This is a genomic window from Enterobacter cloacae complex sp. 370H10 (assembly GCF_050031535.1).
Taxonomy (GTDB): Bacteria; Pseudomonadota; Gammaproteobacteria; order Enterobacterales; family Enterobacteriaceae; genus Enterobacter; species Enterobacter intestinihominis.
Window position 1 is genome coordinate 3,924,266 of the sequence record NZ_JBLGWG010000001.1, and the last position, 113,921, is coordinate 4,038,186.

Consider the following 113,921-nt stretch of genomic DNA (forward strand, 5'->3'; position numbering starts at 1 on the left):
ATATCGCGCACCAGCAGGCCGTCTTTCGGCAGGGCTTTTTCTATGGCGTCGTTAAGCTTCGCATAGGCGCCGCACTGCTCGCGCAGCCCCTGCTCAGCTTGCCCGACCGCCTGCTGCACCTGCATATCCCACTGGGCGTTGCCCCACTCGCGGCCCTGCACTTTTTTAGCCAGCGCGCCAAGCAGCGCTGAACAATCGGCTATCAACGTGCTATCCATCAAGTAGTTACGGCTGGCTGCCGCCGGGTCGATATCAATCTGCACGCGCGGGGACGGCAGCTCAAGCGTCCAGGAGCGGGTTTCGTTGCTGCGCAGACGTGAACCGGCCACCAGCGTAAAATCACACTGCGCAATCAGCGCCTCCACCGACGGCGAGTTGTGGAACGCCCGCAGGCTGGCGCGGTGGTCGTCCGGCAGCACGCCGCGCGCGTGGGTGCTGGAAATCACGGTGATGCCCGCATCCGCCAGTTTTTTCACCGCCTCAGCGCTTCCCAGCGCCCCGCCGCCCAGCCACAGCAGCGGCTGTTTCGCCTGTTTGAGTTGCGCCCACAGCGCGTCAACCATCCCGGTATCCACGGCTGGAACCGATGCCGGTTTGACCGGGGCGGTTACCAGCGACAGCGGAATTTTGGCGCCCTGAATATCAATCGGGATTTCCACCGAAACCGGTCCGCACGGCGGGGTCTGCGCGTCCTGGATGGCTTTATGCAGAATGGCTATCGCCTGATTCGCATTGCTGATACGGTACGCCCGTTTTGAGCTGGCCTTCAGGAAGGTCAGCTGATCGCGGGTTTCATGGATAAACCCGGTGTCGGCGTCCAGCCAGGCTTTCTCTACCTGCCCGGTTAAATGCAGCAGCGGCGTGCAGGCATTCATCGCTTCCACCAGCGCGCCTACCGCGTTCCCGGCCCCCGCGCCGGTGCTGGTCAGCGCCACGCCGAGGCCGGAAAAGCGCCCGTGGGCATCGGCCATGGTGACGGAACCGGCTTCACCGCGCGCGGGCACAAAGCGGATATTGCCCCGCTGCCCAACCGCATCCGCTATCGGCAGGTTGTGAATGGAGATGACGCCGTAGATGGCCTCAACCTGATACTGCTCCAGCGTTCTGGCGATGGCGTCGCCGACGGTTATCATTTCGCTCATTGCTCACCCTTTCTCAGTCGCACCAATGGTTGACGCTGTTACCCATCGCCAGATAAATGCTCTTTTGTTGCATCCAGGCTTTCAGCCCCTGGATACCCTTCTCGCGGCCCAGACCGCTCTCTTTAAAGCCCCCGAACGGGGTCGAAATCGCAAAAACTTTGTAGGTGTTGATCCACACCGTGCCTACCTCCAGCTGCTCGCTGAGACGCAGGGCGCGCCCGGTATCGCGCGTCCAGATCCCCGCCGCCAGGCCGTAAACCGAGTCGTTCGCCTCGCTGATCAACGCCGCTTCATCGCCAAACGGCATCGCCACCAGCACCGGGCCGAAGATCTCCTCCTGACAGGCGCGAGCGCTGTTGTTTAGCCCTTCGATAATGGTTGGCTGGAAAAAGCTGCCGTTTGCCAGAGCGGGATCGGCAGGGATCTCGCCGCCGCACAGCACGCGGCCCCCTTCCCGCTTCGCCAGTTCGACGTACTCGATCACGCTCTGGCGATGTTTCTCGCCGATCAGCGGTCCTACATGCACGCCGTCGGTAAACGGATGCCCGACGCGCAGCCCGCGAGTTAATTCCAGCAGCCTCGCCATCAGCGGGGCGTAAATACTCTCGTGGATAAACAGCCGCGATCCGGCGATGCACGCCTGCCCCGCCGAGCTGAAAATGCCGTAGCAGATCCCGCGCGCCGCCTGTTCGATATCGGCATCCTCCAGCACGATGGTCGGCGATTTGCCGCCCAGTTCCAGCGAGGCCGGGATCAGTTTTTCCGCCGCCACGTGCGCCAGATGACGGCCCGTAGTGGTTCCGCCGGTAAAGGAAATTTTGCGCACGCAAGGATGACGCGCCAGCGCATCGCCAATCACCGAGCCTTTGCCCGGCAGCACGCTCAGCAGCCCGGCGGGCAGCCCGGCCTGTTCAAAAATCCGCGCCAGCTCCAGCGCCATCAGCGGCGTGGCTTCGGCGGGCTTGAGGATCACCGCGTTCCCGGCGGCAATCGCCGGTGCGACCTTCTGCATTTCGCTGGCAATCGGCGAGTTCCACGGCGTGATGGCCGCTACCACGCCAAGGGGCTCGTAGCGGCTCAGCGTCAGCAGATCCGGCTGGCGCGGTGTCGGAAGTTCACCCTCCAGCAGCTCGCAGGCGGCGGCAAAGTAGCGCGCCGTTCCCGCCGCGCTCATCACCAGCCCGCACGCTTCCGCCAGCGGCTTGCCGTTATCCCGGCTCTGCATCTGCGCCAGTTCATCCACACGGGATTCAATAAGATCCGCCACCTTGTGCAGGATCTTCGCCCGCACGTGCGGCAGGCTGTTACGCCAGGCGGGATCGCGCCAGGCGCGCTCTCCGGCGTCTACCGCCTCCTCCAGGTCATCCAGACTGGCGGCGTTCAGCGTCGCGTTGATCGACCCGTCTGCCGGGAAGTGGCTCTGCATCGGGTTACCTCCGCCGTGTCGCCACTGGCCGCCGATAAAAATCTTCAGATCGTCCATCGTCACTCCTCAGCTCAGGGCCAGCTCGCGGCAGGCGCGCACCGCGCTCAGTGCCGCCAGGGTGGAGGTTTTAGGGTTAGACGCCAGCGGCAGCCCGCTCAGCTCCAGATGGAATTCGCCAAACAGCCCTTCGACGTGCAGCGTGTGGGTGTTACGTTTCGTTGCCGGGTCAACCATCAGCTGCACGCGGGTGTCATCCATCCCGACGCCGCCGAGCGCCACGGTCGCCGCTACGTTGGCGTTCGCCGGGAACAGCCGCGCCGCCTCGCGAGCGCTGCCTTCAAAAAAGACCTTTGCCTCAGCCACTGAATTCAGATCGATAAGCTGCTCGGCATAGCTGCCGCGCCAGCTGGCCGGGCTTTTGCGCGACTGATAGGTGACGCGTTCAAGCCCACCCTCTTTCGCTGCCGCCAGCCCGTCGATACCGGCCACTGCACCGGAAAGCAGAGTCAGTTTTCCGCCCGCGGCGAGCAGACGCTGCTCCAGCGCGCTGTCCGCCAGCGCGCCGGTGGAAATGACGGCCAGATGCCAGCCGCGACGCAGGATCTCTTCCCCGTACTGGGCCACCGCCTGCTGGCTGGCGCATTCCAGCACCAGATCCGGCGTTTGCGCGCACGCCATTGGCGACGTCAGCGCCTCGACCGCATCGCCAAACTGGTCGTGAATGGCGGCATGGTGAGACGCGCGCGCCACGATCCAGCCGATAGCCACACCGGCGGGCAGGCGCTCAATCACCGCCTGCGCCATGGCACCAAAACCAATCAACATTACCTTTTTCATGAGGCGTCCTTACAGATGGCGACAGAAGCCGCCGGAAACGTCCAGCGCGGCGCCGGTGGTAAACGAGGCCAGCGGCGAGGCGAGGAACAGCAGCGCCTGCGCGGGCTCCTGCGGCCTGCCGAGGCGCGCCATTGGAATGCCGCGCTTGCGCGCGATATCCGCCGTCCACTCCGGCCAGCTCTGGCTTTTGTCCGCCCGGTTTTCAAAGCGGCGCTGCCACTGGCCGGACTCCACCATGCCGAGCAAAATGGAATTGACGCGAATGCCTTTACCCACCAGCTCTTTCGAGAGCGTCAGCGTCATGTTCAGCAGCGCGGCACGAGCAGCGGAGGTAGCGATCATGTGCTCCTCCGGCTGTAGCGCCAGCAGGGAGTTGACGCAGGTAACAGAGGCAATGTCTGACTGCTCCAGCAGCGGCTGAAACGCCTGCACCGGATTGATGACGCCAAACAGCTTCAGCCCTGCCTCGTGCAGCCACGCCTCGCGCGGGGTGTCATGGAAGTGCGCCACGTAGCCCTGCCCGGCGTTGTTGATCAGCAGATCCGCCGCGCCAAAGCGCGCCTGCACCGCATCCGCAAAGGCCTGAACCTCGTCGGCGTTCAGCACGTCGCAGCGGTAAGAAAAAATCTCCCCGTGGGGGAATTCGTTTTGCAGCGTCGCATGGGCGCTGGCGAGCCGGTCCGGGTCACGGCCGCAGAAGGCAACTTTCGCCCCTTCCCCCAGCAGCAGGCGCAGCGTTTCAAAGCCAATGCCAGAAGAACCGCCGGTGACTACCGCTACGCGCCCGTCAATTTGTGCATTCATCGCGCACCTCTTCGTTAATGCGTAAAAGCTGTTGGTTGAAAAACACGTCGTTATCGAGATAGCTGGCGTGCCCGGCCTGCGGAATGGCGGTATACGGCATGCCGTAGCGCAGCGCCAGCCCCTGCACCAGTTCGGGCTGCGTTATCGCGTCCTGCTCGCCGCACCAGACTTCAAACGTGCCGGAGTATCGTTTAAGCCAGCCGTGAATGTCGTCATGCGCCAGCATCCACGCGGCGGCAAGGTAGCCTTCCGGGCGCAGCGTGCGCATGCCCGCCGCGACGGTGGCGATATCTTCCGCGCGCGCGCCGGGGCGCAGCAGCTTCGCGGCACGGGTCTGGGCGAGGATTTCGCCGCCCAACGCCATCTGCTGCTCGCGGTTGCGCCAGACCTGCTCCCGCTGCTCCGGCGCGGCATTGCCGTAGCCCTGCGCAGCGTCGGCCAGTACAAGATGAATGATGCGATCCGGGAACTTCGCCGCAAAGGCACTTGCGACCAGCGCCCCCAGGGAATGGCCCACCAGCACCGCCTGCCAGACACCGGCGCGATCCAGCATCGCCGCCAGCACGTCGGCGTAATCCCCCGCGTTTGCCCGCGCGACGGCCAGCATCGGGCTTTCGCCATAACCGGGCATGTCCCACGCCAGCACGCGAAAACCGTTCAGCGCCATCTGCTTGTGCCAGGACGCAGCGCCAGAGCTGATCCCGTGTAGCAGCATCAGCGGAATGCCGCTTCCCTGTTCACGAAAACCCGTCATGGCGCCCCCTTAGTTCCGCTTCACTTTCGAGAGCGGATGGTCGGACGGATAGGTCGGGATTTCCGGCTTGTTGGTCCCCAGCATGACGCACATCAGCGCCTCTTCTTCCCCGTGGTTAAACAGGCCGCGATAGATGCCCGGCGGGACGGAGATCAGGTCACGCTCGCGCAGCACGGTTTCGGTGTAGTTGTCGCCGTCCTGGATCATCAGCGTGATCTGCCCCTTGAGCATGAAGAACACCTCTTCCACGTCGTCGTGCAGGTGCAGCGGCCCTTCGCACTTCGACGGCAGTACCATGGTCGAGAAGGTAAAATGGTCCGCCTGCACGGTGTTGGTGTCGTTCGCTACGCCGGTTGCGCCGGTGCCGATGTAGCGCATCTGCGCCCGGCGGTATTTTGGGTCAAAATCGGCCTGGAACTTCAGCGCGTTCCAGTCGTATTTACGGCCTTCGAAGCGCGCGATGCGCGACTCGACCCACTCCTCCATCGTCAGATGGTCAGGTTTGATGCCCGTTTTGTGGGTTACGGTTGAATCAGTCATGACACTCTCCTCAGTAACGTCTCAGCAGCGGCAGTAACAGGACGCAGCCCACCGCCGCCATCACCGCCAGAAAAATCAGCCCGGAATCCATGCTGTGGGTGAAGGCGATAAGCGCGCCCATCACCGCCGGCGACAGCGCGCCTGCAAAGTTTCCCAGCCCGTTGAAAATGCCGCCCGCCGTGGCGCTCACCCGGGGATGGGTGGCCTTCGCCAGCAGGGCGAAAATGTTGGGCGCGCCGGTGCCCCACATAAAGGTGCTGAAGCTCATCGCCGCGATGACGGCGAGCGGGGTATCGAGGTGCATCACCGCCGCCAGCCCCACCGCCGCCCCCGCCATCGAGATAAAGCAGGCCGCCGCGCGCTTATCGACCCTGTCCGAGAGCCACGCGCCAATCACTTCCCCCGCCAGCATGGCGATGAACGGCATCGACGACAGCCAGCCTGCATGCTCAAGGTGAATGCCTTTGCCTTTGATCAGGTAGCCCGGCAGCCAGCCGTTGATGCCCCACAGGTAGGTCAGGAACGCGATGTTAAAGATGCAGATGATCCAGAAGTGCGGGCTGACGAACAGCTCGCGCCGCGCGGCACGCCGCTCGTCCTGTGACGCCTGCGAAGTGCCGGGTTTAGCCTCCAGACGGATCCCGCGCAGGCCGATGCGCACAAAGATAAGCACCGGCACGGTAAGCATGGCCATGACAAAGAAGGTGCTCTGCCAGCCGAATGTGTTCAGCAGCCAGAGGGAGAGCGGGAAGCCAATTGCTGCCCCTACCGGTGTGCCCAGCAGCCACAGCATGGTGGCGCGCGCCTGCAGATGCTGCGGGAAGTTGTGGCGCACGATGGCGAAAGCCAGCGGGAACAGCGGCCCTTCCGCCACGCCCAGCAGGATGCGCAGGACGATCATCAGCGTGTAGTTATGGGTAAAGCCCATCGCCACCATCAGCACGCACCACACAGCCATCATCCCGGTGAGCAGGCGCAGCGGCGCGATTTTGTCGCCTAAACCGCTCAAAAATACCGACGAAAAGCCGTAGCTCAGCAGGAAGGCGCTCATCAATATGCCGAGGCGCGTGGTGTCGAAATCAATGCCCATCGCCTGCTGGAAATGGGTATCCGAAAAGAGCGCCGCGATGCTGATTTTGTCGAAAAACGCCAGCAGCACGCAGGCCAGCAGCGACAACGGGATGGCCCAGCGCACCGCTTTTTCGGGCGTGCGGGTCCCCTCACCGCTCGCCTCAACCGGCGCGGTGTTCGTCTCTAGTGTGGTCATCTCTCCCCCTACGGGTGCGGGTTAGCTATCGCAGTGACATCAGTGAAAATGTCGGGTCGGCAAGCGGTACGTTCGACAGATCCCGCCCCGCCGCCATCCAGCGCTTCGCCAGCTTGACGGTGCGCGCATCGTTGAACGCTACCAGCTGCGTCAGCCGCCCGTTTTCATCCAGCGAGAAGAAAAACGCATCTTCACGCACTATCGTTTTACTCTCCGGCTGCGGAATACCGAGGATCTGAATATTGTGCTGATATTGATCCGACCACAGCCACGGCGCGTCGTCATAACCTGGCGCATCGGGGTTGAGCATCGCTTTCGCCGTCGCCACTGCCTGATTCTGGGCGAAGGCCCAGGACTGGATGCACAGGCCGTAGTGATGGTGCTGGGCGACATCTCCTGCGGCAAAGATGAATGGATCCGAGGTGCGTCCCTGGGCATCCACCACGATCCCGCGCCCGGTTTTCAGCCCCGCATCAAGCGCCAGCTCCAGATTGAGATCGACGCCGATCCCGACCACGACCGTATCAAAGGTTTCACGGTTGCCGTCGCAGTGGATGACCGGCAGGCCATTATCGTCCTCCAGCTCCAGCGCGCCGCAGCCGGTACGGATCTCCACCCCCTGCTCGCGGTGGATGGCCTCCAGGCGCTGGGACACCTCGCTGCTCACCGAGCGCATGCACACCGCAGGCTGCTGCTCGAACAGGGTGACCGCCATGCCGCTTTTCCGCGCGGAAGCGGCAATCTCAAGGCCAATCCAGCCGCCGCCGATAATCGCCAGTTTGTGACTTTCCGACAGGCGACTTTTCAGGCGCTGCGCGTCCTGCCAGTGGCGCAGGGTGTAGACCTGCGGATGGCTGGCCCACGCCTGCGAAGGCAGGCGCGCCCGACCGCCGGTAGCGATTAAAAGGATGTTGTAACTAAGACATTCGCCGTTGCTTAAACGCACGATTTTCTCTTCACGATCGACTGATTCAGCACGCAGCGGGCGGTACCAGATCAGGTTCAGCGCCTGCTGCGCTTCTTCGCTAAACAGCCGCGGAAGCGCGGAGTCCGGCTCCAGCAGAGACGCTTTTGACAGCGGCGGCCGCTCGTAGAAATCCCATTCCTCTTCCGCCACCACGCAAATCTCGCCGTCGAAGCCCTCGTCACGCAGGGTTTTCGCCGCCCAGCCGCCCGCCTGGCCGCCGCCGATAATGACAATGCGCGATGTCATACCGCCTCCGGCTTTTTCTGCTGACGGCGCGTGTCGTGGTCAATCCCGCCCTCCACCGCCCATTCGGTAAAGGAGACCAGGGAGTGCTCCAGCTCACGCGGCTGCCAGTTTTCGGTCAGGTAGTCGTCGTTGGTGTAATACTCAAACGCGCCGCCGGTCGGGCTGTTGACGTACCAGAAGTACGCCGACGACACCGGATGACGGCCCGGCCCGATAAAAGTGCTCCAGTCATGTTTATTCATCGCGATACCGCCGCCGATCACCTCGTGGATGTCGCGCACGGTGAAGGCCACATGGTTGAGGCCGCGCTTGCGGTTCGGCAGTTGCAGCAAGAACAGGTTGTGATGGCCGCCACGCGCCCCGCAGCGCAGGAACACGGCGCGGTTGATATAGCGATCCGAGACCTGGAAGCCGAGCACCTCGCGGTAGAATTTCTCCACTGCCGCCAGCTCTTCCACGAAGAACACCACATGCCCCACGTTGATCGGCTGGGCGCGATCGTAAACCGGGCTGGGCGTGTCGATACGGCGGGCGTCGCCCCACTGGTTTATTGGCTCGACGTTAAGCTCCACGTCGGTCTGCTGGGTCACCTGCACGCGCAGCGTCATGCCGTTCGGATCCAGGCATTCCAGCGCGTCGCCCACTTCACGAAAACCTGGCTGTTGCGCCAGCTTCGGGCGCAGCGCATCCAGCTCAGACTGGCTGGCAACCGCCCAGGTCATGCGGCGCAGGGTGTTGCCCGCTTCAAACGCGGGCGGCAGGTCGGGGCTGTCGATCGGGTTAAGCTCCACGCGCGCGCCGCTCAGGGTGGTGAAACGCTGGCCGCTGGCATCGCCCGTCAGGCCAAAATCACGCATAAATTTGGCGCAGTGCGTCAGGTCTTCCACACCAAATTCCAGCTTTTCAATTCCGGTTATACTCATCGTTCGTTGCCTCATCTGGCCCAGATTGGGCGTAAAACATGCCCGACGCAGTCAAGCGCCTGACGTTAACTCACTGATTTAACTGGCCTGTGACAGATACCCTAAGAAGCCAGAAATTTTATCCGCCGCGAGGCGAACCTCGTTTTGCAGGCGCTCGCGGTCGCTCAGTGGGATCTCCTCCGACGGCACCAGAATGCTGACCACCGCCGCCACGCGGCCGCTTCGGTCATACACCGGGTAGACGATGGAAGAGATGCCGTGGCGGAAGAAGGATTCGCCGATGACATACCCGCGGGCTTTGTCCTGCTGCACCATCTGCCACAGGGCTTCGCGGTCGTGAAGCTGCCCCGGCGTGTTGCCCGGCAGGCGCTCATGCGGGAACAGCTGTTCGAAATCAGCGCGGGAAATATCGGTCAACAGCATGCGGCCCAGCGAGGTGCAGTGCACCGGCAGACGGGTACCAATGCTGACCTGGTTGATACGCGACCCGGCGGCGCTGACGCGGGCGATATAGATAATGTCGCGCCCGTCGCGGATCGCCAGATGGCTGCTGCACTGGCTCACGTCGCGCAATTGCTCGATCACCGGCTGGCCGACCTGCGCCACGTCCAGCGAGGCGATGTACTCAAAGCCAAGACGCAGCACGTTCATGCCCAGCGAAAAGGTATTGGTGCGCGTGTTGCGCTCCAGAAATCCCATGTACTCCAGCGTCTGTACCACGCGATAGGCGGTGGCCTTCGGCATATCCACCAGCCGATGCAGTTCGGCAAAGGTCAGATCGCGATGCTGCTCGCCAAAGGCCAACAGCAGCTGTAAACCGCGCTCCAGCCCCGGCACCAGATACTTCACTTCCTGATCGTTTGCCATCATTGCCCTACCTTAGTTAAAGACAAAACCGCCGTTGACCGGGATCAGCTGTCCGGTGATGAACCGCGACAGATCGCTTAACAGCCAGACCACGCTGCCGGTGACGTCTTCCGGCTGCTGCGCGCCCGTTAACGCACGGCCGTTTTCGTAGAGCTGATGCCGTTCGGCGGGGACATATTCCGTCGCCTCGACGCGGGTTAGCCCCGGCGCGATGGCGTTAATGCGTATACGCTTTTCACCCAGTTCGCGCGCCATTGAGCGAGTCATGGCAATCACGGCGCCCTTGCTGGCGACGTAGGCCATCAGGCGCGGCGCGCCCCACAGCGCGGTGTCGGACGCGACGTTCACGATGCCCGCCCCCTCGCGCAGCAGCGGTACGGCGGCGCGCGTTACCAGCCAGGTGCCTTTGACGTTGACGCTCATCACCCGATCCCAGAGATCCGGATCGTAATCGAGCATATTTTTGCCGCCGACGCCCGTCGCCATCGCCGCGTTGTTCACCAGACCGTCAATCTGCCCCTGCTCGCCAATCGCGCTGAACACCTGCTCAATGGACTGCGGATCGGCCAGATCGATAACGTGCGATTCGATCGCATATCCCCGCTCGCTCAGCCGGTGGGCGCTCTCGGCCAGTTCGCCTTTAAGGATGTCGCACATCACCACCGCCGCGCCCTGCTCCGCGCAGGCCTGGGAAAAGTGGTAGCCCAGCCCGCGCGCGGCGCCGGTCACGACGATGCGCTTGCCGCTCAGCAGCCCGTTCATCAGGCGGCCCCCTGCTGTGCTTCACGCATCGCCAGCTGCTCTTTGGCGGCCTTTTGCATCATGCGACGCAGGCGCGAGAGGCCAACGTCGTGCTGATACAGGTATTCATGATCGCGGGCGTTTGGCGCCAGGCTCTCCAGCACCACGCGGTCCTGCTCCAGCACTTCCCAGTGCAGTTTTTCCAGCCGGTTGCGGTACATGAAGCGCCACATATCGCGCTGCCAGCCCTGCACCCGGCGAATGCGCCAGAAGAAGACGCGGCAGTTGTCGTTATCTTCCGGCACCACCATGCCGACGATAAAGAAGTGGCCGCCCGGCCCGAAACGCTTCTTGTACGGAATGGAGAGACGCATCCAGCAGGTGCCGCTGTTGCCCAGCTCCACCCAGTCGAAGTTGACGCCGCTCTGCCCTTTCTTCTCAAAGATAAAGCCGGTTTTGGTCGGCTGGAGCACCATGTCGGCCTTGCGATCCCCTTCCGCCATCGAGTGCGAGGAGGAGTGCAGATAGGTGCCGTGCATCGGGTCCATCACGTTTTCCAGCGCGTACTGGTAATTGCAGTTCCACGCGGCGGTGCAGAGGAAGTTGCTGAAGTTTTCCGTGTCGGCGAGTTCATCCGGGAAGGTCAGTTCGTCCGGCTGCTGATCCGCGGTGACGCCAAACCAGAGGAAGATGGCGCCGTGCGCCTCCTGCACGTTATAGCTGCGCACGCACTGCTGGCCGACCAGCGGACATTTATCCACAGCGGGCACGTCTTTCACCTCGCCGTTGCCCGCCACCTCTACGCCGTGATACCAGCAGGCGATGCGGTCGCCGAGGTTCCAGCCCATAGACAGGCGCGCGCCGCGGTGCGGACAACGGTCCTCCAGCGCCTGCACCTGGCCGTCTTTGTTGCGCCAGACCACAATCTGCTCGCCCAGGCGGGTGATGCCCACAGGAGCAGACTGCACTTCCCAGCTCGCCAGCACCGGATACCAGAGGCCGCGCAGGCCTTTATCCAGATAGTGTTGTACGGTCGTTGTCATCGCATTGCCCTCAGTAGCCGTTAACCTGTAAGAATGCCTGGAAGCTGGCGTCGCTCCACGGCTCGCCCTGCTGGTCGTGCATGCGCACCGCGTTCAGCCCGTTTACCAGCTCCGGCAGGGTTTCAACGCCCTGTTCGAAAAGCTCTTCCAGCGTCGCAATCAGCTTCACCTCCCAGCTTTCCGGCTCACGGCTGCGGGTCTGCCAGATCAGGTTCTGGTACTCGCCCGGCTTGTGAATGGCGCCATTACCGCCCTCTGCCGGCGGGGTAAACTGGCGGCTTTCCGGCAGCGCCGGGTTGTAGTTCAGCGTGTCGCTCATGCCACGGTCTCCTCAACAAAGGTAATCTGAATCTGGTTTTCAAAGACCCGAACCGGGTAACGGTTGAGGTTGCGTCCTCCGGGGCCGTGCAGACACTGGCCGGTTTTGACGTCGAACACCGCCTCGTGCAGCGGGCATTCCACCTTGCCGTCTTCTACGAAGCCCTGACTCAGCAGGGCATAGGCGTGGGGGCATACGTCTTCCAGCGCGTAATATTCACCGTCGATCAGGTAAACGCCGATCTCTTTCCCGTCGACGTTGCCGCTAAAAGGGAAATCTTCCTGTACTTGTTCTGCGTCACATACGCCTATCCAGCTCATCACGATCCTCCAGGCTTTTGTTTCATATATGAAACTCTGTTTCTTATTTAATACGGTCAATATAAAAGCGATGAATGTTTCGTCAAGCGACAATGTGACGAATTTGTTAATCGATCGGCAATTAATTAACTAAGTGTGCAAGGGATCACGAAAAAATGCAGCGATATGAAATTTTCATTATTACAGCGTGAGAAATACGTTTTTTTAATGGTCTCTTATTTTGAATAAAAGATATTGACTTCCTTTCTTTTTACTCTTTAAAAATAAATTAACGTCACCTCTTTCGCGTTTCACCGGTGAAACTCATTTTTAATTTATCTTTAATAAACAATGAGTTTCACAGGTGAATCATTTTAGCTCCGTGACAATCACATTGATGAAAAATATAAGTTACAAAAAACGTAAGGCGGACATAATGAAGGCAAGATGGCAAGGCACGATTGCGCTTTTATTACTCATTATTATTTCGTACGTCGATCGGGTAAATATCTCGGTAATGATTTTAAACCCGGAATTTGCCGAACATTTTCAGTTAAATGAAAACAGAATGTTACAGGGTCTACTCATGACCTGCTTTCTTCTGGGTTATGGTTTTTCCGCTCTATTATTAACGTCGGTTATTGAAAGCAAACTTCATTATCGGCAGGGATTATTAAGCAGCATTGCGCTTTGGGCCGCGGTCTGCGCGGTTTCGCCTTTGTTAGGCTCGCTGACGGGAATGGTCATCGCCCGCGAAATAACCGGGGTTTGTCTACACCTTCACGCTGGCCTGGGGAATGTTGCTGCTGCGCATGCGGCGCGCAGCAGCAATAAGCGCGTAAGGCTTATTCGCCTTTTTTCGCTGCCTGGATGTAGAGCATTTCCAGCGCCAGGGTCGCCGCGGCCAGCGCGGTGATCTCGGACTGGTCATAGGCCGGAGCCACTTCCACCACGTCCATCCCGACAATGTTCAGATCCTTCAGGCCGCGCACCAGCTTGATGGCGCGGTCTGACGTCAGGCCGCCGATCACCGGCGTACCGGTACCCGGTGCGAATGCCGGATCCAGGCAGTCGATGTCGAAGGTCAGGTAGACAGGCATATCGCCGACGATCTGCTTAACCTGAGCCAGAATATCGTCCACGCCGCGATCGTTCACCTGGCCCGCGTCGAGTACGGTGAAGCCGTTGTCTTTGTCGAACTCGGTGCGGATGCCGATCTGCACGGAGTGGTTCGGATCGATCAGGCCTTCTTTCGGCGCGGTGTAGAACATGGTGCCGTGGTCGAATTCGCAGCCGTTCGCGTAGGTGTCGGTATGCGCGTCAAAGTGCACCAGCGCCATTTTACCGAAGTGCTTCGCGTGGGCGCGCAGCAGCGGCAGGGTCACGAAGTGGTCACCGCCGAAGGAGAGCATGCGTTTACCGGCCGCCAGCAGCTTCTCGGCGTGCGCCTGCAGTTTTTCGCTCATTTCGCGCGCGTCACCGAAGGCGTACACCAGATCACCGCAGTCCACCACGTTCAGGCGCTCGCGCATGTCGAAGTTCCACGGGAAGCGGTTGTGCTCCCAGGCCAGGTTGGTGGAAACCTGACGGATTGCCGCCGGGCCATGACGTCCACCCGCACGACCGGACGTTGCCATGTCGAACGGTACGCCGGTGATCACCCAGTCAGCATCGCTGTCGTAAGGCTGGAAGTTCATCGGAAGGCGTAAAAAACCAAACGCGTTAGATACCAGAGAGTTATCGTACTGATGACCTAAAGTGCTCATGTCCTGACCTCTTATAAAGTCGATACATTAAAACAGATGAAAAAAAATCCCCTCCGCGTCGTTAAACCCGACGAGGAAGGGATTGATTCGTAAATCGCATAGTGGGGCGAATTATCGCCGTTAATTCATACGGGTTCAAGTGAGTATAGGGCATCGTGCGGTCTGATGCCCTCACCCCAACCCTCTCCCACCGGGAGAGGGAGGTTTTACTACTCGTCTTCCAGATACGTATACCCGTACAGACCCGCTTCAAACTCTTCCAGGAACTGCTGCTGCAAGGCATCGTCCAGACCGGTGTTTTTGACCTGATCGCGGAACTGGGTGAGCAGTTTTTTCGGATCCAGCTGAACGTATTCGAGCATATCCGCCACGGTGTCCCCTTCGTCGGACAGCTCAACCTCCACGCTGCCGTCAGGGAAGACAAACACGTCAACCGCTTCGGTATCACCGAACAGGTTGTGCATGTTGCCGAGGATCTCCTGATACGCACCCACCATAAAGAAGCCCAGCATTGGCGGGTTCTCCGGATCGTACTCCGGCATTGGCATGGTCGTAGCGATACCGTCACCGTCGACGTAGTGGTCAATCGCGCCGTCGGAGTCACAGGTAATGTCCAGCAGCACCGCGCGGCGTTCAGGCGCATGATTCAACCCTTCCAGCGGCAGAACCGGGAACAGCTGGTCGATACCCCAGGCATCCGGCATCGACTGGAACAGGGAGAAGTTGACGTACATTTTGTCCGCCATACGTTCCTGCAACTCGTCGATAATCGGACGGTGTGCGCGGTTGCTCGGATCGAGCTGCTTCTGCACTTCATGGCACATGTTCAGATAGAGCTGCTCCGCCCACGCGCGTTCCTGCAGGCTAAAGGTGCCTGAAGAATAACCGACGTGAATGTCGTGCAGATCCATCTGGCTGTCGTGCAGCCATTCGCGCAGAGAACGACGCGTGCCCGGCTCGTGCATCTCCTGCCAGGTTTCCCACATGCTTTGCAGGGAACGTGGGGCATCGTCTGCCGGAGGCGTGGCTTCAGTGATTTCGCTGCGCTCAACGCCGATGATGTTAGAGACCAGCACCGTATGGTGCGCAGTGACCGCGCGGCCGGATTCGGTGATCACCGTCGGGTGCGGCAGGCCGTGCTCTTCGCAGGCATCGCCAATCGCCCAGATAATGTTGTTGGCGTATTCGTTCAGGCCGTAGTTGACCGAGCAGTCAGACTGCGAGCGTGTCCCTTCGTAATCCACGCCCAGGCCACCGCCCACGTCAAAGCACTGAATATTTACGCCAAGCTTGTGCAGCTCAACGTAGAAACGTGCCGATTCACGCACGCCGGTGGCAATGTCGCGAATGTTGGCCATCTGCGAGCCAAGGTGGAAGTGCAGCAGCTGAATGCTGTCCAGACGACCGCGCTCGCGCAGAATTTCCACCAGCTGAAGCACCTGGTTCGCCGCGAGGCCGAACTTGGATTTTTCACCGCCGGAAGACTGCCATTTACCGGAACCCTGCGACGCCAGTCGCGCACGCACACCAAGGCGTGGGATCACGTTCAGACGCTCGGCCTCTTCCAGCACGATCGCGATTTCGGTCATCTTCTCGATCACCAGATAGACCTTGTGGCCCATCTTCTCGCCAATCAGCGCCAGACGAATGTATTCGCGGTCTTTATAGCCGTTACAGACGATCACCGACCGGGTCATGCCCGCGTGCGCCAGAACCGCCATCAGCTCCGCTTTGGAGCCAGCTTCCAGGCCCAGCGGTTCGCCGGAGTGGATCAGGGACTCAATCACGCGACGGTGCTGGTTTACCTTGATCGGGTAAACAAGGAAATAGTCGCCGTTATAACCATACGATTCCCGCGCGCGTTTGAACGCGGCGTTAATAGAACGCAGGCGATGTTGCAGGATCTGCGGGAAGCAGAACAGTGCAGGCAAGCGCTGACCCTGGGCTTCACGGGCTTTCACCAGCTTAGCGAGATCCACGCGCGCTTCCGGGACGTCCGGATCCGGGCAGACACTGATGTGGCCCAGCTCGTTAACGTCGTAGTAGTTATTGCCCCACCAGGCAATATTGTAAGTGCGCAGCATCTTGCTGGCTTCCTGGGAGCTCATCGCAACCTCCTGCATAGAACGTAGTACACCCTGTTCGCCTGCTGACGAAGGCGAAAGCGAAGACATGTCGTCAGACATAGCGAACCTCAACTCTTTGTATTAAGTGTAAAACAGTTGACTACTATCGCAGCGTTATACGGCGATAACAACCCATTAACGGCTCCATTTCCCAGCAGAGTATGCTGAAATCCAGACCGTGCGACCGGTTTCTTATTCATATCATTGTAAAACACGTATCCGAACTCTGTATGACAAGGTTCGGCGAAACCACGAGAAAACTCCTGTATTAACAAGAGCGCCCTTGTTCAGTTTTCACAAAGCGTGACCGGCTCTGGAATCCTGAGAAGCACCGAGATGGGTATAACATCGGCAGGTGTTTAGACCAGAAGTGCGGGTGGGAATCAAATGCGCGCCAGAACGACTGCGCTGAATGAGCGGAAAACAATGGTTCATTATCTCGTATCACCTCCACGGCCGCCTCTGCTGAAACGGACCACAAGCCAAAGCTAAAAGTTCACTGCTTAACCCGGCTGGAAGTGGCGACACGATGTGTTCATCGAGCGCTTATTTTATATGAGCCGCGCGCCGCGTTTTATACCGAGAAGGTCGCTAAAAAGCAAAACAAAAATGCGCAGGTTGCCAGCGCCGTCAGGAAAAATTTCCAGCCGTGTTTTCAACGCAGTGAGAGGTGAGTCAAAAAAAACTGGAAATCGGGTGAAGAAGTGACCTAAAATAGACGTCCAGATGTTAATCCATCCATACTGATTAACACTCAGACTGCCAGTGTCAAAATCCTGCAGGCCTTGGTAGAATTATCTCCTTTGGCTATTCCACACAGCAGTTCGAGCTAACCAAATTCCTTTTAGGTGAAATAAAACATGGCAAAACACCTGTTTACGTCCGAGTCCGTATCAGAAGGACATCCTGATAAAATTGCTGACCAAATCTCCGATGCGGTGCTGGATGCGATCCTCGCGCAGGATCCAAAGGCGCGCGTAGCGTGTGAAACCTATGTCAAAACCGGCATGGTTCTGGTTGGCGGTGAGATCACCACCAGCGCATGGGTTGATATCGAAGAGATCACCCGTAACACGGTGCGTGAGATCGGTTATGTACATTCTGATATGGGCTTTGATGCCAACTCCTGCGCCGTACTGAGCGCTATCGGCAAACAGTCCCCGGACATCAACCAGGGCGTTGACCGTGCCGATCCGCTGGAACAGGGCGCGGGCGACCAGGGCCTGATGTTCGGCTACGCGACCAACGAAACCGACGTGCTGATGCCAGCGCCGGTGACTTACGCACACCGTCTGGTGCAGCGTCAGGCTGAAGTGCGTAAAAACGGCACCCTGCCGTGGCTGCGTCCGGATGCGAAAAGCCAGGTTACCTTCCAGTATGACGACGGGAAAATCGTCGGCATTGATGCCGTGGTTCTTTCCACGCAGCATGCTGAAGATATTGACCAGAAATCCCTGCAGGAAGCGGTGATGGAAGAGATCATCAAGCCTGTTCTGCCAACTGAATGGCTGAGCTCTGCGACCAAATTCTTCATCAACCCAACCGGACGCTTCGTTATCGGCGGCCCAATGGGTGACTGCGGTCTGACCGGTCGTAAAATCATCGTAGATACCTACGGCGGCATGGCGCGCCACGGTGGCGGCGCGTTCTCCGGTAAAGACCCGTCTAAAGTGGACCGTTCTGCGGCGTACGCTGCACGTTATGTGGCGAAAAACATCGTTGCTGCGGGCCTGGCTGACCGCTGTGAAATTCAGGTTTCCTACGCCATCGGCGTGGCTGAGCCAACCTCCATCATGGTGGAAACCTTCGGTACTGAAAAAGTGCCTTCTGAACAGCTAACCCTGCTGGTGCGTGAGTTCTTCGACCTGCGTCCATACGGTCTGATTCAGATGCTGGATCTGCTGCACCCAATCTACCAGGAAACCGCAGCGTACGGTCACTTTGGTCGCGAACATTTCCCTTGGGAAAAAACCGACAAAGCCGCCCTGCTGCGTGATGCTGCCGGTCTGAAATAATCGACTGCCAGCAGCTTAAACAGGCCAGCCTTTGTGCTGGCCTTTTTTATGTCGGGTGGCGGCTATGCCTTACCTGACCTACGGGTAGTGAATTTTTGTAGGCCGGGTAAGGCGCAGCCGCCACCCGGCAATGTTTGGAACCGTTTACACCTCACTCTCTATACCCCGATTTCAGAATATTCTCTTTGCATGATCGCATTTCTTCTGCTGTTACATTCCCTTTCAGTTAAGTCTGAAATTTGTGCAAACGCGATGCATATCAATTAATTTATCTCTATATTTTCAAAGCTTTAATTATTTTTACGGTTACAAACTAGTGTAACCGATTACACCGTTGTGATTTGACTCACATATTTTTATGAGCCGCTCACCTACTCTTAATATCGTAAAAACTGATAACCCAACTGGAGGGCATAATGCCTGACAATAATAAACAGGGGCGTACGTCCAATAAGGCAATGACGTTCTTCGTCTGCTTCCTCGCCGCTCTGGCAGGATTACTCTTTGGCCTGGATATTGGCGTAATTGCCGGTGCATTACCTTTCATCACCGATGAGTTCCAGATTAGCGCACACACTCAGGAATGGGTGGTCAGCTCCATGATGTTCGGTGCCGCCGTCGGCGCGGTCGGCAGCGGCTGGCTCTCCTTTAAGCTCGGGCGTAAAAAGAGCCTGATGATCGGCGCGATCCTGTTCGTTGCCGGCTCACTGTTCTCTGCCGCTGCGCCTAACGTTGAAGTGCTGATCCTCTCCCGCGTGCTGCTCGGTCTGGCAGTGGGCGTGGCGTCTTATACTGCCCCGCTGTACCTGTCTGAAATCGCACCGGAAAAAATCCGCGGCAGCATGATTTCCATGTACCAGCTGATGATCACCATCGGTATTCTGGGGGCTTATCTTTCCGATACCGCCTTCAGCTACAGCGGCGCATGGCGCTGGATGCTGGGCGTCATCATCATTCCGGCCATTCTGCTGCTGATTGGTGTCTTCTTCCTGCCGGACAGCCCGCGCTGGTTCGCCGCCAAACGCCGCTTCCACGATGCCGAACGCGTGCTCTTACGCCTGCGTGATACCAGCGCCGAAGCCAAAAACGAGCTGGAAGAGATCCGCGAAAGCCTGAAGGTCAAACAGTCCGGCTGGGCGCTGTTCAAAGAGAACAGCAACTTCCGCCGCGCGGTGTTCCTCGGTGTGCTGTTACAGATCATGCAACAGTTCACCGGGATGAACGTCATCATGTATTACGCGCCGAAAATCTTCGAACTGGCGGGCTACACCAACACCACCGAACAGATGTGGGGCACCGTGATCGTCGGCCTGACCAACGTGCTGGCGACCTTTATCGCTATCGGTCTGGTGGACCGCTGGGGGCGTAAGCCAACCCTGACGCTGGGCTTCCTGGTCATGGCCGTCGGGATGGGCGTACTGGGTACCATGATGCACATGGGCATTCACTCCTCGACGGCACAGTACTTCGCCGTGGCGATGCTGCTGATGTTTATCATTGGGTTTGCGATGAGCGCCGGTCCGCTGATTTGGGTGCTGTGTTCTGAGATCCAGCCGCTGAAAGGGCGTGATTTTGGTATCACCTGCTCTACCGCAACCAACTGGATTGCCAACATGATCGTCGGCGCAACGTTCCTGACCATGCTCAATACCCTGGGTAATGCCAATACCTTCTGGGTCTACGCCGGTCTTAACCTGTTCTTTATTGTTCTCACGATCTGGCTGGTTCCTGAAACCAAACATGTTTCACTGGAACACATTGAACGTAACCTGATGAAAGGTCGTCCTCTGCGCGAAATCGGCGCACACGACTGATCCTCCTGCGGGGAGGCGCCTCTTGCGCCTCCCCGCTTCCCGCTTTATGCTCTGCCCCTATGAAATCTCCCCGTCTCCCCATCGCCATTCAGCAAGCCGTCATGCGCAGCCTGCGGGAAAAACTCGCCCAGGCCAACCTGAAGCTCGGCCGCGATTATCCTGAACCGAAGCTGGTCTATCAGCAGCGTGGCACCGCGGCAGGCACCGCGTGGCTGGAATCGTATGAGATCCGCCTGAATCCGGTGTTGATGATGGAAAATCAGCAGGCGTTTATCGAAGAAGTGGTGCCGCACGAGCTGGCCCACCTTCTGGTGTGGAAACACTTTGGCCGCGTCGCGCCGCACGGCAAAGAGTGGAAATGGATGATGGAGGCGGTGCTCGGCGTTCCGGCTCGCCGCACCCACCAGTTCGAGCTGGAATCGGTACGCCGCAATACGTTTCCCTACCGCTGCCAGTGCCAGCAGCACCAGCTTACCGTCCGCCGTCACAACCGCGTGGTGCGCGGCGAGGCTACCTATCGCTGCGTAAAGTGCGGCGAACCACTGGTGGCGGAATAATCACTCGAACTTTCAGGAACTTTCCTGATCTGACTGATTGCATACGGGAACAACATTCGTTACGTTGCGGGCTCGTTTTGACACGGAGTGTAAGATGTCCCGTAATGTTTCTCTCGCAGTCGCTTTTCTGGCGACGGCGCTCTCCGGCCATGCTCTGGCCGACGGTATTCACAGTTTCTCACAGGCAAAAACCGCAGGCGTAAAGATTAACGCCGACGTACCGGGTGATTTCTACTGCGGCTGTAAAATTAACTGGCAGGGTAAGAAAGGGGTCGTGGATCTGGGATCCTGCGGCTATAAGGTGCGCAAGAACGAGAACCGCGCCAGCCGAATCGAATGGGAACACGTTGTTCCGGCCTGGCAGTTTGGCCACCAGCGCCAGTGCTGGCAGGACGGTGGACGTAAAAATTGCGCAAAAGATCCGGTCTACCGCCAGATGGAAAGCGATATGCACAACCTGCAACCCGCCGTGGGTGAAGTCAATGGCGACCGCGGAAACTTCATGTACAGCCAGTGGAACGGTGGCGAAGGCCAGTACGGTCAGTGCGCCATGAAGGTCGATTTCAAAGAGAAACTCGCCGAACCGCCTGCCCGCGCGCGCGGCAGCATCGCCCGCACTTACTTCTATATGCGCGACCGCTACGATCTCAACCTTTCCCGCCAGCAGACGCAGCTCTTCAATGCCTGGGACAAGCTCTACCCGGTGACGGACTGGGAATGCCAGCGCGACGAACGTATCGCCAAAGTCCAGGGGAATCACAACCCTTACGTCCAGCGGGCTTGCCAGGCGCAAAAGAGCTAACCTACACTACGGCAATTCGCTTATATCGCATGACACATGGAATTTCTGACTATGCGCATCCCTCGCATCTATCACCCTGAACTGATTACCCCAGGCGGCGAAATCGCCCTGTCTGATGATGCCGCAAACCACGTAGGCCGCGTGCTGCGCATGGGCGCAGGCCAGGCGATTCAGCTCTTTGACGGCTCAAATCAGATTTTTGACGCTGAAATTACGCGCGCCGATAAAAAAAGCGTGCACGTGAAGGTGCTGCGTGGCGACGTGGACGACCGGGAATCCCCGCTGCACATTCACCTTGGCCAGGTGATGTCGCGCGGGGAAAAGATGGAGTTCACCATTCAGAAATCCATTGAACTGGGTGTAAGCCTCATTACGCCACTTTTTTCTGAGCGCTGCGGCGTTAAACTGGATGCGGAACGTCTGAACAAAAAGATCCAGCAGTGGCAGAAAATTGCCATTGCAGCCTGTGAACAGAGTGGCCGCAACCGCATCCCGGAGATCCGCCCGGCGATGGATCTGGAGGACTGGTGTGCAGAAGAGGAAAGCGGGCTTAAGCTTAATCTTCATCCGCGCGCCAGCGCCAGCATCAATACGCTGCCGCTGCCCGTTGAGCGTGTACGCCTGCTGATTGGCCCGGAAGGCGGCCTGTCGGCTGACGAAATCGCCATGACGGCGCGTTACCAGTTTACTGATATTCTGTTGGGACCTCGCGTTCTGCGCACTGAGACAACGGCACTCACCGCCATTACCGCCCTACAGGTGCGATTTGGCGATCTGGGTTGAAGCAAAGCCTGACCCATAACCGGAGAAGAACATGATTAAGCTCGGCATCGTGATGGACCCCATCGCAAACATTAACATTAAGAAAGATTCCAGCTTCGCTATGCTGCTGGAAGCGCAGCGTCGCGGCTATGAACTCCACTATATGGAGATGAACGATCTGTACCTGATCAACGGTGAAGCCCGCGCACGTACCCGCATCGTTAACGTCGAGCAGAACTACGAAAAATGGTACGAATTCGGCACCGAGCAGGATATTGCCCTGGCCGACCTTAACGTGATCCTGATGCGTAAAGATCCGCCGTTCGACACCGAATACATTTACTCCACCTATATCCTTGAGCGTGCCGAAGAGAAAGGCACGCTGATCGTCAACAAGCCGCAGAGCCTGCGCGACTGCAACGAGAAGCTCTATACCGCATGGTTCTCTGACCTGACGCCGGAAACGCTGGTCACCCGCAGCAAAACGCAGCTGAAAGAATTCTGGCAGAAGCACGGCGACATCATCATGAAGCCGCTGGACGGCATGGGCGGCGCATCGATCTTCCGCGTGAAAGAGGGCGACCCGAACATTGGCGTAATTGCCGAAACGCTGACCGAGCTGGGGACCCGCTACTGCATGGCGCAAAACTATCTGCCAGCCATTAAAGACGGTGACAAGCGTGTGCTGGTTGTAGACGGCGAGCCGGTGCCTTACTGCCTGGCGCGTATCCCACAGGGTGGTGAAACCCGTGGCAACCTGGCGGCCGGAGGTCGTGGCGAACCGCGTCCGTTAAGCGAAAGCGACTGGGAAATTGCCCGCCGCGTCGGCCCTACGCTGAAAGCCAAAGGCCTGATCTTCGTTGGCCTCGATATTATCGGCGATCGTCTGACCGAAGTGAACGTCACCAGCCCGACCTGCATTCGTGAAATCGAAGCGGAATTCCCGATCTCGATCACCGGAATGCTGATGGACGCTATCGAAAAACGTTTACAGAAATAACCTGTGACAGCGCCTGTGTTTATCCCCATACTGGGCGCTGTCGCTTTTTAAACCAGGAAACAGTACCTCTGACAATGAATTTACAGCATCACTTTCTTATTGCCATGCCTGCTCTCCAGGATCCGATTTTCCGCCGCGCCGTGGTCTATATTTGCGAATACAACGAAGACGGCGCAATGGGGATTATCATCAATAAGCCGCTGGAAAACCTTCAGGTTGAAGGCATTCTGGACAAGCTGAAAATCCCTGCTGAAGCGCGGCTGCCGGAAATCCGTCTTGATAAACCGGTGATGCTCGGCGGACCGCTTGCAGAAGATCGTGGCTTTATCCTGCATACCCCGCCGGTTTTCTCGTCCAGCATTCGTATCTCCGATAACACCGTCGTCACCACCTCTCGCGATGTGCTCGAAACACTGGGCACGGCAAATCAGCCTTCTGAGGTGCTGGTTGCGCTCGGCTACGCTTCCTGGGAAAAAGGGCAGCTGGAACAAGAAATTCTGGACAACGCCTGGCTGACGGCCCCTGCGGATATGAATATCCTGTTTAAAACCCCTATCGCCGATCGCTGGCGTGACGCGGCAAAACTGATTGGCATTGATATTCTGACCATGCCTGGCGTTGCGGGGCACGCGTAATGAGCGGCACCCTTCTCGCCTTTGACTTCGGCACCAAAAGCATCGGCGTCGCTGTGGGTCAACGGATCACCGGCACCGCCCGCCCGCTCACGGCGCTGAAAGCTAACGACGGCACGCCGGACTGGAACCTTATTGAGCGCTTGCTCAAAGAGTGGCAGCCGGACGACGTGATTGTCGGTCTGCCGCTGAACATGGACGGCACCGAGCAGCCGCTTACCGCCCGCGCACGCAAGTTCGCGAACAAAATCCATGGCCGCTTTGGCGTCTCCGTTAAGCTGCACGATGAACGTTTGAGCACCGTCGAGGCACGCGCTGGCCTGTTCGAGCACGGTGGCTTCCGGGCGTTGAACAAAGGCAGCGTGGATTCAGCTTCAGCCGTCATTATCCTCGAAAGCTATTTCGAACAGGGTTACTGAGCGCCGGGGCCTACAGCCGCCCCTGCGCCCGTCGCTCCGCCAGACTCTGCTCAAAGTTCTGCATCCCCGCCTGCTGCCCCGTTTGAATAATGCCCGGCAGTTGCCAGGTTTTGCCTTCGCGGATCAGGTTTGCCGCCGCCGACGTATTCACCAGTAGCTCATACAGCGCCACGCGCCCGCCCTGGACATCCTGACGCAGCTTCTGCGCCAGTACCGCACGCAGGCTTCCCGCCAGCTGATTACGAACCGGATCTTTCTCCTGCGCCGGGAAGGTATCGACCAGGCGCTCGATCGCCTGCGCCGCACCGCGCGTGTGCAGCGTGGCCAACACCAGATGGCCAGTCTCAGCCGCCGTCAGCGCCAGGCGTATCGTCTCGCTGTCGCGCAGCTCACCAAGCAGAATCACATCCGGATCTTCACGCAGCGCACTGCGCAGGGCCTCGGCAAAGGACGGGCTATGCTGGCCTATCTCCCGCTGCCGGATGAGGCAACGTTGGCTCTGGTACATAAACTCCACCGGATCTTCCAGGGTCAGAATGTGCCCGTCCGTATGGTGATTGAGAAAATCGACCATCGCGGCCAGGGTGGTCGATTTCCCGCTGCCGGTGGCGCCGGTGACCAGAATCAGGCCATTGTCATTGGACAAAAGCTCCGGGATCGCGCGCGGCACGCCTAGCGCAGAGAGCTGCGGACACGTCAGCGGCAACAGGCGTAGCGCGATCGAAACGCCGTGCATATGCTTAAACGCACTGCCGCGCAGCCGCTGACCGCCTGTGAGGGTAACGGCAAAATCTACCTGCCCGTTTGCCCACCAGGCACCCTGCTGCTCGTCATTGAGCCACGCTTTTAATAACGCCTCCACATCCGGGGGCGGAAACGGCGCAGGTTCAAGACGGCCTGACCTGCGCCAGCGCGGTGGTGAATCACTGCACAGGTGTAGATCGGAGACGTTATGCTTTACACTAAGGGCCACAATTTCTTCCACATCCATAGACAACTCCTCGGAAAATGAACGACATTGCGCATAACCTGGCACAGGTCCGGGACAAAATCTCAGCCGCGGCAACGCGTTGCGGCCGTGCTTCAGAAGAAATTACGTTGCTTGCAGTCAGCAAAACCAAGCCTGCGAGCGCCATCGCAGAAGCGATAGCCGCCGGTCATCGTGCCTTTGGTGAAAACTATGTGCAGGAAGGCGTAGATAAGATTCGCGTTTTCCGGGAGCGGGGAAATACAGACCTGCAGTGGCACTTTATCGGTCCGCTACAGTCGAACAAAAGCCGTCTGGTAGCAGAGCACTTCGACTGGTGTCACACCATCGATCGTCTGCGTATCGCTACCCGTTTGAGCGACCAGCGCCCTATGGAGATGCCAGCGCTTAACGTGCTGATTCAAATCAACATCAGTGATGAAAACAGCAAGTCCGGCATTACGCTGAGCGAACTGGATGCGCTGGCGGCGGACGTGGCGGCGCTGCCGCGCTTAACCCTGCGCGGACTGATGGCCATTCCGGCACCAGAGTCAAGTTATGAAAGGCAGTTTGCCGTAGCACAGCAAATGGCTGTAGCATTTGAGGCGCTTAAAGCGCGCTATGACACGGTAGACACGCTTTCTCTGGGCATGTCGGACGATATGGAAGCCGCCATCGCGGCAGGCAGCACCATGGTGCGCATCGGCACAGCAATTTTCGGTGCGCGCGATTACACCCAATAATAAGGAAACCTGAGGAACGCCATGAAGACGTTGACTTTCCTGCTTTCAACGGTCATTGAACTGTATACGATGGCGCTGCTACTGCGCGTCTGGATGCAGTGGGCCCGTTGTGATTTTTACAATCCATTCTCACAATTTATCGTGAAAATCACGCAGCCCATTGTGGGGCCGCTTCGCCGCATCATTCCGGCAATGGGGCCGATTGACAGTTCATCTCTGCTGATGGCGTTTATTCTGAGCGTTATCAAAGCGATCGTGCTGTTTATGGTCATCACTTTCCAGCCGATTATCTGGATTTCAGCCGTTCTGATCCTGGTTAAAACCGTCGGCTCGCTGATCTTCTGGGTCCTGCTGGTGATGGCGATTATGAGCTGGGTAAGCCGGGGCCGTAGCCCGGTGGAGTACGCGTTGATTCAGCTGACTGAACCGTTACTGCGTCCGATCCGTAGCCTGCTGCCTGCGATGGGCGGAATCGACTTCTCCCCGATGCTTCTCGTTTTGCTGCTGTACGTGCTGAATATGGGTATCGCGGAACTGTTACAGGCGACGGGTAATATGCTGCTGCCGGGGCTGTGGATGGCGTTATGAGTGCAGTTAGCCCCTGCGCCGACGGGCTGGTTTTACGGCTGTACATTCAGCCGAAAGCCAGCCGCGACAGCATTGTTGGGCTGCATGGCGACGAGCTAAAAGTCGCCATCACTGCCCCGCCCGTTGACGGCCAGGCGAATGCGCATCTGACTAAATATCTGGCAAAACAGTTTCGCGTCGCTAAAAGCCAGGTCATCATTGAGAAAGGTGAACTTGGCCGGCATAAACAGGTAAAAATCCTTAACCCGCAATCTATCCCGACGGAAGTCGCGGCTCTGACAAAACAGGACTAAACCATGCAGAAAGTTGTTCTCGCCACCGGTAACGCCGGTAAAGTGCGCGAGCTGGCCTCGCTATTACATGATTTTGGGCTGGACGTGGTGGCTCAGACCGAGCTGGGCGTGGACTCCGCCGAAGAAACCGGCCTGACGTTTATCGAAAACGCCATTCTGAAAGCGCGCCATGCGGCGCAGATCACCGGGCTGCCCGCGATTGCCGATGACTCCGGTCTGGCCGTGGATTTTCTGGGCGGTGCGCCGGGGATTTACTCCGCCCGCTATTCCGGGGTGGACGCCACCGACCAGCAGAACCTGGAAAAGCTGCTTGTGGCCCTGAACGACGTCCCTGACGAACAGCGTACCGCGCAGTTCCACTGCGTGCTGGTCTACATGCGTCACGCGGAAGATCCCACGCCGATTGTCTGTCACGGCAGCTGGCCGGGCGTGATCACCCGTGAAGCGGCGGGCAACGGCGGCTTTGGTTACGACCCGATTTTCTTTGTCCCGACCGAGGGCAAAACCGCTGCGGAACTCACCCGCGAAGAGAAAAGCGCGATCTCCCACCGTGGACGCGCCCTGAAACTGTTACTGGAAGCACTGCGTAATGGCTAATTTGCCACCTCTGAGTCTTTATATTCACATCCCATGGTGCGTGCAGAAATGCCCGTACTGCGATTTCAACTCGCACGCGCTGAAGGGCGAAGTGCCGCACGATGATTACGTCGCGCATCTGCTGGCCGATCTGGATGCCGATGTACCGTACGCACAGGGACGTGAAGTGAAGACCATTTTTATTGGTGGCGGTACGCCGAGCCTGCTTTCAGGCCCGGCGATGCAGACTTTGCTGGACGGTGTGCGCGCACGTCTGAAGCTGGCAGCGGATGCTGAAATTACGATGGAAGCCAACCCGGGCACCGTTGAGGCCGACCGTTTTGTCGAGTATCAGCGCGCGGGTGTGAACCGTATCTCTATCGGCGTGCAGAGCTTTAGCGAGCCAAAGCTGAAGCGCCTGGGGCGCATTCATGGCCCGGAAGAGGCAAAGCGCGCGGCGAACCTGGCAACGGGGCTTGGGCTGCGCAGTTTTAACCTCGATTTGATGCACGGCCTGCCGGATCAGTCGCTGGAAGAAGCGCTGGACGATTTGCGTCAGGCAATTGAACTGAACCCGCCGCATCTGTCGTGGTATCAGTTGACCATTGAACCGAACACCCTGTTTGGTTCCCGTCCTCCGGTGCTGCCGGACGATGACGCGCTGTGGGATATCTTCGAGCAGGGCCACCAGCTTTTGACCGCGGCGGGGTATCAGCAATACGAAACCTCGGCGTATGCGAAGCCGGGCTATCAGTGTCAGCACAACCTGAACTACTGGCGCTTTGGTGATTATCTGGGGATTGGCTGCGGGGCACACGGCAAAGTGACCTTCCCGGACGGGCGCATTCTGCGTACTGCCAAAACGCGTCATCCGCGCGGGTTTATGGAAGGCCGCTACCTGGAGCGTCTGCATGACGTCGAGGCGGTGGATAAGCCGTTTGAGTTCTTTATGAACCGCTTCCGTCTGCTGGAAGCCGCACCGCGCGCGGAGTTTGCGCTCTACACCGGGTTGTCAGAGTCGGTGATTCGTCCGCAGATTGACGAGGCGTTGGCGCAGGGGTATCTGACCGAGTGTAATGAGTACTGGCAGATCACCGAGCACGGTAAGCTGTTCCTAAACTCCCTTCTTGAGCTGTTCCTCGCTGAAAATCCTGAAGGCTGATTCAGGATTTTACATCCCGTTCTGCTGGTTGAGGGGAAGGCTGGCAGAGTGTGGGGATGGAAAAATCAAAACAACTCCGCAAACAAATGACACCCGAAGAATTACGCCTCTGGTATCTGCTCAGAGGTCGCCGCTTCTTTGGGTATAAGTTTCGCCGACAGATGCCGGTTGGGCCGTACATCGTGGATTTTGCCTGCTTTAAGGCGAAACTGATTGTTGAGCTGGACGGGGGGCAACATCAGGATAAAGAGGCCTATGACTCTCGTCGCACCGAGTTTTTGAATGCGAACGGCTGGGAAGTCGTACGGTTCTGGAATCATGAATTCAGGGCTAATGAGGAGGAGATGCTGATGGCTATTCTGCAACGATTGCAATGCCTGATGCCCTCACCCTAACCCTCTCCCACAGGGAGAGGGAACTGGTTACTCCCTCTCCCCTGGGGAGAGGGCCGGGGTGAGGGGCCCTACGCGCAGAGGCGTTACTTCAGCGTCCCCACCAGCGCCTTCCGGCTGTCTTCCAGGAACACCACGCGTTTACACACGTCTTTGCCGAACTGCTGGAAATCGGCTTCCTGATTCTTCCACTCGTTCTGAATCGAGGTTTGCAGTCCGCCCAGGCTACCCAGTACACCCTGCAACGGATTACCGCCGCCTTTCAGCACCGCTTTGGCGCCCATCTCGTTGATGCTGTCCTGGAGAATGCCGCCCATCGCCTGGTTCACCAGCTGCTGACCGTCGGCTCGCACCTGATCGATCGCCTTATAGTGGAACGTCAGGCCATCAGAGCGCGTCTCAATAATGCGGTTCATCTGTTCTTTCAGCTGTTTATCCAGCTTCGTCAGGCGGGTGCGCATATTGCTGCTCTCCCCCACCTCTTTGGTGATGATTTTATCCAGCGCCACGCGGCCCTTCTCAACGCGGGTCAGCGCGCCATCGTTTATCCATGGCAGCGCGGTACGCAACTCGGCCTGGTAGTCCATCGCCTGCTCGCGCTGGGCGGCCGTCAGGTTTTGCTGTTTGCCGTTAAACGTCACGTTGCCATCCGGCGTGATCACCAGATTGCCATTCTCGCCCTTAACCTGCACGGTTTGCGGGCTTAATACCACGTCGTCACGCGGGGTGACGCTACATTTATACTCCGCATGGGCGGTGGTTCCGATTGCCAGTAAAGCAACCGCCAGCAACGTTTTACGCATCTTCAACACTCCCTCAGACAAAATGGGCCAGCTAATGCTGGCCCCGTTCTTGCTTTATTAGTCCCACCAAACGTCGAAAAGTTCGCTGACGCGGACATCTTCCAGTTTGTGGTCTTCAAGCCATTTGCGTACCAGCGCCTGATGTTCTTCGGTGCATTTCCCCACTTCCTGGGTGCAAATCAGACCTTCCCACGCCAGATAGCCGCTACCGTCGAAGGCCAGCTTGTTGGGTTCGATCACCTCGTTGATGAACGCATCAACGTCCTGATCGATCTGCTCAACGCTGGTGCCTTCCGGGAAACGCCAGGCAACGGAGAAACCCACTTCCTGGAATTCTTCGATGTGCATCTTTTTACGCAGACGACGGCTACGATTCTTTGCCATTATTTCACCCTCTCGAACATTAAGTCCCATACGCCGTGACCAAGACGATGGCCACGCTGTTCAAATTTTGTCACCGGACGTGAATCCGGACGCGGTACGTAGTCGTTGCTTTCAGACTGGTTTTTATACCCGTCCAGCGACGACATCACTTCCAGCATGTGTTCCGCATAAGGTTCCCAGTCGGTCGCCATGTGGAAGACGCCGCCCAGCTTAAGCTTACTTTTCACCAGCTCGGCAAACGGCGCCTGAACGATACGGCGTTTATTATGACGCGCTTTGTGCCACGGGTCAGGGAAAAAGAGCTGAACCATGTTCAAAGAATTGTCAGGAATCATTTTATGCAGCACTTCCACCGCGTCGTGACACATAACGCGCAGGTTCTCAACGCCCTCTTCGTGGGCCGTTGCCAGACACGCACCGACGCCTGGCGAGTGCACTTCAATACCGAGGAAGTTCTGCTCCGGGCGCGCTTTCGCCATAGTGACCAGCGAGGTGCCCATACCGAAACCGATCTCCAGCGTCACTGGCGCATCGCGGCCAAACAGCTCGGTAAAGTCGAGCGGCTGCTCGCTGAACTCAACGCCCATCACCGGCCAGTAGTTGTCCAGCGCGTGTTGCTGCCCTTTTGTCAGGCGGCCCTGACGGCGGACAAAGCTGCGAATACGGCGCAGCGGGCGACCGTTTTCATCAAATTCCGGTGAAATGACGTCGTTTTTCATAAAAGAGTTGTCTGCTTGTGAGAGTGTACGGGAAACGGGCATTATCCAAAGTTAAGGCTTCTATGCAAGCATGGGAAAGATCCGGTTTACAGCAGATTGACGCTGTGCTGCAATCTGCCTCCCTGATTAAGCGAATCGATGACCATGCAAGCCTCTCAATTTTCAGCCCAGGTGCTGGACTGGTACGACAAATACGGGCGTAAAACCCTGCCCTGGCAAATTGAAAAAACGCCTTACAAAGTATGGCTCTCCGAGGTGATGTTGCAACAAACGCAGGTCGCGACGGTCATTCCTTATTTCGAGCGTTTTATGGCGCGCTTCCCGACAATCACCGATCTGGCCAACGCGCCGTTAGACGAGGTACTGCACCTGTGGACAGGCCTCGGCTATTACGCCCGCGCGCGCAACCTGCACAAAGCCGCACAGCAGGTCGCCACCCGCCACAACGGTAAATTCCCGGAGACCTTTGACGAGGTGGCGGATTTGCCCGGCGTCGGGCGTTCAACCGCAGGCGCAATCCTTTCCCTGTCTTTAGGCAAGCATTTCCCTATTCTCGACGGCAACGTCAAGCGCGTGCTGGCACGCTGCTACGCCGTAGAAGGCTGGCCGGGCAAGAAAGAGGTTGAGAAGCGCCTGTGGGAGATCAGTGAAGCGGTCACTCCGGCGAAAGGGGTGGAGCGTTTTAACCAGGCGATGATGGATCTGGGCGCGATGGTCTGCACCCGTTCAAAGCCGAAGTGCGAACTCTGCCCGGTAAATAACCTCTGCGTGGCCTATGCGAACCACTCCTGGGCGCAGTATCCGGGGAAAAAACCGAAGCAGACGCTGCCTGAACGCACCGGGTACATGCTGCTGATGCAGCATGGCGACGAGGTGTTTCTCGCCCAGCGCCCGCTGAGTGGCCTGTGGGGTGGTCTATACTGCTTCCCACAGTTTGAGGATGAAGCTTCGCTTCGGGCATGGCTTGAACAGCGCGGCATTGCGGCCGATACCCTGACGCAACTCAACGCGTTCCGTCATACCTTCAGCCATTTCCATCTGGATATTGTGCCTATGTGGCTTCCCGTGTCCTCATTCACCTCCTGCATGGATGAAGGCACCGCTCTCTGGTATAACTTAGCGCAACCGCCATCAGTCGGGCTGGCGGCTCCCGTGGAGCGCCTGTTACAGCAATTACGTGTCGGTGCAATGGTTTAGCATCGGCAAGACAAAGAGGAATGAGTATGGCCAGAACCATTTTTTGTACTTTCCTGCAGCGCGACGCTGAAGGCCAGGATTTCCAGCTCTACCCGGGCGACCTGGGTAAACGCATTTACAACGAGATCTCCAAAGAAGCCTGGGGACAGTGGCAGAAAAAACAGACCATGCTGATCAACGAGAAAAAGCTCAGCATGATGAACCCGGAACACCGCAAGCTGCTGGAGCAGGAGATGGTGAACTTCCTGTTCGAGGGTAAAGACGTCCACATCGAAGGCTATACGCCACCGGAAAAATAATACTCTGCGGCTGCTGCCCGGCGGCGCTGCGCTTGCACGGGCCTACGGTTATGTAGGCCGGGTAAGCGCAGCGCCACCCGGCAACAGCAACCTCAAAGCAAACACAACACGCACTCCCGGAATGATGAAAAAACTATTAGCGCTAGCACTTGTTGCGCCGTTGCTTGTGTCTTGTTCTTCCAAAAAGGGCGATAGCTATAACGAAGCCTGGGTTAAGGACACCAACGGTTTTGACATTTTGATGGGGCAGTTTGCCCATAACATCGAGAACATATGGGGATTTAACGAAGTTCTTATTGCCGGACCGAAGGACTACGTTAAGTATACCGACGCCTATCAGACCCGTAGCCACATCAACTTCGATGACGGTACGATTACGATTGAAACCATCGCGGGGACTGAACCTGCGGCGCATTTACGTCAGGCCATCATCAAAACCCTGCTGATGGGCGACGATCCGGGATCTATCGATCTCTACTCTGATGCCGATGACATTACTATCTCCAAAGAGCCGTTCCTGTATGGGCAGGTCGTTGACCAGAACGGTCAGCCGATTCGCTGGGAAGGTCGCGCGACGAACTTCGCAGACTATTTGCTGCAAACGCGCCTGAAAAGCCGCACCAATGGCCTGAAGGTGATCTATAGCGTTACGATAAACCTGGTGCCGAACCACCTCGACAAGCGTGCGCATAAGTATCTGGGCATGGTGCGTCAGGCGTCGCGTAAGTATGGCGTGGATGAGTCGCTGATCCTGGCGATTATGCAGACCGAATCCTCGTTCAACCCGTATGCGGTGAGCCGTTCCGACGCGCTGGGGCTGATGCAGGTTGTGCAGCACAGCGCCGGTAAAGACGTGTTCCGCGCGCAGGGGAAATCCGGTACGCCGAGCCGCAGCTACCTGTTTGACCCGCAAAGCAACATTGATACCGGTACCGCATATCTGGCGATGCTGAACAATGTTTATCTCGGCGGGATTGATAACCCGACTTCACGTCGCTATGCGGTGATCACCGCCTACAACGGCGGCGCGGGCAGCGTCCTGCGCGTCTTCTCGAACGATAAAGTTCAGGCCGCGAACATCATCAACAGCATGGCGCCGGGGGATGTCTACTCAACCCTCACCACTCGCCACCCGTCTGCGGAATCCCGCCGCTATCTGTATAAGGTAAATACGGCGCAGAAGAACTATCGTCGTCGCTAGAAACCAACACCCCCCTCACCCTGCCCTCTCCCCAAAGAGGAGAGGGTTAGGGTGAGGGGGCATCAGACCGCACCCATCTCATCCCACCCATACAAAAATGCTATTTGCATCACAATCCAAACTGCAAATTAATGTGGATTGCATTTTTTTGCGGGAGGTAACAAAACATATCGTTGCCAACTGATAGAATTGCATCAAATAACAACCCTGAATGTTCCTATAACAACATATCTCCCGCTCACTTGTGAGGAAAGTAACATGAACCTTAAGCTGCAGCTTAAAATCTTGTCGTTTCTGCAGTTCTGCCTGTGGGGTAGTTGGCTGACTACACTCGGCTCCTATATGTTTGTGACGCTCAAGTTCGATGGTGCGTCAATCGGTGCCGTCTACAGCTCGCTGGGTATTGCGGCTGTTTTCATGCCAACGCTGCTCGGTATCGTGGCAGATAAATGGTTAAGTGCGAAATGGCTGTATATGCTTTGCCATCTGGTGGGTGCGGGGACGCTGTTTATGGCGGCCGAAGTGACCACGCCGGGGGCGATGTTTATGGTGATCCTGCTTAACTCGCTGGCGTATATGCCAACGCTTGGCCTGATCAACACCATCTCCTACTACCGCCTGAAATCTGCCGGTCTGGATATCGTCACCGACTTCCCGCCAATCCGTATCTGGGGCACCATCGGCTTTATCATGGCAATGTGGGGCGTGAGCTTCGCGGGCTTCGAGCTGAGCCACATGCAGCTGTATATTGGTGCCGCGCTCTCCGTGCTGCTGGCGCTGTTCACCCTGACGCTGCCCACCATTCCGGTTTCTAACCAGCAGAAAAACCAGAGCTGGAGCACCATGCTTGGCCTGGACGCCTTCGCCCTGTTCAAAAACAAGCGCATGGCGATCTTCTTTATTTTCTCCATGCTGCTGGGGGCGGAACTGCAAATCACCAACATGTTCGGTAATACCTTCCTGCACAGCTTCGATAACGATCCGCTGTTTGCCGGGAGCTTTATCGTTGAACACGCGTCGGTGATGATGTCCATCTCGCAGATCTCTGAGACGCTGTTCATCCTGACCATCCCGTTCTTCCTGAGCCGCTACGGCATCAAGAACGTCATGCTGATCAGTATCGCTGCCTGGATGTTGCGCTTCGGTCTGTTCGCCTACGGCGACCCAAGCGCGTTCGGTACCGTGCTGCTGGTTCTGTCGATGATTGTTTACGGCTGCGCCTTCGACTTCTTCAACATCTCCGGCTCGGTGTTTGTAGAAAAAGAGGTGAAACCTGAAATTCGCGCCAGCGCGCAGGGCATGTTCCTGATGATGACCAACGGCTTCGGCTGTATTCTGGGCGGCGTGGTGAGCGGTAAAGTGGTTGAGATGTATACCACCAACGGCATCACCAACTGGCAGCCAGTGTGGCTGATCTTCGCCGGGTACTCACTGGTGCTGTTCTTCGCGTTCATCGTGCTGTTCAAGTACAAGCACGTACGCGAACCACACGGTGCGCAGCCGATCGCGCATTGATTGTTGTGCCCGGTGGCGCTGCGCTTACCGGGCCTACAAAACCAGACCGTAGGCCGGGTAAGGCGTAGCCGCCACCCGGCTATTTTATTCCAGAAAGCACCCACCCCACCGACAGCAAATCCGCGCTGCCGCCCGGGCTCAGATTGCGTTCAATCAATGCCTTATCCATCTTCAGCAACGCCTCGCAGTCCCAGCCGTTAGCCAGTAATTCCCGCGCGTAGCCCTGAACGTAGCGCAGCCCCTCAATGCCGCCGCGCGAAACGAGATTGCTGTCCTGATTTACCGCCATCAGGCGCAACAGCAGGGCGTGAAGCGACTGACCGTTCCACGCATCCAAAGCCTTACGCACCGTGCTGAAGCCGCTTTCTGCCTCACCGCGCGCGCCGGTTAAACCGTACTGTTGAAACTGTCGCTCTCCCGCCGTTGCCTGCCCGCTGCGCCCGCCCAGTTCCCGCGCCACCAGCCCACGACAGATGTTACTAACCTCACAACAGAGGCTATCCGCAGAGATATTTTTCACACGTCCGGCGGCGAAGCAGAGCAAACCAAGGGCAAAAATCCCGCCCTTGTGCGTGTTCACCCCGCCCGTGGCGGCGTACATCGCCTGCTCGCAGGCCATTCCCATCGGGCGGATAATCCGCAACTGCTGATCGGCAGGTTTGGCCGCATGTGCTTCACCCAGTTCCGCAAAACGTGCAAACCACGGCGTAATCGCCGCAATGCTGTGGAGGAATAAGGTATGGTCCATATCGTGATGGGAGCCGTTATTGAGCCTGTCCACCAGCCCCGGTTTGGGCGTCAGCTCCAGCTCCTGCCACAGCGCCTCTGCGGCAAGCGCAGGAACATCAACCGGGCGCGGTTTAGTCGCGAGCAAACCAGTCATCTATCATTTTCTCCACGCGGGAAACCACCTGCTCAACGGGATGGTGCCGAGAACGGGAACAGGCGTGGGCAGGCTCGTCGCAAATCAGACAGCGCCTGAGGTGTGAACCCAACGACTGACGGCCAACGTGGCCGTTTTCAGGGCAGATCACATCCAGATCCCACAGTCTGCCGAGCGGGTGCGTCTGCTCCAGTTCAGCACAGTGCGCTTTAATTTCCGCCGCCGGATGCGCGACGCACCACAGCGCTTCAGGTCCGGTGGGTAGCCAGAGCACCTGGCGGTCCAGCACCTGCCAGCGGTTTTCCCACAGCAGCTGGTCGCACATCTGTAACGCCACGCCCATGGTGTTGCGATAGCGCAGGCTGTCTTTAATTTGCCCGGTCGTGACCAGCGTTAGGGAGATCACCGGTTGTTGATGGTGCGTAAGCCAGTCAGCCTGACGGGCTGCGCGGCGCTCTTTCGCCGCCAGCAGCGCGTCCAGGCTGACACCCGTCCGCACGGGTGTCGCAATAGTCATATTCACTCCTTTACCTGTCGAACGGTGTCGATCACGCTGCCGTCGCGGTAGCGGATCACCCCGACAATTTTGTCGGTGAACTCAATCGGTTTCGGTACGCCGGTCAGGGAAATCGCCCGCTCATAGAGCGCGTTGATATCTACAACCTTCAGGCCTGCTTCCATGAGTCGTTCGCGGATCTCCGGGCGCGCCGGGTTGACCGCAATACCGTGGTCGGTGACCAGCACGTCAATGCTCTCCCCCGGCGTGAGGCGCGTGGTAACGCGCTTCACAACGGTCGGGATGCGGCTTCGCAGCAGCGGCGCGACCACAATGGTCAGGTTGGCTGCCGACGCCACGTCGCAGTGCCCGCCGGATGCGCCGCGCATCACGCCGTCGGATCCGGTGATGACGTTGACGTTAAAATCGACGTCGATTTCCAGCGCGCTGAGGATCACCACGTCGAGCTGGTCGCAGCTTGCCGCCTTGCTGCCGGGGTTGGCGTAGACGTTGGTGGAGATCTCCACGTGGTTCGGGTTGCGCGCCAGCGAGGCCGCTGCCTGGCCGTCAAAGCACTGGGTGTCGAGCAGCTTTTCGATGAGCCCCTTCTCGTGCAAATCCACCAGGCTGCCGGTGATACCGCCAAGGGCGAAGCGCGCCTTCACGCCGCTGCGCTCCATCTTCTCTTCCATAAAGCGGGTGCAGGCGGTGGCCGCCGCACCGGAGCCGGTCTGCATTGAGAAACCTGGTTTGAAATAGCCTGAGTGCTCAATCACGTCCGCCGCATAGCGGGCAATCATCAGCTCGCGCGGGTTGCTGGTGACGCGCGCCGCACCGACGCTGATTTTCGCCGGGTCGCCCACGCTCTCCACCTGCACGATGTAGTCCACCTGATCCTGCACCAGGCTGGCGGGCATATTCGGGAACGGCACCAGTTCTTCGGTCAGCAGCACCACCTTACGGGCAAAGTGTGCGTCCACCATGGCGTAGCCCAGCGAACCGCAACACGATTTGCCCTGCGTGCCGTTGGCGTTGCCAAACTCATCGCTGCACGGCACGCCAAGAAATGCCACGTCGATATTCAGCTCGCCATCCTGGAGCAGCTTCACGCGCCCGCCGTGGGAGTGAATTTGTACCGGCTCGTCCATCAGCCCGTGGGAGATGGCCTCCGCCAGCCTGCCGCGCATACCGGAGGTGTAAATTCGGGCGATCACGCCGCTTTGAATATGCTCGATCAGCGCGTCGTTGCAGGTCATCAGCGAGCTGGAGGCCAGGGTCAAATTTTTAAAACCCATCCGCGCCAGCAGCGCCACAACGGTGTTGATCACCCGGTCGCCTTCGCGAAAGGCATGGTGGAAAGAGATGGTCATCCCGTCCTGCAAGCCGCTGCGCATGACGGCTTCTTCGAGGGAGGCGCAAAGCTTACGGTTGTGTTTCGCCTCGCTGTCCGCCAGCCACGGCGTCGCGCTGTGGGCGGTATCAAAAGGCTTCAGATCCCGCAGATGGGGGAAATTCACATGGAGAAGTTCTGTCTGATTCATTATGTCATCCTTACCGACGCACGCCGGAGGCTGCCGCGCGCTCCAGCACCACCTGCGCGTGGTTAATAATCGGTGCATCCACCATTTTGCCGTTGAGCGAGACCACGCCCAGGCTGTTACGCTCGCCCTCTTCTGCCGCCTCAATCACCCGTTTGGCGTGCTCCACCTCTTCCTGAGTCGGGGCGTAGGCGTTGTGCAGCAGGTCAATCTGGCGCGGGTTAATCAGCGATTTGCCGTTAAAGCCCATCTTGCGGATCAGGTCGACCTCGCGCAGGAACCCGGCTTCGTCGTTAACGTCTGACCACACCACGTCGAAGGCGTCGATGCCTGCCGCGCGGGCGGCGTGCAGCACGGCGCAGCGGGCGTAGAACAGCTCGGTGCCGTCGCCGCGCTCGGTCTGCATGTCCATTACGTAGTCAAAGGCGGCCAGCGCGATGCCGATCAGGCGCGGGGAGCTGCGGGCAATCGCCACGGCGTTGATGACGCCAATGGCCGATTCAATCGCCGCCATCACGCGGGTGGAACCCACTTCGCGCCCGCACTCCTGCTCAATGCGCTCCAGGTGGCCTTCCAGCTCGTAGATATCGTCCGGGGTGTCGGTTTTCGGCAGGCGAATCACGTCTACGCCCGCGCGCACGGCGGCCTCCAGATCCAGCAGGCCAAACGGCGTGCTCAGCGGGTTAATACGCACCACGGTTTCGATATCCTGATACATCGGGTGCTGCAACGCGTGGAACACCAGCATGCGTGCGGTGTCTTTCTCGCGCAGGGCCACGGCGTCCTCAAGGTCAAACATGATGGAGTCGGGGCGGTAGATAAAGGCGGTGGAGAGCATGGCGGCATTGGCGCCCGGCAGGAACAACATACTGCGGCGGAGTTTGCTCATTTCAGCGCCCCCCAGTTGATGGCCTGTTCATCGGCGGCACGCAGAAGCGCGCTTTGCAGGCGGGCGCGGATCACACAGTCCAGCGCCCCTTTGTCTTCAATAATGATTAATCCCTGGTGCACGTTCATGGCGCGCAATGTGTCGTTGACCACCTGGCGTATTTGCTCGCCAAACTGCTTAATCACTTCACTGTGGATGACAATCTCCAGCTCACCGTGAGCGGGGGCGATTTTCACCATCAGGTCGCTGGACTCCTGCGTTCCGGCCAGCGCCTCCCTTACAATATTCATGATAAATTCCTGATAGTTATGCGACTTCCGCACTCGCACGATAATGTGCTTCGAGGTGCGCGAAGGTGGAGTCCGGAACAATCTCCCGGATCCGGGAAAACTGCTGTGTCTTGAGTAAACGGCGCACTTCCGAGGCCGAAATGGCGTTGCCGGTGGCTTTGATGCGCGGCATTTCCACCACGTCGATGTGCGAGGCCAGCAGATCGTGCAGCGTCTGGTTGTACTGGCGGGTGATATCGCAGAACGGTTCCGAACCAATAAAACGGTGCGTGATGCCCAGCGCCGGGGCGATAAAGTCCCGGAAGATCAGCACGTCGATCTCGCTCCACGCCTGCTGCACTTTGCCGGTCTCCTTCAGGAAGTAGGCCGGAAACGTGGCGCGGGAGATGATGTACTGCGAGCCTTCATGCACCACCACGTTCGGCAGATGCGCCACGCCCGCACGCACCATCTCAAGGCGCGCGCTGAACGGGAAGAACGAGGCGTCTTCACGCACCACGAACAGATGTAGGGCATCGCACTGCGCCGCCGCCTGCTCCACCAGATGACGGTGACCGAGGGTGAACGGGTTGGCGTTCATCACGATGGCACCAATCTTCTCCCCACACTTGCGGCTAGCGCGCAGGGATCGGCAGTAGCGCACGATCCCTTGCGGAGTGTTCTCCATTAGCACCGCGTTGTTCCCGCTCTGGGCAACCGGCCAGAAACCGCTGCGGCCAAAGCGCTCCTTATTACACGGACGGGTGCAGAGGAAGAGGTGAAAATGGCCGCGCTCCAGCGCCGCATTTTCCACCTCTGCCAGCAGACGCGCGCTGAGGTTTTCCCCACGAAGCTGCTCGTTGACCGCGACGCACTTGATGACGTTGGCAGCAAGCCCGGCGCAACCCACCAGCTGCGCGCCGGACCAGGCTTCAACAAACAGCGTGATGTCGTTGTCCAGGCCAAGGCCGCTGTCTGCCAGCAGGTAGCGGATCTGGCTTAAGCGTTCCGGGTGTTTCGCCACAACGGTGTGGCGAAAATCAATGGGTTGCGATTGCATGCTGCCGCCTTACTCAGTGCGCTGCCGCGAGCCCGACGGCTGGCGCTTCCACGATCACGTTGCTCAGATGACCGATATGTTCGATCTCCACCTCAATGCGATCCCCCTCCTTCATAAACAGTGGCGGGTTGCGCTTTTTACCCACCCCGCCAGGCGAGCCGGTGATGATCACGTCGCCCGGGCTGAGACGGGTGAAGGTGCTGATGTACTCGATCAGCTCCGCCACCTTGTGGATCATGCTGCTGGTGTTGTCCTCCTGCACCATGCGGCCGTTCAGCCAGGTGCGGATCGCCAGGCTGTGCGGGTCCGGGATCTCATCCGCCGTCGCCATCCACGGGCCGAACGCCCCGGTCTGCCGCCAGTTTTTCCCGGCGGTGAACCAGGTGTGCTGCCAGTCGCGGGCGGAGCCGTCCATGTAGCAGCTGTAGCCCGCCACATGACGCAGGGCGTCGTCGCGGCTGATGTTCTCCCCGCCTTTGCCGATGATCACCGCCAGCTCGCCTTCGTAGTCGAACTCGCTGGAGTGGCGCGGCTTCAGCACCGGCTCGTTGTGGCCGGTCTGTGAATCCGGGAAGCGGACAAACAGGGTCGGGGCCGGGTTATGCTGATCAAACTCCTTGCGCTTGTCGGCATAGTTCATGCCCACGCAGAGAATTTTTTCCGGCTGGACAATCACCGGTAAGAAGGTGATGGCGTTCAGCGGTACATCCACCGCGTCGTTCAGAAAACGGGTGGCCTGCGCCAGCCCGTTCCCCTGCAACAGCGCTTTAAGGTCGCCATAGCGGTCGCCCAGGCGGCGGCCTAAATCAATCACGCCCCCGGCCTGAACGATGCCGTAGCTGCGTTTACCCTGGTATAAAAAGCTTGCGAGTTTCATTGTTCTTTCCTGAAAACTTAAACGAGGAAGTTGCCCAGAATCAGCAGTGAGACAGAGACGTTAATCGCCCCGCCGATACGGGTAGCAATCTGGGCGAATGGCATCAGGCTCATGCGGTTGCCTGCGGTCAGGATCGCCACGTCACCGGTACCGCCCTGCCCGCTCTGACAGCAGGAGACGATGGCGACATCAATCGGGTGCATACCAATCTTTTTGCCAACGAAGAAGCCGGTTGCCACCAGCGCGGAAACGGTGCTGATAATCACCAGCAGGTTGCTGACGGTGAACGCCGCCACCAGTTCATGCCATGGGGTAATCGCCACGCCAACGGCGAAGAGAATCGGGTAGGTCACGGAGGTCTGGAAGAATTTGTACACCACCTGAGAACCCTCCAGCAGACGCGGAGAGGCGCCATTGCAGAGCTTCACCAGCACCGCCATAAACAGCATACCCACCGGCGCTGGCAGACCAATCAGCTTGTGGCCGAGCATGCCCAGCATGTACAGCAGCACCGCCAGCAGCGCGCCGGAGGCGATGGTGGTCACATCCGCTTTGCCGGAGAACGCGGGTTGAGAGACGGTGGCATCGGCGTTGGCGCGGTTAGGCATCAGCTGGCCTTCACCGGTCAGGTGCGGGTAGCGTTTCCCGAGCTGGTTGAGGCAACCGGAGATGATGATCGCCGTCAGGCCGCCGAGCATTACCATCGGCAGCACGCGGCCGAGCGCCACGCCCTGATCCATGTGCAGCAGGGTGGCATAGCCGATAGAGAGCGGGATCGCCCCTTCCCCGACGCCGCCCGCCATGATCGGCAGAATGATAAAGAAGAAGATCTGGAACGGCTCGAGGCCCAGCGCCAGCCCAACGCCCATGCCGACAATCATGCCGACGATTTCACCGCACAGCATCGGGAAGAAGATGCGCAGGAAGCCCTGGATCAGCACGGTGCGGTTCATGCTCATGATGCTGCCGACAATAATGCAGCAGATATAGAGGTAGAGAATATTGGTGGATTTATAGAATTTGGTCGTGGACTCGACCACCACGTCCGGCAGCAGGCCGTAATAGACCAACGCGGAAGGGATAAAGGTGGCGCAAATTGCCGCCGCGCCGAGCTTGCCGACAATCGGCAGGCGTTTGCCGAACTCACCGCAGGCAAAGCCGAAGAAGGCCAGCGTGGCCACCATGACTACGATGTCGCTCGGCAGTTTTCCGCCCAGGCAATCTATCGCAATCAGCGCGCCCGCCAGAACGAACAGTGGCAGAGGAATAATGCCGATTTTCCAGGTATCCATAATATGCCACCAGCGCTCTTTGAGCGATGGCCGCTGAATATCAATCGGGTCGTGGGTAACAGAGAATGAATCGTCAGTTGTGCTCATAATAAGCCCCTTAGTTATTTTGTGCGTCCAGCTTAGAGTCACAAAGGCTTACTTTATGTGAGGGATGGCATATTAAAAGCGAAGTTTTAATGGCCGCTATGGTTTTAATGGTTTCTTTTATTTAATGTGATTTATGCCTTATTTATTGCCGTGGTTTTTATGGTTTCTTTTCTTAACTGAACAAAGAAATAACATTTATTCATTTAGCCTTAAGAGGATGAGACTTTCGGAAAAATCTTTTACAGGCTGCGCTGTGCAAGGGATCACAAGTTTTCGGCAAAGCGGGCATCCTGGCCTTAAAAGATGATATATTCAGCCGACCTGTTGATATCTCGCGTGATAGTTATGAAAGTATCGTTTCAGATCAAGCTGTTTATTTCGCTGGTCGCCTTTTTCTCAGTGCTGTTCGCATTACTGGGCGGATATTATTATGTCGATGTCGGCAGGCAGCTTTATCAGGAAATGAGCGCGCGCGCAAAAATACAGGCCGAAGAAATTGCGCTTATTCCTTCTCTGCGAAAAGAAGTCGAACAAAAGGATATCCAGGGCATCCATGACTTTATGCAGAAAATAGCCGCCCGCAGCGACGCCAGTTTTATTGTGATTGGTGACAATAAAGGGCTGCATCTTTTCCATTCCGTGTTTGCCGACCGGGTAGGCAAAACGCTGGTTGGCGGAGACAACGACGAGGTATTACACGGCAAAAGCACCATCACCATCCGCAAGGGCGGGTTAGGCATTTCGCTGCGCAGCAAAGCGCCCATTTTTAATGATGCCGGGCAGGTGGTAGGGATTGTTTCGGTAGGCTATCTCACAAGCTATCTGGACACCATCACCGTCAGCAAGGTGGTTAATATCCTGATTGCCGCCGTGCTGCTGCTTATCGCCCTGTTTATTTTCTCCTGGTTCTTCACCCGCAGCATCAAGAAGCAGATATTCTCTCTGGAGCCGCGCGAAATCGGCCTGCTGGTGCGTCAGCAAAAGGCGATGATGGAATCCATTTATGAAGGGGTGATTGCCATCGACGACGATCTCCGCATTGAGGTGATTAACCAGGCGGCGCGTAAATTATTAGGCTTACGCCAGCCCGCCCGCGAACTGCGGGGTCAACTCATCAGCCAGGTGATTGCGCCCGTCCCGTTCTTTAACGCGCAAACCATGCTTGCGAAAGACACCCACGATGAGATCTGTCGCTTTAACGATCTCACGGTCATTGCCAGCCGGGTGCGGATCATGCTGGAAGATGCGTTGCAGGGCTGGGTGATCACCTTTCGCGATCGCAACGAGATCGACTCGCTCAGCGCCCAGCTCAGCCAGGTGAAGCGCTATGTTGATAACCTGCGCATTATGCGCCATGAACAGCTGAACCGCATGACCACGCTGTCCGGCCTGCTGCATATGGGCCGTTATGACGAGGCGATCCGCTACATACAGGCGCAGTCGGAACACGCTCAGGAGCTGCTGGACTTTATCTCGTCCCGCTTTAGCTCCCCGACGCTGTGCGGTTTGCTGCTTGGAAAGGCCGCCCGCGCGCGTGAAAAAGGCGTTGAGCTGAGCTTCGATCCGGCCTGCCGGGTGGACAAACCCTTCCTGCCGCTGCTCGAATCGGAACTAGTCTCGATCATCGGGAACTTGCTGGATAACGCCATCGAAGCGACCCAGCGCGCCCCGCTCCCGCATGCCCCGGTAGACGTGCTAATAAAGTTGAACGAGCAGGAACTGATTATTGAAGTCGCCGACCAGGGCGTCGGCATCACACCGGAGATCCGCGACCGGATCTTTGAGCGCGGCATCACTACCAAAACGCGCGGCGATCACGGTATTGGCCTGTATCTGATTGAAAGCTACGTCACGCAGGCTGGCGGTGCAATTGAAGTTGCCGATAACACCCCACGCGGTGCCATTTTCTCACTGTTTATTCCCGCCACGGGAACGGTCCGGCACCCCGTACAGGAACTGGAAGATACCGACTATGCAACATGAACTTATCGACGTACTGATTGTTGAAGACGAGAACGAACTGGCGCAACTGCACGCGGAGCTTATCGGTAAACATCCGCGCCTGAGGCTGGTGGGGATTGCCGCGTCACTGGCCGACGCGCAGGTACAACTGGAGAGCAAACAGCCGAAGCTGATGCTGCTGGATAACTATCTGCCGGACGGCAAAGGCATCACCCTTATCAGCAACCCGATGCTCACCCGCGCCAACTGCTCGGTGATTTTCATCACCGCCGCCAGCGATATGGACACCTGTAGCCAGGCCATTCGTAACGGCGCGTTCGACTACATCCTCAAGCCAGTTTCCTGGAAACGCCTGAGCCAGTCGCTGGAACGTTTTGTGCAGTTTGCCGAACAGCAGCGCGTCTGGAAGATTGTCGACCAGCAGAACGTGGATTCACTCTATCAGCTACAGGCGAAAAATTATCGACTGGACAACGGCAGCAAAGGGATAGAGGAGAACACGCTGGCGCGGGTGCAAACGCTGTTTAACAACAAGGCGGCGCACTGCTTTACGGTGGATGAGGTGGTGAGCGAGACGGGACTGAGTAAAACCACCACCCGGCGCTATCTGGAACACTGCGTGGAGGTGGGTTTTCTGACGGTGGAGATGCTGTACGGGAAGATTGGGCATCCGAGAAGGATGTACCGGCGTAGTGCGACTTAACTCCCCTCACCCCGGCCCTCTCCCCAAAGGGGCGAGGGTGAAAAGACGGCTCCGTGCAATCCCCTCTCCCCTTTGGGGAGAGGGTTAGGGTGAGGGGCCCTACTTTAACACGTACCCATACAGTCGCTTGATCCCGTCGGCATCCTTCTCGCTGTAAACGCCCTGCAACTCTGGCGAGAAACCCGGCAGCATATTAATGCCCTCTTCCAGCGCCAGGAAGTAGCGCTGTACTGCTCCACCCCAGACTTCCCCCGGTACCACGCACAGCACGCCCGGCGGGTATGGCAGCGCACCTTCGGCGGCAATGCGTCCTTCGGCGTCACGAATACGCACCAGTTCGACATTCCCGCGAATGTACTCCTGGTTGGCATCCTGCGGGTTCATCACCACGGCAGGCAGGCTCTCCTGGCGGAACATCGCCTTCTGTAAATCCTTCACGTTAAAGCTGACGTAGAGATCGTGCATCTCCTGGCACAGCTGACGGATCGTATAGTCGCGGTAACGCACCGGGTATTTCTGATAGATGGTCGGCAGCACATCCACGAGCGGCGTATCGTCTTCAATATGCTGTTCAAACTGCCCCAGCATCGCCACCAGCTGCATTAGCTTCTCCGCGCTCTCGGCTGGCGTCAGCAGGAACAGGATGGAGTTGAGATCGCACTTCTCCGGCACAATGCCGTTTTCGCGCAGGTAGTGGGCGAGAATGGTCGCCGGAATGCCGAAATCGGTATAGTGCCCTGTTTCAGCATCAATGCCCGGCGTGGTCAGCAGCAGCTTGCACGGATCGACGAAATACTGCTCGCGGGCATAGCCTTCAAAACCGTGCCATTTTGCACCCGGTTCAAAACTAAAGAAGCGACGCTCGCTGGCGATAGCCTGCGTGGGGTGATCCTGCCATGGCCGCCCCGCCACCACCGGTGGGATAAAGGGTTTGATCATATTGCAGTTGGCGATGATGGCCTTGCGCGCTTCAATGCCCAGCTCGACGCATTCAGCCCACAACCTGCGTCCGCTCTCACCCTCGTGGATCTTGGCGTTCACGTCCAGCGCCGCAAACAGCGGGTAAAACGGGCTGGTGGAGGCATGCAGCATGAACGCATTGTTCAGCCGCTTGTGCGGGCAGAAGCGCGACTGACCGCGAATATGGTTATCCTTTTTATGGATCTGTGAGGTTTGCGAGAACCCGGCCTGCTGTTTGTGGACCGACTGGGTCACGAAAATTCCCGGATCGTTCTCGTTCAGTTCCAGCAGAAGCGGAGACGTTTCCGCCATCATCGGGATAAATTGCTCGTAGCCGACCCAGGCGGAGTCAAAGAGGATGTAGTCGCAAAGGTGACCGATCTTGTCGATCACCTGACGGGCGTTGTAGATCGTGCCGTCGTAGGTGCCGAGCTGAATGATCGCCAGACGGAACGGGCGCGCCTCGGCGGCTTTCTTCGGCGCGACGTCACGGATCAGTTCCCGCAGCCAGGCCTCATCAAAGCAGTGTTCATCAATCCCGCCGATAAAACCAAACGGATTACGGGCTGCCTCAAGATAGACAGGCGTTGCCCCGGCCTGGATCAGCGCCCCATGATGGTTGGACTTATGGTTGTTACGATCGAACAGCACCAGATCGCCACGGGTCAGCAGCGCATTGGTCACCACTTTATTGGCCGCCGACGTGCCGTTCAGCACGAAGTAGGTTTTATCCGCGTTGAACACTTTCGCCGCGAACTTTTGCGCGTGCTTGGCAGAACCTTCGTGGATCAGCAAATCACCGAGCTTCACGTCGGCATTGCACATATCGGCACGAAACACGTTTTCACCGAAGAAGTCGTAAAACTGCCGCCCGGCGGGATGTTTTTTAAAAAAGGCGCCGTGCTGGTGACCCGGACAGGCAAAGGTGCTGTTTCCCATCGCCACATACTGGCTCAGGGTGTCAAAAAAGGGTGGCAGCAGGTTCTCTTCATACCGGCAGGCGGCAGATTCCAGTTCCAGCAATTCCTGTGCTTTACCCGAGATGATCGCCGTGACACCCTCTGGCACCTCTCCTGGCTCTGTTGAGAACATAAATACTGGTAGCTGAAAGCCCGTACGCTTCAGCAACGCAAGAATGCCGCTGTAGCTTTCAACAACCGTAATGACGACTGCCGCCACATCGGTGAAATCGGTGTTATCCAGCATAACCTTTTCGCGATGCGTAGAAACTTTGGATACCAGCTCACGGCTGACGGCAATTTTCATGGTTTTCATAAGCGCAAATACCCTCACCGAACGGTGAGACAGGAAGGAGAAAATTCGCGCAATCATGTCACCTTTTATTTTCAGGTGCAAGAAGGAATCAGTATGCGTTACGCCTCCCAAAGCTAAGCATAATCAGGGACGGACGTGCCATAATCATGCAATGCCAGTGCTTAAATAACAGGAGTTAAACGTGGTGATTGGACCCTTTATCAATGCGGGAGCCGTATTGCTGGGCGGTGTACTTGGGGCAGTATTAAGCCAGCGGTTGCCGGAGCGTATTCGCGTCTCCATGCCCTCCATTTTTGGCCTGGCGTCGTTAGGGATTGGTATCCTTTTAGTGGTGAAATGCGCCAACCTGCCGGTGATGGTACTGGCGACACTGCTCGGCGCGCTGATCGGCGAGTTTTGCTATCTGGAAAAAGGCATTAATCACGCGGTAGGCAAAGCCAAAAATCTGATTGCCCGACCGGGCAAGGCAAAGCACGGCACGCACGAGTCGTTTATTCAGAACTACGTTGCGATCATTATTCTGTTCTGCGCCAGCGGCACGGGGATATTCGGTTCGATGCAGGAAGGGATGACCGGCGATCCCAGCATATTGATTGCGAAAGCGTTTCTGGATTTCTTTACTGCCACCATCTTTGCCACCACCCTCGGCATCGCCGTGGCGGCGATTTGTGTACCGATGCTGCTTATTCAGCTGGCGCTGGCCACCTGCGCCACGCTGATCCTGCCGCTGACGACGCCTGCGATGATGGCGGACTTTACCGCCGTCGGCGGCCTGCTGCTGCTGGCGACAGGGCTGCGCATCTGTGGCATCAAGATGTTTGCAGTGGTGAACATGCTCCCTGCCCTGCTGCTCGCGATGCCGCTTTCCGCGCTCTGGACGCACTTTTTCGCTTAAGTTTGCGACGAAATGGTGAGAGAGTGTGCAGTCTGCAACGAAAACAACAAATTTCGTTGACGTCGGAGGGCGGATCGGGTTTAATGCGCCCCGTTGCCCGGATAGCTCAGTCGGTAGAGCAGGGGATTGAAAATCCCCGTGTCCTTGGTTCGATTCCGAGTCCGGGCACCACTATTTAAAGAACCCGCCCAAAAGGCGGGTTTTTGCTTTTGGGCTAGTCTAACAGCTCAATGCTTCCTTCTTTTGTTCTTAGCCAACGCGGCGCTTTTAACGTTTCGGCGTAATATTCCACCAGTTCATACAGTAAATCACTGATGACTCTTTCGGCTTCCACCGTCAGAGACCCACTCACTATCAATTGTGTCAGTACCTGGCAGTAATGCCCCACCTGGTCCGCTTCCACTTCAAAAGCAGGTACATGCAATGGTATTTCATCCACCGTCAGGCTCTCTTTTAAAAACTCCGGCACAGGTTCCATCAACGTCGGTTGTAATAAGGCCAGACAGGCACAAAGCCGCCCGCACAACGCCATTTTCTGCACAGGATCATGGCACTCCACCAGCGCTTCACTAAAACGCTCGCAGTTGTCCGCGAGTTCCGTGAAGTCGGTTTTGTGATTGAAGGAAACGGTAAATAAAGGGTGAATCGATGTTGGGATAGTAGCCATAGTGGCATCCTCCTGTAACGTTTATATTTCCGTCACTGGAGAGGTCAATCTCACGGGTGGCGGAACCGAGCAGGGTTGACCTTACCGGCGTTACAGGAAACCGGCGCGCCTTACGACGCCCCCGCCCGGCCCGCCATTGAGGTATAGCCGTGCGTACGACATAAAAAAGACGCTGGCGCGTCATATGTCGCCTGTAACAATTTTCAGGAGGTCAAGCCCGACACCTGATTTTGCAGGTGCGGGTAAAAGATACTGTAATTAGCCAATAGCAGCAAGCGAGGTTATGGAAGATAGCTCGTAGAAAATAAAAAAACAGCTGGTGAAGCAAGTTCTCTATGTATCAGCCCGTTCATTAAACCAAGTCTCTCCTCTTCCACTGCATACAAAACATAACTATGCTTACGGTAAAAAACACGGACATTGATTTGATGAGGGTGGTCAAGCCCATTTTTCTGGTATAAAGCATAGAGTTAAACTTTACAGGCATAATCCTGCCTTTATTGGAGGTATGATAATGAAGGATAATCTTGTTCAAGATATTGCTTATAAACTCTTTTTGTCAAACTCAGATGAAATGGAGTATGAACTCACTGAACAGGAGCTCTCATTTCTAAACGTAGAGAAATCTGAAGGCTACTGTCTAAAGGACGGTAAATTAATCTTTTCATCTTATGAAGACAGAGATCATTATGTTGCCCATCATTATTTCTCAGAAATAGACAGTGATTGCATTGATGCAGAGAAAATCATACTTCAGACTGCTTTTTGCATATGGGGTAAGACTTTGCGTGATGATCGTTCAACCGCAGGTATATTTCTCAGTTTATATGAAGATAAAATCAATATTTGGCATATGCTGCTCGCACCTGAACGTAACCAATATGAAGTTACGTCTCTGTCCGATCAATTTGTAAAACATTCTAAACATCTAGATATAAATACTTTGTTTAATTTTTTCTCCACCATTCACAATAAATACAATCAATATCCTGGAGTATTTACATTGTTAGGAGAACGACTAGCCAATAACCCTCAAGAATGTTATAAGATAATTAATAAATTTCATTCAGATATAAAAAAAGAAACTCTTCACCTCTATAATATTGCCTTATTTTCACTAAGAAAAGAAAACTATACATCAGCTATTGATATTTTGCTCGCTGACATAGAAGAAAATGATGTTATCTTGTCTCCTCAAGCCTTGTGGATACTTGGCAGATATGTTGAGGTGAATAATATAGAATATCGTAACAATGAAATAAAATTAATCATCCAAGAAAAAATCGCTTCTCCGGTTACAGATATTTCCAATGCTGCTATACAAGCAATCGTAAATACGGTAGATAAAATACCTGAATTTTGTGAAGTCATCCTTAATTTGCTCAAGGATAAAAATATAAAAGCAATAGCGTTGCTTTGCCAAAAAATAGCAACAGCTAAAAAGTTACAATCTCATGCTGACTTTCCTGACTGGATAAATATCATCTGTATTAACTCAGGAGATGATATAGAACTCAGAGGGTTAATACTCCATATTTTATCATCACTCACTGAAGATGAAACCAAACATCATTTATTGATTAACTGCCTCTTTGTAATGATAAAGAATGCTTCTATAGTAAGAAAATCTCAGGAATTAGAGAGTTTTTTATATCATGCTACAAAATCCACTGAATTAATGAATGAAATTTTCACATTGGCACTTATAGATGACACTCCAGAAATCTCTGAGTTTTCACAATTACTATCCACATATTTAATGGTTAATGATAGTAGTAATTCATTAAGTTATAGCCTTCCCATTATTAATAATTTCACTGAAAGAGATTTCATTTTTTTGGTGCGTAGAACTTTGGGTTATATTACTAATGAGAAACATTTAATGTCTTCCATACTTTCATTACTGAATATTGATAACGCAAATAAAAGAACCGATAAAATTGTAATATCTGTCATATCAAATGAAATAGCCATTGATTATCCAAACTATGTTATTGATGTAATACGAGAATGCAAAAATAAAATCAGGAACAAAAGAAATCGCTTATTAAAAATATATGACGAAATACTTGTTCGTACGGAAGACTATCTTAACTCTCTAAAAATATATCCAAGAGTAAAAGAATTCGAACCACCTTCAGCATATGTACTGTCCTTTCAAAAAGAACGGAATAAAGTTATGACCAAAAACCAAGAGGCTATAAATGAAGATTCGCTTGTATTTAAAATAGCTACCCGCATACAACTAAAAGCAGGAATAGGCTCTTTTTATTACAATGATAACTTTGGTACTGGCTATAGTGAACCATCATATCTGTACCCATTTTCGAGTAGCTATTCTCTTCCGCGAAGGTACGTCATGGACAATGTTGGGTATGAATTACGCTTGGCAATGTTCAAGACAGCAAAAAAGGATACAATATGAAAGTACTAATTTCTCAATATATTCGAACATTGAAAGAGAGAAATGAACTCGACAGGCTATTGCCTAATTTATTATTATCAATGAGTATCGTCCCTTTATTTACTACACAAACGGGAACAAGACAATATGGTGTCGATATTGCTGCAATAGGTAAAGATCCTGATGATGGGGAAAAAAAACTATTTATATTTGTAATTAAGCAAAAAGATCTTGGTAGATCTGAATGGGATTCCGGGCCACAGTCCATACGACAAAGTTTAAATGAAGTTTTTGATGTTTACCTTAGAAATCATTTACAACCAAAACACAAAAAACTGCCCAAGAAAATAATTTTATCCACCAGTGGTGATATGAAAGAAGAGATAAATCAAAATTGGGCCGGATATCTTGATGATCATAAACCCCATGAGTTTGATTTCTGGGGAGCAGATAAGCTTTCCACTTTTATCGAAAAATACATGTTAAACGAGCATATATTTAACGATATTGACAGAACCGATTTAAGAAAGTCGCTATCATTGATTAGTGAAAATGATTATTCACGGATTGATTATCATCGGTTACTACTAAGAATCCTGATGCTTGATGATGAGGGGAGAAAAACTAAAGAGATCAATAAAGTAGAACTGGAGAAGTCAATCCGCACCTGCTATCTCGCGGCTAATATATTAGCTTACTGGGCAATACAGGATGGCAACACTAAGCAAGCTTTGTTTGTATCTGAACGATGTCTACTATGGGTATGGCACCGCATCAATCTTGAAAAAGATCCAGAAAAATACTTCCCTGCGTTTGAAGTTATATGGCAAAGTTACATTAACATTTCAGCTGAATATTTTTCCAAAGTTCAACCATATTTCCATGGAAAATATATTCTTTCTTCATATTCAACTGAAAGTTCACTGGTCAACATAACTGTATTTGAACAAATTGGTATACTTGCAACTCTCGGATTAAATAATTTTTTCCTCGCCCATAGGAAAGATAATAATGGTGGTGCGCTTCAGATTCATAATGCCGATATCGTTGCCGATAGCTTGTGTGCGTTAATTATAAACAATCCCGCATCTGGTTCGCCACGTCTTGATGAGAATGCCATTGAAATTGCTCTTGGATTAATATTTCTTTCGCTGATGGGGAGAAAGGATGCTGTCGAAAAATGGCTTAGAGAACTAATTTGGAGGTTGGACTACGTACTCAGGATTGGACGAGAACATCCGATATCAACAGATTCTATTGACGATCTTATTAGCATGGAATGCAATAGCGATGATGCATATTTAAAAGAAAAAACAACAAACATGTCCTGGATTATCCCCACTTTAATGGGATGGTGTGTGATACTGGAAAAAGAAGAAGGATATTCCGCATTATTAACTGGAATAAAAGATTCATATAAAAATATATGCTCCCAGCTATGGCACCCAACGAATGACCTTTATAGACACCTTTACTTTCATCCAGCTCAATCCTTCACTGGTGAGACCGAGGCACCAATAGCTTTTCCGGATAATATGAATGATTACAAGAAGAGAATGGATGAACTACGTAAAAACAAAAGATATAATATTTTTAAAGAGTCAAGTGCGACACAGGCAGGTTTAATTATACTCGATTTTATTGCCTGCAGACATTTTAGAACTCCTGTACCCGCTGTACTTTGGTATGGCATGCAAAAAAAAACAGAGTGATAAATTACGTTTTTCGGTTTTATATCATGCTTCACCAATGGGCGTTATCTTAAAGCCCATTGGTCCCTTTTGAAGTACCTTTTGATTCATGGTGTTGCCTGCACGAACTGGAAGTGCTCTTCATTCAATACGAAAGAGTTCTATATCTCTGCTAAATACTCGCCACCAAATCCCCCAACGTCACCATCAATATCATCGGATCCATCGGCGATGGCTCAAACCCCACCCGCAGATAAAATTCCCGCGCTTCATCCGACAGGGCATGAACCAGCATTCCGCGGATGCCGATGCTCTCCGCCACCTGGATCACCCGCAGCCCGGCGTCGCGTACCAGCGCCCGACCAACGCCCTGCCCATGAAGAGACTGATCTACCGCCAGGCGTCCCAGCACTACAACAGGGATGGGATCGGGCATATTGCGACGAAAGCGGCCGGGTGCCGTATTCGTTGTGACCGCGCTGGACGCCAGCGCGTAATAAGCCAGTACGTTAGAATCTCCGCCACAACAGACAAATGTACGCGATGCACCACTGGCCTGATTTTTCATCGCCCGCTGCTTAAGCCAGTTATCCATCGAATCTACCCCACAGCAAAATGGAGTAAGAATATGCCCGGCTCGAAGGGGCACTGGGGCAGAGATCATTTTTCCTGCTCCCACGGCGCAAGGGTCTGCATAGTTTTACGCAGTGCGGCATTAGGTGCTGGAGCCTGATCCAGACGGGTCAGAAATTCCTGATAAGCCTCTGGATCGGCCATTATGATGCGTTGTTCGATCAGTGCCTCTTCCGCAGCTGCGCGGGCTGCTTCCAGCACAAAGTCAGTACGGTTTTTCCCTCTCGCTTTCGCTGCCCGATCGATAAGATCCCGCTCGGCAGGCCTGATGCGCAGGTTAAGGGTTTCGCGTTTCACCGCCATAGTGTTTGCAGCTGGCATGGTGTTGTCCTCCTCTGTTCAATGGATATTAAGTATACAACACGCGTAACGCAGATGTCATTACAACGCTTTAAAAGGCACCGAACCGAAAGGACTTCAACTTATTTATATCCACGACACCCTGACCACTGCGTCAGCAGCGCATGCAGTTTAGCCGGCTCCAGAGGCTTGCGCAGCACCAGATACCCTTCCTGCTCCGCCTCCAGCAGAACCGGTGAATTAAATTCGCCGCTGACTATGGCGCCGCTCATATCCGGCAGACGGTCAAAAAGCGCTTTCAGGATATCGAAGCCGCTTTCGCCGGATCGCAGACGCTGGTCGCACAGCACGGCGAACGGCGTAAAGCCGTCGTCGATTATGGCAAACGCTTCTTCAGCCGAGGCCGCACAGCGTACGTCGATTCCCCAGATGTTCATCAGGCTCTCCCAGGCAGACGTCACCAGCGGGTCGTCATCGACGACCAGGCAGGAACCGTGCAGGGGCGCATAGCGTACCGGCGTGGCGGTGTTGTCAGCGGCGGGCGGGATATCCGGCGCGATGTCTTCGCCAGCATATTGGGTGAAGCGCATCCAGAAGCGTGAGCCTTTACCTTCAATGGATTGCATCCCGTATTTCACCTTCATCAGCTTGGCACAACGGGCCACTACGGCCAGTCCCAGCCCGTGTCCGGCGCTGTCGATCTTCCATGCCAGCTCGGGGCGGTAGTAAGGTGAGAAGATTTTGCCCTTCTCTTCATCGGCGATACCGACTCCCGTGTCCCACACCTCCACCATACACTCGTCACCGCGCGGTCGGATGGCGACCAGCACCCCGCCCTGGAGCGTGTAACGAAGGGCGTTTTGAATCAGGTTAATCAGGGACTGTCGCACCAGCAGCGAATCGCCCATCACGTAGATACGGCGTTTAGGCCGCCGGATGCACAGCCTAAGCGCGCGGCTGTTGGCCTCTTCGCGGAACAGCGTGATGACCGAGTCGAGCAGAGCACCGATATCCACTTTGGTCGGGACAGAGAGGACATTCCCGGATTCTATTTTGCTGAGATCGAGCAGAGAGTTGAGCATTAAATGTACCGAGCGAACGCTCTGCTGCAGGTCAAGAAGCTGTGGCGTCAGGCTGTCGTCCCGGTTTCGGTGGAGGATGGCTTCGATCAGAAAGCCCATAGCGTGTACGGGCTGGCGCAGATCGTGGCTGGCGGTGGTCAGAAACTGATTTTTATCCAGCAGTGCCTGCTCCGCGTCCTCTTTGGCCTGACGAAACTGTTCCGCCAGGCGTGAGCTTTTTTCCTCAAGCAGTGCCTGCTGAATAAAGAACGCATGGGAAGTTAACGCATGGCGGTAAATTGCGAAGCCGTAAAGCAGATTCAGCATGAGCACGATGAACATCAACTCATCCAGCCGCCAGATAATACCGAGGTTCAGCACCCCCCAGGAGGCGAAGAAAAAGCGCGTAAAGGTGCTGATGACCGGCGTCAGATGCGTCGCATTGGCGGCGACGATGGCGGCGATGCTGATATTAAGTAACAGGAAAAAGTCAAAATTCTGCGTCTGTGGAGTAATTAAATAGAGTGAAGAAATGCCCAGCCCGTGAATAAAGGCGATATTATTAATACGCGGAAGCCAGCGTCGCAGGACGTCCCTATCACCGTTTTCTTTCGCTTCACGCTGATAGCGTCGGTGCAATAGTCGTATCGCCACGGCACATAGCAGATAAATAATTATCCAGATAATCGTTGGGCCGAGGTCGTCCCCAAGCATATAAATCCAGATGGCGAAAGGAATACCCACAAAGGGCACAGCACTAAAGCTAAATACCAGCCGCAGAAAGGTGTTGTTTAGCAAACGGATCTGCGCCGGAGCAGAGATACCTTCGTTTTGTAAGCTCTGGAAAAACCTCATTCCGACGGTTCCTGCTTGCCGTGCAGAAGCGTGATGGCTTCGACCCGGCTGTTAACACCTATCTTTTTCAATATATTGCTGATGTGTTCTTTGACCGTGGGCTCAGAAATTGAAAGCTGCGCGGCGATTCGTTTATTTGGCAGGCCGCGCATAATCATATTTAATACGTCTATTTGTCGCGGCGTTAAGTTAAATTTACTTAACTTCTCATTATTTGCCTTAACGGAAATTTCGTTTCCCTCAGGAAACCAGGTCTGATTATCACTGAGTGCGAAAACGGCCCGCGAGAACATCTCAGGTGGCTCGCTTTTCAATACAAAACCGTGGCCCCCGGCGGCATTAACTTTGCGCCAGATGTCATTATTGTCATCCCCGCTGACCACCAGGAGTCGTACCTGTGGGTAAAGTTGTTTTACTTCTTTGAGTAATTTCAGGGCCGTTCCGGAAGAGAGCCAAAAATCGATTACCAGCAAACGTGGCGGGCCATGATCCCTAATTTGGCGGTAGCAATCATCCTCATTCGTCACCACACACGCCTGTTTAAACTGGCAATGTGTAATCAGAAAATTGGCGATGCCGCTTGCTACCAATGGATGGTCATCAACGACTAACGCATAATTCTGTCCCAAAGGAGCCTCCTTTTACCTTCGCATATCTTAGAGTACAGATGAATTATTATCTACCCACCCTACTTTAGGAGGGTTTTTTCGATTAGGAAAGAGAAATATATTATTCGCTGATTTGGGTAAAAGAAAACATAAATACAATCAGTGAAATTAACTGGTTGGATATCAAGGATAATTTATGAAAAAACCACTAATCGTTTTAACCGTTACGTTGATGCTAGCCGGTTGTTCCACGTTGAAAACCGATCAGGCTATTCCACTCCTGCAAGCGGAGACCGCTAAAATGCTGGGACTGGGCTCATCGGATGAAATAACCGTGACCAACGTTAATGGCGCCCAGCCGGACGCACTGGGAGGACAAAAACTGTCTTATCGCGCCACGACAGAAAAAGGGCGTATTTTCGATTGTTCATCAATGATGATGCCGGGGATTTTAGGATCCGCACCGACGCTAAGCGCGCCAACCTGTACACCTGTTGTCACACATAAATAATTAACGCCGCATCAAAAGGCGTACATAAATAACGCCTTTTACATTTTCTGACGTATCTGAGTTTTCATAAAAACGATTTTCCAGACATCACGCTAATGAGTACGGAGATAGCCCGTGAATAACTCTACATCGCATGCTTTAGCGGTTAAGACGCCGCTTTCCAGACTTTACCTCGCTCTATTTTCCGCGCCGCTGTTACTGTTTTTACCTGCCGATATCGCGCGTGCAGCCGATGCCTTTTTTGATGGCGACTCGCGTATTACCGAAACGCTGGGTTACACCGGAGATGTTTATGTTGGACGTAATCAACGCGGAAACCTGCTGATCGATAATGGCAAAATCACCGCCTATAACATCAATATCGGTCGGCTGTTCGACGGCAAAATTTATGAAAGCGTGGTCACGGTCCGTGGGCCAGACGCTGAGCTTAAAGCGGTGAACGATCGGTACGTCCTGCGCGGCGACCTGAATCTTGGCCTCGGCACCCTGCGAGTCGAAGAGGGCGCGCTGGCGAGCGCAAAGGAGATCGTTGTCGGCACCACCCGGGGCTACGACAGCCACCTTATCGCCACGGGTGCCGGCTCTCGCGTGACCAGTAATTTTCTGAGCGTAGGCACCGATCTGGGCGCACGCTCCACGCTGGCAATTGAGGACGGCGCGGCGCTCAATACCGCCTACGATGCGCGCATCGGGAATGGTACCGGACCGGGTGAAACCGACACGCTGAGCCCGAAAGCCACCGTCACCGGGAGCGGCTCACAGTGGAACGTTGGCCGTACGTTAACGCTTAATGGCGACCTGGACGTACTGGACGGCGGAGCGGTTAACGTTGGCGGCATGCAGGTGGCGGGCGTCTCCGGCGCAGGGAAAACCGCCGAATTGGTTATTGCGGGCAAGGACTCGCGCTTTACCAGCGGCAGCAGCGTGAGCGTGGGCGATTACGGCAATGGCGTGCTGTCTGTGATTGACGGCGGTTCATTTTCCGCTGGCAGCAATGCGCTGATCGTGGGGACATCGGGTTCCGGCTCGAACCGGGGTGCGCTCATCATCGGCAGCCGCGGCAATATGGACACCGGCACGGGTTTAACTGAGCCAACGCCTGGCACGGCGGGCGGCGCAGGTACCCTCGATGCGAAGACGGCAATCAGCCTGCGTGGCGGACTGTTCGGCAGCTATGTCTACTTCAACCATACCGACGGAAATTACATCTTCAGCAACACGATGAGCGGTGAAGGTGATGTGATCAACACCTCCGGGCAAACGACGCTGAACGGCGATCTTTCCGCACTCAAGGCGAACGTAACCGCGCGGGGCGGTAAAGTTATCATTGCCAGCAATATTAATACCCAGCCAGAAGACGATATTTTTGATGTTCAGACGCTTAGCGCCGAGAACGGCGGTACGCTGATCCTCAACGCGACGGCGGGTTCAGACGTCAGCGACGGGGTCGGTTACAGCAGCGCCGCGTCAATCAAGTCCGGCGGCACGCTGGGCGGCAACGGCACGCTGGGCCAGACCGAGATCCTGTCTGGCGGGCATATCTCGCCTGGCGACGGCAATATCGGTACGTTGACGCTGAAACGCTATCTGAACTTTATCGGCGAATCCTTCTATGACGTGGATATCGCGGGCGATGGCAGCAGCGACCAGCTACTGGTATCGGGCAAAACCACCATCAGCGATCGGGCTAAGGTACAGGTCACCGCGCTGGATCCGCAAACCAGCTATAAAACGGGCCAAAGCTACCGCATTTTGACCTCCGACGGGGGAATTGACGGTGAGTTCGCCGGAGCGATTTCCAAATCCGCCTTCCTGGACGTGGCGCTTAAGCAAAGCACCAACGCCGTCGATCTGACCATCGCGCAGAAAGAAACCGGTGGCGAGAATCCTGGAGGAGAAAACCCCGGAGGCGAAAACCCTGGCGGTGAGAATCCCGGAGGCGAGAACCCGGGCGGTGAAAACCCCGGAGGCGAGAACCCGGGAGGTGAAAACCCTGGCGGTGAGAACCCAGGTGGAGAAAACCCGGGTGGTGAGAACCCGGGTGGAGAAAACCCGGGCAGCGGCAAGCCGGGCATTTTCCAGACCGTGGCCCAAAGCAGCAACCAGTGGAATACCGCTGGCGCGCTCTCCACGCTGACGCAAAGCGGCCCGTCGCTGGCGCTGTATAACTCGCTGCTTCTGCTGAGCGCGCCGGAAGCGCGCGAGGCGTTCAACCAGTTGTCTGGTGAAGTTTATCCATCAATGCAGTCCAACCTGATCGCTGGCAGCACGCAGGTGTTTAACGTGTTAAACCAGCGTATGCAGCGCGCGTTTGATAACGACAGCCTGCCGATCCCACCGTTAGCCATGTCGCTGGTGCAGCAGCCGGAGCCGCAAAACAATGGCGTCTGGGGCCAGACCTTCAGCTCCTGGAGCCGAAACAGCGGCGACGGAAACGTGGGCAAGCTGGACGGCAACACCACCGGCTTCCTGCTGGGGGCAGATCGCAAGCTGGCGGATCATAACGTGCGTGTCGGCGGCTACTTCGGCTACAGCCGGGGTGATTACGACGTCGACAGCCGTCGCTCCTCAACGGATACCGACAACTATCACCTTGGCCTGTATGCGGCGGGTCAACAGGATGCGTTCTCCCTTCGCGGCGCGCTGGGTTACACCTGGCACAAGATCGAGGGCGAGCGCAATGTTGATTTCAGCGGCTTCTCGGATCGGCTGAAGTCAGATTACGACGCTAACTCGCTGCTGGCGTTTACCGAAGCGGGCTACCGTTTCGGCCAGCCAGACAGGAATATTGAGCCGTTCGTCAATTTATCGTACATCCGGCTGCATACCGACAGCTTCAGGGAAGACGGCGGTGCCGCTGCGCTGAGCGTCCGTAACGAAACGATGAACACCTTCTATTCCACACTCGGGGTGCGCGGTGTGACCGAGCTGCCGAAGAACGTTAACCTCTACGGTTCGCTGGGATGGCAGCACGCTTATGGCGATAAAAATACCTCTTCGCGCATGGCGTTTGCGGGCAGCGACGCGTTCATTACTCAGGGGCAAGCCGTGGATGAGGACGTAATGGTGGGTGATATCGGCGTGAGCGTACAGCTGTCGCGTGCTGCGACGCTGGATGTGGGTTATCAGGGACAATATGGTGCGGATACCCGCGTCAACTCGGTGAACGCCAATCTGCGCTGGTCGTTCTGAATTATTTCCATTAAAAGAACCCGCCCTCGTGGCGGGTTTGTGCTTTTGGCTTCTGACGAAGCTAGGGATCGTTCCCAGCCGCGTCCAGCAGTTTGTTTTTAAAGATAAACAAACACGCCTCGTTGAAGTTCCCTGCCCCTAACCGCTCCGATAGCGCCGTTCGCTTGCGATAGAGGCTTTTAACCGACATATTCAGCTTATCTGCAATCTCGTCCATTGACCTCCCTGCCTTCAGCAACCGGAGCATTATCGCTTCATGTCTACTCAGCCGTAAGTTAAGCAGCCATTTGGTTGTCAGACGCCAGCCTTTCATATCAAGCACCAGATTGAATAACGACGCCATATCCGGAGGCGTAAGCGACGTGTTCATAAACAGCTTCATACTGTGCAGATCCTCCTCTCGAGGGCGCATATCCAGCATAACGCAGCAGATGGTTTTTCTCGTTCTGGCCGGATGGCGTATCAGGTAATCATATAAACGGAGCGGCGTACGGCTATCAATCAGTACAGTATATTCATTTGCGTCGGTATCAAATATGTTTCTGTCTATCGAACAGAGGCAAATTATATCCGGGAAAAATAGCCGCATCCCCCTGACAAGGAAACAATCCTGAGTCACTAACACTATTGAAGTCGCCACTAATCATCCCTTTTAGATTAAAGCAAGCCCGCCTCTTAAGAAACAAGGACGCTTTCGTTTATAGCGCTTTACATTAACGGCAAATGTTTTCTGGCTTTGATCATCCCTCAATATGACATTGGTGAGCTAGACTTTTTGCAGACTATCACTCAATGCCTGTCGTTAATTATAAATAAAAAAGAATTTCAGAAAAGTCACTTCTCTGAACATTAAGAATTTTTGTCATGAAACTTCCCAAACATGCCCCAGAAAGTACTTTAATTAACTCAGCAGAACTTCATTCCAAATATAAAAAAACTGCAAACAGCAAAAGGAAAAACATTTAATATCAATCAGTTAAAAAGAACAACCCTGCACTGAATTATCTAAAAAACTTACTTCTTCCAGAATTATCTCAAAACCTCCCGGCCGCTTTTCAACTTATTTATCCCCCAACACATCGGGTGTACATTAAGTCCAATCAGACCACTGAGTTGAGGGCGCATAATTACCTTTAAGTAAGTACCCCATAACGTAGCATCATTCAGATTTAATGTTCTCCTTTATGCCCTTTAACGCAGAGTTAAAAGGCGGCCGTGTTATGCAATGGATTCACGATAAACAAATGGCAAATAGATATGGAAAGATCGCTTAGCTTCACTACGTTATTCTTTTATCGCACCACAATATTATTGTTCCTGCTTTTACTCTTTCCTGTTCTGGTTCAGGCTGATGAATCCGTTTATGAGCATCAGATACAACAGGCACGTAACGGTAATTACGCTCTGTTTCTTGATTACCTACAGCGCTATGAGCAACAGCATGCTTTAACACCTGGACAGGTTGCGGACTGGTTACAGGTAGCCTCCTGGGCAGGACGCGATGATGAGGTTATTCGAGTCTGGCAGCGTTATGGTATTTATATGCCGCTGCCCGCTCGCGCCATCGCTGCTGTCGCCCAGTCCAGAAGAAACCAAAAAGCCTGGCCATCCGCCTTATCGCTGTGGAAAGAGGCGCTCAGCCTTGCGCCGGATAACGACGATTACCGCATCGGCTATGTTAAGACCCTGGCCGATGCCCGCAGAGATCGCCTCGCGCTTTCGGAAGCCCGGCAGCTGGTTAAGGACAATCCTTCTCCCGCGCACCTTGAGACGCTCTCCTATGTCTGGATGCGCCAGGGAAAAAACGGGGACCGGCTGCTGGCGGACATGCGCGCGCTAAACGCCGCACCAGGGAATAACGCCCTTCTTCGCGAGACGATCGATGCGTTAACGGATAACCGGGTAAGCACACCCGCACTCTGGCTGTCGCAAAGCGCAGCGATGTCCCCCGCGGAGCGTCGCCGCCTTGAGCGTAACGCCGCGGCTGAAAAGGTACGCCTGGCGGATGTGCCTGGCAGAACGGAGAAAGAGCGCCTGCGGCTGGCACAAAACGCATTAGATCGCTATCACGTCCTGCTTTCCCGCTGGCAAAACGAACCGCAGGCGGCTGAAGACGTCATCCTTGCCCGTATCGATCGGCTTGGCGCGCTGTATGCGAAGGGTGATTACCGGCAGGTCATTAGCGAATACGAGGCGCTGACGACCGCCCAGCATCCGGTGCCGGACTGGGCCATCGGCTGGGTGATCTCTGCATATTTGCAGGAGAAAAATGCCGTCGCCGCCTTCTCGCTTGTGCAACGCTATCCACACTACGCCTCCGATCCGCAGGACGAGGAACATGCGCTTTTCTACGCCTGGCTGGATACGGGGCAGTATCAGACCGCCCGCCGCTACGTTGAGCGCGAGACCCGCAGCGTTCCCTGGACCCGCTACGATTTCGGGTCCCCGACCGCTCAGCCGAACGATCGGTGGCTCACCGGACAGTCACTCAAACTTAACTATTTGCTGGCGACCAACGCCCTGCCCGAGGCCGAAAAGCTGTCGTATCGTCTGGCGTCAACGGCGCCGGGAAATCAGGGATTACAGATTGATTATGCCGCCCTGCTTCAGGCCAGGGGCCTGCCGCGCGCGGCCGAGCAAAAGCTTAAACGAGCAGAGGCGCTCGAACCCACGAATCTGGAGCTTGAAAAACAGCAGGCTTACGTCGCAATGGACCTTCAGGAGTGGCGCCAGATGGATTTACTGGCTGATGACGTAATTGCTCGCGCCCCCGCCGATCGCAGCGCCCGTCGCCTGGACAGGCTCAGAGCGGTCCACCATATGTCAGAGCTGCGTCTGAACGCGGGTAAAGGATTGCACTCAGATAACCCCGTCAGCGGTAGCCACGACATGAGTTGGGACGCCACGCTCTATGGCCCACCCGTGGCGGATAACTGGCGGCTATTTGCTGGCGCCCGCTATGCACAGGGGAATTTCGACGAAGGTAAAGGCATCAGCCGCCACCTGTTGGGCGGCGTTGAGTGGCGCCCACGTGACCTCACGCTCGAAGCCGAGCTTTCCAGCAACCGCTATCACGGCACAAACAGGCCGGGCGCACGGCTCTCAACAACCTACAGCCTGAGTGATAACTGGCAGGTCAGCGGTAGCCTCGAGCGCTTATCACGCGCGACACCCTTACGGGCATTACGCAATGGGATCAGCGCCAACCGGGGTGAAGGTGGGGTGCGCTGGTATCAAAACGAGCGACGTGAATACCAGTTCAACGCCGCCGTCAGCCGCTTCTCAGACCACAACCGCCGTCAGGAATACACCCTCTCTGGGAAAGAGCGTCTCTGGCAGACCCCGACCCTGACGCTGGATCTCGAACCGGGGATCGCCGCCAGTAAAAACAGCCTGCGGAATACGCTCTATTACAACCCGGCACGGGATCTGTCCGTGACGGCAGCCCTGTCCGTTGACCATGAGATGTACCGCCACTACGACACCCTCTGGAGCCAGCAGTTCGTGGCAGGCGGCGGCAGCTACTGGCAGAAAAATCAGTCGCCTGGCGCCATTACCCTGCTGGGTTACGGGCAACGCATTCAGTGGAACAACGTTGTCGATACTGGCGTGATGCTGAACTGGGATAAACGCCCTTACGACGGCAAACGCGAGAGCAATCTCTCCGTCACGTTAGATGCGACTTTACGCTTTTAAGGATGAATATGCTGAATACACGTTTTTCTGTAAGCCTGATCGTCATCTGCTGGCTCTGCCTCAGCGCGAGTCTCTGCGCGCAGCCGCTCTCCTTTATGGCTCCTGAAGAGAGGCCGCAGCTGGAGGCCAGCAAACCCTGGCCGGAGAATCAGTTTCTGGTCCTGGCCTACCACGACGTCGAAGATGATGCTGCCGATCTGCGCTACCTCTCCGTTCGCACCAGCGCGTTAAACGAGCAGATAAGTTGGCTTTTGCACAACGGCTATCACGCCATCAGCGTGCAGGACATTGTGGATGCGCATGAAGGAAAAAAAGCGCTGCCGCCGAAAGCCGTTTTGCTCAGCTTCGACGACGGCTACAGCAGTTTTTACACCCGGGTCTGGCCCCTGCTTCAGGCCTGGAACGTTCCTGCGCTGTGGGCGCCGGTGGGCAGCTGGGTGGATACGCCGGCAAATCAAAAAGTTAACTTCGGCGGTCTGATGACGCCCCGCGATCGGTTCGCGACATGGGACATGGTGCGCGAGCTCAGCCGCTCCCCGCTGGTTGAAATCGGCTCGCATACCTGGGCCTCGCATTACGGCATCCCGGCCAACCCGCAGGGAAGCCGTGAACCCGCTATCGCCAACCGTTTTTTCGATAACGCGACGGGGCATTACGAAACCGATGAACACTTCAACCAGCGGATCGCCGCAGACGTACGGAAAGTCACCGAAAAAATCACCCAGGTGACGGGAAAAGCGCCGCGTGCCTGGGTGTGGCCCTATGGGGCTGCCAACGGTACATCGCTCGCTATCGCCCAGAAACAGGGCTATCAGCTGGCCTTTACCCTGGAGGACGGGCTGGCAAACGTGCGCGACCTCGGCAACATCCCGCGCCTGCTGATTGCCGGAAATCCGTCGATAAAAACCTTTGCCAACACGGTTAGCCGCGTTCAGGAGTTTGACCCGGTGCGCGTCATGCATGTTGATCTCGATTATGTCTACGATCCCGATCCGGCCCAGCAGACGAAAAACATCAACAAACTCGTCCAGCGGGTCTACGACATGAAAATCAGCCATGTGTTTCTCCAGGCGTTTTCGGATCCGCGGGGCGACGGCAGGATCGGCGCGCTCTATTTCCCCAACCGTCGTCTTCCGGTCCGGGCCGATCTTTTTAATTTTGTCGCCTGGCAGCTACAAACCCGCGCGGGAGTGAAAGTCTTTGCGTGGATGCCGGTCCTCTCTTTCGATCTCAGTCCAGCCCTGCCGCGCGTGCAGCGCCGGGATCGTGAAACGGGAGAGTTGACCGTGGCCGCCGAGCCCTATATCCGGCTCTCCCCCTGGAGTCCGCAGGTTCGCCAGCAGGTGACGGAGATCTATGAAGATCTGGCCCGCTATGCCAGCTTCAACGGGATCTTGTTCCATGACGACGCGGTGCTGACGGACGTTGACGATGCCGGGCAGGAGACGACGCGCCAGAAAAGCCAGCAGCTTATCGGGTTTACCCAGGCCCTGAGCCAGACGGTGAAGGACATCCGTGGCCCGCAGATCAAGACCGCGCGCAATATGTTCGCCCTCCCCATTCTGCAGCCCGAAAGCGAAGCGTGGTTTGCGCAAAATCTGGATGATTTTCTGTCGGCCTACGACTGGACGGTGCCGATGGCAATGCCACTGATGGAGTCCGTCCCGGCAGAAGAGAGCAATGCCTGGCTGACGCGTTTAGTCAACGCCGTCGCCGCACGCCCCGGCGCGCTGAATAAAACGATTTTTGAGCTACAGGCCAGGGACTGGGCGCAGAAACCGCAGCGTGCCGTAGCCGATGAACGTCTGGTGGAGTGGATGCAGGTGCTCCAGCTGAACGGCATCAAAAATTACGGTTATTACCCCGACGACTTCCTCAACAACCAACCTGATATTTCGCGTATCAGGCCTGAATTTTCTTCGTACTGGTATCCTGACAATGACTGATCGCATTATCGCCTTCTCTATTTTGTGTCTGGTATTCGGGTTGCCGTTAGGCGTAGCCGCGCTGTTTACCGGCGAACTGATTCTGGACTTTGTCTTTTTCTGGCCGCTGTTTATGTCCGTGCTCTGGGTAACCGGCGGCCTCTATTTCTGGTTTCAGCTTGAACGGCACTGGTCGTGGGATAACGCAACACCCGCGCCCGCCTTAGCCGGTGAACCGTTAATTTCGATTCTTATTCCCTGCTTTAATGAGGAACGCAACGCACGGGAGACCATTAGCGCCGCGCTGGGTCAGCGGTACTGGAATGTTGAGGTTATCGCCATCAACGACGGCTCTTCGGACAATACCGCGCTGGTGCTGCATCAACTGGCGCAGGAGCAGCCGCGCCTGCGGGTGATTAATCTCGCGGAGAATCAGGGGAAAGCCGTGGCGCTCAAGGCTGGTGCGGCGGCGGCCCGGGGCGATCTGCTGGTCTGCATTGACGGCGACGCCCTGCTCGATCGCGATACGGCCGCGTATCTGGTGGCACCGCTGATTCAGTATCCCCACGTTGGGGCCGTCACCGGAAATCCGCGTATTCGCACGCGCTCAACGCTGATTGGTCGTATTCAGGTGGGCGAGTTTTCTTCCATTATTGGTCTTATCAAGCGAACGCAGCGGATCTATGGCCGGGTCTTTACGGTCTCCGGCGTCATCGCCGCCTTTCGCCGACAGGCGCTGGCGGATGTCGGGTACTGGAGCCCGGATATGATCACAGAGGACATTGACATAAGCTGGAAGCTTCAGCTGCGCCACTGGGATATCTTTTTCGAGCCGCGGGCGCTGTGCTGGATCCTGATGCCGGAGACGCTCAAGGGGCTGTGGAAACAGCGTTTGCGCTGGGCTCAGGGCGGTGCAGAGGTGTTTCTGGTTAACCTGCGCAAAATGGCCCGCTGGGAGCATCATCGGATGTGGCCCCTGTTTCTCGAGTACGCGCTGTCAACGCTGTGGGCGTTTGCCTATGGAGCGACCGTGGTGTTGTTCATTCTTAGCCATATTATCCCTCTTCCCGCGAACCTGGCCGTTGCGAGTCTGTTTCCCCCGGCGTTTACCGGGCTGCTGCTGGGGGTGATGTGCCTGCTGCAATTCCTCGTCAGTTTGTATATCGAGCGGCGCTACGAGCGGAAAGTGGCAGGCTCGCTGTTCTGGGTGATTTGGTTCCCGATGGTGTACTGGATGATTGGCCTGTTTACCACCCTCGTGGCATTTCCGAAAGTCATGCTTAAACGTAAACGCGCCCGCGCGCGCTGGATCAGTCCGGACCGGGGAAAAGGGAGCATTCAATGAACGAGAATACGTTAATTTTGACTGAACATCGGCTGGCACCGCGTCTTTTCGATGCCGCATTAACGCTGATAGCCTGGGGAGGATTCCTGTTTTTCCTGTATGCCAGGTTGTGGATGCAGTTAACCGAGGAGAGCGATCACCGCTGGAGCGTGATTATCGCCTCTTTTAATACAGTACTGGTCTATCTGCTGATTGCCGCGTTCAACGGCTGGCTGCTGATCCTGTGGTATCAGTACAATCGCCGCCGCGCGCATGTGAGGCGGCGTCATCCGCAAATGTTGCGCCATGACGAGCTTGCCCAAAGTTTTAACGTCACGCCGCAAATTATGTCCGAGATGAGCCAGTACAACCTGCTGACGGTCTATCATGACCAGATCGGCCGGATCATTGATCTGAAGATCAGCGAGCAGCAGGTCGAGGAAGAAGAGTAATAAAAAGCCCCCGCAGCATACCCTGCGGGGGCTTTTTTATAACAGGGAGACGTTATTTATCCTTCACCACAATCAGCGGTTCAATATCGCTCTCTTTCTTCACCACCAGCGAGTCATCCCCACGCAGACAGGTTCCGCCATAGTTTCCGCCCACGGTAAAGGTGCAGACCTGTATGTATCTGCCGTCAACCTTTGGCAGGCACCATAGCTGCTGGTAGATATTTTTGCGGTCAACAAACTTGCCGCTGGACTGGTCCAGCAGTTGATCCTGGGCTCCGATCAGATCGATATTGCTCCCGCAGCGTCCGGCTATCGGTTTAACGGCATAGCCTGTCCGTTTCAGCAGCGCATTCACCTCAAAATCGGTATCCAGCAGGTAACGGTGGTTCGGGAACAGCTGCCATAGCACCGGCAGGATCGCCTTGTTACCTGGGATCACCGTCCACAGCGGTTCAAAGACCAGCACTTCCGGGCGCAGCAGGACGTCAATCAGGCGCACTTCACCTTGCGGGTGACCGGTACGGATGGGCACGGCGGCGTACTCGGTTTCGCTCACCTCGCGGATCTGCTCGATCGCCGTTTCCCACGCCCAGGTTTTCCATACGCAGTTGACGTGACGGCCTTCATCATCAATCAGTTGCCCGGCGGCATCCCAGCTCAGCGCGCCCAGTCCATGCAGGATTTTGGTTTCAAACCCGGCCTGGATCAGCGAGCGCTGAATAAAGAGCGCGTGGTAATCCTCTTCGATATCGTTGTCCTGCATGATATGGACGAACGGCCGCGCGTGGCTGTGCTTCCAGGCGCCGGTCAGCTCCTCCAGCAAGCCTTCCGCCGGATTGTGGCCGGTGCCGCGATAGCCGTTTTTCACCCACTCTTCAAGAATCAGCCCGCCCTCGGTATGGCAGGAGGCGGAGTCCGCGTTGTACTCGTAAACCTTAATGCCGCGCTCATCCATGCAGAAATCCATACGACCGGTGATCATATGGTGACGACGCCACTGCCACGAGAGGCGCAGACGCGGCCAGAGAATTTTCGGGATGTCGAAAAGCGCGAGTAAGCTGTCGTCTTTCAGCACCTTGTCGGTGGCATGAAGGTACATCAGGTGCAGTTCGTTGGTGGCTTTGATCAGCTCCTGCTCGGCACTTTCGGTAATGGTGAAGTACTGGCAGGGATCGTTGTTAATAACGTGGCCGTTCGCGCGAATGTACGCCTGTTGCAGGGCGTCGTTTTCATTGAGCCATTTTCCGTCGAACTGACGGTTGTTCTTCAACCGCGCGCCGCTGATTTTCAGCAGCTCACCGTCGATCTCCGGCTGAGGAATACTGTGTTCCGTCTCCTCCGTCTGGATCATCCAGCCGAGGATCTCGGTATCGCTGAACGTATCATGAAGCGTATAGCAACCGTTCTCAACGCTCAGACGCAGCTCGCGCGTCCACTGCTGCCCCATCGGCAGCGGGGAGTGAATAACGTTCTGCTCGGCAATGCGCACTCTGTCGTCCAGCAACTGGGTGATGACGGCGACGTGGCCGGTCTCTTGAAACTCACCGCCCTTTTGCCAGATGAGCAGCGCACCGGCCTGCGGCGCGCGTTTTGAGCCATTAGCAAAGGCCTGTAGCGGCAGGATGTTGTCATTCACCACCTGGCGTAAAAAACGCAGCGAGAAGATCTCCCACGCCATCCCGACGTCGGTAAAGACAAACCCGTGGTTGAGAAACAGGAAACGGCGCGCAAACTCAACGCACTGCCATTTATGGCCCATGTATTCGTTGCCGATATAGCTGCGGAATTCCGCGTCTTCCGGGTAGTGCCGCGGATCGAGACTGCCGTAATTTGAAGAGTAAATCGCCACGCCACCCGGCGCATAACCTAATAACGTCCCGAAGGGTGCGTCACTGCTTAACGTTCCTTTACGCATGTGTCCAACCTAAAACAGGCAGGCGGCAATTTTTTTGTGGGGTTGTCGTCGTCTGCACGTTGTAATTAACTGACAGAGGTGGCGTTATCATACACCCGCCCTGCCCATTACGCTCGCATCGTTAAACGGTTCCCCTATCTCCTGCTACACTGCCTCAACACAACACCAAAAAGGCAGGCCAACATGTCAGATAACACCTATCAGCCACCGAAAGTGTGGGAATGGAAACAGAATAACGGCGGCGCGTTCGCCAATATCAACCGTCCCGTCTCGGGCGCTACGCACGAGAAAGAGCTGCCTGTGGGCGAGCACCCGCTCCAGTTGTACTCTCTGGGTACGCCGAATGGACAGAAAGTTACCATCATGCTGGAAGAGCTGCTGGCGCTGGGCGTGACGGGCGCGGAATACGACGCATGGTTAATCCGCATCGGTGAGGGCGATCAGTTCTCCAGCGGTTTTGTCGACGTGAACCCGAACTCGAAGATCCCGGCACTGCGTGACCACTCTACCACCCCGCCGACGCGCGTCTTTGAATCCGGCAATATCCTGCTCTATCTGGCCGAGAAATTTGGTCACTTCCTGCCAAAAGATCCGGCAGGACGTACGGAAACCCTGAACTGGCTGTTCTGGTTACAGGGCGCGGCCCCGTTCCTCGGCGGCGGTTTTGGCCACTTCTATAACTACGCGCCGGTGAAGATTGAGTACGCTATCGATCGCTTCACCATGGAAGCTAAACGCCTGTTCGACGTGCTGGACAAGCAGCTGGGGCGCGGTCGTTATGTAGCGGGTGAGGAATATACCATTGCGGATATGGCAGTCTGGCCATGGTTTGGCTGCGTGGCGCTGGGCAGCGTCTACAACGCCGCCGAATTCCTCGACGCCGGGAAGTACACCAACGTGCAGCGCTGGGCAAAAGATGTGGCGAATCGCCCGGCCGTTAAACGCGGGCGCATTGTTAACCGCACCAACGGCGAGCTGAACGAGCAGCTGCATGAGCGCCATTCAGCGAGCGACTTCGATACCCAGACGGAAGATAAACGTCAGGATTGACCCATGACCGGGCGGTTCGCCGCCCCTCTTCTGCGATGAGAAAAATGAGTCAGCACGCGTGCGCAAGGATCCTCGAATGTCAGACCAGACGCTAAAAGCGACCCGACAGCAGAGCATCATCACCCTGCTGAGTAAAAGCGACTGGCTGACCACTGATGCCCTGGCTGAAAAGCTCTCCGTCAGCAAAGAGACGATCCGCCGGGATCTGAAGTCGTTACAGCAGCAGGGGAAACTTCTGCGCCAGCACGGGCGTGCGCGTCTGATTCACCCGGACAGCCGCGACAGCGGTGAACCCTTTGGCGCACGCCTGAAAAGCCATTATGCTGACAAAGCCGATATTGCCCGACATGCGCTGGGCTGGATCAGCGAAGGGATGACCATCGCCCTCGACGCCAGCTCGACCTGCTTTCATCTGGCGCGCCAGCTTCCGGATATCGAACTCACCGTGTTTACCAATAGCCTGCCTGTCTGCCACGAGATGGCAAAGCGCGAGCGGATCACGCTTATCTGCTCCGGCGGAACGCTTGAGCGTAAGTATCGCTGCTATGTTAATCCGGCGCTGGTGACGCAGCTTAAAGGGCTGGAGATCGATCTGTTTATCTTCTCGTGTGAAGGGGTTGATGAGCATGGCGTCCTTTGGGATCCGTCCGAGCACAACGCGGGCTTTAAGGCGCTGCTGTTAAACCGGGCCAGCCAGTCGCTGCTGCTGATCGACAAAAGTAAATTTATGCGGGCAAGCGAAGTGAAAATCGGTCAGCTGTCGCAGGTGACACAGATTATTCAGAGCGATAAATGTCAGGCCGCCAGAGACGGCCTGACGCGATGATGTTACGCGGAGAGACGGAACTTCTGCACTGAGCGCTGGAGTTCTTCGGTCTGCCGTTCCAGTGCAGCCGCAGCGGCGGAAACCTGCTCCACCAGCGAGGCATTCTGCTGGGTCACGCCGTCCATCTGCGTGATGGCTACGCCGACCTGAGAAATACCTTTGCTCTGCTCCTCTGACGCGGTGGCGATCTGCTTCATAATGACGGTCACCTCCGTCACGTCGCGCAGGATAGCTTCCATCGTCGTGCCGGTATCGTTCACCAGCTGCGCCCCCTGCTCCACGCGGGCAACGGAATCCGCAATCAGCCCTTCGATCTCTTTTGCCGCATTCGCGCTGCGGCTGGCCAGATTACGCACCTCACCCGCCACGACCGCAAAACCGCGCCCCTGCTCCCCGGCCCGAGCCGCTTCCACCGCGGCGTTCAGCGCCAGAATATTGGTCTGGAAGGCGATGCTGTTGATAACGGTAGTGATTTCAGCAATTTTCTTCGAGCTGTCCGAAATGCCGCTCATGGTCGTGACCACATCGTCTACCAGCGACCCGCCGCGGCTGGCCGTACTGGAGGCGACATCCGCAAGCTGGCTGGCCTGGCGCGCGCTTTCGGCGTTCAGCTTCACCGTTGCGGTAAGCTGCTCCATGCTGGCCGCGGTCTCTTCCAGCGCAGCGGCCTGCTCTTCGGTACGCGAAGAGAGATCGTTATTCCCGCTGGAGATCTCCGTTGCCCCGCGCCAGATATTCTCGCTGCCGGAACGAATCGTGCTGACCGCCTCCCGCAGGCTGTCCTGCATGGCGCTCAGCAGCGGAACCAGTTGCCCCACGCAGTTGCGGCCAATGGGCTCAATCGGCTGGCTGAGATCGCCCTGCGCAATCTGGCGGAACTGCTGACGGATACGCTCCAGCGGTTTTACCAGCAGCGCCACCAGGTAGCGGTCGGTGAACAGCAGGATCAGCAGACCCACGATCGTGGCGGTGATAATCACCGTCCGGGTCATGCTGGTCAGGCTGTCGACCACAACGCGCGTACTGTCGAGCGCCTTCACCGCAGAATTGTTAAAGTTCTCAACCGCGGCGCCAAACGCGCGGCTTAGCGGCGGCGTAACGTTGTTGGCATGCTGACGATAGCCTTCGAGCGTCGCCTGCTTCGCCTGCACCATCTGAGGCGTAACGCCCCGATCGAGCAGCGCCTGCCAGGTGGAAATCACCTGCGCAGAGACCTTTTCATCCATCGGGCCCGGGGAGATAGCCTTCATCTCTGCCAGCTTTTTACTCATGTTATCCAGCGCCTGCTGAGCAGGAGCCAGGTCCGGCGTGCCGCCCGCTGCTTTAGCTTCCATCGCCCGGCTCAGGCGGGTGACGAAACGGAAATACTGATCGTTGCCCTGGCTCAGCACCGTCATTTGCCTGACCAGCTGGCGGTCAACGTCATTACCATCAGAAACACGAGACAGAGACCAGGTGCTGTAAAGCCCCACGCCTGCCCACATGACACAAAAGATCCCCAGTACCGTCAGCATGACGAAACGGATGGTGAAATTACGAAGCATCTTCATTGAGTATTCCTTGCCGTGAGGGTGAATTCGCCCAGGGGCGAGTACTACCCTCGTTATCGGCAGGGACAGGGGAAAAGATAACCCTTTGTGATGATTTATTTAAGCAGGGCTTATCATTCCAGATATTTTTTAAACCAGCTTAACGTTCTTGACCAGGCCAGCTCGGCTGCGGGCTGGTCATAGCGTGGGGTAGAATCGTTGTGAAATCCATGGTTTACGCCGGGGTAGATATACGCTTCATAAACCTTATTATTTGATTTCAGCGCGGCTTCATAGGCAGGCCAGCCCTCGTTAATATTTTTGTCCAGCTCGGCATAATGAAGCAGGAGCGGCGCGCTAATTTTTGGCACATCCTCCACCCGCGGCTGACGACCATAGAAGGGCACCGCGCAGTCGAGTTCCGGATACGCTACGGCGGCGGCATTCGATACGCCGCCGCCGTAGCAAAAACCGGTAATCCCCACCTTCCCGGTGGCTTCCGGATGATTTTTCATAAACTCTATGGCGGCAAAAAAGTCGTTCATCAGCCTTGTCGGGTCGACCTTCTGCTGCAAAACCTTTCCTTCGTCGTCGTTGCCGGGGTATCCCCCCACCGAGCTCAGGCCGTCGGGAGCCAGCGCGATATACCCCGCTTTCGCCACGCGTCGTGCCACGTCTTCAATATACGGATTAAGCCCCCGGTTCTCATGCACGACCACTACCGCGGGCGTTTTCGCGGTGGCTTTGGCCGGCTTCACCAGGTAACCGCGCACTTCGCCGTGACCATTGGGCGAGGGATAAGTGATGTATTCCGGAAGAATATCGGGATCGGTGAATTTAACCTGCTCCGCGAGGGCGTAGTTGGGTTTAAGCATATTAAACAGCATCAGCGCCGTTACGCCGCCTGCGGCATAGCGCGCCGCGAGATTCAGAAATTCGCGTTTGCTGATTTTACCGTGGGCGTAATAGTCATAGTAATCAAGCAGCTCTTGCGGAAAATCTTTGGCAGTCAGGCGCGTCATCGCTTATCTCCATGATTTATGATTTGATAAGCTTAGAATAAAAACGCTGTTTCGAAAATTCACCGATAAGAAAGGAGACATCATGTCCTGGCACCCTTACACCGGCCGATACGAAAACATGCAGTACCGATACTGCGGCAAAAGCGGCCTGCGCTTACCGGCGCTGTCGCTGGGTCTGTGGCACAGCTTTGGCCACGTTCAGGCGCTCGATTCCCAGCGCGCGCTGCTGCGTAAGGCCTTCGATCTCGGCATTACCCATTTTGACCTTGCCAACAACTACGGCCCCCCTCCAGGCAGCGCTGAAGAAAATTTTGGCCGCCTGCTGCGAGAAGATTTTGCCGGGTATCGCGACGAGCTGATCATCTCCACCAAAGCGGGCTACGACATGTGGCCAGGACCGTATGGTTCGGGTGGTTCACGTAAGTATCTGCTCGCCAGCCTCGACCAGAGCCTGAAACGCATGGGCGTGGAGTATGTGGATATTTTCTATTCTCACCGCGTAGACGAAAACACGCCGATGGAAGAGACCGCCGCCGCGTTGGCACACGCGGTGCAGAGCGGAAAAGCGCTGTACGTCGGCATTTCGTCCTACTCCACGGAACGCACGACGGTGATGGCCGAATTGCTGCGCGAGTGGAAGATCCCGCTTTTGATCCACCAGCCCTCTTACAACCTGCTTAACCGCTGGGTCGACAAGACTGGTCTGCTGGACGCGCTGGAGAAAAACGGAACGGGCTGTATCGCCTTTACCCCGCTGGCGCAGGGCCTGCTGACCGGGAAATACCTGAACGGTATTCCGGACGGTTCACGTATGCAGCGCGAAGGGAAAAAAGTGCGCGGCCTGACGGAGAAAATGCTGACCGAAGCCAACCTGAGCAGCCTTCGTCTGCTGAACGAGATGGCGCACGCGCGCGGGCAGACGATGGCGCAGATGGCGCTAAGCTGGCTGTTGAAAGATACACGTGTAACGTCAGTGCTCATCGGCGCGAGCCGCCCGGAGCAACTGGAAGAGAACGTTCAGGCGCTGAATAACCTGTGCTTTACCGAAGATGAACTGACGCGGATTGACCAGCACGTGGCGGATGGTGAGCTGAATTTGTGGCAGGCGTCGTCGGATAAATAAATAGTGCGGTCCGATGCTTTCGCCCCTCACCCTAACCCTCTCCCCAGAGGGGAGAGGGAACTTGAACACCCTCTCCCCTCTGGGGAGAGGGCAGGGTGAGGGGCGCTGTAAAATTATTTCTTACTGATCTTATCCAGATATCCCATCACAAACGCCGACAGTACAAACGTCAGGTGGATAATCACATACCACATCAGCTTATTATCCGGGACGTTTTTAGCATCCATAAAGACACGTAACAGGTGAATAGACGAAATCGCCACAATCGACGCTGCGACTTTATTTTTCAGCGATGAGGCGTCCATTTTCCCCAGCCAGTTGAGCTTTTCTTTGTGCTCGGCGATATCAAGCTGAGAGACGAAATTCTCATACCCGGAGAACATCACCATCACCAGTAATCCTCCTACCAGCGTCATATCCACCAGCGACAGCAGAACCAGAATCAAATCGGCTTCTGCCACGGAGAAAATGTTTGGCAGGACGTGGAATATCTCCTGGAAGAACTTGATCGTCAGGGCGACCAGCGCCAGAGAGAGACCAAAATAGACGGGTGCGAGCAGCCAGCGAGAGGCATACATTGCGTTTTCAAAGAAGCGTTCCATAAAATCCTGTCTGCAAACGAAACCAGCGCTCAGTATATCTCAACTATACCTCGTTGGGATCCACATCCGGACGCGCATACTCCGGCCAGACCAGTGCGACCAGTTCCGGGTAGGCTTCCAGGCTAAACTCGCGAAAACACTGGCGCAGATTTAATACGTCTAAATCGGAATACGACACCTTCTCGCCATTCAGACAGCGCTTTTTGATATTGTCGTAATATTTATAGACCGCCGAATTAAGGTCGCTACAGCGGCGCTGCGCGTCGAACAGGCCGGGCGTATCATTAATTTCGGCCATTTTCATTCGCTTAATTGTCGCATGGAGAAAATCGATATATTCGTGATTCACCCGCCAGTACCAGACTGGCGTCACGGCGTTCATCAAGACGGAGAAATGATCTTCCCCCTCCTCTTTGGACATCAATTCAGGCTGCGGTAGTTCACTGGCGTCATTTGACACTTTCGTTTTATTGAACTCTTGCATCAATAAAAGCACGCCAGCGGTCAGTAATAGTAACGTTACGACCGTGAAGAAAATGCTGTTCATGGGTAGGCTCCATTTTTTTTGATTTTAAAATTGCCTCATGATATTGTCAACGAATCTCACCCTTTTTCCAACCCCACCCTTTTGAAATTAAAGGAAATTAAAATGCTGCCCGACAATCTTGTCCCGGCAAAGTACCACATTACGCCTGTGGAACAGCCTTCGACGGAAGCAGATAAAGAGGCGAATTTCACTCAAGGAAAAAGAAAACTCTCCGACTATGAAGCCGATATATTAATTGGTGTTTCACGCACCGGCAAATCCCGTAATATGGTGCTGGAAGAGCACGATCGCCATTTAAAAGAACGGTTATTTCGTGCCATCAAGATTGAATCCTTAGTTCATCTGCTAAATGATTTACAGGCCGAAGGGGAAATAGATGCCCAGGCTCTAAGTCAAATAATGGCCGAGAAAACACAGCAAATAAATGAAGCTGGCAATGAAATTTGGCTTAACTTAATTACGCGTGAAAAAAGCAATCCCATTTTTTATAACCTGGGGGATGATTAACGTGAATGATGATAGCGGTAATAACGTTTATTTGACTTTAGATGATAAGAAAAGCGATGAATTTATCTTAAAGCAGAATCTCGACGCCCTGAAAAAGATAAAAAATGACGAGATGACGCGAATAACGCAGGACTTGGTTTCGATTCCGGCCACGCTGGTGCGCCTGAAATGGCAGAACCGTCGGGAAATTTATGCCTTGCAGGCCAAAGAGGAGATTTACGGTGCGGTGATGAACGCTATTATTGAGCAGCGCCCTGAGCTTAAAGAGAAGATCCTTGGGCGACTGGAGGCGAACTATCAGTACCTGCTGGCACGCGAGACAGCCACCCTGCGCCTGACCCGTAAACTCTCGGAGGGCAACTATCGCACATCAAACGTCACCTGCGTGGCGCTCGATGAAGAGGCGTCAACAACATCTTCTAACTGCTGACAACGTGGTTCGCCCGGCGGCGCTAGCCTGAGATTGTAGGCCGGGTAAGGCGAAGCCGCCACCCGGCACGGAAGGCGGCTTCGCCTTCGTTTTACTTCGCGGCCGCTTTCTCTTCGCCGACCAGGCCAATCTTCAGGTATCCCGCCTGATGCAGCGTGTCCATTACCTTCATCATGGTTTCATAATCGACGGTTTTATCCGCGCGGAAGAAGACGGTGGTGTCTTTCTTGCCGCCGGTCAGCTGGTCCAGCGCCGGAATAACCGAGGCATCCGTCACCGGATCGTTGCCCAGGAACATGGACTTATCGGCCTTCACGGACAGGTAGACAGGCTTTTCCGGACGCGGCTGCGGTTGGCTGGAGGACGCAGGTAGATTCACCTTCACGTCCACCGTCGCCAGCGGCGCGGCAACCATAAAGATAATCAGCAGAACCAGCATGACGTCGATAAACGGCGTCACGTTGATCTCATGCATTTCACCGTTATCGTCCAGATTTTCATTAAGACGCATTGCCATACAATCAACCTACGCGCAGTTTGGACGCCGCATGCACCGGTTTAACGGCGCTGGCGTTCAGGTCCAGATCGCGGCTTTGCAGCAGCAGAACCTGCGCGGCAACGTCACCCAGTGTGGCTTTGTAACTGCCAATCATGCGCGCGAAGATGTTATAGATAACTACCGCAGGGATAGCGGCAACCAGACCGATAGCCGTTGCCAGCAGCGCTTCTGCGATACCCGGCGCGACGACCGCAAGGTTAGTGGTCTGCGTCTGGGCGATACCGATAAAGCTGTTCATGATGCCCCAGACGGTACCGAACAGGCCGACGAACGGGGAGATAGCGCCGATAGTCGCCAGGTAGCCGTTACCGCGGCCCATATGACGACCCACGGCCGCAACGCGACGCTCCAGACGGAAGCCGGTACGCTCTTTAATGCCTTCGTTATCTTCACTGCCTGCGGAGAGTTCCAGCTCGTTCTGCGCTTCGTTCACTAACAGGGTAGTCAGGCTTTTCGCATGGAAGGATGAGGTGATATCAGAAGCCTGATCCAGAGAGCGGGCTTCCGTCAGCTGCTTCTGCTCACGCTTGAGGCGGCGTTTTTGTGAAAGAAGTTCGGCGCTCTTGCTGAAGAAGATAGCCCAGGTGATCACGGACGCCAGAATCAGGCCGATCATCACAACCTTAACGACGATGTCAGCATGTTGATACATGCCCCAAACGGAGAGATCCGTCTGCATCAAATTATTACCCACTCTGTATCTCCAGGACGCAAATCACACAATCTGAACGTAATAATATCAAAACGTCGTCGAATTGATAGTAGTTCTCATTAGTATTTACATAGTGCCGTAATTTTCGCTCACTTTCCTTGCGCTTACGCAGTAAAAATTTCTTATGCGAATATTTGATAATATTTTCTGCTTATTCGATAAGCATCCGGATGCACATTGTGACAATCGTGGTAGTCTGGACGTCCAGACGTATAAAAATAGGGTTAGCGAACATGACTAAAAAGCAGCTTGAGACCACGCTGGTGCAGGCAGGACGCAGTAAAAAATACACCCAGGGCTCGGTCAACAGCGTGATCCAGCGTGCCTCCTCGCTGGTGTTTGATACCGTCGAAGATAAAAAAATCGCCACGCGTAATCGCGCGAAGGGCGGGCTGTTTTACGGTCGCCGTGGCACGTTAACCCATTTCTCGTTGCAGGAAGCCATGTGCGAACTGGAGGGCGGCGCGGGCTGCGCGCTGTTCCCGTGCGGTGCGGCGGCGGTCGCCAATACCATTCTGGCGTTTGTTGAACAGGGTGACCACATCCTGATGACCAATACCGCCTACGAGCCAAGCCAGGACTTCTGCACCAAAATACTCAGCAAGCTCGGCGTCACCACCAGCTGGTTCGATCCGCTGATTGGGGCCGGTATTGCCGGGCTTATTCAGCCCAACACGCGCGTTGTGTTCCTGGAATCTCCCGGCTCCATCACCATGGAAGTGCATGATGTCCCGGCCATCGTGAAGGCGGTGCGCAGCATAGCGCCGGAAGCGATCATCATGATCGACAACACCTGGGCGGCAGGTGTGCTGTTTAAAGCCCTGGAATTTGACATCGATATCTCCATTCAGGCGGCGACCAAATACCTGATTGGCCACTCAGACGGCATGATCGGTACGGCCGTATCTAATGCCCGCTGCTGGGAGCAATTGCGTGAAAACGCCTACCTGATGGGCCAGATGGTGGATGCCGATACCGCCTACATGACCAGCCGGGGCATCCGTACGCTCGGCGTGCGTCTGCGTCAGCATCACGAAAGCAGCCTGCAAATTGCTCAGTGGCTGGCGCTGCATCCGCAGGTGGAGCGCGTTAACCATCCGGCGCTGCCGGGCAGCAAGGGCCACGAATACTGGCAACGTGACTTTACGGGCAGCAGCGGGTTGTTCTCATTTGTTCTTAAGAAGCGCCTGAATGACGCCGAGCTGGCAAGCTATCTGGATAACTTTACCCTCTTCAGCATGGCCTATTCATGGGGTGGGTTTGAATCGTTGATCCTGCCCAATCAGCCGGAGCAGATTGCGGCCCTGCGCCCGGGCGGCGAGGTGGACTTCGAGGAGACCTTAATCCGCCTGCATATCGGGCTGGAAAATGTGGACGATTTAATTGCGGATTTATCGGCAGGATTTGAGCGCATCGTGTAAAGTGCTGGCTGACATGTACTCCCTGGACGCTATTCTGAACACCGCAAGCAGAAAAGTCTGTATGAGATGCGCCTGCGATCAACCCCGACAGGCAAAATTGGGAGTACAATAGCGTTATATCTGCTGTTCCACAGGAAAGTCCATGGCTGTTATTCAAAATATCATCACGGCGCTCTGGCAACACGATTTTGCCGCGCTGGCGGACCCACATGTCGTCGGGATTGTCTATTTCGTGATGTTCGCGACGCTGTTTCTGGAAAATGGATTACTGCCAGCCTCATTTTTACCCGGTGACAGCCTGCTCCTGCTCGCAGGGGCGTTAATCGGCAAGGGCGTGATGGACTTCGCACCAACAATGGTGATCCTCACCTCTGCGGCCAGTCTCGGCTGCTGGCTGAGCTACCTGCAAGGGCGCTGGCTTGGAAACACCCGCGTGGTGAAAGGCTGGCTGGCGCAGCTGCCGCATAAATATCATCAGCGCGCGACCTGCATGTTTGACCGTCACGGCCTGCTGGCGTTGCTTGCCGGGCGTTTTCTGGCGTTCGTTCGCACCCTGTTGCCTACCATGGCGGGTATTTCAGGCCTCTCTAACCGCCGCTTCCAGTTCTTCAACTGGCTGAGCGCCCTGCTCTGGGTGGGCGTGGTTACCACGCTCGGCTACGCGCTGAATATGATCCCCTTTGTTAAGCGCCATGAAGACCAGGTGATGACCTTCCTGATGATCCTGCCGATTTTCCTGCTGGTTGCAGGGCTGGTGGGTACCATTGCGGTGGTGATCAAGAAAAAGTATTGCAGCGCATAAATAAAAGCCGGGTGGCGCTACCGCTCACCCGGCCTCCGTTTCCCCTCACGCTCCCTGCATGGTTCTGATACGTGACGCATCTTCCCCCGGCGTGACGCCGAAGTAACGCTTAAACTCCCGACTAAACTGCGACGCGCTTTCATACCCGACCCGCATCGCCGCGGCGCTGGCCTTCATGCCATCGTGGATCATCAGCATCCGCGCCTTATGCAGACGGTAAGTTTTGAGGTACTGCAACGGCGACGTGCTGGTGACGGATTTAAAGTTATGGTGAAACGCCGAGACGCTCATATTGGCTTCCGCCGCCAGCTGATCAACGCTGAGGTTTTCCGTGTACTGGCTCTCGATGCGCTTCAGCACGCGACTAATGAGGCTGAAGTGCGTTTGCCGGCTTACCAGCGCCAGCAGCGCCCCGCCGCCCGGTCCCAGCAGCACATGGTAAAGAATTTCGCGGATAATCTGCTTTCCGAGAATACGCGCATCCAGAGGCCTTTCCATCACGTCTAACAGGCGTTCAATCGCGCAGAGAATTTCCTCCGATAAGGTCGCGGAGTTGATACCGCTTGCCGCCATCGACGGCCGGAAAAGTTCGTCCTCCCCAATCTCCATCAGCAGCTCCTGCAACTGGAGAATGTCGACGTTGACGCGGATCCCGGCCAGCGGTACCTCCTCTGTCGCGAAAGTTTCACATTCGAAGGGTAAAGGTACAGTCAGAAGCAGATATTCATTGGTGTCGTAACGGAACACGCGCTCATTGATATAGCCAATCTTATGGCCAGAAAAGAGAAACACGATGCCGGGCTGATACATCACCGGGGTGCGCGTTCCGGGCTGGGTACCGTAGAGCAATCGGATATCCGGCAACAGCTCAGCCGAATCATTTCCGTTATCTATCAGTCTTTTAATCTGCGACGTTAGCTGGCGGCAGATGGCATCACGGTTCATTTTCAGTTACTCCGGGTACGGTTTCCGACGCTAACAGTGTGCGCATTTTCTTACCGTTTCTCCAGAGCGCTGTAGGAATGGGCAAGACATCGGCAGGAATGTGCATTGAGAGGATAGCGCCTGCCCGCCACAATGTGCAGCATCAGGTTGCCCTCTGCGCCACCACGATTTTTTACCCACTACAGGGAACAAGCCATGAACAACTTTAATCTTCACACCCCAACCCGCATTCTGTTTGGTAAAGACGCTATCGCTGACCTGCGCGCGCAAATCCCGACGGACGCCCGCGTCCTGATTACCTACGGCGGCGGCAGCGTGAAAAAAACCGGCGTACTGGATCAGGTTTACAGCGCTCTGGAAGGGCTGGACGTACGCGAGTTCGGCGGTATCGAGCCTAACCCGTCTTATGAAACGCTGATGAACGCGGTAAAAATCGCCCGTGACGAGCAGATCACTTTCCTGCTGGCGGTGGGCGGCGGTTCCGTGCTGGACGGCACCAAATTCATCGCGGCGGCAGCGCATTACGCTGACGGCATCGACCCGTGGCATATTCTGGAAACGGGCGGCAGCGACATCAGCAGTGCGATCCCGATGGGCTCCGTGCTGACGCTGCCGGCCACCGGCTCTGAGTCCAACAAAGGCGCGGTCATCTCCCGTAAAACCACCGGTGACAAGCAGGCCTTTATGAACGAACACGTTCAGCCCGTGTTCGCGATCCTCGATCCGGTTTACACCTATACCCTGCCTGCGCGTCAGGTGGCGAACGGCGTGGTCGACGCCTTTGTTCACACCGTTGAGCAGTACGTCACTTACCCGGTGAACGCCAAAATTCAGGATCGTTTCGCGGAAGGCATTCTGCTGACGCTGATTGAAGAAGGTCCGAAAGCGCTGAAAGAGCCTGAAAACTATGACGTGCGTGCTAACGTGATGTGGGCTGCAACACAGGCACTGAATGGCCTTATCGGTGCAGGCGTGCCACAGGACTGGGCGACCCATATGCTCGGTCACGAGCTGACGGCGATGCACGGCCTGGATCACGCCCAGACGCTGGCGGTGGTTCTGCCTGCGCTGTGGAATGAAAAACGTGACGCTAAACGCGCCAAACTGCTCCAGTACGCCGAACGCGTCTGGAACATCATCGAGGGTTCCGACGATGCGCGTATCGATGCCGCAATTGAAGCCACCCGTCACTTCTTTGAAAGCCTGGGCGTGCCAACGCGTCTCTCTGACTACGGCCTGGACGGCAGCTCCATCCCTGCCCTGCTGGCGAAGCTGGAAGCACACGGTATGACGCAGATCGGCGAGCACGGCGACATCACCCTGGACGTCAGCCGTCGTATTTACGAAGCGGCACGCTAAGCGTTTTTAGGATCCTGACTTTCGTTTTTTGACATTTCGTCCAGACTTAATGCACATCACATCGTCGGAGGTTCCCTCCGGCGATGAGCACCTGAAGGAGGAAAAATGGCAAACCAAACCGTAATCAAGCTACAGGACGGCAACGTGATGCCCCAGCTGGGGCTAGGTGTATGGAAAGCCGGTAACGACGAGGTCGTCTCCGCCATTCATAAAGCCCTGGAAGTCGGCTATCGGTCCATTGATACCGCCGCCGCCTATAAAAATGAGGACGGCGTGGGGACCGCGCTTGCCAGCGCTGGCATTCCCCGCGATGAGTTATTCATCACCACCAAGCTGTGGAACGACGATCAAAAGCGTCCCCGCGAAGCGTTGCAGGAGAGCCTGGAGAAACTCCAGCTCGATTTCGTCGATCTTTATCTCATGCACTGGCCGGTACCGGCTATCGACCATTACGTTGATGCCTGGAAAGGGATGATTGAGCTGCAAAAAGAGGGGCTGATAAAAAGCATCGGCGTCTGTAATTTCCAGGTTCATCACCTGCAACGCCTGATTGATGAAACGGGCGTCGCGCCGGTGATTAACCAGATTGAACTGCATCCGCTGATGCAGCAGCGCCAGCTTCATTCGTGGAACGCCACGCACAAGATCCAGACCGAATCCTGGAGCCCGCTGGCCCAGGGCGGCGAAGGGGTGTTTGACCAGAAAATCATTCGTGAACTGGCGGATAAGTACGGCAAAACGCCGGCGCAGATCGTCATTCGCTGGCATCTGGATAGCGGTCTGGTGGTGATCCCGAAATCGGTCACGCCATCGCGTATCGCCGAGAACTTCGACGTCTGGGATTTCCGCCTGGATAAAGACGAGCTGGGTGAGATTGCGAAGCTGGATAAAGGTAAACGTTTAGGCCCGGATCCGGATCAGTTTGGCGGGTAGTTTCCCCTCACCCTAACCCTCTCCCACAGGGAGAGGGAATGCTTTCCACCCTCTCCCTGTGGGAGAGGGCCGGGGTGAGGGCATCATCGTTATCCGATCTTACGTTTTCCCGTTTTTTTCGTCCCCGAAGCCCCACCGTTCGAACGCTGATGCACAATTGGCGTGTGCTTGGTCAGCGCCGGGCGCGTATTGCGGTTCTGGCGGCGCGCTTCGCGCATCTCTTCCAGCGTTGGCGCAGGGACCAGGCAATCACGACGCGAGCCAATGAGGTGCTTTTTCCCCATCTCTTCCAGCGCCTGACGGATCAGCGGCCAGTTTTTCGGGTCGTGATAGCGCAGCAGCGCTTTGTGCAGACGGCGCTGTTTATCCCCTTTCGGCACCACCACGTCTTCACTCTTATAGCCAATCTTACTTAGCGGGTTTTTGCCGGTGTAATACATGGTCGTCGAGTTAGCGAGCGGCGACGGGTAGAAGTTCTGCACCTGATCCAGACGGAATCGACGCTGCTTCAGCCACAGCGCCAGGTTCACCATGTCTTCATCACGGGTGCCGGGGTGCGCGGAGATGAAGTATGGGATCAGATACTGCTCTTTCCCCGCCTGTTTTGAAAAGGTATCAAACAGCTGTTTAAAGCGGTCATAGCTGCCCATGCCCGGCTTCATCATTTTGGACAGCGGGCCCTCTTCGGTGTGCTCCGGGGCGATCTTCAGATAACCGCCCACGTGGTGCGTCGCCAGCTCTTTGATGTAGCGCGGATCTTCCACCGCAATGTCGTAACGCACGCCGGAGGCGATCAGGATCTTCTTGATGCCTTTCAGGTCACGGGCGCGACGGTAAAGGTTGATCGTCGGCTCGTGGTTGGTGTCCATATGCTCGCAAATGCTCGGATAGACGCAGGAGAGACGACGACAGGTCTGCTCAGCGCGCGGCGATTTGCAGCGCAGCATGTACATGTTAGCCGTTGGACCACCCAAATCGGAGATTACGCCGGTAAAGCCCGGGACCGTGTCGCGAATCGCTTCGATCTCGTTAACAATCGACTCTTCGGAACGGCTCTGAATAATACGACCTTCGTGTTCGGTGATCGAACAGAAGGAGCACCCTATAATTCTGATCATTTAGAAATTTTTTTGCGTTTAAAATCAATGAATTGAAAGATTTCATTTTTCTAAGTCTGATAAAACAGATGAAAACCCAACTGACTATACTCATAAAACTCAATCTTTGCGCTGCTGTACGATACCAGTAATTACAGGTGCCGAGTTTAACATCATGAAAAGTAGCCCAATAATGAATGACGCAACGCCAGCTGCGGTGCCTAACTTCTGACTGAACACCATTGAAACAAAGTACATATTTGGGATAAAAACGGACATAGCAATCACGAAAAGTAACTTATTCAGATAATTATTTATTCGGGTCTTAACCTCAACTCTATCATAAAAAGCCATCGAAACGTAAGCAGTTATCAGTGAATAAAAAGACCATGTCATATAGTTAACCGATTCATTAAATGCCTCTCGCAAAAGCAAAGCACTTTCTGTCATTCCCTACCTCATTAAATCAATAGAAAATAAATCTGAATAATTTATTTTTAAAAGAAAAGAACACAACATAACTTCAGTAGTTATGATTAATCCCTGAATGATTATTTCTTAGCAAGATATAACATGCTTAATGTATATCAGGCAATAAAAAAACTCCCAAAGACCACCGCTGTGGTCTTCAGGTATAGGATTTAAAGAACGAACTCAGTCCGGAAACGTATCACTATCTTCTGTAACGTCCGCTTTCTCTGGTAACATTCTGTTTTTAATATACTGTGAATTCCTGCAGATGAGAGGAAAAATCTCCGAGTTATTCATTATACAACTCGTTGCCGTACGGGCGTCCTCCGGAGACCATGATGAAAATGAAAACGTCTGACGGTCAAGCCATTGAGACAATAATACATTATCAACAGAAGCGCTAAACAGCGCCGCAATAGCCCTGCGTTCAACGGCCTTCTCAGGTTCAATAAACGACAACTCATTATGAAAACGGGTAATAATCGCAATACGGCTGTCAATACGAATATGTCTTTCAAGTAAGACATCGTGCAACTCATCAAGTACAGTCTCTCTCTGGGTATCGTCGAGGCAAGACCACAGAAAATGAATGTTCTCGGCATTTGTGACAACGTCTGGCTCTGCATCACGGAACCATGATGCAAAGATACCCACACTACCTTCCATCCGGATATGCTGCCCCTGAAGTTGCATTTGTTCAAGGATAAAGCGCATGTTCACAGGAAGAACCGTAAAACACTCAATAAGCCTTTCAGAAGAACTAAATACTCCACATGCCAGGGCGTTCAGCTTTTTCTTCAAAATATCAAACTGCTCACCTGACTGATATACGTCATGGAGAAATACTGGACCCATAGCATTCACATCAGACTCAATTATTTTCTCTGACAGTGCTTTTTGACGCTCTCGCACAAATATTAAAAGAGAGGTTGCATTTGTAGCTTCTTTGATGACGTCATACTGACCTTTAACAAAGCTCAGGACAGGTATATTCACCAGAAGACCTAAATCAACAATCCTGCCAACAGCATTTTTGATGTACGGCAGAACATTTTTATCCTTAAGTGCTATAAAGATACTCTCGGCAGTACGTAGATAACGAAGATATGCAGCCAAAGCCAGGTCAAACCGTTCCTCACCAATATGTTCACTGTACGACTCGATACCGGCATAGTTACCATGGAGCACCATGTGAGCAACAGCCTGTGCAGCAAATTCCGCAGGGAAGAGATTCCTCGTCGCCGTATTATTAAGATAATATTGATTTAAAACATTATTATTCCAGTCCGGGCTCAGAACAATTTTTCTGAAATGGATAACGTCCTCAACAACCTGACGATTTTTAAGCGTCATTATTGCAGAGCTAACCTGAGCCCCACCTGTACCATCATTCTTTCCAATTACGTTCTGTACCGCCTTCGATGCAATATTGATATGCCGGATAATTCCCGGATTAAAAAGGTCTATCTGAGGTTGCTCAGCTCCATAGCGTAACATCTCCTCCCGACCGTGATTTCCGATATCTAGTGTGCCAATTTTCAGGTTTGACAAGGTCTCTTCATTATTGACAAGGTATTCCACATAAAATACGCCATCTACAAAATTCTCCATTTTATTCAGTAGTGATTCACCGGCCAGAACAGAGTATGAATCAGCTTCCTGCAGCAACGTCTTCGTGGATTCAGCCTCCAATTTTTCTGAATCCTGAATTTCATCAAGTTTACTCACAATAAACGATATTTGCCTTTCGACGAAAGGCTCTAGGCTTATCCGCCCGTCAGCCATCAGTTTCTGCAGACTCAATACGAAACCTTCATCATTCTTTTCTCTGAGTGAAACAGCATAACTCTGATTCAGCATTTGCACTGCGACTTTGAGTTGCGGTTCGGCGAGAGCCTGACACTTCTCATCCATCCGGCTATAAGAAACCAGCCAGTCTCGCATCTGAATATGTGGTGCCACTCGCTGCCATGCTTCAGCGAAACCCCACAAGGCCGTCAGTTCTTCAAGCCGTGGGATATTTATAGCACCAATCGCGTCTTTAAGAGGCGTATCAAGCAACTCGCTCCTGGCAAGCTCCACCGTGGACTGATAGTGGATGCTCATCAGAAATTCGCTCCATCTTTCTGTATCGTTATTAAAAATTCGGGATATTTGTTGATAAGTTAGCGAGAGCATCTCGTCAAAATCATCCGGAGCAATACCGGGTTCGGTCTGACTAGCTTTGGGATCGCGAAGTAATACTTTAATATCTCGCTCCCCGTATCTGACCACCAGTAAGTAGAGAGCAATAAGAATATGGCGATGATCTTCTGTTGCAGGAACGGTAAGGTTCAGAATATGAATATCATTAACAAACTTCTTCATTAATCGCGGTGTGATACGAGGATACTCAGAGGGTTTCCAGCGCTCAAGCAACACCGTTGCTTCCCGGCACGCTATCCCTGCATCCTCATTTACTGTTTCTTTCCAGTACTGCCTTAACGCTTCCTGCCATCCTGCCGAAATAAGAGGAGGAACCTGAAAACTTACAGGAATCCGCTTTGCAATAAACTCACGCCCGCTGAAACCCGCCACAGAAAGTGAGGCTGAAACCTGTCTTGCCGAATAGGGCACCACTATCCTGAAGTGTTCATGAGTGGCTCCGGCAATAAGCTCCATATCACTCCAGAGCTCTTTCACTTTGTCTGCACTGATTCGGTCCAGATTATCAATGATAAGGATGAAGCGATCTCCATGGGAAATGACCTCTTTGGAGGTAAATCCCTGCAGAGCTTCAGCCAGCTCAATAGCTCCGACCTCCTTATTAACTAGCCAAGTCTCTTCAATCCTGTCAGTACTGTTGCGTTTGAACAAATCACCAATACTCGAATACCCTTTCTTTCTGTACCATTCCATGTTCTGCAGGCATGCCAGTCCTGCGACCATAATGGCAGGAGAAAGAAACGCGGCCACCTCAACATAAAAAAGCCACCCTAATAATGACTCCTTGTTAGTAAAATATTGATTAAGGTCTGTTAGCACATAACGAAGCATCTGCACGGAAAGCAATGACAGTAAAATAAAAACGACGGTCAACCAGCTTAGCCTGCTGCTGACCCTCTTGTCGTATTCAACGATGTTACCCAGAGCCAGATTTTTATACTTATCCAACACATCCCGGGAGCCCGGACATTGTAGGCTGACCCCGTGGTGGATGACATCGATAAGCGCTTTTTTAGTTGAGCCATGATGGTAACGTTCTGCATCAAAGTTAATGAACGTAAAATCATCTTTAAGCTTTTTCTGCAGGAACTTCAATATTGTTGACTTACCTGAACCCAGCTCACCTTCCAGACCAATAATATTGACATCAGGTGTCCTGATGATCTGAGCCACATTCTCTGCAACTTTTTCATGACTGCTGCCTCTAAACATATCCTGGTCAGCGGGTGATTCCGTCTGCAATCGTAGAGTCATTCAGCAATTTCCTTCGTTATAACGTAAGATTCTTTCACTATTAGACACAGTACAGAGCCCACAGCAACCAAATGACTGCAGCCGGGGCAGTTTAGTTTTAAGCATGCATAAGCCGATTTCGATGGAATCCCTTTCACACAATAATATTGAATTGAAGCAATGAAAACATTAATGTGTTTGTTGTGACTAGCTGCAGGGGCCTGGAAGAAATTCCAAAGCCTGACAAACCGGAACAGGGCTTGCTCTGCTCCGGTTTTATCCAGTTCATCTTGAAGCCCTTGTTTTTGTTACATATCCCTGCTCACTCTTTCAGCCATTGTTAAGCTTCTTGTGTGTAATCTGCGAATAATACGGATGCAAAATTGATGCAATGGATTATACATACCTACAGCGCACGTTACGCTGAGCTGAATCGAATTTCAGAGAACGTTCTTCGCTATTACCCTGCCCAGCCAGTTGAACACATTTTATCATCCGGCCCCGAGAGTGACATGTTCTCTGCCTGGTACAGCCTTCATCAGAGTCAAACTAGACGTTATTTACAGGCAAAAGAAGACAGCTACAGAGCTTAAGTCTGACATTATTCGTGGCTGTGTCTGCCTTCGGAGTTTTCAGCTTATCCCGATAACAGCGGTTTTGAAAAATTGACGTTTTTTACACCGGTACATTGCCCGAACGCAATCTCCCCCGTAGCGAAATACCGCCCCGCAGAAAATCGTCCATGCTCGGCATGCCCCTGGAACATCAGCATCTTTTCAATAAAGGTTTTACAGCCTATAGTCTGTATAACACAAAATACACCTTACCTGCTGTATTACAGGGCGGTACTCCCTACTCAGTCTGCGAGGCAGGTCACTTATGAATAATCAGTTCCCGATAAAAACGCTGAACCAGCTCAGACCTGTGCTAATCGGGTTTCGCAAAATCAAGGGCTTCACGCAAAAAGATGTGTCTGAGAGGCTTGGCGTAACGCAGCAAACCTATGCCCGCCTGGAAGCAAACCCTGCTAGCGCCAGTATTGATCGTCTGTACAAGGTATTCAGTATTCTGGGCGTAGAAATAACGCTGTCATCTATTTCCCCTTCACCCTTCATTTCCCACACAGAGATGAGGGGGGCATTTGACAGCACTCCCGCCAGACGGGAGAAATGGTGACTATTAGAAGTTTGCTAGTTTTGTCGAATGACGCCAACTACATGTCCGCATCCATCGAGTAGTGGCTTCAAGCCACGATTGTCACTGCCTCCGCTGCCTTTTTCCAGTAACTCTCTCCTTTTAATTCTAATATTTAGGGGTGTCAACGCAAAGCAGAAACGGCACCTTCTTTGCGAGACAGAAATGACCTGTGATTGCCTGGCCGATTTATGGCAGCTAAGTGCGAGAAGCGGATATAGCGAATTCGCCATTGTACGGGATTAGCAGGTTTACTGAAGCAACCTGCGATGGCGTTATGGCAATAGTCAGTCCCCTGTCCAGTCGGCATAGGTGGCCACCTCGTCACCGCCGGGGATAAACTGATTGAAGCCTCCGCGCAAAATCACTTATTCTTTTCCGTTAATAAAATGCAGGAGCAAAGTCATGACTGGCGAAATTCGTGGGCGAGGCAGGCCACGAAAAACAGAGAGTACCTATACAGGGTAAGGGTGCCAACTTACTGATTTAGTGTATGATGGTGTTTTTGAGGTGCTCCAGTGGCTTCTGTTTCTATCAGCTGTCCCTCCTGTTCAGCTACTGAAGGCGTGGTGCGTAACGGTAAAAGTACTGCCGGACATCAGCGCTATCTCTGCTCTCACTGCCGTAAAACATGGCAGCTACAGTTCACTTACATCGCCTCTCAGCCCGGTACACACCAGAAAATTATTGATATGGCCATGAATGGCGTCGGATGTCGCGCCAGTGCACGCATTATGGGCGTTGGCCTCAACACGATTTTACGACACTTAAAAAACTCAGGCCGCAGTCGGTAAACTCACGCATACAACCGGGCAGTGACGTTATTGTTTGCGCGGAAATGGACGAACAGTGGGGTTACGTCGGCGCTAAATCACGCCAGCGCTGGTTGTTTTACGCGTATGACAGGATACGGAGGACGGTTGTGGCGCACGTATTCGGTGAACGCACGTTGGTCACGCTGGAGCGTCTTCTGGGCCTGCTGTCGGCCTTTGAGGTCGTGGTATGGATGACGGATGGCTGGCCGCTTTATGAATCACGCCTGAAGGGAGAACTGCACGTTATCAGCAAGCGATATACGCAGCGCATTGAGCGGCATAACCTGAATCTGAGGCAGCATCTGGCAAGGCTGGGCAGGAAGTCACTGTCTTTCTCAAAATCGGTGGAGCTGCATGACAAAGTCATCGGGCATTATCTGAACATAAAACACTATCAGTAAGTTGGAGTCATTACCGGTGCTCTGATATATTTATTATACTATAGTGGGGTATGTGTTGATCTTAATGTAATACTCCCCTATAGTATAAGAAATACAGAGCAGTGAGGTAAGCAATGCCCAGTACTCCTGAAGAGAAAAAAAAGGTCCTAACCCGGGTTCGCCGTATCCGGGGTCAGATTGATGCTCTGGAAAGAGCACTTGAAAGTGGCGCTGAATGCCGTTCCGTTCTCCAGCAAATCGCCGCCGTCCGGGGCGCCGCTAACGGACTGATGGCAGAGGTGCTGGAGAGCCACATACGGGAAACCTTTGACCAGAATGACAGCTACAGTCATGAAGTCAGTAAATCAGTTGACGATACGATTGAGCTGGTTCGTGCCTATCTTAAATAGGTGAGGCCATTATTACATTGAGGATATATTACGTATGAAATCACGTGCCGCTGTTGCATTTGCACCAGGGAAGCCCCTGGAGATTGTTGAAATTGATGTTGCTCCGCCTAAAAAAGGCGAGGTGCTGATTAAAAACACCCACACAGGTGTCTGCCATACCGATGCCTTTACCCTCTCAGGGAATGACCCTGAGGGCGTTTTCCCGGTGGTTCTCGGCCACGAGGGAGCCGGTATCGTCGTTGAAGTTGGTGAAGGCGTCACCAGTGTGAAGCCGGGTGACCATGTTATTCCGCTCTACACCGCTGAATGCGGGGAGTGTGAATTCTGCCAGTCCGGTAAAACGAACCTCTGTGTATCGGTTCGCGAGACTCAGGGCAAAGGACTGATGCCTGACGGGACCACTCGCTTTTCATACAACGGTCAGCCTCTTTACCACTACATGGGATGTTCCACATTCAGTGAATACACCGTTGTGGCCGAGGTTTCTCTGGCAAAAATTAACCCGGAGGCGAACCATGAACACGTCTGCCTGTTGGGTTGTGGCGTGACTACCGGTATTGGCGCCGTCCATAACACGGCTAAAGTGCAGCCGGGCGATTCAGTTGCCATTTTTGGTCTGGGGGCAATTGGTCTGGCTGCGGTACAGGGGGCCCGTCAGGCAAAAGCGGGACGTATTATCGCTATCGATACTAATCCGACAAAATTTGACCTGGCCCGTCAGTTCGGGGCCACTGACTGCATTAACCCGAATGATTATGACAAACCGATTAAAGATGTTCTGCTGGATATCAACAAGTGGGGTATTGACCATACCTTTGAATGTATCGGTAACGTTAACGTCATGCGTGCAGCGCTGGAAAGTGCTCACCGTGGGTGGGGGCAGTCCGTTGTCATTGGTGTCGCAGGGGCCGGACAGGAGATTTCCACCCGTCCTTTCCAGCTGGTCACCGGGCGCGTATGGAAAGGTTCCGCGTTTGGCGGAGTAAAAGGCCGCACTCAGCTCCCCGGTATGGTCGAGGATGCCATGAAGGGGGATATTGACCTTGAGCCATTTGTAACCCATACGATGACACTGGATGAAATCAATGACGCCTTCGAGCTTATGCATGAAGGCAAATCTATCCGGACAGTGATTCATTACTGATCCCATCAGAATTTTAATCAACTCAAACTGAAGGAAGTGGAAAATGACAACTCCGGTAATTTCTGGTGACGGCATCTTTTCTCATGTGTTCATTGGCGCAGCCGATGTCGAGAAATCCTCCGCATTTTACGATGTCGTCCTGGGCACGCTTGGTATCAATAACCTCGGCCCGTTTGGCAACGGCTGGGTACTCTATGGCCGCGAAAAGCCGGCATTTATCATTGCCCGTCCGGGCAACGGTGAAGCACCTTCCGCTAACGGGGTGACTGTCGGCTTCGCTGCTGCCACCCCGGAAGAGGTTGATGCTTTCCATGCTGCCGGCCTTGCCGCCGGTGGAGCTGATGAAGGTCAACCTGGCCCGCGTGGTCACCTTCCCGGGGCCTATGCTGCCTACCTGCGGGATCCGGCGGGTAACAAAATCACGGCGTATACGTTTATCTGACGTCCGGATTTAAAGATACTTCCCCTGGCTTCGGTCAGGGGAAATAACCATGAGATAACGGCTGATGGAACTCATTGAGCAGCATGCCAGCTCTGGCGGCTGGCAAAACGTGTACCGGCATTATTCACAATCCCTTAATTGTGAAATGAATTTCGGTGTGTATCTTCCTCCCAAAGCAGTAACAGAAAAACTGCCGGTACTATACTGGTTGTCGGGCCTGACCTGTACTGAGCAGAATTTCATCACCAAATCAGGTATGCAGCATTATGCAGCCCGGCATAACGTCATCGTTGTTGTCCCGGATACCAGTCCCCGGGGTAATAATGTCCCGGATGCCGACAGTTACGATCTTGGCCAGGGGGCCGGTTTTTATCTGAACGCGACGGAACAGCCGTGGAATGTTCATTACAGGATGTATGACTATATTCTCAGAGAGCTTCCGGATGTCGTCATGAATCATTTTCCTGCAACGGCAAGAAAATCTATATCCGGTCATTCTATGGGAGGGCTGGGTGCTCTGGTGCTGGCTCTGCGAAATCCTGGTGAATATGTGAGCGTATCAGCATTTTCCCCGATAGTATCGCCTTCTCAGGTGCCATGGGGGCAACAGGCATTTAGCGCTTACCTGGGTGAAAACAGAAAAACGTGGGAAGCCTACGATCCAGTCAGCCTCATTTTACAGGGTGAAAAATTACCAGAAATCTTCATTGATCAGGGGCTGAGTGACGCCTTTTATGAAGAGCAACTGCGCACCAAAATCCTTGAGAGAGTATGCAATGAGATGAACCTCAATGCGTCGTTCCGATATCATACTGGATACGACCACAGCTATTATTTCATTTCCAGCTTTATTGGTGAGCACATTGCTTACCATGCCAACAGGCTCAGGCTGTCAGCATGAGTTGATTTCCAGCCTCAGAAAATGTGCTTAATTTTCAGGCCTGAACAGGGCCTGAACCCTGCAGACCTGAGATGTACTGTAACTGGTGGCTTCAGCAGTTTCTCTTATGCTCAGTTTCTTGACCTGTCGGTAATACAGAACTTTCTTATGTCGTTCCTGATCGGCCTGTTTGCCCCGGTGGACTGACCCCACGCCCGTAGACAAATTCTGTCCTCACGATGAGGCCTGTTCGAAGGCCTCCGGACTGAGGCCGCCGAGGTGACTGTGGCGCCGGGCCCGGTTGTAGAACACTTCAATGTAATCGAAGATATCGGCCCGGGCCAGATCCCGGGTTTTATAGATGCGTTTTCTGATCCGCTCTTTTTTCAGCGAACTGAAGAACGATTCGGCCACCGCATTATCCCAGCAGTTGCCACGCCTGCTCATGCTCGGGGCCAGGTTATTAGCCCGGCAGAAGCGCTGCCAGTCGTCACTGCCGTACTGGCTGCCCTGGTCTGAGTGCACGATGACCTCGCCGTCCGGTTTTCGCCGCCAGACGGCCATCATCAGCGCGTCGAGTGCCAGTTCGCGTGAGAGAGTGGGCTTCATCGACCAGCCGACCACATTACGGGCGAAGAGATCGATAACCACCGCCAGATACAGCCAGCCCTGCCAGGTGCGGATATAAGTAATATCTGTGACCCAGACCTGATTGGCCCGGACAACAGTAAACTGCCGTTGCACGCGATTAGGGGCAACCACTGAAGGCCGGCCGGCGATACGACGCGGCGCTTTATAGCCGCGTACGGCTTTGATCCGGTTTTGTTGCATAATACGACCCACCCGGTTTTTGCCGCAGGTTTCCCCGATTTCGTTCAGGTCGCCATGAACCCGCCGGTAACCGTATACGCCTCCGCTCAGTGAATATGAGTCGCGGATAAGCATCAGCAGACGCTGGTTATCTTTATCACGCGCCGAGACCGGGTTGTGCAGCCACGCATAGAACCCGGCCCGGGCGACATTCAGTACCCGACACATCGTCATCACACCCCATACAGTGCGGTGTTCATTGATAAAGCGGTACTTCAGTCGGGCTCCCTTGCAAAGTACCGCGCGGCCTTTTTCAGGATATCCCGTTCTTCTTCGGTGCGTTTTAGCTGCGCCCGGAGTTTCAGGATCTCGCTTTTGGCTTCCAGTAAATCCCGGGCATGCTGTTCGCTGTTATCAGGTTTGATAGCCCGTAGCCACTTGTAGAGGCTGTGTGCAGAAACGCCCAGACGGTCGGATACTTCGGCAACGGAATAACCGCGTTCTGTTATCTGACGGACGGCTTCTTCCTTAAATTCAGGTGTAAATCGTGGTGTGCCCATACGCTCCTCCTATGCTCAAACTATAGGGCAGGATCGTCTACCGGGGCGGGGTCAGTCCATAAATGACTCTGAGGTGTCTGTTAAACGCGTGGCGATTCACCTCGCGTCCTTCCGTTCAGTATAGCCTCAGTCCCTGACACCACCCGAGAACGGAATGACGTCCCCTTTCTCCCTCCCGGTGTTGCGTTCAAGCTCCCTGACATACTGCTGTAAAAGTATAAGGTTATGTAACAGCTCTACATTTTCAGCCATCATCTTTTTGATTTCTTCCCTCAGCTCATTTCTCTGACGGCGATACTTTTCTTTCAGCTTGATCTGCTGCTCAATGCCCTGCTCATCAACCGGCGCGGTGCCCTGGCACGTTTTTTTCAGACTGCGGATAGCCTCCCTGACCTGCCTGTACTCAGGACAGTTATAATTCAGGGTGCCGTTTGCCAGCCCCGCTCGTTTTTCCACAGCATACTGGCTGATACGCTCCCCTGATAACATCAGTTCCCTCAGGGCCTGCTCTGCTCTTGCCTGTGTTTTTTTAACCCCCGACTGTTCGTTCGTCATGCTCTATTCATCCTTTTCAAAAAAGCGGACAGCATCTGCATAAAAATCTCTCTCAAGCATCAGAAAATCCCTGTCAGCCTGAGGAGCATTATTTCGCACGGCAATCTCCAGAAGGTTGTCATAATGAGCCATCCTGCGTTTCCACACGGGAACAGAATCAGCTCCGGCCAGCATGTTCTCACATCCCGGATTGCAGGACGCTGACTGAACAACCGCCTTAAACTCGCAGTCATGGCCATTCATGCAATAAAAACCGTTTCCAAGAGATACCAGTTTTTGCCCGCCTCGTTTAGCCATGCTCATCGCTTTTTTCAGTGTAGGAAACGTCATCTGATGTAAGTGCCCACCTCTCTGGGACATCAGTAACTTCCCGCCTTCGCCATAAAGCAGGCCTTCATGCTGATAAGAAACAGCCCTGGAAGCTGAGAGTTCGGTATCAACCCTTTCAATCTCGGCAGCGAATGCCTGAGGGATCGCCCGGCTAAAATGCGAAGCGTTGAGTGCACCGGACATATACCACTCCGTCATGCCTCTGATTAAGTGCTTAAACTGCCGGATAAGATCATTAGTAGAAATCAGATCAAGACGCCTGAGGTGTACAGCAAGTGAACGGCGAAACTGATGGGTTCGCAATGGCCAGAAAGCCCCCTCCCGAATCTCCATCGCAACGCGTTCATCATCACGTATGTTTGGATTTAAAAGCCTGAACTCATCAATATGGTCACGTCGGATGAACAGATGGTGTCTTTTCACAAATTTCTTTGCCCACTCAGTCTGGCGCTGCGTCCCCATAAAAGAGAGTTTTTGCTCCGAGAACCACGACCTGATATTTAAAGACAATGGAACATTGTCCAGCGTCTTCCCGTCCAGGCCTGTCATGATTTGATTAATTCTGCGTAAATGCTGAAAAGGCTTTTCCACATAGCGACAAACAACCCAGTCTTCGTGACTTCCACCTTCCGGGGCGAACTTATGCAACACCGAACGAAGTCCCAGGATATCACCATCATAAATCAGTGAACCGTGCATCACGCCAAGCACTTCGCTGTGTCTCATCCCCGACATGGCCTGTATCACATTCATGACTTTTAACGTCAGCTCAAAATGCCAGGTGTTCAGCTTTATGTGATCAACGCCAATAAAATCAGATCTCCAGCGCTTATTTTTATGTACCGAGAACCAGCCCTGCATCCCGGGGCCAAGTGTCGCGAAAAGCGCCCGAATTTCCCCGGCAACAATATTGTAGTAATACGCGGCCCGGTAATCCGGTATGCTTTTTGCTGTCCCTCTTTTACGGGCTTCCAGCATCGACGTATAGTAAGGCGAATCATAAAAACCGTTTATGATAGCGCACAGCCGGGAAAACCCGTCAAAATCGAAATCACTGATTTCAGCATCCAGTTCAGTAATCAGCCCTTCCCAGACAGACATCATAAGACTGAAAGGCATACAATATGTCTGGTTTGAATCATCCACACTGTTGTAACTGTCGAAGCTAATATCAGGAAAGTAACCGTATTTTCGAAGACGGGTATGACCTGTCAGCGAGATATCCGCCAGGTCCATAAAGTAATTACGTAATGTTCTTTCAGAACGCTTCCTGCCGTGCTCATCCTCCTCCTTCATCTTTACAATGAAAGCATTCCGGACAAGCGGAAAACGAAGCTGAAACAGACTGCGATACCCCATAGACTCAATAATACGGGCTCCCGCCACAATGTTTGCACATTTCCGGATCAGTGACTGCGTCTTCGCGGTCCTGCCGACAATCCAGAGCAGGCTGGCTGAGATGATTTTGGCTTCAAGACGCAGTTCAGGATCCCGTATGCCTGAAAAATTAACGGTTCTTAACGTTTCACCAATATGGGTTCTGACATAGCGATTGGTCCAGACATCATCCCTGAAATAAATATTCAGCGTCTCCTCATTGATAAAACGCATATCATGTTCATCTGAGCTGGCGATAACCAGGCAGTTATTCAGACGTTCAAAGCTTTTGTTTTCTAGTGCCTCACAGATGATATCCTCAGTCGGAAACTCATCCCCTGAACGAAGCGGCGTTCCGGCAGGAAACTCCGCCATTCGACTACGGCTTACCTCTTTTTTCTTCAAATCTGCCATACCGGAGCCACACCTTCTCGCTGAAGTTTAACGCGCGCTTTTTTCAGGGTCGCCTCATCTACCAGCCCAAGCCGTAAATCAATCTTCAGGAGTAACGTTTCATAACGCTCCACAGCATTGACCGAACCGATGTACAACGGTTTTCCATACTCGATAGCATGCCTGAATGACAGCAGGAGCCATACAGACTCCAGCGTTTCCACAACGCAACTTTTTGAACATTCGACACAATGAGAAAAATCCGCACAAGCCTTTGGTGTCCGGCCAAATCGTTTTTGCTTTTTTATAAAGCGCAATTCAATATCTGTAGGCGGCTCCTGCGATCGACATCCCAGGCCATTCAATAAAAGATCCACACCCTCATCGCTTCCACGCAGATCGATCCCCAGCTCATCAGCAACTTTTACCCGCTCGGATAACGCACGTGTCGCAATCCCCTGATTCATAAGCGTATCAAGTGCAGCACTGAAGTTTTCCTTCGCCCCCTGTGGGTTACCTGCAGCATAATTCCGCCTGTAAGTGCCCCAGTTATGCTGTGCTTTTTCCGCCGTAATCAGACCATTCTTTAATGTTCTGTCCGTATACTGCTCAGACGTTTTGCGCAAGCCAGAAACGGTAATTGATGGAAGCGAGGGATTAAGCTGCCGCATCGTGGCCCACGCCCCCTCAGAGTTAGAAAATTTAGTCAGATGACTGGGATTAAGAGAATAAAGCTTACGGAATTTCACCTGCGGCTCACTCAGAAACAGCGCCTGTACCGGAGGGAAGTTATCTGCGGAAACCAGATAGTTAACGATGTCGTCCCTGAGCCTGATAAAAGACAGAAACCAGTAATAGCCCGCACGTTTGGTCACATACTCCGATTTACCTATCGTCAGACGTATATACTTATTCGCTCTCCCCTTATAAACATAATCAGTGCTGATACCCTTTTCATCCAGATGTATATCATCCCGCGTCAGACCCAGAACCTGAGAGGTGTTTCCCCATGTGTGGTAACAGAACAGAAAAAAAGAAGTAAGAAAGTAATTTTCCAGAACGTCCCTGATGATGATCTCTGCCCTGCTGACCCCGTTCTCTCCCGGATACCGGAAATACGCTTCATAAACAGGTGCCAGCAAAGACGGTGAGAAATGCCGCACCCCTTTTTCCGATTTAGCGATATGCTCCCGGATACATCCCGCAAGGAACTCATTCATGGATGACAACTGCCTCAGGATCTCGGAAAGTTCATTCCTGGTATAGCTATCCCTTCCCTGCTGCTGATACGTTCCTTTCGGTAAGAATTCATATTCATACCGCCTCTGAATCTGCCCGCCCGTAAGCAAAAACCGGTTGACCACGGACAAGTAGTGTCTTGCCATCCTGACTGAAATTTTTCGCCGACGAATATCGTTCATGAGATGTTTAATATACATTTCAACGCCTTCAGCCGTGCCATAGTCATACTGATTGACTGACTGCCATATAAAAAACATATTGAGATAACGGAAAATGGTTAACCTTCCGGCGGGACGGTAAGACAGAAGAAATCGTTTCAGAGAGGCAATAAAATCGCGTTTTTCAGGGCGGGCAAGATGCGAATGTTCACTAAACCATCCGGGGAGCAACACATAATCTGAAAAATGAGCCTGAAGATAAACGTCAAGTAAATAATATCGGTTCAGATCCCGCTGAGTGATGTGTCCGCTGACCGTCTCCCATGACAGCACATTTTCGGCCATCCACGTTATCTGCGTTTCACTCCGGCTCATATATGGCTCCATCGCGACCTGCAGCACCGTCAATCAATGCGTCCATGACCCCGGCGACTGCATCAGAAATCTGGTTTTGCTGAAGAAAGACGATGTATTTCATCGTCGTATTTTCGCTTTTATGGCCCATCCAGTATTTTACTGTACCCAGCGCATTTGCGGCCTGATCGGGATAGCAACTCAGTGCCGAGCGTAAAAAATGGGTCGCAAACGTTGCCCGCAAATCATGGGGTTTATGTCTGAACACATTTCCCGGAGCAGACCGGGCCAGGCGATGGCGAAAACTGTACCAGCGGGAGTAAAAGGCTTTTTCAGACATCCGTTTCCCGTTTGCCATTAAAAATAAAGGCTCGTGCCGCCCTTCCCCACCCTGTCGTGCACGCCATTTTTGGATCTTCTTTTCATACTCCTCATCCGCCAGATAATCCAGAACCTGCTCGTACAATCGTCTGGTGATGAAGAGTTCTCGCGTCATCCCAAACTTCGTATGAACTCCGCATCTCGGACCAATATGAAGCCCCCTGATGGTCAACTCAGATACAGGGACACTGGCAAGGTACTCTTCAGTAAAGAGTGACGACGGCAGGGTCAGCATTTCATCCAGCCGTAGCCCACAATTTTTCATCAGCACAATCATTAAACTGAACAACCCGGACTCAGATTTCAGTGCCTCATCCAGGATATGAACCTCTGCATCATTCAGTGGGTTGATTGTCCTTTTTGTTGTGCTGGTTATCCTGATGGCAAGATCCGAACTTATCACCTTGCGTCGCCCGTCAACGACTTTTTCGACCAACGTAAAAAATGAGCTGGCAGCCAGCTCACCACACTTGCCCAGAAATACGTAAAACCGTCGGATAACGCTGATGTACACCGCCGCGGTGGATGAGGCGATGCGCCCCTGCCTTACGGCCCCCAGAAGATACTCCCTGAAGCCATATGTAGGGCTTTGGTATTTCAACGTTCCCGGGGTGAAAGGGTCAAGTCCGTTATCCTCCAGCCACCTTATCCAGCGTAAAAATGCCCGGGCTAAAGGCTTTAAATCCCTGGCCTGCAGGATAGCTTTATCCATAAGATAAAAGTGTACATATCGGCTCAGTTTTCGATTCTGGATGCCGCTAATATAAGGTATTTCAGCATACAGAAATCCGGGTTCAAATTTCAGTTTCGGCTCTGTTGCATCCAGTTTGCTGACACGCCCATAACGCGCATGAATGTTAGTGATTATCCTCACAGTCTGTCGCCCTGAAACGCCACCTCATGCCTACACTATAAATCCGGAAGAAGAAAAAACAAACAACCAGGTTGTCGGGAGTGAATATGCAAATCAGGAGGAAAGTAAAAGATGTAACGACACCATCACGATGCAATACATTGACCTCAACACGTTACCCGGACCATACGTGATAAACATCACAAATCCTTTGAGTGAAGAACTTAAGATGTGATTTTCATTTCCCGGCACAAACCGTGCCCTTAAAAAACAGGCAACGGATACATCTTAATGCCAGAAGTAAACCTTAATTGATTGAATACAGCCTGAGTCCATTGCAAAAATAACACACAGGGTAAATTCGCATATACAGAACCCAACGAAAAGCAAAAGAAACCTGTAACACATTTCGTTTACCTGTCACTTTCAATTGTAAAAGCCAGCAGAAAAAGCGCATATAACTATATTTATCCCTGCGGGGACTTTTGTTTGTGCTATATATTTTTTACAGAGAACCGCAACGCGTCCAAACACAAGAATATATTTACCTCTGGAAAATGGTCTGACTCCCTTTCACGTGGTTGTAGTGACCTGTTCTGTGATTCATGTAATGTCTTTTCTGGATGAGGAAAATATGTCATCACTGATATTTTATACAGACGAAGCACAAGCACTGATTGTAACAGATACCCTTGCCGTCACCGATAATGGGGAGCCGTTATCTTTTGTTTCCAAAGCAGGTTACATCCCCCAGCTAAGAACCATCATAGCAGGAACGGGGGCAGGTGGATTTTCTAACACCTGGTTGCTTGAAGCATCAACCAGAATGGTCGTATCAGGTATACAAAATCTCAATTATCATACATCGGCCTGTCTAAGGAGGCTGTGGAAACAATACAAGCATGACCATGCAATTCCCTCTTCTTCAACGGTGACAACCAGTGTTTATCAGTTCGCAATTTGCGAGGAAACAGGAAATATCGTTTCGTTCGCCTATCGCTCAGTCCATGATTTCGAATCAGAGCAATTACAATACGGAACAGGAGTAAAACCTGAGTGCCAAATCTTGGATGGGGATTTGTTGCAGACAATTCCTGTAATGATGAATGAACAAAGGGCTATACAGGCGACATACCCACACCCGGAACGGATCCATATTGGCGGTGAGATGATTGCGCATTATCTGACATCATCTATGTATCAATGCTTTAAGATTGGGGAATTTGAGGATTTCAGAACTCAGGGAGAGTATATATTGAGCAGGATTTAGGCAAAACGCGGTTCAGATAAAGTGCTTTTAACAGGCTTGCTGAACATTAAAAGGATATCTCTCAATTACGATGAATAGCTTGAATTCTAAAAATAGAAAAGTAGAGTTTAACTCTAAATACATAAAAACAAGAGTAAGCGAGCACCCATATCGAGCCCCACAAGCTGATGTTCGAGTGGGTTTCTCCGGCGACCAGATACACTCCCCGGTGGCGTCTTTATAAAGCGTTGCCAGGCTGAAGTTATCCGGCATAAAGCTTGGTAAAGGGAAGCGTGATTCGGAACCACAGGCCATCAGAAAAGACCAGATGTCCTGAGTGCGCCACTCCTTTACCGGATAGAGTTCACCACCGTGCTCAGTCAGGGTTACTTTCCTCGCCTGCCCTCCCATTTTGAGGATATTTCCGGCCCTTCGGGCACTTTCATCATCCCTGGAGCCCAGCATCAGGCATACCCTGCTTCGAACGGATGCCGGGGCGTTTTTCAGGTAACGAGCTTTGGCCTGGCGCAGGGGCGCGATTTTGTAGTCGGTTGAGCACTGTCGGGTAGAAGAATTAGTCCAGGTCGGAAGTCCGCGCCCAGTCAGAATGCGGCCGACCCAGCTCTGCGTAAGAGACGGTCGGGCGACAAGGACTGTGACCGGTAGCTGGTGTTCAGCAATGAACATTCTGAGCTGGTTGAGAACCTGTGAAGCCTGATAGTGCATCTCAGGGTTTTCGATCAGCGTATCGGACATCTGAATGAAATGATGTTCGCTGATATTTGTGCCGTTACGTACTGCCCTGATCAATGCCATCAGAAACAGGTGCAGAAGAGAATGGGAGTCTTTGCCGCCACTGTATCCCACGCACATTGTCCAGCCGTCCGTAATAGCCTGATAAATAGCAGATGTGGCTGACATGACCAGAGAAGAAAGACTCACAGTCTCCTTTTCATCGGTATAGTTCAGATCGGCATCGGTTGTCAGGGTCTCCCAAACATCCGCCCATTTATCATGTTTCAAAATGGCAGCATTAGCCGCCTCAGGAAAAATAACTTCTGAGGATAATTCAAGGAATGAGTCGCTTTTTTCAATAAACATATATTTTCCTGAACCACGGTATATGCTGCATCACTGATATTATTAGAACTTTAAAATAACTACAGCGCAACCATTTAGCGAAATTATATTAAATCAAAATCACGCGGATTTAATGTCAATATATATAAAAATAATCCATTGTAATTTAATCACCCGGCACAGCTATTAGTTATAGGTTGGCGGCGTAATAAATGCCGTATTATTTGTTTTCAACTCAGACAGCGGAATAAAAGGAGTGTTAAGAGTCATGTCATCACCACAATGGCGTGGTAGAGCTGAAAGCTGAAATGAATCTTTCATCACCCTAATAACCGGGCATTCCGTACGTGCTGATGGCATTACTTCCCGCAGCATCGCTTCCTGCTTTATGCTGTCGCTATGCTTATATTCATCCATGTCTTTTATTTCTTGAATTTCATCTTCACCACAAAATGACCAGTTAGCGTCATAGAAGTAAAACTCAGTTAAATGAAGATCGTTTTCTTTCACGTATGCCGCCAATTTGCGGATACGCTGTTCAAGCATTGTATCTATCCGTAAGGAAACACTCTGCGGAACGTCACTTGCAAATTCATTGATACAATCAACGGTAGAAACTATGAATTTATTGGTCATGGCAGGCTCCAGGCCACCGGGGAAACCGGTGGCTACGGTAATTGGCAGGCTTAAGCGCCGCAAAGGGTGTCAAGGGAAGGGAGAAGCTTGCTCAGCTTGTCGTAATCGAGCGGAGACAGTTCTGTAACGAGTTCGACCGAAAGACTAGTGTTGTCTTCTTCACACAGAATATAGATTCCGTCTTCTGGCTCTTTTCCGGCACATGCCTTCAGTCGTTTGTTAACGACCTCCTGGGCTGAATCCGCTACGTCGCAGCTCAGGACATAGCTTGCCACATAGCTGCTCTCACCGTGGTAATGCGTCACTTTACACAGAGCATACTGGATACCGGCTTTGTGAGCCTCATTCATGAGACGAGAAAACTGACAGCCATCCTGGTAATAGTGGGTATCCTTTGTGACCAGAATAGTCATACCCCCAAATTCATCTGTCCGGCTTTTACTGCATGTAAATGCAGCAGTAATTGTTACCATTTCCGAGAGGTCGAATACCGACAGCACGGCAGTTGTGAGGCAAATTGCATGGTCAAGATCAATGGTCTCTCCATGAAAAACTGCCAGCCCACTGCTGGTAACTTCTGTTGCGAACAACAGTTCATAATTGCAGTCTGGGCAGGATGGTTGCCCAAAGCTCGGCTCAGAAGGGTCATACTCAGGGTGGTTCTCGATAATACTGAGGATCAGCTTCTCAGTCAGAGAACAATCTGTCAGTGGCTTATCAAGCAAACGCTCACCTTCTGCAATTTCTGCTTCGGTAACGAATGTGATTGCTTCTTGTGCCATTTTTGCCTGCTCCTGAGTGCAGGGAATAATAAACGACGCCTGAGTATAATTATCTGCCACAGTTGACTCCTTGATTATTTAATTAATGTATTTGATGAGAAGATCATAACAAATACACTAATACCAACTAATAACCTGAAGGCGTTTTTTTAGAAAAAATATTAAGAAGAAGAATATGAACACTACCTCATCTTAAATTAATATCATTCAGGATTAATATTCATTTTTGCAAATAAAAACCGCCAGACGGCGGCTTTTATAAAGAGGGAAATATCATTGGAAGTTGAAATTACTTCACGGCAGGCCGACAAATTACGCGACTGCTGTGAGCTGAAGCGAAACTTGTAGAGGAAACTATAATCACCTTTTCTAAGTCGTCGGCACTGTCAGCAATATGATGCCGGAAAGCCTCCTCTGCATCACCAGGGGAGTCGGCTTCGACCAGGTAGGCCTGATCATCATCATCAAACATAATGCGCCCGGAAATGAGATAAAGTCGGCTCAAATCTGGCGTTGCTGCGCTCGTGCTTCGTTCGTTCAGATTCATTTTTTCTCCGTCTGTTGCTCGTAAAAAGAATGACGCCGGTTTAAAAGGCGTCGCCAGGGTTCGGGCTAAAACGCAGGGTTGCCATCGAGGAAGCTCATTGGCTGGCCAATAGCGGATGCCACCCTGAGAATTTCACCTGGTGTGGCATAACGCAGCATTTCAGAGCGTCCAAATTTCTGATACTCATCTACTGACATCTTTCTCCACTCTGGGTGAGGATCTTTTCCGCACAGTGACCAGTTGCTTTCAGAGGAATCACGACGGAGAACGTACACATCAAGCGAGGCTGTAAGCCCACTTCCATATCCCCGCTGCGCTACAATACGAACCTGAGAACCATCGTCGCGTTGCAACGTCTGGGTTAATTTCGTGATAGGATCCTGAGAATGCATGCCATTTACCTCGTTTTCAAAAGATTTACCGTAAGTAAATGATACCGAATCGAGAATTCTGGCTAATAGGTCAGAAGAAAAAATAATGAATATTTTTGAAGTGTAGGATAATGATTAGAATAAAATGGCCTGAATAAATCGCTAGCGGTTAAATCCGCTTATTTCAGAGAAGCTCTGATTTAGTAGTTAGGGAAAACGATGCGGTGAAAAGTAACTTTTACACCGCAATTCAGAAAAAAGTTTCAATTAGTCACATTACGAATAACCCGGCTTACTTTCGCATGTGCGTTCCCCTGGATGTTAAAGTAAAGCCCCTCAGGCAGACTCGTCGCCCACTTAACTCCTCGCTCAGCCATACGCTTCGGTGTTTCCAGCCAACCACGAGGAATATTGCCCGTAACGTCACCGATAACCCGTGAAATGCATGCTGCTACCCGGATGCCGCCGGGAATATCGCATTCGGATTCAACAATATGCATAACCTCAAATAAAGCACCATGCCGCTGGACATGATCGCCAATGTGCAACTCGATAGGAGAAACCATTTCTGTATCTGACTTCATATCTGTCCACCTTTAATTTAGAAACCGTCTAAATTACCAATATAGTTAATGTACCGGATGTTAATTCAACAAGTTCTGTATCACAACCATCAGTTTTTTTTGTTGGGTCTATATCGGAGAAACAAGTGAATATTGAATACACTCGTTAATACAGACAACCGGAAATGAATGGCACCCTAATTATCTCTGCGGCGTATGCTAAGCCGTTAATATTGTCATTTTATGGTAGAAACAATGCAAAATGAATAAACCGCTTGTCGCTTCAAACCACTTTATCAAAACCGTTAACTTGCATTAAGCCCGATACAGTTCGGCGAGCTCGTCCAGCATGGGGTTACTCTTATATCCCGGTGCGGCCGTAAAAAGGTTTCGGGAAATCGCCAGCCATTCCATGATTTTGTCCGTCGCCAGCCAACGTCTGCCAAGTCGCTCGGCTGCGATGGGAACTTTATGCAGGCCAGCGAAGGGATCTACAACAAGATCTCCCGGCTCTGTCAAAAACTCAATCAGAAACGCTGCAAGCCTGGTAGGAGACGTTGCACCATGCAGCGGAAAACCTAGCTCGCGGGCAATGGAATGGCAAAATCTCGTATCAGCGCAGCTATTGCCGTAAAACAAAGTATTTTTGGGGATCGTTCCTTCTGTTTTATTTCCAAAGGATCCGCTTTTAAGCTGGTACGCCCCATCACCATAAAAGGTCGTGCGATTTTCACCGCCTGCTGCCTGCAATTTAAGATGCTGCTCTGAATGCGGTTGCAGTACACGTAAGTTGTTTGAACGAACCTTACTCGCATCATTGGTAAACCACAGCACAGGCTCATACGATGAGCAGAGCTGCACTCGTTGCTTACATGCCCAGTGCGTTGGCGATGGGGGCTTACTGCGATTCACCCACTGAAGCCTGTCCATGAGCTCAAGCCCCAGCTTGTCACATAATGCCAGTGTCAGACGCTCCAGATACAGAGAACGTGAAGGCCTGCCCCTATTAAAGCTATCTTGAGTGATATTCAATGCCACACTTGCGCCGGGTACAAGCTGTTTCACGATCGGTTCGAGGATACGCAGAAGCCAGTCAATATAAACCTGCTCGCCACGCCCCCCGCCATGCCCGTAGTCTCTTGAATTTCGAAGGAGGTAAGGCGGCGAGGTCAGGCAAAGATGAATTTGCTCTGTGATATTGCTGAAGAAGGCATAGGCGTTTCCAAAAACCGATGCCCCAAGAGAAGTTGAGAAACCGACAACACAGAGCTTTTCCCATGACTCGTGTAGGTTTGTTTTCGTCTTAGAGGAGTATCTCCAGACGCCCCGTTTTTCTGGAACGCGTTCGATGACTCCGGCCTGCCGAAGAGTCTGCTGAAACCAGCGTACTTTGTGTTTGACGCCGCTGGTTCTGGTTTTATCTGACCCAAATTCTTTCAGTTCGTGCAATTCGGCATCCGACATGCCAGTTTCACGCTGCACTTCGCGATAAAGCTCGTCGTTGCTCAACGGCAATTCGGAGGCTGCGTAGATCCGTGCAATTAAATCCGTAGAAATCGTGCTCATCAGCCATCCTTAATGGAGATGCAGTTTAAATATCGGCCTGATGGTTGGAAGGGGGATTACTAAATCAAACCGATCTGTTTATTTATAGGCTTTGTCAGGTCATGCAGCACAGCTGGGCATGCGCAAAGAGACCCAGTCTTCTTTAGCGGAGACACCTTCAAAAGTTGTACTCAATCAGCCCCAAGATTTTGAAACTCAATGTGCTTTTGCTCACACTCCTCCCTGCCCCACGAGCCCTGCCATTCACAGATGTCCCGGTACTTAATTTCCAGCTTATCCATCTGTGAGAGGTTAGCTGTTGCGAAGTCTGGCCATATGTCGTGCCAGCATGCGTTGTACGTGACGCCTGCTGGTGGGCAATACATCATTGCATCAGCATGGATAATTTCAACGCGAGGATCGTTTGCAAACGAGGCCGCAACGAGGTTAATAACGTCCTGTTCTTTTTCAATTACTGTTACATGGGTTACATCTTCTTTTTGAAGAATGGCGTGAAGCACCATCCCCAGACCAAGACCATTAATGAGCACGCGCCCGGTGGCTCGCTCTAAAAAATCCTGGCAGGTTCTGATCTCCATCGGGGTATTGGACATCACCACATCCCAGCCGTTGGACAAACGCCGATATCTACCGGGCGGGATAAACTCGTCTGTATTACCTGTATACTCGGCACGAAGGGCGAGGCTCATCGCCTTATCTGCGGTAATTTCGAATGTGTCCAGTTTCCAGGTTCCGGACGTGCCGTCTTTAACGGGTAAATCAGAAAAGCAGCTCTTCATCAAGGCAACCAAAATTCCAGTAATGTTGTTACGCTGAACCTATCACAAACCTGCTCTTAATACAGTTATCAGGAGTGACAGCGATCTTTGAGGAATCGTTTAAATCACGGGCATCCTGTAGCGGACGCCCGATATTTAATCAAATGTCGCAGGTGTTAAAGGAAGCGTTGCAAAGTTGCAACGTCTTCTGGAGCAACCTCCACGCAGCTCCTGACACTGTAGTGATTTTCGCCGTTGTAGTCGTAAACCCCACCGTCTTCAAAACTCAGCTGTTCAAGCTCGCCATGGCACTCTGAAATGAGTGCCGTCTGGCAAGCATTTTTCTCACAATCGCTGACGAGTAACCGAACATAGCTATTCTCATGGTCGCCGTTTCGGTTCTGGATTTTAACGATAAAGTGTTTTTCAGACATTTGTGCCTCCAGCACAGTTTGAGGTTAATTTAGCGTTGCCCCGGCTCACCGGGGCAAGAATAAATCAACCCTTAATGAAACTGTGCCCCCAGGTGTTAGGCTTAAATGCCTGCTCTTTGATATATGTTTTCATTACCTTGCAGGTTTTTTTCAGGGCTTTGGTATTGGCATCGGTTACTGAGATAAAATGGCGAGAATAACGGTTTTCCCGGTATTGCTTATCAGCGTTTGGGTCAATTGCTTCGCTTTGCAGGAGTCCTTCGTGCCTGCCAATTACTATTACGTAGTTCATTTCACCTGAAACACGATCCGTGAGTAATTGAATGGAAATATCAGTCGCTCGCGTGGCCTGGCTAGCAGAAATTTTTGCATGTAAGAAAGCTCCCTTTCGAAAGTTGGCCGGAGTCAAACCTGTAATATCCTCGGTGCTAAAATTAAGTGAAGATAGAGTTGAAAATAAATCACAGCTAATGACTTCAGTATTATTAGACATAACCCGGCTCCGCTCATATTCATGTTAAGGTAATTATATCAGGTTGATAGCATTACCTAATAACTTGGTGGCAAAAAGTTGTGGTTTTTGATTAACTAAAATTGATGTTCTCAATACTGCTCAAGAATTCTTTCTTTACACCCGGAGTAAAAGGTATACGTTCAATGTATTTATAAAGCGTCGCAAAGGTTTTGGTTTCAATGTTTCGTGAAATAACATCATCAATCGGGTCTTCGAACATATTAATAAAAACATCAATATGCTGCTCTCCGCTTTCTGAAGCTAAAGAGAGAATACAGACCACTTCAATGTAGCGGTTATCCTGCTCTGCAATGAACAACCAGTGCCCTTCGTTAAAGGCTGGTGCAGCACTGAAGCGTTTTACAACAATTTCTGAAAGAGCATATCCTGCCTGATCCAACAGATTAATAAAGTTGAGTTGAGTTGAAACCACGTCTAACGCTTTCATAAAACCTCCTTTTCATCTGTACTTATTATACTGTTACCCATCCCCCCAGCTAATAACCTCCCAGCAAACTTTCAAAAAAAATACCACCTTTAATTAGAATTGAACACATCCTTTTTAAATAACAAAAAGGATTATGAAACCCACAATGTTTGTGATGTGCCACCAAGGAAAAGTAACTTTTATGTGCTCATAAATCTTATTTCGTATTCACTTTCCTTTGTCTTTCGGTCGTAGATTATCAGGGGAAGCATAAGAAGAATATGTGAGGTTTAAGCAAATGCGGTGATCGGGCATTATAATTTGGTGAGGCTATTATAAGTGGATAAAGATAGTCGTAGGTATAGGATCAGGTTAAATTGCATTTTCCCGGTTGCCTTCCCTGGCCTACCGGTTTCAGCTCAGATACTAAGACCAGCGGTAATACTTAAAATATTCCTCATTTGCAGCTATAAACTCCCTCAAACCGTTCATTAATCCCTTCTCAAACGCTGTCACGATAAACCGGTAACCGTCCAGTGTTTCAATGTAGTAAATACCGCCTGGTGTAATTCCAACATGCAACACCTCGGCTGTCATCATAAACTGGCCTTCCGGAAAATCATGCGAAAGGTAAATGAAACCAGTAGTGGCCGATGCGGGTGTGGCATTCACTAAGACCCCGTTAAACTGCTGCCCGTGCCTCGCCGGTACAAGCTCACTTCCCCTGGTTGACTTATCAAGCAGCCTCTTAACATCTTTTTCTTCTTTTAACGAGGTATAGACCCGCACATCACTGTCATCACCTGGGCGAGAGCCGGTGCCAACATGAGCAAGACGACGGTAAGCACTGCGCATATTAACGTGGCAGGATGCCCCTGCTCTACCCTGAAGCCTTACGCCAAAGTCTTCGCAAAGTAACAAAATCTGACGTAGCTGGTTTTCATGCACGGACGCTGAGAGTGAAAGATTGAAACAGGAAAAGGTCAGTTCTAAAACCTTTTCGCGTTTGTCATTGAAATGAGCTTCCAGCCTGATGACTGGCTTTTCCGACATTGCAAAAGCTTTGTCCGTTACTCTGTACCGGCATTCATCTCCGAAACATTCTTTAACAACGCTGGCTATGACCGTGTCGTGTTCTCCATCTTCCGGAGCTGGCACAAAGATTTCAAATTGTGCCGGTGTATCCGGCTCAAGCAGAACGGGATAGAGACGCGGAGAATTAAGCAAAGCGCATTCAGAATTAATGAGCTTAACCCAGGCGCTTTTGTCGTCCGGATCCTTAAGCTGCTGTCCAAGGTTATCGCAAAAGTCAACTATCTGACGGGTATGCTCATCCGTGACTGCACAGATCAGGTTAAGACCATGCGTGGCCATACGCAGTTCCCGGGTTCGGGACTGGGAATTGATCGACCAGGGGTTAAGTGAAAGCGAAATAGGGCTTATGGAAGGGACGACCGTCTCATTCTGCAAATCTGTAAGCTGGCAGTTCGCAGTAGGCTTCGGGGAAAGGGTACTAAATATGTAACTTGCCTGTTGTTTAGTACTGGCCTGGATATAAAACATCGCGTCCATGCTTGTATCCCGGGATGAAATTGAAAATAGCTTCATTTTTAACCTTAATGGATGAGCGATTTATAGTCATGTGCAGACAAATGAACATTATGTGCGCCATCATTCCATTCAAAGAATAATCGATACTTAGAGTTTACTCGAATGGAGGAATAACGGTTTGACGTCATTCTTAAGCGTTCATAACGCAAGCTGTTGGATAATAACTCCCGCTCACTCTGGACATTATCCAGCGTTTCAAGTCGACACAGAATTGCGTTAATAATTTCAGAAGGAATACCTGCCGTTGTTTTTCCATTACGGAAGAACTTTTCAAGCCGTCTGTCTTTAAATGAATGGATCATAGTTCCTCCGTAATAATTGACCTTAAAATTAAATTAAAAGGGCTTTGAATTAATGAATACCTAAAATGCGGGCGGCAACTGCCAGCTGCTTATCACTTAACTGACGCTGGTGGGTTAAAGAAGACTTAAGGCTTTCCAGAAAATTATTACTACTGGATTGTTGGGTGATTGCATCAACCATTTTTTGATGAGACCTGCACCATGCTGTGAACGCAGAACTGTGGGCGCTTTCAGTCCTTAAACGCTCGTCTTGCAGGGATGCTGACACTTTGCGGGCAGCTTGCGCATTAATGCGGTACAGCGCATTCAGCGTGTAAGCAGTACGGGTCGTTTCGAGGCTGTAACCCGTGGCTTTACAAGCCATACAGCGACTTCTATAAAAATGCTTACGCTCTCCCCGCCCATTGCATTTATCGCAAACAATACGAAAAGTATATTCCGCAGTACCTTTTACAGAATCAACACAGCGGATTTTTGCGCTGGAGATTTCAATTCCACTGCGATCATAATATTTGGTCATAATGTGATTCCTCCGGTTAGTTCTGGAGTAATCATGACAGAATGAATCTACTGGCTAATAACCTGAGAGTAAATATTTTAAAAAAACATTGAGAGAGGGTCTGCAAATTTATACACGAAGGATTCAAATATAATTTGTTTAAAAAATTAAGAGCATTCTGAAGTAAAATTGCATCAAAAAGCATTCATGGATAAATCATGTACTGGTGCCAGCGATTTAAACGAGGACATTGTTCCGGTGTAATTACACAGTTTAGCATCATAGATTATAACCAAAAGGAAGGAGTCCTTCCCGTCTCGGGAATATTACTTTCCCGTTTGCAGTTTAAGAGACACTTAATGAGAAAGTAATAATTAAGTCATGCTCAACTCTACATTTTACATTGAGGATGGCGTAACAGGGTACGGCATACTACCGTACCCTTGTGTAGGGTTTATGTTTGAGGGAATTCTATAGCAAATGTGGCCGTGCCAGATTGACCACTTACAGCGGGAGTAACGGGATATGTGCGCTCTTCACCATTACCAAGATCCAGTGACAGCGATTTAGTTTCACCAGGCTGGACCGTAACTCCGGCAACCGTAACGCCGAACTGGGCGTTTTTCTGAACAGTCAGGGTTCCGTTTAACTGTCCGGTAATGATAGAACCGTCCTGACGACGCAACACACTGGTTCGGATGATGGCCAGCGGCGTGTTGTCCGTTGCTTTCAGTGCTACGGCTGTGGCCAGCGTCTTGAGATTATCCAGCATAATCAGGTTAGCTGGCTGGTAGGTAAAATTAAGCGTTTTAGTGGTCCGGTTACCTGATTCGTCAATAGCCAGAGCCTCCAGATGATACATCTGTCCCGATTCGTCAGTATTGGGGAAGATTCTGGGGTATTCAGGAATAAAGACATCCTTGGATAGCGGCGTGAATGCAAGGGTGACCTTTTCAGAGTTAGGTCCACCAGCGAGCTGAAGCGATATCAGGGAAGCATCCCCAGAGGCATCAGTAACGCTTATGCGTAGGTTCTCAAGCCCTTTAACCAGTTTTCCTTCTGCGTCTGCGCCATTAAAGCTGAACGCAATAACCGGAAGCGTTGAGTCAATTTTCAGCGGTGCATTAAGCGTTTTGGTTCCTGTGTTTCCAACAAGATCCGTGGCAGACACGCTAACAACCGTATAATCCCCGTCCGGTAGACCAGCGTATGAGAAAGTGGCGTTTTTGGTTTTATAATCGCTTTCACTGACAGTCACAGGCTTCAGGGTGAAAGTTTCCCCCCGGGCATTTTTAAGGGTGGCTTCGAAAACTTTGGTATCCCAGTAGCTGATGTTCCAGGCGTTGACGCGATCATTATCGGTGGCCGTCATAGTGATTGTCTTGGAGGCCTTGTTTACCTGAGCGACATTAACCACCGGTGGGTTGTTATCCCAGATAACCGTAAAATTACCAGCAAGCGCATCGAATATGCTGTCACCATCTTTTCCCGAGTAAAGATGCAGATACTCAAATCCTTTGTCACTGGTGTAGTTGAAGTTAACCGTCATCTCGCATGAACTTTGTCCGACAGGAATAGTGCAGAACCAGGCTGCATTTTTTACC

At 53.5% G+C, this 113,921-nt stretch carries 112 protein-coding genes, 1 tRNA gene and 3 pseudogenes (2 of these 116 running past the window's edge); 47 read left to right on the forward strand and 69 right to left on the reverse strand.

Features of this window, described 5'->3' with window-relative positions; genetic code table 11:
* The 14 genes from ACQG2Q_RS19285 to ACQG2Q_RS19350 form a co-directional block, all read right to left on the reverse strand.
* Positions 1-1,142: the 5' portion of a thiamine pyrophosphate-binding protein gene (locus ACQG2Q_RS19285; RefSeq protein WP_063150139.1), read on the reverse strand. 499 nt of this gene lie to the left of the window's left edge; only the first 1,142 of its 1,641 coding nucleotides appear in the window; its start codon is at positions 1,140-1,142; the stop codon falls past the left edge of the window.
* A 13-nt stretch (positions 1,143-1,155) separates the two neighbouring features.
* Positions 1,156-2,625, reverse strand: a complete 1,470-nt coding sequence (locus tag ACQG2Q_RS19290) for an aldehyde dehydrogenase (RefSeq protein WP_063850043.1) — start codon at positions 2,623-2,625, stop codon at positions 1,156-1,158.
* 9 nt (positions 2,626-2,634) lie between these two features.
* On the reverse strand, positions 2,635-3,405 hold the full coding sequence (locus tag ACQG2Q_RS19295) for an aspartate dehydrogenase (RefSeq protein ID WP_023306904.1): 771 nt from the start codon (positions 3,403-3,405) through the stop codon (positions 2,635-2,637).
* A gap of 9 nt (positions 3,406-3,414) precedes the next feature.
* Positions 3,415-4,209: an SDR family oxidoreductase gene (locus tag ACQG2Q_RS19300; protein ID WP_063850045.1), complete on the reverse strand. Its 795-nt coding sequence runs from the start codon at positions 4,207-4,209 to the stop codon at positions 3,415-3,417.
* A complete protein-coding gene (locus ACQG2Q_RS19305; protein WP_063850047.1) occupies positions 4,193-4,963 on the reverse strand; it encodes an alpha/beta fold hydrolase in 771 nt (256 codons plus the stop codon). The genes ACQG2Q_RS19300 and ACQG2Q_RS19305 overlap by 17 nt, the downstream gene beginning before the upstream one ends.
* A 9-nt stretch (positions 4,964-4,972) precedes the next feature.
* Positions 4,973-5,503 carry a cupin domain-containing protein gene (locus tag ACQG2Q_RS19310; RefSeq protein WP_022649339.1) on the reverse strand — a complete coding sequence of 177 codons (531 nt, stop codon included), beginning with the start codon at positions 5,501-5,503 and terminating at the stop codon, positions 4,973-4,975.
* Positions 5,504-5,513: 10 nt separating this feature from the next.
* On the reverse strand, positions 5,514-6,770 hold the full coding sequence (locus ACQG2Q_RS19315; protein ID WP_022649340.1) for an MFS transporter: 1,257 nt from the start codon (positions 6,768-6,770) through the stop codon (positions 5,514-5,516).
* A gap of 25 nt (positions 6,771-6,795) precedes the next feature.
* The gene (locus ACQG2Q_RS19320; RefSeq protein WP_096217049.1) at positions 6,796-7,983 is read right to left on the reverse strand and encodes an NAD(P)/FAD-dependent oxidoreductase; all 1,188 of its coding nucleotides are present in this window, start codon (positions 7,981-7,983) and stop codon (positions 6,796-6,798) included.
* The gene (locus ACQG2Q_RS19325) at positions 7,980-8,906 is read right to left on the reverse strand and encodes a VOC family protein (protein ID WP_038416706.1); all 927 of its coding nucleotides are present in this window, start codon (positions 8,904-8,906) and stop codon (positions 7,980-7,982) included. The genes ACQG2Q_RS19320 and ACQG2Q_RS19325 overlap by 4 nt, the downstream gene beginning before the upstream one ends.
* A 78-nt stretch (positions 8,907-8,984) precedes the next feature.
* Entirely contained in the window at positions 8,985-9,773 is a 789-nt protein-coding gene (locus tag ACQG2Q_RS19330; protein WP_032671673.1) for an IclR family transcriptional regulator, read from the reverse strand.
* Between the two features lie 12 nt (positions 9,774-9,785).
* Entirely contained in the window at positions 9,786-10,535 is a 750-nt protein-coding gene (locus tag ACQG2Q_RS19335; RefSeq protein ID WP_045308339.1) for an SDR family oxidoreductase, read from the reverse strand.
* The gene (locus ACQG2Q_RS19340) at positions 10,535-11,557 is read right to left on the reverse strand and encodes an aromatic ring-hydroxylating oxygenase subunit alpha (protein WP_045308340.1); all 1,023 of its coding nucleotides are present in this window, start codon (positions 11,555-11,557) and stop codon (positions 10,535-10,537) included. The genes ACQG2Q_RS19335 and ACQG2Q_RS19340 overlap by 1 nt, the downstream gene beginning before the upstream one ends.
* A 10-nt stretch (positions 11,558-11,567) precedes the next feature.
* Positions 11,568-11,876: a recombinase-like helix-turn-helix domain-containing protein gene (locus ACQG2Q_RS19345; protein WP_022649346.1), complete on the reverse strand. Its 309-nt coding sequence runs from the start codon at positions 11,874-11,876 to the stop codon at positions 11,568-11,570.
* Positions 11,873-12,196: a Rieske (2Fe-2S) protein gene (locus tag ACQG2Q_RS19350; RefSeq protein ID WP_003860044.1), complete on the reverse strand. Its 324-nt coding sequence runs from the start codon at positions 12,194-12,196 to the stop codon at positions 11,873-11,875. Before ACQG2Q_RS19350 ends, ACQG2Q_RS19345 begins: the two co-directional genes overlap by 4 nt.
* A 415-nt stretch (positions 12,197-12,611) precedes the next feature.
* On the opposite strand from ACQG2Q_RS19350, the pseudogene ACQG2Q_RS19355 reads away from it, so the two are divergent.
* Positions 12,612-12,944 (forward strand): annotated as a pseudogene (locus ACQG2Q_RS19355) (MFS transporter); the annotation flags it as partial.
* Positions 12,945-13,020: 76 nt separating this feature from the next.
* On the opposite strand, the gene speB reads toward ACQG2Q_RS19355, so the two are convergent.
* The 4 genes from speB to ACQG2Q_RS19375 form a co-directional block, all read right to left on the reverse strand.
* Positions 13,021-13,941, reverse strand: coding sequence for an agmatinase (speB, locus tag ACQG2Q_RS19360; protein ID WP_017382921.1), 921 nt, complete (start codon positions 13,939-13,941; stop codon positions 13,021-13,023).
* Between the two features lie 209 nt (positions 13,942-14,150).
* Positions 14,151-16,127, reverse strand: a complete 1,977-nt coding sequence (gene speA, locus ACQG2Q_RS19365) for a biosynthetic arginine decarboxylase (RefSeq protein WP_022649348.1) — start codon at positions 16,125-16,127, stop codon at positions 14,151-14,153.
* Between the two features lie 8 nt (positions 16,128-16,135).
* A complete protein-coding gene (gene yqgB, locus ACQG2Q_RS19370) occupies positions 16,136-16,267 on the reverse strand; it encodes an acid stress response protein YqgB (protein WP_057979949.1) in 132 nt (43 codons plus the stop codon).
* A 94-nt stretch (positions 16,268-16,361) separates the two neighbouring features.
* Complete coding sequence (locus ACQG2Q_RS19375; protein WP_418251239.1) at positions 16,362-16,502, reverse strand: hypothetical protein; 141 nt, start codon at positions 16,500-16,502, stop codon at positions 16,362-16,364.
* A 425-nt stretch (positions 16,503-16,927) separates the two neighbouring features.
* On the opposite strand from ACQG2Q_RS19375, the gene metK reads away from it, so the two are divergent.
* From metK to ruvX, 8 genes are all read left to right on the forward strand, one after another.
* On the forward strand, positions 16,928-18,082 hold the full coding sequence (metK, locus tag ACQG2Q_RS19380) for a methionine adenosyltransferase (protein WP_022649349.1): 1,155 nt from the start codon (positions 16,928-16,930) through the stop codon (positions 18,080-18,082).
* A gap of 416 nt (positions 18,083-18,498) precedes the next feature.
* Entirely contained in the window at positions 18,499-19,896 is a 1,398-nt protein-coding gene (gene galP, locus ACQG2Q_RS19385; protein ID WP_032626160.1) for a galactose/proton symporter, read from the forward strand.
* Positions 19,897-19,955: 59 nt separating this feature from the next.
* Positions 19,956-20,453, forward strand: a complete 498-nt coding sequence (locus tag ACQG2Q_RS19390; protein ID WP_032621896.1) for a SprT family zinc-dependent metalloprotease — start codon at positions 19,956-19,958, stop codon at positions 20,451-20,453.
* 94 nt (positions 20,454-20,547) lie between these two features.
* The gene (gene endA / locus ACQG2Q_RS19395) at positions 20,548-21,255 is read left to right on the forward strand and encodes a deoxyribonuclease I (RefSeq protein WP_022649352.1); all 708 of its coding nucleotides are present in this window, start codon (positions 20,548-20,550) and stop codon (positions 21,253-21,255) included.
* 51 nt (positions 21,256-21,306) lie between these two features.
* Positions 21,307-22,038, forward strand: a complete 732-nt coding sequence (gene rsmE, locus ACQG2Q_RS19400) for a 16S rRNA (uracil(1498)-N(3))-methyltransferase (RefSeq protein ID WP_003860033.1) — start codon at positions 21,307-21,309, stop codon at positions 22,036-22,038.
* Between the two features lie 31 nt (positions 22,039-22,069).
* Positions 22,070-23,017, forward strand: a complete 948-nt coding sequence (gene gshB, locus ACQG2Q_RS19405) for a glutathione synthase (RefSeq protein ID WP_003860032.1) — start codon at positions 22,070-22,072, stop codon at positions 23,015-23,017.
* A 74-nt stretch (positions 23,018-23,091) separates the two neighbouring features.
* Positions 23,092-23,652 (forward strand): YqgE/AlgH family protein, encoded by a 561-nt coding sequence (locus ACQG2Q_RS19410; RefSeq protein WP_022649353.1) that lies wholly within the window; start codon positions 23,092-23,094, stop codon positions 23,650-23,652.
* Entirely contained in the window at positions 23,652-24,068 is a 417-nt protein-coding gene (ruvX, locus tag ACQG2Q_RS19415; RefSeq protein WP_006811925.1) for a Holliday junction resolvase RuvX, read from the forward strand. The genes ACQG2Q_RS19410 and ruvX overlap by 1 nt, the downstream gene beginning before the upstream one ends.
* A 10-nt stretch (positions 24,069-24,078) precedes the next feature.
* Here the strand turns inward: ruvX and ACQG2Q_RS19420 are convergent, their stop codons facing one another.
* The gene (locus ACQG2Q_RS19420) at positions 24,079-25,059 is read right to left on the reverse strand and encodes a type IV pilus twitching motility protein PilT (protein WP_032676501.1); all 981 of its coding nucleotides are present in this window, start codon (positions 25,057-25,059) and stop codon (positions 24,079-24,081) included.
* 17 nt (positions 25,060-25,076) lie between these two features.
* Here ACQG2Q_RS19420 and ACQG2Q_RS19425 point away from each other — a divergent pair, with 17 nt between their 5' ends.
* From ACQG2Q_RS19425 to ACQG2Q_RS19450, 6 genes are read left to right on the forward strand one after another with little or no spacing between them, the layout of a single operon-like run.
* On the forward strand, positions 25,077-25,778 hold the full coding sequence (locus tag ACQG2Q_RS19425; protein WP_022649355.1) for a YggS family pyridoxal phosphate-dependent enzyme: 702 nt from the start codon (positions 25,077-25,079) through the stop codon (positions 25,776-25,778).
* 21 nt (positions 25,779-25,799) lie between these two features.
* Positions 25,800-26,366, forward strand: a complete 567-nt coding sequence (locus ACQG2Q_RS19430) for a YggT family protein (RefSeq protein ID WP_003860024.1) — start codon at positions 25,800-25,802, stop codon at positions 26,364-26,366.
* Positions 26,363-26,659 carry a DUF167 family protein YggU gene (gene yggU, locus ACQG2Q_RS19435; RefSeq protein ID WP_022649356.1) on the forward strand — a complete coding sequence of 99 codons (297 nt, stop codon included), beginning with the start codon at positions 26,363-26,365 and terminating at the stop codon, positions 26,657-26,659. The genes ACQG2Q_RS19430 and yggU overlap by 4 nt, the downstream gene beginning before the upstream one ends.
* A 3-nt stretch (positions 26,660-26,662) precedes the next feature.
* Positions 26,663-27,256, forward strand: a complete 594-nt coding sequence (locus tag ACQG2Q_RS19440) for an XTP/dITP diphosphatase (protein WP_022649357.1) — start codon at positions 26,663-26,665, stop codon at positions 27,254-27,256.
* Positions 27,249-28,397 (forward strand): radical SAM family heme chaperone HemW, encoded by a 1,149-nt coding sequence (gene hemW / locus ACQG2Q_RS19445; protein ID WP_063850051.1) that lies wholly within the window; start codon positions 27,249-27,251, stop codon positions 28,395-28,397. The genes ACQG2Q_RS19440 and hemW overlap by 8 nt, the downstream gene beginning before the upstream one ends.
* 56 nt (positions 28,398-28,453) lie before the next feature.
* A complete protein-coding gene (locus tag ACQG2Q_RS19450; RefSeq protein ID WP_023298571.1) occupies positions 28,454-28,792 on the forward strand; it encodes an endonuclease domain-containing protein in 339 nt (112 codons plus the stop codon).
* 83 nt (positions 28,793-28,875) lie between these two features.
* Here ACQG2Q_RS19450 and ACQG2Q_RS19455 read toward each other — a convergent pair whose 3' ends face one another.
* Genes ACQG2Q_RS19455 through trmB form a run of 3 tightly spaced genes read right to left on the reverse strand, consistent with a single transcriptional unit; the run spans position 28,876 to position 30,695 of the window.
* Positions 28,876-29,592: a DUF2884 domain-containing protein gene (locus tag ACQG2Q_RS19455; protein WP_063850053.1), complete on the reverse strand. Its 717-nt coding sequence runs from the start codon at positions 29,590-29,592 to the stop codon at positions 28,876-28,878.
* A gap of 57 nt (positions 29,593-29,649) precedes the next feature.
* Positions 29,650-29,976, reverse strand: a complete 327-nt coding sequence (locus ACQG2Q_RS19460; protein WP_003862421.1) for a YggL family protein — start codon at positions 29,974-29,976, stop codon at positions 29,650-29,652.
* Entirely contained in the window at positions 29,976-30,695 is a 720-nt protein-coding gene (gene trmB, locus ACQG2Q_RS19465) for a tRNA (guanosine(46)-N7)-methyltransferase TrmB (protein WP_022649361.1), read from the reverse strand. Before trmB ends, ACQG2Q_RS19460 begins: the two co-directional genes overlap by 1 nt.
* 144 nt (positions 30,696-30,839) lie before the next feature.
* Here trmB and mutY point away from each other — a divergent pair, with 144 nt between their 5' ends.
* From mutY to ACQG2Q_RS19485, 4 genes are all read left to right on the forward strand, one after another.
* Entirely contained in the window at positions 30,840-31,892 is a 1,053-nt protein-coding gene (gene mutY / locus ACQG2Q_RS19470) for an A/G-specific adenine glycosylase (protein ID WP_169809095.1), read from the forward strand.
* 26 nt (positions 31,893-31,918) lie between these two features.
* Positions 31,919-32,191 carry an oxidative damage protection protein gene (locus tag ACQG2Q_RS19475; protein ID WP_003862425.1) on the forward strand — a complete coding sequence of 91 codons (273 nt, stop codon included), beginning with the start codon at positions 31,919-31,921 and terminating at the stop codon, positions 32,189-32,191.
* A 124-nt stretch (positions 32,192-32,315) separates the two neighbouring features.
* Entirely contained in the window at positions 32,316-33,392 is a 1,077-nt protein-coding gene (gene mltC, locus ACQG2Q_RS19480; RefSeq protein ID WP_426759260.1) for a membrane-bound lytic murein transglycosylase MltC, read from the forward strand.
* 258 nt (positions 33,393-33,650) lie between these two features.
* Complete coding sequence (locus ACQG2Q_RS19485; RefSeq protein WP_022649364.1) at positions 33,651-34,907, forward strand: nucleoside permease; 1,257 nt, start codon at positions 33,651-33,653, stop codon at positions 34,905-34,907.
* A gap of 79 nt (positions 34,908-34,986) precedes the next feature.
* Here the strand turns inward: ACQG2Q_RS19485 and citG are convergent, their stop codons facing one another.
* From citG to ACQG2Q_RS19525, 8 genes are read right to left on the reverse strand one after another with little or no spacing between them, the layout of a single operon-like run.
* The gene (gene citG / locus ACQG2Q_RS19490; RefSeq protein ID WP_048966725.1) at positions 34,987-35,790 is read right to left on the reverse strand and encodes a triphosphoribosyl-dephospho-CoA synthase CitG; all 804 of its coding nucleotides are present in this window, start codon (positions 35,788-35,790) and stop codon (positions 34,987-34,989) included.
* The gene (gene citX / locus ACQG2Q_RS19495) at positions 35,768-36,307 is read right to left on the reverse strand and encodes a citrate lyase holo-[acyl-carrier protein] synthase (protein WP_096216715.1); all 540 of its coding nucleotides are present in this window, start codon (positions 36,305-36,307) and stop codon (positions 35,768-35,770) included. Before citX ends, citG begins: the two co-directional genes overlap by 23 nt.
* Before the next feature lie 2 nt (positions 36,308-36,309).
* Positions 36,310-37,827 carry a citrate lyase subunit alpha gene (citF, locus tag ACQG2Q_RS19500; RefSeq protein WP_045308348.1) on the reverse strand — a complete coding sequence of 506 codons (1,518 nt, stop codon included), beginning with the start codon at positions 37,825-37,827 and terminating at the stop codon, positions 36,310-36,312.
* A gap of 10 nt (positions 37,828-37,837) precedes the next feature.
* Positions 37,838-38,713, reverse strand: a complete 876-nt coding sequence (citE, locus tag ACQG2Q_RS19505; RefSeq protein ID WP_096216714.1) for a citrate (pro-3S)-lyase subunit beta — start codon at positions 38,711-38,713, stop codon at positions 37,838-37,840.
* Positions 38,710-39,003, reverse strand: coding sequence for a citrate lyase acyl carrier protein (gene citD, locus ACQG2Q_RS19510; RefSeq protein WP_017382935.1), 294 nt, complete (start codon positions 39,001-39,003; stop codon positions 38,710-38,712). The genes citE and citD overlap by 4 nt, the downstream gene beginning before the upstream one ends.
* A 16-nt stretch (positions 39,004-39,019) precedes the next feature.
* Positions 39,020-40,042, reverse strand: a complete 1,023-nt coding sequence (gene citC, locus ACQG2Q_RS19515; protein WP_022649369.1) for a [citrate (pro-3S)-lyase] ligase — start codon at positions 40,040-40,042, stop codon at positions 39,020-39,022.
* A 13-nt stretch (positions 40,043-40,055) separates the two neighbouring features.
* Positions 40,056-40,919, reverse strand: coding sequence for a fumarylacetoacetate hydrolase family protein (locus tag ACQG2Q_RS19520; RefSeq protein WP_023298578.1), 864 nt, complete (start codon positions 40,917-40,919; stop codon positions 40,056-40,058).
* A gap of 17 nt (positions 40,920-40,936) precedes the next feature.
* Complete coding sequence (locus ACQG2Q_RS19525) at positions 40,937-42,298, reverse strand: 2-hydroxycarboxylate transporter family protein (protein ID WP_022649371.1); 1,362 nt, start codon at positions 42,296-42,298, stop codon at positions 40,937-40,939.
* Between the two features lie 345 nt (positions 42,299-42,643).
* Between ACQG2Q_RS19525 and ACQG2Q_RS19530 the strand changes: the two genes are divergently transcribed.
* The gene (locus ACQG2Q_RS19530; RefSeq protein ID WP_022649372.1) at positions 42,644-44,281 is read left to right on the forward strand and encodes an ATP-binding protein; all 1,638 of its coding nucleotides are present in this window, start codon (positions 42,644-42,646) and stop codon (positions 44,279-44,281) included.
* Entirely contained in the window at positions 44,271-44,963 is a 693-nt protein-coding gene (locus tag ACQG2Q_RS19535) for a response regulator (RefSeq protein WP_022649373.1), read from the forward strand. Before ACQG2Q_RS19530 ends, ACQG2Q_RS19535 begins: the two co-directional genes overlap by 11 nt.
* Positions 44,964-45,062: 99 nt before the next feature.
* Here ACQG2Q_RS19535 and ACQG2Q_RS19540 read toward each other — a convergent pair whose 3' ends face one another.
* Positions 45,063-47,198 carry an ornithine decarboxylase gene (locus tag ACQG2Q_RS19540; RefSeq protein WP_063850074.1) on the reverse strand — a complete coding sequence of 712 codons (2,136 nt, stop codon included), beginning with the start codon at positions 47,196-47,198 and terminating at the stop codon, positions 45,063-45,065.
* A 181-nt stretch (positions 47,199-47,379) separates the two neighbouring features.
* Here ACQG2Q_RS19540 and ACQG2Q_RS19545 point away from each other — a divergent pair, with 181 nt between their 5' ends.
* A complete protein-coding gene (locus ACQG2Q_RS19545) occupies positions 47,380-48,093 on the forward strand; it encodes a DUF554 domain-containing protein (protein WP_003862452.1) in 714 nt (237 codons plus the stop codon).
* Positions 48,094-48,188: 95 nt separating this feature from the next.
* Positions 48,189-48,264 (forward strand) — tRNA-Phe (locus ACQG2Q_RS19550).
* Between the two features lie 43 nt (positions 48,265-48,307).
* Here ACQG2Q_RS19550 and ACQG2Q_RS19555 read toward each other — a convergent pair.
* The gene (locus tag ACQG2Q_RS19555; protein WP_063850054.1) at positions 48,308-48,760 is read right to left on the reverse strand and encodes a hypothetical protein; all 453 of its coding nucleotides are present in this window, start codon (positions 48,758-48,760) and stop codon (positions 48,308-48,310) included.
* Between the two features lie 514 nt (positions 48,761-49,274).
* Between ACQG2Q_RS19555 and ACQG2Q_RS19560 the strand changes: the two genes are divergently transcribed.
* Together ACQG2Q_RS19560 and ACQG2Q_RS19565 are read left to right on the forward strand one after the other, a co-directional pair.
* Complete coding sequence (locus tag ACQG2Q_RS19560) at positions 49,275-51,185, forward strand: hypothetical protein (protein ID WP_063850075.1); 1,911 nt, start codon at positions 49,275-49,277, stop codon at positions 51,183-51,185.
* Positions 51,182-52,876, forward strand: coding sequence for a hypothetical protein (locus tag ACQG2Q_RS19565; RefSeq protein ID WP_048966569.1), 1,695 nt, complete (start codon positions 51,182-51,184; stop codon positions 52,874-52,876). The genes ACQG2Q_RS19560 and ACQG2Q_RS19565 overlap by 4 nt, the downstream gene beginning before the upstream one ends.
* 151 nt (positions 52,877-53,027) lie before the next feature.
* Here the strand turns inward: ACQG2Q_RS19565 and ACQG2Q_RS19570 are convergent, their stop codons facing one another.
* The 4 genes from ACQG2Q_RS19570 to ACQG2Q_RS19585 form a co-directional block, all read right to left on the reverse strand.
* Complete coding sequence (locus ACQG2Q_RS19570; RefSeq protein ID WP_063850055.1) at positions 53,028-53,519, reverse strand: GNAT family N-acetyltransferase; 492 nt, start codon at positions 53,517-53,519, stop codon at positions 53,028-53,030.
* A complete protein-coding gene (locus tag ACQG2Q_RS19575; protein ID WP_022649379.1) occupies positions 53,516-53,809 on the reverse strand; it encodes a DUF1778 domain-containing protein in 294 nt (97 codons plus the stop codon). Before ACQG2Q_RS19575 ends, ACQG2Q_RS19570 begins: the two co-directional genes overlap by 4 nt.
* A gap of 101 nt (positions 53,810-53,910) precedes the next feature.
* Positions 53,911-55,704 (reverse strand): hybrid sensor histidine kinase/response regulator, encoded by a 1,794-nt coding sequence (locus ACQG2Q_RS19580; protein ID WP_063137639.1) that lies wholly within the window; start codon positions 55,702-55,704, stop codon positions 53,911-53,913.
* Positions 55,701-56,333 carry a LuxR C-terminal-related transcriptional regulator gene (locus tag ACQG2Q_RS19585; protein ID WP_063163587.1) on the reverse strand — a complete coding sequence of 211 codons (633 nt, stop codon included), beginning with the start codon at positions 56,331-56,333 and terminating at the stop codon, positions 55,701-55,703. The genes ACQG2Q_RS19580 and ACQG2Q_RS19585 overlap by 4 nt, the downstream gene beginning before the upstream one ends.
* 175 nt (positions 56,334-56,508) lie before the next feature.
* On the opposite strand from ACQG2Q_RS19585, the gene ACQG2Q_RS19590 reads away from it, so the two are divergent.
* Together ACQG2Q_RS19590 and ACQG2Q_RS19595 are read left to right on the forward strand one after the other, a co-directional pair.
* Positions 56,509-56,823 carry a lipoprotein gene (locus ACQG2Q_RS19590; protein WP_003862457.1) on the forward strand — a complete coding sequence of 105 codons (315 nt, stop codon included), beginning with the start codon at positions 56,509-56,511 and terminating at the stop codon, positions 56,821-56,823.
* Between the two features lie 114 nt (positions 56,824-56,937).
* Positions 56,938-60,015, forward strand: coding sequence for an autotransporter domain-containing protein (locus ACQG2Q_RS19595; protein ID WP_426759261.1), 3,078 nt, complete (start codon positions 56,938-56,940; stop codon positions 60,013-60,015).
* A 61-nt stretch (positions 60,016-60,076) separates the two neighbouring features.
* Here the strand turns inward: ACQG2Q_RS19595 and ACQG2Q_RS19600 are convergent, their stop codons facing one another.
* A complete protein-coding gene (locus ACQG2Q_RS19600; protein WP_045261891.1) occupies positions 60,077-60,604 on the reverse strand; it encodes a helix-turn-helix transcriptional regulator in 528 nt (175 codons plus the stop codon).
* Between the two features lie 668 nt (positions 60,605-61,272).
* Between ACQG2Q_RS19600 and pgaA the strand changes: the two genes are divergently transcribed.
* From pgaA to pgaD, 4 genes are read left to right on the forward strand one after another with little or no spacing between them, the layout of a single operon-like run.
* Complete coding sequence (gene pgaA, locus ACQG2Q_RS19605; protein ID WP_063850060.1) at positions 61,273-63,711, forward strand: poly-beta-1,6 N-acetyl-D-glucosamine export porin PgaA; 2,439 nt, start codon at positions 61,273-61,275, stop codon at positions 63,709-63,711.
* Between the two features lie 8 nt (positions 63,712-63,719).
* Entirely contained in the window at positions 63,720-65,657 is a 1,938-nt protein-coding gene (pgaB, locus tag ACQG2Q_RS19610; RefSeq protein ID WP_063850062.1) for a poly-beta-1,6-N-acetyl-D-glucosamine N-deacetylase PgaB, read from the forward strand.
* Entirely contained in the window at positions 65,650-66,981 is a 1,332-nt protein-coding gene (gene pgaC, locus ACQG2Q_RS19615; protein ID WP_063850063.1) for a poly-beta-1,6-N-acetyl-D-glucosamine synthase, read from the forward strand. Before pgaB ends, pgaC begins: the two co-directional genes overlap by 8 nt.
* Entirely contained in the window at positions 66,978-67,412 is a 435-nt protein-coding gene (pgaD, locus tag ACQG2Q_RS19620) for a poly-beta-1,6-N-acetyl-D-glucosamine biosynthesis protein PgaD (RefSeq protein WP_063163591.1), read from the forward strand. The genes pgaC and pgaD overlap by 4 nt, the downstream gene beginning before the upstream one ends.
* A gap of 52 nt (positions 67,413-67,464) precedes the next feature.
* Here pgaD and gss read toward each other — a convergent pair whose 3' ends face one another.
* Positions 67,465-69,327, reverse strand: a complete 1,863-nt coding sequence (gss, locus tag ACQG2Q_RS19625; protein WP_063850065.1) for a bifunctional glutathionylspermidine amidase/synthase — start codon at positions 69,325-69,327, stop codon at positions 67,465-67,467.
* 183 nt (positions 69,328-69,510) lie between these two features.
* On the opposite strand from gss, the gene yghU reads away from it, so the two are divergent.
* Both yghU and fucR read left to right on the forward strand, forming a co-directional pair.
* Positions 69,511-70,377: a glutathione-dependent disulfide-bond oxidoreductase gene (yghU, locus tag ACQG2Q_RS19630; RefSeq protein WP_023306934.1), complete on the forward strand. Its 867-nt coding sequence runs from the start codon at positions 69,511-69,513 to the stop codon at positions 70,375-70,377.
* A 76-nt stretch (positions 70,378-70,453) separates the two neighbouring features.
* On the forward strand, positions 70,454-71,203 hold the full coding sequence (gene fucR / locus ACQG2Q_RS19635) for an L-fucose operon activator (RefSeq protein ID WP_023298593.1): 750 nt from the start codon (positions 70,454-70,456) through the stop codon (positions 71,201-71,203).
* A gap of 2 nt (positions 71,204-71,205) precedes the next feature.
* Here the strand turns inward: fucR and ACQG2Q_RS19640 are convergent, their stop codons facing one another.
* Positions 71,206-72,753: a methyl-accepting chemotaxis protein gene (locus ACQG2Q_RS19640; RefSeq protein ID WP_022649391.1), complete on the reverse strand. Its 1,548-nt coding sequence runs from the start codon at positions 72,751-72,753 to the stop codon at positions 71,206-71,208.
* Positions 72,754-72,866: 113 nt separating this feature from the next.
* The gene (gene yghX / locus ACQG2Q_RS19645; protein ID WP_023306936.1) at positions 72,867-73,754 is read right to left on the reverse strand and encodes a YghX family hydrolase; all 888 of its coding nucleotides are present in this window, start codon (positions 73,752-73,754) and stop codon (positions 72,867-72,869) included.
* A gap of 82 nt (positions 73,755-73,836) precedes the next feature.
* Between yghX and ACQG2Q_RS19650 the strand changes: the two genes are divergently transcribed.
* Positions 73,837-74,877 carry an aldo/keto reductase gene (locus ACQG2Q_RS19650; RefSeq protein ID WP_063147393.1) on the forward strand — a complete coding sequence of 347 codons (1,041 nt, stop codon included), beginning with the start codon at positions 73,837-73,839 and terminating at the stop codon, positions 74,875-74,877.
* 113 nt (positions 74,878-74,990) lie between these two features.
* Here ACQG2Q_RS19650 and ACQG2Q_RS19655 read toward each other — a convergent pair whose 3' ends face one another.
* Together ACQG2Q_RS19655 and ACQG2Q_RS19660 are read right to left on the reverse strand one after the other, a co-directional pair.
* Positions 74,991-75,479, reverse strand: coding sequence for a TIGR00645 family protein (locus ACQG2Q_RS19655; protein ID WP_006811956.1), 489 nt, complete (start codon positions 75,477-75,479; stop codon positions 74,991-74,993).
* 43 nt (positions 75,480-75,522) lie between these two features.
* Positions 75,523-76,026, reverse strand: coding sequence for an ESA_00282 family adhesion-associated protein (locus tag ACQG2Q_RS19660; RefSeq protein ID WP_063850066.1), 504 nt, complete (start codon positions 76,024-76,026; stop codon positions 75,523-75,525).
* Positions 76,027-76,128: 102 nt separating this feature from the next.
* On the opposite strand from ACQG2Q_RS19660, the gene ACQG2Q_RS19665 reads away from it, so the two are divergent.
* Together ACQG2Q_RS19665 and ACQG2Q_RS19670 are read left to right on the forward strand one after the other, a co-directional pair.
* Entirely contained in the window at positions 76,129-76,533 is a 405-nt protein-coding gene (locus ACQG2Q_RS19665) for a hypothetical protein (RefSeq protein WP_063850068.1), read from the forward strand.
* Positions 76,526-76,963 carry a hypothetical protein gene (locus ACQG2Q_RS19670; protein ID WP_063850070.1) on the forward strand — a complete coding sequence of 146 codons (438 nt, stop codon included), beginning with the start codon at positions 76,526-76,528 and terminating at the stop codon, positions 76,961-76,963. Before ACQG2Q_RS19665 ends, ACQG2Q_RS19670 begins: the two co-directional genes overlap by 8 nt.
* A gap of 91 nt (positions 76,964-77,054) precedes the next feature.
* On the opposite strand, the gene exbD is transcribed toward ACQG2Q_RS19670, so the two are convergent.
* Positions 77,055-77,480 carry a TonB system transport protein ExbD gene (gene exbD, locus ACQG2Q_RS19675; protein ID WP_023298601.1) on the reverse strand — a complete coding sequence of 142 codons (426 nt, stop codon included), beginning with the start codon at positions 77,478-77,480 and terminating at the stop codon, positions 77,055-77,057.
* Between the two features lie 4 nt (positions 77,481-77,484).
* Positions 77,485-78,216, reverse strand: a complete 732-nt coding sequence (exbB, locus tag ACQG2Q_RS19680) for a tol-pal system-associated acyl-CoA thioesterase (RefSeq protein WP_023306939.1) — start codon at positions 78,214-78,216, stop codon at positions 77,485-77,487.
* A 251-nt stretch (positions 78,217-78,467) separates the two neighbouring features.
* On the opposite strand from exbB, the gene metC reads away from it, so the two are divergent.
* Complete coding sequence (gene metC, locus ACQG2Q_RS19685) at positions 78,468-79,655, forward strand: cystathionine beta-lyase (protein WP_096216716.1); 1,188 nt, start codon at positions 78,468-78,470, stop codon at positions 79,653-79,655.
* Positions 79,656-79,797: 142 nt separating this feature from the next.
* Complete coding sequence (gene yghB / locus ACQG2Q_RS19690) at positions 79,798-80,457, forward strand: DedA family general envelope maintenance protein YghB (protein WP_015571869.1); 660 nt, start codon at positions 79,798-79,800, stop codon at positions 80,455-80,457.
* Between the two features lie 45 nt (positions 80,458-80,502).
* Here the strand turns inward: yghB and ACQG2Q_RS19695 are convergent, their stop codons facing one another.
* Positions 80,503-81,402 carry an AraC family transcriptional regulator gene (locus ACQG2Q_RS19695; protein WP_017382749.1) on the reverse strand — a complete coding sequence of 300 codons (900 nt, stop codon included), beginning with the start codon at positions 81,400-81,402 and terminating at the stop codon, positions 80,503-80,505.
* 195 nt (positions 81,403-81,597) lie between these two features.
* Here ACQG2Q_RS19695 and yqhD point away from each other — a divergent pair, with 195 nt between their 5' ends.
* The gene (gene yqhD / locus ACQG2Q_RS19700) at positions 81,598-82,761 is read left to right on the forward strand and encodes an alcohol dehydrogenase (protein WP_063850072.1); all 1,164 of its coding nucleotides are present in this window, start codon (positions 81,598-81,600) and stop codon (positions 82,759-82,761) included.
* A 105-nt stretch (positions 82,762-82,866) separates the two neighbouring features.
* Positions 82,867-83,694: a 2,5-didehydrogluconate reductase DkgA gene (gene dkgA / locus ACQG2Q_RS19705; RefSeq protein WP_023298605.1), complete on the forward strand. Its 828-nt coding sequence runs from the start codon at positions 82,867-82,869 to the stop codon at positions 83,692-83,694.
* A gap of 89 nt (positions 83,695-83,783) precedes the next feature.
* Here the strand turns inward: dkgA and ACQG2Q_RS19710 are convergent.
* From ACQG2Q_RS19710 to ACQG2Q_RS19720, 3 genes and pseudogenes are all read right to left on the reverse strand, one after another.
* Positions 83,784-84,797: pseudogene (locus ACQG2Q_RS19710) on the reverse strand (DUF3362 domain-containing protein); the annotation flags it as partial.
* A gap of 114 nt (positions 84,798-84,911) precedes the next feature.
* Entirely contained in the window at positions 84,912-85,241 is a 330-nt protein-coding gene (locus ACQG2Q_RS19715) for a hypothetical protein (RefSeq protein ID WP_000140246.1), read from the reverse strand.
* Positions 85,242-85,445: 204 nt separating this feature from the next.
* Entirely contained in the window at positions 85,446-88,721 is a 3,276-nt protein-coding gene (locus ACQG2Q_RS19720) for a P-loop NTPase fold protein (protein ID WP_021242119.1), read from the reverse strand.
* A gap of 858 nt (positions 88,722-89,579) precedes the next feature.
* Between ACQG2Q_RS19720 and ACQG2Q_RS19725 the strand changes: the two genes are divergently transcribed.
* The 6 genes from ACQG2Q_RS19725 to fghA all read left to right on the forward strand — a co-directional run bounded on the left by ACQG2Q_RS19725 (position 89,580) and on the right by fghA (position 93,986).
* The gene (locus ACQG2Q_RS19725) at positions 89,580-89,876 is read left to right on the forward strand and encodes a helix-turn-helix transcriptional regulator (RefSeq protein ID WP_017384073.1); all 297 of its coding nucleotides are present in this window, start codon (positions 89,580-89,582) and stop codon (positions 89,874-89,876) included.
* Positions 89,877-90,412: 536 nt separating this feature from the next.
* A protein-coding gene (locus ACQG2Q_RS19730) for an IS1 family transposase (protein ID WP_223479951.1) occupies positions 90,413-91,110 on the forward strand; the annotation gives its coding sequence in 2 pieces (ribosomal slippage) (positions 90,413-90,662 and positions 90,662-91,110; 699 coding nt in all).
* Between the two features lie 113 nt (positions 91,111-91,223).
* A complete protein-coding gene (gene frmR / locus ACQG2Q_RS19735) occupies positions 91,224-91,499 on the forward strand; it encodes a formaldehyde-responsive transcriptional repressor FrmR (protein ID WP_017384071.1) in 276 nt (91 codons plus the stop codon).
* Between the two features lie 34 nt (positions 91,500-91,533).
* Positions 91,534-92,643, forward strand: coding sequence for an S-(hydroxymethyl)glutathione dehydrogenase (gene frmA / locus ACQG2Q_RS19740; RefSeq protein ID WP_017384070.1), 1,110 nt, complete (start codon positions 91,534-91,536; stop codon positions 92,641-92,643).
* 43 nt (positions 92,644-92,686) lie between these two features.
* On the forward strand, positions 92,687-93,085 hold the full coding sequence (locus ACQG2Q_RS19745; RefSeq protein ID WP_012561111.1) for a VOC family protein: 399 nt from the start codon (positions 92,687-92,689) through the stop codon (positions 93,083-93,085).
* A gap of 64 nt (positions 93,086-93,149) precedes the next feature.
* The gene (gene fghA, locus ACQG2Q_RS19750; protein WP_012561110.1) at positions 93,150-93,986 is read left to right on the forward strand and encodes an S-formylglutathione hydrolase; all 837 of its coding nucleotides are present in this window, start codon (positions 93,150-93,152) and stop codon (positions 93,984-93,986) included.
* Between the two features lie 27 nt (positions 93,987-94,013).
* Here fghA and ACQG2Q_RS19755 read toward each other — a convergent pair.
* The 6 genes and pseudogenes from ACQG2Q_RS19755 to ACQG2Q_RS19780 form a co-directional block, all read right to left on the reverse strand.
* A pseudogene (locus ACQG2Q_RS19755) lies at positions 94,014-94,166 on the reverse strand (recombinase family protein); the annotation flags it as partial.
* Positions 94,167-94,199: 33 nt separating this feature from the next.
* Positions 94,200-95,335, reverse strand: a protein-coding gene (locus ACQG2Q_RS19760) for an IS3 family transposase (protein ID WP_201405648.1) whose coding sequence is annotated in 2 segments (ribosomal slippage) — positions 94,200-95,089 and positions 95,089-95,335 — 1,137 coding nt in all. Because the reading frame shifts where the segments join, the coding sequence is not laid out codon by codon here.
* Positions 95,336-95,461: 126 nt separating this feature from the next.
* Positions 95,462-95,890: a hypothetical protein gene (locus ACQG2Q_RS19765; RefSeq protein WP_017384060.1), complete on the reverse strand. Its 429-nt coding sequence runs from the start codon at positions 95,888-95,890 to the stop codon at positions 95,462-95,464.
* A gap of 3 nt (positions 95,891-95,893) precedes the next feature.
* The gene (locus tag ACQG2Q_RS19770; protein ID WP_017384059.1) at positions 95,894-98,011 is read right to left on the reverse strand and encodes a hypothetical protein; all 2,118 of its coding nucleotides are present in this window, start codon (positions 98,009-98,011) and stop codon (positions 95,894-95,896) included.
* On the reverse strand, positions 97,999-99,765 hold the full coding sequence (locus ACQG2Q_RS19775) for a hypothetical protein (RefSeq protein WP_007897920.1): 1,767 nt from the start codon (positions 99,763-99,765) through the stop codon (positions 97,999-98,001). Before ACQG2Q_RS19775 ends, ACQG2Q_RS19770 begins: the two co-directional genes overlap by 13 nt.
* Positions 99,752-100,999, reverse strand: a complete 1,248-nt coding sequence (locus ACQG2Q_RS19780) for a tyrosine-type recombinase/integrase (protein ID WP_007897923.1) — start codon at positions 100,997-100,999, stop codon at positions 99,752-99,754. Before ACQG2Q_RS19780 ends, ACQG2Q_RS19775 begins: the two co-directional genes overlap by 14 nt.
* Before the next feature lie 589 nt (positions 101,000-101,588).
* Here ACQG2Q_RS19780 and ACQG2Q_RS19785 point away from each other — a divergent pair.
* Positions 101,589-102,248: a hypothetical protein gene (locus tag ACQG2Q_RS19785; RefSeq protein WP_223826471.1), complete on the forward strand. Its 660-nt coding sequence runs from the start codon at positions 101,589-101,591 to the stop codon at positions 102,246-102,248.
* A gap of 27 nt (positions 102,249-102,275) precedes the next feature.
* Here the strand turns inward: ACQG2Q_RS19785 and ACQG2Q_RS19790 are convergent, their stop codons facing one another.
* The 15 genes from ACQG2Q_RS19790 to ACQG2Q_RS19860 all read right to left on the reverse strand — a co-directional run.
* Positions 102,276-103,328 (reverse strand): phosphoadenosine phosphosulfate reductase family protein, encoded by a 1,053-nt coding sequence (locus ACQG2Q_RS19790; RefSeq protein ID WP_012477420.1) that lies wholly within the window; start codon positions 103,326-103,328, stop codon positions 102,276-102,278.
* 165 nt (positions 103,329-103,493) lie between these two features.
* Positions 103,494-103,943, reverse strand: a complete 450-nt coding sequence (locus ACQG2Q_RS19795; protein ID WP_000182312.1) for a hypothetical protein — start codon at positions 103,941-103,943, stop codon at positions 103,494-103,496.
* A 50-nt stretch (positions 103,944-103,993) separates the two neighbouring features.
* On the reverse strand, positions 103,994-104,785 hold the full coding sequence (locus tag ACQG2Q_RS19800) for a hypothetical protein (RefSeq protein WP_000774871.1): 792 nt from the start codon (positions 104,783-104,785) through the stop codon (positions 103,994-103,996).
* 229 nt (positions 104,786-105,014) lie between these two features.
* Positions 105,015-105,272: a hypothetical protein gene (locus ACQG2Q_RS19805; protein ID WP_001052325.1), complete on the reverse strand. Its 258-nt coding sequence runs from the start codon at positions 105,270-105,272 to the stop codon at positions 105,015-105,017.
* 65 nt (positions 105,273-105,337) lie between these two features.
* On the reverse strand, positions 105,338-105,664 hold the full coding sequence (locus tag ACQG2Q_RS19810; protein WP_000556022.1) for a hypothetical protein: 327 nt from the start codon (positions 105,662-105,664) through the stop codon (positions 105,338-105,340).
* Positions 105,665-105,906: 242 nt separating this feature from the next.
* A complete protein-coding gene (locus tag ACQG2Q_RS19815) occupies positions 105,907-106,227 on the reverse strand; it encodes a hypothetical protein (RefSeq protein ID WP_000834113.1) in 321 nt (106 codons plus the stop codon).
* 294 nt (positions 106,228-106,521) lie between these two features.
* Positions 106,522-107,772, reverse strand: a complete 1,251-nt coding sequence (locus ACQG2Q_RS19820; RefSeq protein WP_000104393.1) for a site-specific DNA-methyltransferase — start codon at positions 107,770-107,772, stop codon at positions 106,522-106,524.
* Positions 107,773-107,942: 170 nt separating this feature from the next.
* Positions 107,943-108,551 carry a hypothetical protein gene (locus tag ACQG2Q_RS19825; RefSeq protein WP_000833775.1) on the reverse strand — a complete coding sequence of 203 codons (609 nt, stop codon included), beginning with the start codon at positions 108,549-108,551 and terminating at the stop codon, positions 107,943-107,945.
* Between the two features lie 155 nt (positions 108,552-108,706).
* Entirely contained in the window at positions 108,707-108,964 is a 258-nt protein-coding gene (locus ACQG2Q_RS19830) for a hypothetical protein (protein WP_001290639.1), read from the reverse strand.
* 64 nt (positions 108,965-109,028) lie between these two features.
* Entirely contained in the window at positions 109,029-109,457 is a 429-nt protein-coding gene (locus ACQG2Q_RS19835; RefSeq protein WP_000069824.1) for a hypothetical protein, read from the reverse strand.
* A 91-nt stretch (positions 109,458-109,548) separates the two neighbouring features.
* On the reverse strand, positions 109,549-109,926 hold the full coding sequence (locus ACQG2Q_RS19840; RefSeq protein WP_000645320.1) for a hypothetical protein: 378 nt from the start codon (positions 109,924-109,926) through the stop codon (positions 109,549-109,551).
* 405 nt (positions 109,927-110,331) lie between these two features.
* Entirely contained in the window at positions 110,332-111,477 is a 1,146-nt protein-coding gene (locus ACQG2Q_RS19845) for a hypothetical protein (RefSeq protein WP_000339750.1), read from the reverse strand.
* A 44-nt stretch (positions 111,478-111,521) separates the two neighbouring features.
* On the reverse strand, positions 111,522-111,818 hold the full coding sequence (locus ACQG2Q_RS19850) for a type II toxin-antitoxin system RelE/ParE family toxin (RefSeq protein WP_000581857.1): 297 nt from the start codon (positions 111,816-111,818) through the stop codon (positions 111,522-111,524).
* A 49-nt stretch (positions 111,819-111,867) separates the two neighbouring features.
* Complete coding sequence (locus ACQG2Q_RS19855) at positions 111,868-112,338, reverse strand: hypothetical protein (RefSeq protein ID WP_000170639.1); 471 nt, start codon at positions 112,336-112,338, stop codon at positions 111,868-111,870.
* Between the two features lie 433 nt (positions 112,339-112,771).
* Positions 112,772-113,921, reverse strand: the 3' end of a protein-coding gene (locus ACQG2Q_RS19860) for an Ig-like domain-containing protein (RefSeq protein ID WP_000694551.1). The gene runs 1,241 nt beyond the window's last position; the window shows 1,150 of its 2,391 coding nt (coding positions 1,242-2,391); the start codon falls outside the window, past its right edge; its stop codon occupies positions 112,772-112,774.

Bases quoted from the DNA above. Each gene is read 5' to 3' on its own strand.
- ACQG2Q_RS19290 (WP_063850043.1), bottom strand. From the start codon at position 2,625: ATGGACGATCTGAAGATTTTTATCGGCGGCCAGTGGCGACACGGCGGA.
- ACQG2Q_RS19295 (WP_023306904.1), bottom strand. From the start codon at position 3,405: ATGAAAAAGGTAATGTTGATTGGTTTTGGTGCCATGGCGCAGGCGGTG.
- ACQG2Q_RS19300 (WP_063850045.1), bottom strand. From the start codon at position 4,209: ATGAATGCACAAATTGACGGGCGCGTAGCGGTAGTCACCGGCGGTTCT.
- ACQG2Q_RS19305 (WP_063850047.1), bottom strand. From the start codon at position 4,963: ATGACGGGTTTTCGTGAACAGGGAAGCGGCATTCCGCTGATGCTGCTA.
- ACQG2Q_RS19310 (WP_022649339.1), bottom strand. From the start codon at position 5,503: ATGACTGATTCAACCGTAACCCACAAAACGGGCATCAAACCTGACCAT.
- ACQG2Q_RS19315 (WP_022649340.1), bottom strand. From the start codon at position 6,770: ATGACCACACTAGAGACGAACACCGCGCCGGTTGAGGCGAGCGGTGAG.
- ACQG2Q_RS19320 (WP_096217049.1), bottom strand. From the start codon at position 7,983: ATGACATCGCGCATTGTCATTATCGGCGGCGGCCAGGCGGGCGGCTGG.
- ACQG2Q_RS19325 (WP_038416706.1), bottom strand. From the start codon at position 8,906: ATGAGTATAACCGGAATTGAAAAGCTGGAATTTGGTGTGGAAGACCTG.
- ACQG2Q_RS19330 (WP_032671673.1), bottom strand. From the start codon at position 9,773: ATGGCAAACGATCAGGAAGTGAAGTATCTGGTGCCGGGGCTGGAGCGC.
- ACQG2Q_RS19335 (WP_045308339.1), bottom strand. From the start codon at position 10,535: ATGAACGGGCTGCTGAGCGGCAAGCGCATCGTCGTGACCGGCGCCGCG.
- ACQG2Q_RS19340 (WP_045308340.1), bottom strand. From the start codon at position 11,557: ATGACAACGACCGTACAACACTATCTGGATAAAGGCCTGCGCGGCCTC.
- ACQG2Q_RS19345 (WP_022649346.1), bottom strand. From the start codon at position 11,876: ATGAGCGACACGCTGAACTACAACCCGGCGCTGCCGGAAAGCCGCCAG.
- ACQG2Q_RS19350 (WP_003860044.1), bottom strand. From the start codon at position 12,196: ATGAGCTGGATAGGCGTATGTGACGCAGAACAAGTACAGGAAGATTTC.
- speB (WP_017382921.1), bottom strand. From the start codon at position 13,941: ATGAGCACTTTAGGTCATCAGTACGATAACTCTCTGGTATCTAACGCG.
- speA (WP_022649348.1), bottom strand. From the start codon at position 16,127: ATGTCTGACGACATGTCTTCGCTTTCGCCTTCGTCAGCAGGCGAACAG.
- yqgB (WP_057979949.1), bottom strand. From the start codon at position 16,267: ATGAATAAGAAACCGGTCGCACGGTCTGGATTTCAGCATACTCTGCTG.
- ACQG2Q_RS19375 (WP_418251239.1), bottom strand. From the start codon at position 16,502: ATGAACCATTGTTTTCCGCTCATTCAGCGCAGTCGTTCTGGCGCGCAT.
- metK (WP_022649349.1), top strand. From the start codon at position 16,928: ATGGCAAAACACCTGTTTACGTCCGAGTCCGTATCAGAAGGACATCCT.
- galP (WP_032626160.1), top strand. From the start codon at position 18,499: ATGCCTGACAATAATAAACAGGGGCGTACGTCCAATAAGGCAATGACG.
- ACQG2Q_RS19390 (WP_032621896.1), top strand. From the start codon at position 19,956: ATGAAATCTCCCCGTCTCCCCATCGCCATTCAGCAAGCCGTCATGCGC.
- endA (WP_022649352.1), top strand. From the start codon at position 20,548: ATGTCCCGTAATGTTTCTCTCGCAGTCGCTTTTCTGGCGACGGCGCTC.
- rsmE (WP_003860033.1), top strand. From the start codon at position 21,307: ATGCGCATCCCTCGCATCTATCACCCTGAACTGATTACCCCAGGCGGC.
- gshB (WP_003860032.1), top strand. From the start codon at position 22,070: ATGATTAAGCTCGGCATCGTGATGGACCCCATCGCAAACATTAACATT.
- ACQG2Q_RS19410 (WP_022649353.1), top strand. From the start codon at position 23,092: ATGAATTTACAGCATCACTTTCTTATTGCCATGCCTGCTCTCCAGGAT.
- ruvX (WP_006811925.1), top strand. From the start codon at position 23,652: ATGAGCGGCACCCTTCTCGCCTTTGACTTCGGCACCAAAAGCATCGGC.
- ACQG2Q_RS19420 (WP_032676501.1), bottom strand. From the start codon at position 25,059: ATGGATGTGGAAGAAATTGTGGCCCTTAGTGTAAAGCATAACGTCTCC.
- ACQG2Q_RS19425 (WP_022649355.1), top strand. From the start codon at position 25,077: ATGAACGACATTGCGCATAACCTGGCACAGGTCCGGGACAAAATCTCA.
- ACQG2Q_RS19430 (WP_003860024.1), top strand. From the start codon at position 25,800: ATGAAGACGTTGACTTTCCTGCTTTCAACGGTCATTGAACTGTATACG.
- yggU (WP_022649356.1), top strand. From the start codon at position 26,363: ATGAGTGCAGTTAGCCCCTGCGCCGACGGGCTGGTTTTACGGCTGTAC.
- ACQG2Q_RS19440 (WP_022649357.1), top strand. From the start codon at position 26,663: ATGCAGAAAGTTGTTCTCGCCACCGGTAACGCCGGTAAAGTGCGCGAG.
- hemW (WP_063850051.1), top strand. From the start codon at position 27,249: ATGGCTAATTTGCCACCTCTGAGTCTTTATATTCACATCCCATGGTGC.
- ACQG2Q_RS19450 (WP_023298571.1), top strand. From the start codon at position 28,454: ATGGAAAAATCAAAACAACTCCGCAAACAAATGACACCCGAAGAATTA.
- ACQG2Q_RS19455 (WP_063850053.1), bottom strand. From the start codon at position 29,592: ATGCGTAAAACGTTGCTGGCGGTTGCTTTACTGGCAATCGGAACCACC.
- ACQG2Q_RS19460 (WP_003862421.1), bottom strand. From the start codon at position 29,976: ATGGCAAAGAATCGTAGCCGTCGTCTGCGTAAAAAGATGCACATCGAA.
- trmB (WP_022649361.1), bottom strand. From the start codon at position 30,695: ATGAAAAACGACGTCATTTCACCGGAATTTGATGAAAACGGTCGCCCG.
- mutY (WP_169809095.1), top strand. From the start codon at position 30,840: ATGCAAGCCTCTCAATTTTCAGCCCAGGTGCTGGACTGGTACGACAAA.
- ACQG2Q_RS19475 (WP_003862425.1), top strand. From the start codon at position 31,919: ATGGCCAGAACCATTTTTTGTACTTTCCTGCAGCGCGACGCTGAAGGC.
- mltC (WP_426759260.1), top strand. From the start codon at position 32,316: ATGAAAAAACTATTAGCGCTAGCACTTGTTGCGCCGTTGCTTGTGTCT.
- ACQG2Q_RS19485 (WP_022649364.1), top strand. From the start codon at position 33,651: ATGAACCTTAAGCTGCAGCTTAAAATCTTGTCGTTTCTGCAGTTCTGC.
- citG (WP_048966725.1), bottom strand. From the start codon at position 35,790: ATGACTGGTTTGCTCGCGACTAAACCGCGCCCGGTTGATGTTCCTGCG.
- citX (WP_096216715.1), bottom strand. From the start codon at position 36,307: ATGACTATTGCGACACCCGTGCGGACGGGTGTCAGCCTGGACGCGCTG.
- citF (WP_045308348.1), bottom strand. From the start codon at position 37,827: ATGAATCAGACAGAACTTCTCCATGTGAATTTCCCCCATCTGCGGGAT.
- citE (WP_096216714.1), bottom strand. From the start codon at position 38,713: ATGAGCAAACTCCGCCGCAGTATGTTGTTCCTGCCGGGCGCCAATGCC.
- citD (WP_017382935.1), bottom strand. From the start codon at position 39,003: ATGAATATTGTAAGGGAGGCGCTGGCCGGAACGCAGGAGTCCAGCGAC.
- citC (WP_022649369.1), bottom strand. From the start codon at position 40,042: ATGCAATCGCAACCCATTGATTTTCGCCACACCGTTGTGGCGAAACAC.
- ACQG2Q_RS19520 (WP_023298578.1), bottom strand. From the start codon at position 40,919: ATGAAACTCGCAAGCTTTTTATACCAGGGTAAACGCAGCTACGGCATC.
- ACQG2Q_RS19525 (WP_022649371.1), bottom strand. From the start codon at position 42,298: ATGAGCACAACTGACGATTCATTCTCTGTTACCCACGACCCGATTGAT.
- ACQG2Q_RS19530 (WP_022649372.1), top strand. From the start codon at position 42,644: ATGAAAGTATCGTTTCAGATCAAGCTGTTTATTTCGCTGGTCGCCTTT.
- ACQG2Q_RS19535 (WP_022649373.1), top strand. From the start codon at position 44,271: ATGCAACATGAACTTATCGACGTACTGATTGTTGAAGACGAGAACGAA.
- ACQG2Q_RS19540 (WP_063850074.1), bottom strand. From the start codon at position 47,198: ATGAAAACCATGAAAATTGCCGTCAGCCGTGAGCTGGTATCCAAAGTT.
- ACQG2Q_RS19555 (WP_063850054.1), bottom strand. From the start codon at position 48,760: ATGGCTACTATCCCAACATCGATTCACCCTTTATTTACCGTTTCCTTC.
- ACQG2Q_RS19560 (WP_063850075.1), top strand. From the start codon at position 49,275: ATGAAGGATAATCTTGTTCAAGATATTGCTTATAAACTCTTTTTGTCA.
- ACQG2Q_RS19565 (WP_048966569.1), top strand. From the start codon at position 51,182: ATGAAAGTACTAATTTCTCAATATATTCGAACATTGAAAGAGAGAAAT.
- ACQG2Q_RS19570 (WP_063850055.1), bottom strand. From the start codon at position 53,519: ATGATCTCTGCCCCAGTGCCCCTTCGAGCCGGGCATATTCTTACTCCA.
- ACQG2Q_RS19575 (WP_022649379.1), bottom strand. From the start codon at position 53,809: ATGCCAGCTGCAAACACTATGGCGGTGAAACGCGAAACCCTTAACCTG.
- ACQG2Q_RS19580 (WP_063137639.1), bottom strand. From the start codon at position 55,704: ATGAGGTTTTTCCAGAGCTTACAAAACGAAGGTATCTCTGCTCCGGCG.
- ACQG2Q_RS19590 (WP_003862457.1), top strand. From the start codon at position 56,509: ATGAAAAAACCACTAATCGTTTTAACCGTTACGTTGATGCTAGCCGGT.
- ACQG2Q_RS19600 (WP_045261891.1), bottom strand. From the start codon at position 60,604: ATGCGGCTATTTTTCCCGGATATAATTTGCCTCTGTTCGATAGACAGA.
- pgaA (WP_063850060.1), top strand. From the start codon at position 61,273: ATGGAAAGATCGCTTAGCTTCACTACGTTATTCTTTTATCGCACCACA.
- pgaB (WP_063850062.1), top strand. From the start codon at position 63,720: ATGCTGAATACACGTTTTTCTGTAAGCCTGATCGTCATCTGCTGGCTC.
- pgaC (WP_063850063.1), top strand. From the start codon at position 65,650: ATGACTGATCGCATTATCGCCTTCTCTATTTTGTGTCTGGTATTCGGG.
- pgaD (WP_063163591.1), top strand. From the start codon at position 66,978: ATGAACGAGAATACGTTAATTTTGACTGAACATCGGCTGGCACCGCGT.
- gss (WP_063850065.1), bottom strand. From the start codon at position 69,327: ATGCGTAAAGGAACGTTAAGCAGTGACGCACCCTTCGGGACGTTATTA.
- yghU (WP_023306934.1), top strand. From the start codon at position 69,511: ATGTCAGATAACACCTATCAGCCACCGAAAGTGTGGGAATGGAAACAG.
- fucR (WP_023298593.1), top strand. From the start codon at position 70,454: ATGTCAGACCAGACGCTAAAAGCGACCCGACAGCAGAGCATCATCACC.
- ACQG2Q_RS19640 (WP_022649391.1), bottom strand. From the start codon at position 72,753: ATGAAGATGCTTCGTAATTTCACCATCCGTTTCGTCATGCTGACGGTA.
- yghX (WP_023306936.1), bottom strand. From the start codon at position 73,754: ATGACGCGCCTGACTGCCAAAGATTTTCCGCAAGAGCTGCTTGATTAC.
- ACQG2Q_RS19650 (WP_063147393.1), top strand. From the start codon at position 73,837: ATGTCCTGGCACCCTTACACCGGCCGATACGAAAACATGCAGTACCGA.
- ACQG2Q_RS19655 (WP_006811956.1), bottom strand. From the start codon at position 75,479: ATGGAACGCTTCTTTGAAAACGCAATGTATGCCTCTCGCTGGCTGCTC.
- ACQG2Q_RS19660 (WP_063850066.1), bottom strand. From the start codon at position 76,026: ATGAACAGCATTTTCTTCACGGTCGTAACGTTACTATTACTGACCGCT.
- ACQG2Q_RS19665 (WP_063850068.1), top strand. From the start codon at position 76,129: ATGCTGCCCGACAATCTTGTCCCGGCAAAGTACCACATTACGCCTGTG.
- ACQG2Q_RS19670 (WP_063850070.1), top strand. From the start codon at position 76,526: ATGATTAACGTGAATGATGATAGCGGTAATAACGTTTATTTGACTTTA.
- exbD (WP_023298601.1), bottom strand. From the start codon at position 77,480: ATGGCAATGCGTCTTAATGAAAATCTGGACGATAACGGTGAAATGCAT.
- metC (WP_096216716.1), top strand. From the start codon at position 78,468: ATGACTAAAAAGCAGCTTGAGACCACGCTGGTGCAGGCAGGACGCAGT.
- yghB (WP_015571869.1), top strand. From the start codon at position 79,798: ATGGCTGTTATTCAAAATATCATCACGGCGCTCTGGCAACACGATTTT.
- ACQG2Q_RS19695 (WP_017382749.1), bottom strand. From the start codon at position 81,402: ATGAACCGTGATGCCATCTGCCGCCAGCTAACGTCGCAGATTAAAAGA.
- yqhD (WP_063850072.1), top strand. From the start codon at position 81,598: ATGAACAACTTTAATCTTCACACCCCAACCCGCATTCTGTTTGGTAAA.
- dkgA (WP_023298605.1), top strand. From the start codon at position 82,867: ATGGCAAACCAAACCGTAATCAAGCTACAGGACGGCAACGTGATGCCC.
- ACQG2Q_RS19715 (WP_000140246.1), bottom strand. From the start codon at position 85,241: ATGACAGAAAGTGCTTTGCTTTTGCGAGAGGCATTTAATGAATCGGTT.
- ACQG2Q_RS19720 (WP_021242119.1), bottom strand. From the start codon at position 88,721: ATGACTCTACGATTGCAGACGGAATCACCCGCTGACCAGGATATGTTT.
- ACQG2Q_RS19725 (WP_017384073.1), top strand. From the start codon at position 89,580: ATGAATAATCAGTTCCCGATAAAAACGCTGAACCAGCTCAGACCTGTG.
- frmR (WP_017384071.1), top strand. From the start codon at position 91,224: ATGCCCAGTACTCCTGAAGAGAAAAAAAAGGTCCTAACCCGGGTTCGC.
- frmA (WP_017384070.1), top strand. From the start codon at position 91,534: ATGAAATCACGTGCCGCTGTTGCATTTGCACCAGGGAAGCCCCTGGAG.
- ACQG2Q_RS19745 (WP_012561111.1), top strand. From the start codon at position 92,687: ATGACAACTCCGGTAATTTCTGGTGACGGCATCTTTTCTCATGTGTTC.
- fghA (WP_012561110.1), top strand. From the start codon at position 93,150: ATGGAACTCATTGAGCAGCATGCCAGCTCTGGCGGCTGGCAAAACGTG.
- ACQG2Q_RS19765 (WP_017384060.1), bottom strand. From the start codon at position 95,890: ATGACGAACGAACAGTCGGGGGTTAAAAAAACACAGGCAAGAGCAGAG.
- ACQG2Q_RS19770 (WP_017384059.1), bottom strand. From the start codon at position 98,011: ATGGCAGATTTGAAGAAAAAAGAGGTAAGCCGTAGTCGAATGGCGGAG.
- ACQG2Q_RS19775 (WP_007897920.1), bottom strand. From the start codon at position 99,765: ATGAGCCGGAGTGAAACGCAGATAACGTGGATGGCCGAAAATGTGCTG.
- ACQG2Q_RS19785 (WP_223826471.1), top strand. From the start codon at position 101,589: ATGTCTTTTCTGGATGAGGAAAATATGTCATCACTGATATTTTATACA.
- ACQG2Q_RS19790 (WP_012477420.1), bottom strand. From the start codon at position 103,328: ATGTTTATTGAAAAAAGCGACTCATTCCTTGAATTATCCTCAGAAGTT.
- ACQG2Q_RS19795 (WP_000182312.1), bottom strand. From the start codon at position 103,943: ATGACCAATAAATTCATAGTTTCTACCGTTGATTGTATCAATGAATTT.
- ACQG2Q_RS19805 (WP_001052325.1), bottom strand. From the start codon at position 105,272: ATGAATCTGAACGAACGAAGCACGAGCGCAGCAACGCCAGATTTGAGC.
- ACQG2Q_RS19810 (WP_000556022.1), bottom strand. From the start codon at position 105,664: ATGCATTCTCAGGATCCTATCACGAAATTAACCCAGACGTTGCAACGC.
- ACQG2Q_RS19815 (WP_000834113.1), bottom strand. From the start codon at position 106,227: ATGAAGTCAGATACAGAAATGGTTTCTCCTATCGAGTTGCACATTGGC.
- ACQG2Q_RS19820 (WP_000104393.1), bottom strand. From the start codon at position 107,772: ATGAGCACGATTTCTACGGATTTAATTGCACGGATCTACGCAGCCTCC.
- ACQG2Q_RS19825 (WP_000833775.1), bottom strand. From the start codon at position 108,551: ATGAAGAGCTGCTTTTCTGATTTACCCGTTAAAGACGGCACGTCCGGA.
- ACQG2Q_RS19830 (WP_001290639.1), bottom strand. From the start codon at position 108,964: ATGTCTGAAAAACACTTTATCGTTAAAATCCAGAACCGAAACGGCGAC.
- ACQG2Q_RS19835 (WP_000069824.1), bottom strand. From the start codon at position 109,457: ATGTCTAATAATACTGAAGTCATTAGCTGTGATTTATTTTCAACTCTA.
- ACQG2Q_RS19840 (WP_000645320.1), bottom strand. From the start codon at position 109,926: ATGAAAGCGTTAGACGTGGTTTCAACTCAACTCAACTTTATTAATCTG.
- ACQG2Q_RS19845 (WP_000339750.1), bottom strand. From the start codon at position 111,477: ATGGACGCGATGTTTTATATCCAGGCCAGTACTAAACAACAGGCAAGT.
- ACQG2Q_RS19850 (WP_000581857.1), bottom strand. From the start codon at position 111,818: ATGATCCATTCATTTAAAGACAGACGGCTTGAAAAGTTCTTCCGTAAT.
- ACQG2Q_RS19855 (WP_000170639.1), bottom strand. From the start codon at position 112,338: ATGACCAAATATTATGATCGCAGTGGAATTGAAATCTCCAGCGCAAAA.